Origin of the sequence: Corynebacterium sp. c25Ua_47 (genome assembly GCF_039907205.1) — a bacterium.
GTDB lineage: Bacteria > Actinomycetota > Actinomycetes > Mycobacteriales > Mycobacteriaceae > Corynebacterium > Corynebacterium hiratae.
This window is the reverse complement of sequence record NZ_JASBOH010000002.1, coordinates 1-115,343: the sequence shown is the minus strand read 5'-3', so window position 1 is coordinate 115,343 and position 115,343 is coordinate 1. Positions and strand designations below refer to the sequence as shown.

Sequence of the window (115,343 nt, the reverse complement as noted above, 5' to 3'; positions counted from 1 at the left end):
CTCCGGAGCATCCTGCTCCAGCCACATACCCTGTGCCTTGGCGTATGCCTCGACGCGGTCGATCTGCTCCTGTGGGCGACCGGTGAGCTCGAGGTACTTGATGGTCTCCTCGTCGATCGGGAAGATCGCAGCGGTGGAGCCGAACTCGGGGGACATGTTACCGATGGTGGCGCGGTTGGCCAGCGGCACAGCCTTCACGCCGTTGCCGTAGAACTCAACGAACTTCTGAACCACGCCGTGCTGACGCAGCATCTCGGTGATGGTCAGAACCACGTCGGTAGCGGTCACGCCGGTCGGAATCTCGCCGGTGAGCTTGAAGCCCACAACGCGCGGGATCAGCATGGACACCGGCTGGCCCAGCATCGCTGCCTCTGCCTCGATGCCGCCAACGCCCCAGCCCAGGATGCCCAGGCCGTTCTCCATGGTGGTGTGGGAGTCGGTACCAATGCAGGTATCCGGGTATGCGAGACCGTCGTTGTCGAAGACCACGCGGGAGAGGTACTCAATGTTGACCTGGTGGACAATACCGGTTCCCGGGGGGACAACGCGGAAGTTGGAGAAGTTCTCAGCACCCCAGCGTAGGAACTGGTAGCGCTCCTGGTTGCGCTCGTACTCGATCTCCACGTTCTTCTCGAGGGCTTCAGTAGAGCCGAAGGCTTCGACGATGACGGAGTGGTCAATAACCATCTCGGCCGGGTTGAGCGGGTTCACCTGGTCCGGCTTGCCACCGAGTGCGGTGATAGCCTCACGCATGGTTGCGAGGTCCACCACGCAAGGGACGCCAGTGAAGTCCTGCATGAGAACGCGGGCCGGGGTGAACTGAATCTCAGTATCCGGCTCAGCGGACGGATCCCAATTGGCCAAAGCGTTGATGTGATCCTTGGTTACGTTCTTACCGTCCTCGTAGCGCAGCTGGTTCTCAGCCAGAACCTTGAGGGAGTACGGAAGCTTCTCCAGGCCCTCGACTGCGTTGATGTCAAAGTAGTCATAAGACTTACCGTTGACCTCAAGAGTCTTCTTGGCGCCGAAGGAGTTCAGGCTTTCAGTCATAAGGAGCTCCATTCCTTGCTTTTCGCTTGTGGGTTATCGAACACTTGTCGAGGGTTCGTCGAACTATCCGACTAGCACTGACCTTTCAGGAGGCCAAGCGTGTCGACGATCTTTGAACACGCATGTTCTCTAATACATTGTAGATGTAAGAACCCTCGGTCGACACCACTATAACAGTACGCGCGTTCTGTTTCATCCATTTCGGGGGTAGCGGCGCGTCGCGAAGCTTGCCCGGGTCCGGCGGTTTAGGCTCGACCACGAATCTGGGGAACCGAAGCGCTACAAGATAACGAGGAGTGGCAAATGATCCCGGCGAACGTAAATGTAGACGATATTGCCGCACAGCTGTCAGCCGACGGCGTTGCCTTCTCTAATCCGGAGCTGGCGCTTGACGACGACCTCCAGGCCCACATCTCAGCCTCATTACAACCCGGACACGGTATCGCAGTGGTTGACGTCTTCCCGGAGAAGATTCCGGATCTCCGCGACTTAGCGACAACCCTCCAGCGACAGACAGGGCTAGACACTGTCATCTTGCAGGCGCCCATGAAGGTCTCCGCGGTGAGCAATTCTTATGACCGCGCAACCTTGGAGGCGGCCGAAGATGCGTTGCCAACCGGTCTCGATCAGGTCACGCTGCTCAATGATTTCTATGCCACCGCTGACCATTTTTCGGCACCATGGGGAATCATTCTGGGGCTCCTTTTCTGCCTCGCTTCGGCCGTCGGATGGATAGCCTTCCGCGCGTCTGCTCGGCACAATTTGATCGCCGAAAAATAGGCGGAATAACTACGGCGCGCACTTCGCTACTCGTTGGGGCTTGACGGCAGGGGGAGTGGGGAAGTGACAAAAGTCAACCACTATCCCTTTACTTTCGAAGCGGGGGAGTGGTTGGCGTCGCGCGCCGAACGACAAGGCATCCACTACTGAGAGGCATGCCGGGCCGTGAAATTTCACCAAGGGTCACGTGGTCCCGTTGGAATTTCGTGCCCCAGGCCGCCATGAAGGGCGAATGTAGCGATCCGGAGCAACCACGAGAGCGGTCGGTGAGACAAGCCTCAAGGCGTGACACCGTACATTCACTGCCAGGTAGCCCCGAAAGCAGACCTTACAAGTAGGCGTTACTCGAACGTGATAAACATCACAATCACACCTTGGTAACAAAGTCATTGCAGGTTAGGTGCTCCTGTCATGCCCTGTGCCCGCACGTGGCTGATGTGAAAATTGAGGAAAGTGTGCGAGATGGAGTGTCGGTGACGTATGGTTCACGTATCGACTCACGGGTTGACTATTGCTCCATACGTTCATGGACCAAGCCTTGACTCTCAATTGATTTGTCGCACGGGTATGTGGGGAAGCACGCCACGAGCGAAGGGAACAGTTGGGGTTCACCGCCTGGTGGATGAACGTCGTGTCACTGCTGACGCGAGTAGCGGAACAGTTTGCCCGAGGCAGTCGGTACCAGTGTTCAACTTTTAAAAATCGAAACACCTACCTTCCGAGTGGAAGAGGCTTCACACACTTCATTGTGCGCGTCTTTGTAGCGGGCAAGAAGCGGCCGTATGCTCTTCCGGTTTCCGGTTGGGTGCCAGCCATGGAGGCGGGCACTCGTGCCATGTGGGCGCGAGTTGCTGCTTTCACGAGCGCGGCGTCCAGCGAGGAGGAACCGTGAGAGACGTGGCCCTCAGCCAGAGGTGTGCCCCTTCGTCGTCGGATCGCGGCTAGTCCTAGGCGTACTCGCTATCGAGCGAGGGACGCTCTGCAACTGGAAGATTGGGACGGCGGTCTGATGAGACGTTGGTGTACACACAGCGCCTGCGCAGTACCTTTAGTGTCTCCGTTGTTGGCAGAACACAGTGCCCTTTAGGGGCACGAACGCAGGAATACTCCTGCCTGCGCCAGGACGTACATGCCTCGTTCGACCACTCTTGTTCGCGTATCCATCACCGCTTCATCAGCCTCGAAGGCGTAACTCTAGGAAGCGCACGGCTTTCCTTAGGCACGCATGCAACCTTTCAGCTTCGAAGTGGTTGGGGAGGCGACGCACCCCGCAGTACCTACTCGCTATCGGCGAAGAAGCAACCTCAAGTCCCAGCGGCGTTTTCTGCTGCCGCATCCGGCTTCGCCCAGCCATGAGGAAATACTGTAGGGATGCACAACTACATGGGTAGGTGTCTAGGAGATAACTCTCGTGGCCACCACATCATCCTTCGGCTTCCGGCGCTTCAAAGCAGCCTTCGCTGCTATTGCGACCACTGCAGCCTTATCTACTGCCTCCTCGCTCACTCCTGCAGTGGCGGCGGAACCTGAGCAGCTCAACATCGACTCCCTGCTATCCTCCGATAATCCGTCCATCGCTGACCTCGCCGGCGCCATCGCGCAGATCGAGGAACGTATCGCTCAAGCTGAAGCGGCCATCGGTATCCAACGCGAATCTGTGAACCGGGCGCTCGTCGATCTCAACGACGCTCGGACCAAGGCGGCCCAGGCACGCCAGGGGACCACGACGGCGCGCGAGCAACTCGACGCCGCGCAGGCGGATGTCGCGGATGCGCAAGCAAAGTTGGACGAGGTCTCACGTTCGGCCTACCGCCGCGCCAATACCTCCGACACTGTTGCGCATGCAGCAGGTAAGGATGCCCGCTCGGATATGCTTGAGCGTCAGTCCTATCTACGTTCACAATCCGATAAGCAACAGGCCGTGTTGCGTGACTTGGAAAAACAGCGGACGGAAAAGGCCAATAAGGAATCTCAGCTGCGCAAGACCCAGCAGCTTGCTGAGGAGCGCGCAGACCGGGCCGCTGATGCCGAGACCGCAGCACGCGATCAGCTCACCGCCTCCGAAGCCTCCATCAAGGATTCGGCATCCGAGCGCGATGATCTTCTCTCACAACTCTCCGCTCTCCATAAGGCCCTCAATCAAGCTAAGGAGGTTGACGAAAATGAAGCGTCAACCCTTGAGGCTGGAACAGAAGTCAACGATGAAGCGTTGACATCGGAGGTGCAGGGCGATACGCAGGACGCCACCGAGGCCGCCGACGACGCCGATGAGCCCACGGTAGCCCCGTCCGAGCCCGCCAGCACAACGACTGCCGCCGAGTCCACGACCAACGCGCCGGCTGGCCCTTCGGCCTCTGAAGCCAAGACTCCTACGCTCCAAGCACAGCGCTCGACCCCTGCGGCCTCTGCGGAGGAGATGAAGGAACTTTCAAGCGCTGCAGACGCGGTTGCTTCGGATCCAAACGTGCAGGAGCTGTCTTCTACTCGCGCAACGGGCTCTGAGAAGAAGGAGACAGGGCAGCCCCGAGGCGGCAGCTCTTTTGATCCGGGTGACATCGATCCTGAGACTGTTGCCCTCGGCATCGGCGTAGTTGGAACCGTCGCCTCGATGGTGGCGGCGTCCCAGCCTAACCACAACAACAGCTTGACCCAGGACGAGATCGACGCGCTGGTGCAGGGCTCTTCGAAGCTCTTTGCCCTTCAGGGCGAAGGGGAGAGCACGGGATCCACGGCGGCGGGATCCACCGAGACGTCGACAAGTGATTCGGCATCCACGATCACGTCCACTGAGGACGAGGATTCTCTTGCCTCCGATCTGTCCGGCGTCCTCGAAGAGCTTGATACAACCGACAGTGTGACGAAGAAGGCGTCCGCGACGCTGGGCGACGCCTCCCGCGAAGCGAAGATTGAGACCGTGATTGAGCGTGCCACCTCTCAAGTCGGTGTTCCGTATGCGTGGGGCGGCGGTGACGCAAATGGCCCTACCAAGGGCATCCGTGATGGAGGCGTTGCAGACTCCCACGGTGACTACAACAAGGTTGGTTTCGACTGCTCGGGGCTGGTTCTGTATGCCTTCGCCGGCGTGGGTATTTCCTTACCGCACTACACCGGATACCAGTACCAGAAGGGAACGAAGATTTCCCCGAGCGAAATGGAGCGCGGCGACCTTATCTTCTATGGCCCTAGCGGCAACCATCACGTGGCTATCTATCTTGGTGATGGCACCATGGTTGAAGCCCCACAATCCGGTCAAAACGTGAGTATCACCCCCGTACGCCAAGGCGGCATGGCCCCCTATGCCGTGCGCCTGATCTAGGAGGGTGCGTTGCTAGACTGGGCTGCATGACTGACACACTGCGTACTGCCCAGGGCAACGCCCACAGCACCGATTCGGTGCCCTCCTCATTTGACGCCCTCCTCGTTCTTTCTTTCGGTGGCTCGGAAGGAAACGAGGAGGTCGTTCCGTTTTTGGAGAACGTTACCCGCGGCCGTGGCATCCCTCGTGAGCGCCTCGAAGAGGTGGGGGAGCACTACTTCCATTTCGGCGGCATAAGCCCTCTCAATGCATTGAATCGAGAGATCATCGCTAATATCTCTGCGGAGCTTTCGAGCCGCGGACATAATCTGCCTGTCTATTTTGGCAACCGCAATTGGCATCCCTTTGGAACAGAGGCCGTTGACCAGATGGCAGCGGACGGAGTGCGCAGCGTCGCCGTGTTTGCCACCTCGGCCTGGGGCGGCTACAGCGCCTGCCGGCAATACAACGAAGACATCGTTGCCCTGCGTCAGCACGTTGAGGAGAACAACCTTCCAGACATAACCTTCACCAAGCTGCGCCAGTTCTTCGATCACCCGAAGTTTGTAGAGGAAATGGCTGCCGCTGTCCGGGAGGCCTACGCGCAGGTTCCGGACGACAAGCTGGCTCGCACTCGCATGCTCTTCACTGCGCACTCGGTGCCCACGGCACACGATGCGGTTGGAGGTGCCGAAGGGGATAAACATATTTACTCCCGCCAAGTGGCGGAGGCCTCTCGCCTCGTCGCCGAGGCGGCCGGCGTTAAGGACTATGACCTCGTGTGGCAATCGCGCTCTGGTAACCCGGCCACACCGTGGCTGGAACCAGACATCGTAGACCACACCACACGGATCCACGATGAGGAAGGCGTCGACGGCGTCGTCGTCTGTCCCATCGGATTCATCTCTGATCACATGGAGGTTATCTGGGATCTCGATTCCGAGCTCAAGCAGGCCGCCGATGCGATGGGCGTCAGTGTCTACCGCACCCGCACCGCCGGGCCGTCTGAGCGCTTTGCATCGCTGATCGTGGATCTGATCGAGGAACTAGAGCAGGGCAGTGTGCCCGCGTCCCTCGGCGAGGTCACAGTGCAGGGGTGCACGGTCAACGGCGAGCCCTGCGCCGATGGTTGCTGCGATATTTGGTCGCTGCGCAAGCCTCACTAGCGTGCGAATTCGCTTAACGCGTAGGCCACTCCCGCCATGCGCGCTTGGCGGATGTGGCGCCACAGGCGCAGAAGCTGCGGATCGAGGCTGTGGTCTTGGACTCGATCAGTCACCGTCTCGATAATGGCAGCAACCCGGTCAGCCCGAGCAAAGAGCTTTGCCGCACGCCCCGGCACCGCTGAGGGCAAGCCCGGGGTGTCGTAGAAGTCGCTCAGCGTACCTACGGTCAGCCGCGGGTTGGGGAGAGCATCGCTGCGATACCCCGTTGCTTCGATGAGAGAGGCCGATTCATTCGTTGCAGTGCTCAGCAGCGCATCCGCTTCTCCTGGGCTCAGCCACGCGGGCGAGGGCAACGGGTCCGTTTCCTCAATCACCGTCCACCGCGTCACACCTGCGATGTAGGTGGGGATAAGCACTAAATTCCTATCAGGATCGTTGGTGCGCACAACGATGGCGCCGGCCGGGTTTTCGACCGCAGCTTGAGCGGACTCGGATCCCGCCGGAAGAGCCGGCGCTTCGCCGGGCCCAGAAAGGACCAGCCGCAGCAATGGCTCGCGTTCACCGCGCTCGATGATCGCGGCCGACTCGCGCCTTAGAAGTGACATAACATTAACGAAAGGCTTACCGTCAGCGGCTACTTGCTCGCCGCCAAGCTCAGTGAGAGCGTCGAGGAAGTCATCGGTAGATTCCTGGCCCCACAACCACGCTCCAAGCCACACGGCAACGTTTTGTAGAGGGGACCAGACTTCGGCGCGCATATCCATGGCTGGACAGTGTAGACGATAGGGTAGACCGCTATGAGCTTGAATTCCCGGGACCCCTATGGCGGCGATATTTTTGCCGGACATGCACGCAACAAGAAGACGGAGTACCCCGAGGTACCCGCAGAACCAGGCATGGTGGTCGAGGTTCGCGGTGATGATTTTGTGGGAGCGGTCTTAGGCGTTGACAAGACCGTGTGGGGCCCAGTAGTGCGGCTCGAGGATCGGCACGGAAACGCACGTGTCTTCAAACTCGTCAAAGGTGGATTTTTATTGGAGGGGCAGCCGGTTACGCTGACCCGCTACGTCGAAAAGCAAGCACCCCGCAAGTCCAATTCAGGATCACGCCGCGTGGAAAATGTGGAAGCGAAGGTAGCCGCGCCATCACGCATTTGGGTCGAGGGCATCCACGATGCCGCCATCGTGGAAAAGGTGTGGGGCCACGACCTGCGCGTGGAAGGTGTGGTCGTCGAATACCTCGAAGGTCTGGACAACCTCGAGGAACGTCTCGCCGAATTTCAGCCGGGCCCTGGACGCCGCGTAGGGGTTTTGGCGGATCACCTTGTCGAAGGATCGAAGGAGACGCGGTTGACGCAGACGGTCGGCGAGCACGTGCTCGTTACCGGGCATCCCTTCATTGATATCTGGGCAGCAGTCAAACCTGAGCGCCTCGGGCTGCGAGCCTGGCCGGACGTGCCCTTTGGAGAGGACTGGAAGACTGGCATCTGCCGCCGTGTTGGATGGTCTGACCCTAAGGAAGGCTGGAGCCGCGTCTACAACGCCGTGACGTCATTCCGGGATCTGGATTCCACGCTGATCGGTGCGGTAGAGCGGCTCGTGGACTTCGTCACCACACCGGAGCTGAGCAAAGAGGATTTACTCTAATCCGCATTTGCTCGGTCGATGAGGTTGACCGCCAGCTGGCAGCCGGCGGTCTCTGCCGCCCAGCCCGCAGCTTGCAGGCGTTGGGACATCGCCTGTTTGGATATGCCCAGTTCTTCAGCGGCCTCATTTTGGTTCAGCCCGCCGCGTACCAGCGAGGTGGCCTCGCGGCCCTCCATCGTGCGCTTGTTCAAGACAAAGCCTAAAAGGGCGAAGGCCGCCGCAATATCCTGCGCTTGCTGTGCCCGCCCGCGACGATCCACCTTGGCGTAGACGTGCCCCGCACGAGCGGAGCCTTTGACCGCGGCGGTAGCCACCGCCCGAGTTTCGGCGTCACCGGCCCCTTGGCCGGGGATAACTCCGATGCCGATGGCCCAATCACCGTCCGCGAGCAGCGCCATCACAACATCGCAGACTGCGGAAGAAGAATAGGCCACGGCGCAGATATCCTCGACACCGAGAACCTCGAATTCACCAATGCCTTCCAGGGTGGACAAGGCAGCGGCGGAGCGTTGAACCAAATCAGCTCGGCGTACCGAGCGGCCGCGGTAACGGGCGTGGACTGCTAGCACAGTGCGGGACTCCTTCCAGAGAGAAACAAGGCCCAGTCTACCCCTTGCGCTTGACCGAGCCGCGCGTTCCGGGGGCAAGAGGCAAACGCGTGTCAAGAATGAGCCCCGCGGCCCCGAGCGCGGCCGCTAACAGGAAGGCGACAATGGTGTAGGGGCTCGTGGAGCCGGTGAGCGCATCCCCGAAGAAGACGCCGATGGCGGTCGTGGGGATAGAGCCGATGAGCGTGGCTACGGAGAAGTGCATGACCGAAATGGGAGTCAGCGCGGCGACATAGTTGAGTAAGGAAAAAGGAACTCCCGCCACCATCCGCAGTGACGCTACAGCCAGCCAGCCGCGCCGGTCGAGTCGAGCGTTGATTGCGTACACCGCTGGGTGCGTGAGGTGCGGACGAATCCACTCACCGAGCAAGCTGCGCACAATGAGCAAGGAAACGGTAGCGGAGATGGTCAGCGCCACGAGAGAGATGGCCAACCCCAGCCACGGACCGAAAAGCAGGCCAGCGGCGAGCGTCCATACAGTTCGCGGGATGGGAAACTGCGTAAAGAAAACATAGGCCCCTGTAAAGGCCACAACGAACCAAGGCCCAAGGTGCTCCGACCACGAGCGCAGCACGGCGAGCGAGGGGACGTCGACAAGCACGGCACCTACAATCAACGCCGCGCCGGCAACGATTACTGCTGCCCACCGCTTCCAGCTCCAGCGACGAAAGCTCTGCCATGCCGATCGTCCCAGTGACACGAAGAAGTCACCGACGCTGCGCACCCAACCAGTTTTCATAGGGCTTCAAGCCTAGCGCTACAAGGCTGCTGATCCCTCATTCAGGCTGCATGAAGAATACTCGCGCCCAGCTCTAGCGGGGAGGAAATAAAAGCAGATATCAACGCCGTCTAGGGAGGGGCTGGCAGTTTCGCCCCAACTTGCTGGCAAGCCCCAATCCAGTGCATACGATATGGACTTCGCGGAGGATACTGAAGAGCGGTGCGCATCCGCACTGCTTTCTTTTCGTGTCTGTCCTGACACCGATGATCTTTTTGGAGTGGATCTTGGACTTTCTTCATAACCTCACGTCCTATATGGACGCGGCCACCTTACTCGAAGCGTTCGGGCCGTGGGTGATTGGCGGAATTGCGCTCGTTGTATTCATCGAATCAGGCGTGCTCTTTCCGTTTCTTCCGGGAGACTCCCTTTTGGTGACCGCCGCGATTCTGCGCCACGATCTTCATGTCTCACTGTGGCTGCTTATCACCGTGGGTATCGTGGCTGCTATTGCAGGTGATCAAGTGGGCTATTGGATTGGCCACCGCTTCGGGCGCGGCTTGTTTCAGCAGGATGCACGGCTCCTCAAGTTGGAGTACCTTAACACCGCGGAGAATTTTTTCCGCAAGCACGGCCCTCTTGCTTTGGTGCTGGGACGGTTCGTTCCGATCGTACGTACCTTCATCCCGGTGGCTGCCGGGACGGCCGGGATGCGCTATAAGAAGTTCATTGGCTGGAATGTCAGCGGGGCAGTGGCTTGGGTGCTTTCTATGAACCTCGTCGGCGTCTTTCTGGGCAATATTCCGGGCATCGCCAACTCGATTGAGAAGATCATGCTGCTCATTATTGCGCTGTCAGTAGCTCCCATTGCGATCAAGGCAGTACACAGCTACGTCACGTCGAAGAAGAAAGCCACGGTGGTCGAAGAGCGGGAACCCACTATTACTACAGCGGGATAGGGGCTTTAGGGAGCCGCCAAGTCGGGGCGGCCGCCCGCCGATGGGCTACCCCCCGGGCCGGACATACGAAAGCAGGAACCCCGTGTCTCACATCATCTTTTCCGATGGTGCGAAACACGGGGTTTCGGTTGTGCCCGAGGGGGGACTTGAACCCCCACGTCCGTTAATAGGACACTAGCACCTCAAGCTAGCGCGTCTGCCATTCCGCCACCCGGGCTAGGGTGTTTGTTCAGCCTCTCGGCTGGGCACTCGAATACTGTATCCCGAACCGGTGCCACTTCACAAATCAGCACTACACACCATGTTTTCACGTTACTTTTAAGGGTTGAAAACACACCGGTGGAAGTACGTTGTTCGTTAGCTCTTGCGAGTTCCGGACGGTGCACCCGCAAGCCCTGTATATGGCGTCTGCACCCTAAATCGGCGCGCTGAATATAGCTTTCCGGTACAAAGGGATCTATGACTAGCAACACTTCAGATACCACCGTGAACTACGCCACTGACTCTCGTTTCCCGGGCCCGGACCCTTACGCACCGTTGGGGGAAGTCCCCAGCTTCACCGTGACGTCCTCTGACATCGAGGAAGGCTCAGAGATCGCGGAGCGTTTCCGCGCGCCTGAGAATGTGTCGCCGCAGCTGTCGTGGTCCGACGTACCGGAGGGAACTAAGTCCTTCGCCGTCACCTGCTTTGATCCTGACGCCCCAACGGGCTCAGGTTTCTGGCACTGGGCGGCCTTCAACATTCCTGCCGATGTACGCGAGCTCCCCACTGGAGCCGGCTCTGCTGAGGACCTCGGCCACGAGGGTGTCATCAGCCTGCGAGGCGATAGCGGCCAACGCGTCTACTACGGACCCCAGCCGCCAGCCGGGCATGCTCCGCACCGCTACTTGTTCGCCGTACACGCCGTTGACGTAGAGACGTTGGATATTGATCCGGACGCCACCCCGACGGTCCTCGGTTTCAACCTCTTCTTCCACACGCTTGGCCGTGCGGTTACCTGGGGCTGGTACGAAGCCCACTAAAAGGGCCAATTACACTCATCACAATGAGTAAGAATCCGGAGACCAACCCCACCACCGACGGAGTAGACATCCCCGCCGCCCTGCGCGTGGGCGGCGCCTTCATGCTGCTGGCCGCCGTGCTCGCGCTATTCGGGCTCGTATCCATATTTACCGACGGCTGGGGAGCTACCTTCGAATGGACATGGCGCCGCCTGGCCATTGTGGGTGCGGCGCTTCTCGTCGGCGCATTCAGCACCCAACGCCGCGATCAGCGGGGCAGCCGCGAGCAGATCATCGCCCTGGTCCTGGCGCTCGTCCTCATCATCGCCAGCCGGGCGCTTCCCAACACGGTTCTCACCACGATGGGCCAGTACGTGGTCTTCCTGTACGCCGTCGCAGCAGGGTTGTGTGCGGTCATTATCCGCCGCACCTTGCGCTAGGACCGCCGTGGCGGTCTAGTCCGCCCATTCCAGGCCGGAACCTACAGCCTCCGAGATGTTGCTCAAGCCGTGAGCGTGAATCTGCTGGGCAATGCCACGGTGGATGTCGCGGATCCAATCCGGGCCGCCGTAGATCAGGCCGGTGTAGCCCTGCAGCAGCGAGGCTCCTGCAGTGATACGCTCCCACGCCTGCTCCGGGGTGGAGATACCACCAGCCGAGATCAGAACCAGCTTATCGCCCACGCGGGAGTGGAGGCGCTGCAGGACCTCCAGCGAGCGCGCAGCTACCGGAGGGCCGGACACGCCGCCGGCTCCCATCGCCGCGACCTCCTCAGCCGGGGTTACCAACCCCTCGCGTGAGATGGTGGTATTTGTGGCCACAGTGCCTGCTAGTCCAACCTCTACGGCCATATCAGCTACGGCATCAATATCTTCATCGCTGAGGTCCGGTGCAATCTTCACCAAGACCGGCGAGTACGTCGATTCCACCACGGCCTCCATGATGGGGCGCAGGGATTCCACCGCCTGCAGGTCGCGCAGGCCCGGGGTATTAGGGGAGGAGACGTTGACCACGACATAATCGGCCAGATCCCCTAACACTGATGCGCATTGGCGGTAGTCATCCACCGCATGCTCAGCTTCAGTGACTTTGTTCTTGCCGATGTTGATGCCCACGACATCGTTATAGCGGCGCTTGCGTAGATTTCGGGCAGCTGCCAGCGCGCCCTCGTTGTTAAAGCCCATGCGGTTCAAGATGGCCTTGTCAGCCTTGAGCCGGAAAAGTCGGGGAGCTGGATTGCCCGGCTGCGCCTTTGGGGTGATGGTGCCGAGCTCGGCGTATCCGAAGCCGATGGGGGACCAGACGTCGGCAGCCGCCGCATTCTTATCAAAACCTGCGGCCAGCCCCAGCGGGCGCGGGAAGCGCACGCCAAAGACCTCTTGTGCCAGGACCGGATCAGTGACCGGTACGACCTTGCCCAGCGCACGGTTAAGCGGCGAGGCGACCTGGAGCGCGGCGAGACCGCTATTGATGATGCCATGGATGCGTTCCGGGCTGAGTTTGAACATTCCCTTTAACGCGGCCTGGTAGGCCGCGTGGCGGGCACGGTCGAGAGCTGAGTACTGCATGCGGTGTCCTTAAAAAGAAGTGAAAATGAAAAGGGGCGGGATGGTGAAATTTAGCGGGGTGTCTCGTCGAGTTGCGGATCGCTGATGAACTGGAGGCCGTCACCGCTAGCTGAGGCGGTGACGAGGGTGCCGTCGCCAAGCACGGCAACGTTCTGAGCGTCCGCCACCGTGGCCATGCTGCCGACGGACTCCGGAACACCCGCAGCGACGGTGAAGGCGTGCAACAGGTTGTTGTCAGTGGTGGTCACCCAAGCCAAGGAACGCTCTGCGTCCCAGGCCACGCCCCACGGCGTGCCGTCGGTGTTTCCGTACTGATGCAGGCGGATGACGTCGCTGGCGGTGTAAATGGCCACGCGTTTGCCCACGGTGTCTGAAGCTACGACCACGGCGCCCTCACCGCCCGCGATCTGTCCCACGCCCTGGCCAGAGCGAAGGCGTCCACCCGCGCGATCCTTCTCCCAGTCCAACGACTGAATTGTGGAGTCCTCCCTGAAGATGCGGACGATGCCGTCGGCGCCATCCGGATTAGGCACGGAGATGAGCTGATCCGAGCCTGCTTCCACCGTGATATCGCTGCTCCGTTCACCGTCCACGTAGACCCCGATAGTCGTGGACTCCCGAGAGCCCACAAAAACCTCGCCGCTGGAGGCCTCTGCGGCCACCGTCACCGGCGTCTCCTCATTCACTGCCAACTCCTGGGGGGAATCAGGCTTCTGGGGATCAAAAAGCAGTACCTTATCCCCACAGGCGAGAAGGAAGTGCTGGTCGGAGGCAGTCAGGTCGCCACATTTCGCATCGACGGATACTGTGGTGGCCTTCTCCTCGGTGAAGTCATCGGCAGTACCTACGGCGAGTGACCCCTCGGTGCGAACTGCAAGGACGTCACCGACTGCGGCGAGATCCGACACGGCAGCGAAGGGGACGACGTTGCCCACCGGCTCGGTGGCCGCTGGGGAGGGGGCGGGTTCGGCCTTGCCATAGACCGCGGAATTGGGATCTGCGCCAACACCAACCGTGGGATTGCAGGCGGCAAGAGCGCAGGCACTGGTGAGAAGGGCAGAAGAAAGCAGAACACGACGCATTTTCACGATCCCTCATCCTAGCAGTCAGCGTGGTGGAAACCGGAAGCCATGGACCGCGCTAGTAGGCTGTCGCGGGTGACTACAACAGCGACAACTGAAGCCATGACATGGATGCAGGTCATCATCCTCTCCCTCGTCCAAGGCCTCACCGAATTCCTGCCCGTGAGCTCTTCCGGACACCTGCGCATCGTGTCCACCCTGTTTTGGGGCCAAGACGCAGGCGCCTCCTTCACTGCGGTTATCCAGCTCGGTACTGAACTGGCGGTGATCGTGTACTTCGCAGGAATGATTTGGCAGATCCTGAAAGGCTGGTTCGTGGGCCTGGTGCACAAGGAGCAGCGCGGCCAGGATTATCAAATGGGGTGGATGGTCATCGTTGGCTCTATTCCCATCGGCATCCTGGGCGTGCTGGGCAAGGACCTGATTAGGGATAACCTGCGCAACCTGTGGATTACCGCCTCCATGCTCGTGCTCTTCTCTTTCGTTTTCATCATCGCCGAGAGGGTAGGGAAGAAGGAACGCAGCTTCGAGGAACTGACGATGCGCGATGCCATCGTCATGGGCCTGTGCCAGTGCTTGGCACTTATCCCAGGTGTCTCGCGCTCGGGAGGAACGATTTCGGGCGGCCTCTTTTTGGGCTTGGATCGCGAGGTGGCGACGCGCTTTAGCTTCCTCTTGGCCATTCCTGCGGTCATGGCTTCGGGGCTGTTTTCGCTTGGCGACGCCTTCGGCCCCACCGTGGGGCAGTCTGCCACCGGCGCCCAGCTGCTCGTCGGCACGCTCATCGCATTCGTCGTCGGCTATGCGTCTATTGCGTGGCTGCTGAAGTTCGTGGGCAGCCACTCCTTCGAATGGTTTGCGGCCTACCGCATTCCTGTCGGGCTTCTCGTCATGCTGTTGCTGGGCCTCGGGGTTCTTGCCCCCTAACCGGCCATGCGCCCGCGGCGGTGGGACCACACGTTAGGATGGTGCCCATGCAATCTTGGCCTGTCCCGCACATCGATTCCGTCCCTGGCGCCCCGTCGCCGCTTCACCTCTATGATTCCGCTGATGAAGAGGTAAAGAAGCTCAACATCAAGGGGGAGACCGCCACGATGTATGTCTGTGGCATTACCCCTTATGATTCCACTCACCTGGGCCATGCAGCGACCTATCTGACGTTTGATCTGATTTACCGCCAATTGCTGGATAACGGCTACACCGTGAATTACGCCCAGAACATCACCGACGTGGATGATCCGCTCTTCGAGCGCGCTGAGCGCGACGGTGTGGATTGGCGCGAACTGGGCACCTCGCAGATTAATCTTTTCCGCTCGGACATGGAGCTGCTCTCCGTGTTTCCGCCTCAGCACTTCGTCGGAGCGATGGAGGCCATCGACGAGATTACGGTCATGGTGCAGGCGCTTCTCGACGCCGATGCAGCCTACGTTGTCGACGATCCTGAGTTCCCGGACATCTACGCTTCCATTGAGGCCACGAAGAACTTCGGCTACGAGTCGAATTATTCTCGCGAGCAGATGGAGACCTTCTTTGCCGAGCGCGGCGGTGACCCGGACCGTCCCGGCAAGCGGGATCCTTTGGATGCGCTCATTTGGCGCGCCCACCGCGAGGGCGAGCCCGCCTGGGAATCTCCGTTTGGCCCGGGGCGTCCGGGCTGGCACATCGAGTGTTCCGCCATCGCGACCAACCGGCTCGGGTCCAGCTTTGATATCCAGGGCGGCGGATCGGATCTGAAGTTCCCGCACCACGAATTCTCCGCGGCCCATGCGGAAGCGGCGTTGGGTGTGGAGCGGATGGCCCAGTCCTATGTGCATACCGGCATGATCGGCTTGGACGGCACCAAGATGTCGAAGTCATTGGGCAACCTGGTGTTCGTCCACAAGCTCGTCGAGGCTGGCGTCGACCCTTCGGCCATCCGTCTCGGTGTCTTCGCCGGCCACTATCGAGCCGACCGCGACTGGTCCGATGCGGTCCTGAACACCGCGCAGGAGCGGCTGGAGCGCTGGCGCGCGGCTTCCCGCACGGCAGGCAACGTGGAGGAAGTCAAGGAGGTCGTGCACCACGTACGTCGTGCCTTGGCCGACGACCTCGATACGCCACGTGCCCTTGAGGTTATCGATCAATGGGCAGATAAGGCACTGCAGGATGGTGCTCCGGATGAGGAGGCGTCCGGCTTGCTGCGCACTGCACTTAATTCTCTGCTGGGCGTGCGCCTCTAGACAACTTCAGGCATGATTTAGCTCATGACGATTCGCGCCGAATTCCAGCCCACCGTAGATGAGTTCATGTCTAACCTAGAGTCCTTTGCCACCGGGGATTACCTCAAGGAAGAGGAAAAGGAGTTCTGGGAGGCACCGTTCGATGCAACGGTGCTTCCGGATCTTCGCAGCATCCTCGAGTCCTTCCTCGATGATCTGGATAAGCTGCCCGATGATCCGGAAGGTGGGCTGTTGAGTGCAGCGGTGCGCCCCTCCGTGGAGAAACTCGCCGCCTTCAACCGAAAGAATGCTGACGCAGTGCTGGAGCCGGAGGAAAAGGAGGAGCTCACGGAGCTTATCCACTCTGCCTCGGCGGCCACCGGCGCGGATGACGATGCCTTGGCACAGCTACCGGAACTGGATTTTTAATTGACTGATAGTGAGCAGGCTGCAGGTGCTACCCGTCCCGCAGCGATCTTCTGGGATATGGATGGCACCCTTACTAATTCCGAGCCCCTTTGGGAGCAAGCCACCTTCCACCTCTCCGAAACGCTGGGACGCCGGCTAACGCCGACGGAGCGCTTAGCCACGGTAGGCGCCACGTTCGAGGACACCTTGGCCATCTGCGCCGATAAGGCGGGCGTCGTGCTTCAGCCCGGAGATACCGAAAAGTACCGCCGGCTCATGTTCGACTATGTCAAGTCCCTTTTTGTCGAACACCTCGAGATTTTCCCGGGTATTCCGGAGCTGCTTAGTGAGCTCAAGGCGTTGGGTGTGCCCATGATGGTGACCACGAATACCGAACGTTACGTGGCGGACTCCGCGATTGCGGCTTTAGGCCGACACTACTTCGTGGACACAATTTGCGGTGACGAAATCCCGCGGGGCAAACCCGCTCCGGACATGTATGCCGAAGCTGCCCGCCGGGTAGGCGCCTTACCGCAGGATTGCCTGGTCTTTGAAGATTCTGCAGCCGGCATGCGCGCGGCTGTCGACGCCGGCTGCACCGTTATCGCGTTGCCCGAGGGCGACCACGTTGCAGTACCGGAGGAGGCGACCGTCATCACTGAGTTGCGCGGAACCCAGCACCGCCATCTCGACGGCGCTTCAGCCGCCGACGTCCACGACTGGTACAACCGCCTACGCGCACTCTGGCCGCCGCGGATTCGCTGCGGGGCGGTGGAGCGGTTGACTCCTTCCGTCGGGATTTCGGCTAGGGAGGAAGCATTTTATGCAGCAGTGTGGAAGAATAAGCCATTGTGAAGAATTTTGAGAGCCTGTTTGAGGAATTGTCCCAGAAAATCGCCGAGCGCCCTGAAGGCTCCGGCACCGTGGAAGCTTTTGACAAAGGGATCCACCACCTGGGCAAGAAAATCATCGAAGAGGCTGGCGAAGTGTGGATTGCCGCAGAATATCAGTCCGATGAAGAGCTCGCCGAGGAGATGTCGCAGCTGCTGTACTGGCTCCAAGTCATGGCCCACAAGCGTGGCCTGAAGCTCGAGGACATTTACACCTACCTCTAATCGGCCGCCCAGTACGAGGGCTTCCAGCAGTTTCAACAACCAGCGCAATCACCGTAGAAAGCACCGCACACTCATGATCAAAATCGCCGTCCCTAACAAAGGCTCTCTGTCCGAGGCCGCTCTGGAGATCCTCAAGGAAGCAGGATATAAGGGCCGTGGTCACAATAAATCGTTGAACGTAGTGGATGAGGACAACGGCGTCGAATTCTTTTTCCTGCGTCCGAAAGATATCGCCATTTATGTCGCACAGGGTGTCCTAGATCTCGGGATTACTGGCCGCGACTTGGCTCTCGATTCGCGCGCGAAATTCAACGAAGTCTTGGACCTCGGTTTTGGCGCCTCGACGTTCCGCTACGCAGCACCAGCGGGGGAGCAGTGGGATGTTCCGAAGCTCCAGGGCAAGCGCATCGCCACTTCGTACCCCAACGTTGTGCGCAATCACCTCAGCGCGAATGGAATTGAGGCTGACGTCATTCGCCTCGACGGAGCGGTAGAGATTTCGATTCACCTCGGTGTCGCAGACGTGATCGCAGATGTTGTCTCAACGGGAACTACCCTGCGTCAGCAAGGGCTTAAGCCCTTTGGCGAGCCCATCGTTTCTTCCGAGGCGGTCGTGATCAAGCGCGAGGGCGAAGACGTCACGGCCGAAGAGAACGTTGTGCTCAGCCGCATTCGCGGAATCCTCAACGCCCGCCACTATGTCATGCTCGATTACAACGTGGCGGAAGAGAAGCTCCCGGACGTCGAAGCTGTGACCCCCGGCTTGACTGGTCCCACCATCTCACCACTGGCACGCGAAGGGTGGGTGGCCGTGCGCGTCATGGTGCCCCGCAAGCAGGCTAATCAGGTGATGGACGCGCTGGAAGGGCTCGGCGCCGAGGCAATCTTGGCCTCGGATCTGCGAATTGCCCGCTTTTAGGGGGAGAATCCAAGCATTTTATTCGCGCTCCTAGCTACGATGGGGGCTGACCATCATCGTTCTTCGATTTTTATGCAAGGAGTCAGCCCCGATGGCAAAGACAACTAAGAAGGATGCTCAGCCGGAGGCCAAGGAGACCAAGGACGTGAAGTCCCAGGTCGAGGAAAAAGCCACCAACAAGGCTCCGAAGTCACCGTCCAGCAAAAAGACGCGTACTGAGACTGATCTTCTCGGCTCCATGGAGGTTCCGAGCGATGCGTACTACGGCGTTCATACGCTGCGCGCTATCGAGAACTTCCAAATTTCCTACGTCACCATCAACACCATCCCGGATTTCATCCGCGGTATGGTGCAGGTCAAGAAGGCAACCGCGATGGCTAACCGCCGTCTGCACGTCCTTCCTAAGAAAAAGGCAGAGGCAATCATCTGGGCTTGTGACCAGATCCTCGAAGAGGGCCGCTGCATGGACCAGTTCCCGCTGGATGTCTTCCAGGGTGGCGCTGGCACCTCCCTCAACATGAACACCAACGAGGTTGTAGCCAACCTGGCACTCGAGCACCTCGGTGAGGAAAAGGGTGCCTACGACGTCATCAACCCGAACGATGATGTCAACATGTCCCAGTCCACCAACGATGCGTACCCCACCGGATTCCGCCTGGGCATCTACTACGCCATGGAAGACCTCATCGAGCGCATCGATACCCTGCAGGCAGCATTCCACGCCAAGGGCAACGAGTTCGTTGACATCCTAAAGATGGGCCGCACCCAGCTGCAGGATGCCGTTCCGATGACCCTGGGTGATGAATTCAAGGCCTTCGCGCACAACCTTGCGGAAGAGCAGGCCATCCTGCGTGACGCCCAGAAGCGTCTGCTGGAGATCAACCTCGGCGCAACCGCTATCGGTACCGGCGTGAATACCCCGGCCGGCTACCGCCACCAGGTCACCGCCGCATTGTCCGAGGTCACTGGTCTGGAGATTAAGACCGCCCGCGATCTCATTGAGGCAACCTCTGACTGTGGCGCTTACGTACTGCTGCACTCCACGATCAAGCGCGCTGCAATGAAGCTGGCCAAGATCTGTAACGACCTGCGCCTGCTGTCGTCTGGCCCCCGCGCTGGCCTGGCCGAAATCAACCTGCCGCCGCGTCAGGCTGGTTCCTCCATCATGCCGGGTAAGGTCAACCCGGTTATCCCGGAGGTTGTCAACCAGGTCTGCTTCAAGATCTTCGGTAATGACCACGTCGTCACCATGGCCGCTGAGGCAGGCCAGCTGCAGCTCAACGTCATGGAGCCGGTGATCGGTGAGGCACTGTTCCAGTCCATCCGCATCATGGGCAACGCCGTCGACACCCTGCGTGAGAAGTGCGTCGTGGGCATCACCGCCAACGCTGACGTCTGCCGTGCTTATGTGGAGAACTCCATCGGTATCGTCACCTACCTGAACCCGTTCATCGGCCACCACAACGGTGACCTCATTGCCAAGGAGTCCCTGAAGACCGGCAAGGGAGTCAAGGAACTGGTTCTGGAGAAGGGCCTGCTCGACGAGGAAACCCTCAACAAGGTTCTGTCCGTGGAAAACCTCATGCACCCGGAGTTCCGCGGCCAGCTGTACATCGACGAATAAATCGTCGCCCAGCACTAGCGAGAGCGAATCGCTCATACTGTACAACACACGCCCGCGCTGCCTCAATGATGGCGGCGCGGGCGTGTGCCCGTTTTCAACCACACCAGGTATCACGCCCTCTCTCGAGACCGAGCCGTCGGTGCGCACTTTTGTGGAAACGGACACAATCGGGCCTGAATACTCGCTAAAGCCACACCAATAGGGAAGAATAAAAACTGTCAGTTCTCGCGCCATGGTCGTGTTCTGACCGCCGCGCGAATTACCACCCATACTGCAGTTCAACTGCACATATTGGAGTTACACAATGGTTGTAGTGCACATCCTCATCGTCCTTGCGGCGATCTATCTCGGTGCCCGAATCGGTTCAATCGGCATTGGTATGGCCGGCGGCTTGGGCGTTCTACTTTTAGGCCTCACCGGCGTCCCCGTCACCCGCGAAGATATCCCCTTCGATGTCATCGGCATCATCATGACCGTTATCGCGGCCATCGCTGCCATGCAGCGCGCCGGTGGCATGGACTATCTGGTCTACCTGGCAGAGAAGTTCCTTCGTAAAAACCCGAAGAAGATCACGTTCTACGCCCCGGTCGTCACGTGGCTGATGACCGTTCTGGCAGGCACTGGACACACCGCTTTTTCCACGCTCCCGGTTATCGTCGAGGTAGCCAAGGAAGGCAAGGTCCGCCCCTCACGCCCGTTGTCCATCGCGGTTGTTGCCTCGCAGATGGCCATCTGCGCCTCACCCATCTCTGCGGCCGTCGTCTTGCTGGCCTCCCTGTTGGAGCCCATGGGCGTGGGCTATTTGCAGATCCTCGCCGTGCTCATTCCTGCGACGTTCCTCTCCATTTTCCCTGCCGCCTGGATTGCCAACCGAGCAGGCGCTGAGCTCGAAGATGATCCCGTTTACCAAGAACGCAAGGCCCAAGGCCTGGTAAAGATGCCACAGGGCTCCCACAACTACAGCCCGGTGCAGGGCGCCAAGACCTCCGTGATCATCTTCCTGGTTGCCATCGTCATCGTTATGCTGTGGGCCACCCTGACCTCCTCCCAGGTAGGACTCATCGAAGAGCCGACTCTGCCCCGTAACGAAGCCATCATGACGGTGATGCTTACCGCTGCAACCCTCATCGTCATGATCACCAAGATCTCCGCTGGCGATGTACTCAACACCCCAGTGTTCAAGTCTGGCATGTCTGCCTGTATCTGTGTGCTTGGTGTGGCCTGGTTGGGCACCACGCTGATTAACCACTACATGGAGGACATCCAGGCCATTTCCGGGTCCGTCATCGAATCCGCCCCATGGTTGCTGGCCATCGTGCTCTTCTTTGCTGCGGCGCTGCTGTACTCCCAGGCAGCCACCACCAAGGCTCTCATGCCTGCGGCCCTGGCCCTTGGCGTCAACCCGCTGACCGCTGTCGCTGCCTTCCCCGCGGTATCCGCTCTGTTCATTCTGCCGACGTACCCGACCCTGTTGGCGGCCGTTGAAATGGATGACACTGGCTCGACCCGCATCGGAAAGGCTGTCTTCAACCACCCGTTCATCATTCCTGGCACTGTGAGCATCGCCTTGTCGGTCCTCCTGTGCTACGCCATCGGCGCAGTCGTTCTCTAGCATTATCAAAAAATTATTTGATTTTGCTCAAGACACTTCTTTAGCACGCTAAGCTGGTGGGCATGACTACGCAACCTTCTGATGTTGAGATCGCTCAAGCCCACCAGCTCGAACCCATCACTGATATTGCCGCCCGCGCCGGTATCCCAGCGCCCGCCCTTATCCCTTATGGGCAGAACAAAGCCAAAGTAGATATCACCCAAGTTGGGGATACACCCGCCAACGGCAAACTCGTCCTCGTTACTGGTGTCTCGCCGACTCCAGCAGGTGAGGGCAAATCCACTGTCCTTATCGGTTTGACCGATGCCCTCACCCAGCTGGGGAAGAAGGCTATCGTGGCACTGCGCGAGCCCTCCCAGGGCCCCGTCATGGGCATTAAGGGAGGTGCCGCGGGAGGCGGCTACTCCCAGGTTGTTCCCATGGAGGACATCAACCTCCACTTCACGGGTGACTTCCACGCCATCTCTGCGGCGACCAATACCTTGGCCGCCATCATCGATAACCACATCCACCAAGGCAACGCTCTCAACATCGATCCGCGTCGCATCACCTGGCAGCGCTGTATCGACGTCAACGACCGCGCGCTGCGCAATGTCGTCACCGGTCTTGGCGGCCCGGCCCACGGTGTACCGGGGGAGACCGGTTTCACCATTACCGCGGCATCCGAAATCATGGCCATCCTGGGACTCGCCACTGACTTGGCAGACCTGAAGAAGCGCCTTGGCGACATCACCGTGGGCTACACCTATGACCAGAAGCCGGTCACTGCGCGCGAGTTGGGGGCAGAAGGCGCGCTGACGGCACTGATGCGCGATGCACTCAACCCCAACTTGGTGCAAACTCTCGGCGGAACCCCGGCCTTCGTCCACGGCGGACCATTTGCCAACATCGCTCACGGCTGCAACACGCTCCTCGCTACCCAAACCGCGATGCGCTTCGGCGATATCGTTCTTACGGAGGCAGGGTTCGGCGCGGATCTCGGCGGTGAAAAATTCCTCGACGTCAAGTCCCGCTTCGGTGACCTCGATGTCGCCGGCGCCGTCGTCGTGGCGACAATCCGTTCCCAGAAGTACAACGGTGGCCAGCCACGTGAGGAACTGACTACGGAAAACCTGGAAGCGTTGAAGAAGGGTGTGGTCAACCTGGAGCGCCACGTGGAGAACCTCCGCAAGTTTGGTCTGACCCCAGTGGTGGCCCTCAACCTCTTCGGCAGCGATACCGATGCCGAGCGCGAGTTCATGCGCCAGTGGGCGGCAGACTTTGACGTCGCGCTCGAGGAAGCAGAGGTGTGGGCCAAGGGAGGCGCCGGCGCCACCGCGCTAGCTGAGCGCCTTTTGGACAGCCTCTCCGAAGGCTCCTCTCACCAGCTTTACGATCCCGCCGATGGTATCGAGGCATCCATCGAGACCATCGCCACGGAAATTTACCGCGCAGAACGCGTCGAGTATTCCTCCAAGGCGCTCAAGGATCTCAAGTACATCAAGGACAACGGCTGGGAGAAGTTCCCCGTCGTTATCTCTAAGACCCAGTACTCCTTCTCCGATGATCCCAGCCAGCTCGGCGCTCCGGAAGGCCACGTCCTCCACGTCCGCGAACTTCAGCCGCGCACCGGCGCTGGTTTCATCGTTGCCCTAACCGGTGACGTCATGACCATGCCGGGCCTGCCGAAGAAGCCCGCGGCAAACAACATCGACGTTGCCGCTGACGGATCGATCTCCGGCTTGTTCTAAGCCGCCGTGCGGTCTACGCAGCGCAATCTACGCGGTCTGGTCGGGCCACCCGGGATACTCGGGTGGCGTTCCGCCAAACGCCGGGCAGAGGTCTTGGAACGAGCACCAACCGCACAGCTTTGAAGTCTTCGGCCTAAAGTCTCCGGCCTTGCCATCGCCTTCGATTTTGGCCCAGAGCTCGCCTAGGTCGCGCTCGAAGTATTCCAGTTCCTCCGGTCCCGGCGTGAGGAACATAGAGTCCAGTACCTTGAGGTACATCAGCCGCAACTGCGTGGGGATCGTGCCAAGCAGCCGCCAGTACACCAATGCGTAGAAATTCATCTGGAACTGCGCGTCCTGGGAATAACGGGGGAGCGGCTTCTTTCCGGTCTTATAGTCCACCACGCGCACCTCGCCAGTGGGGGCAACGTCTACGCGGTCAATGAACCCGCGGACAGGAACACCGTTCGGCAAGACGGTATCGACGTACATCTCGCACTCATGGGCGTCGAAACCTTGCGGGTTTTCCATCTGGAAGTAGCCCTTGATGAGCTCACGTGCTTCGACGAAGAAGTCGAGTTCTTCCTGTTCTGGGACTAATTCGCGTAGCTCGGGATCGGATTCAATCATCACTGCCCATTCGGGCTTAATCATCTTCACCGCCACCGGGTACTCCCGCTCCTCGCGGGGTAGCTGGTGCATCTTTTCCAGGACGGCGTGGACCAGCGTACCCTTGACCTGTGCCTTCGTCTTGGGCTCGGGGAGCTTGTCGATGGCCCGGAAGCGATAGAGCAGCGGGCACTGCTTGTAATCGGAGGCGCGGGAAGGGGAGAGGGCTAGTCGTTTCGGCATAATGTTTCTCAGCCTAGCGCATAGGCACACACAGTCCTTCCGGCATCACCCGGCAGTCCGTGGCAAGCTGGAAGCATGAGCACTACGCAAGATTTTCTCGATTTCATCGCCGCCAGCCCGTCCTCCTACCACGCGGCTGAGGAGGTAGCGCGCAGACTCGTTGAGGCGGGTTTTAGCCGCCAGGATGAGTCCGCCGAGTGGTCAGCCGAACCGGGCGGCCACGTCATGGTCCGGGGTGGTGCGGTCATGGCATGGTTTGTCCCCGAGGGCGCGAGCCCGGACTCCGGCTTCCGGATTATCGGTTCCCATACTGATTCGCCCGGTCTTGCTCTCAAGCCCACCCCAGATTTCGACTCCGCCGGTTGGCAGCAGGTGGCCGTGGAAGTCTATGGCGGTGTGCTTCTCCACAGCTGGTTCGACCGTGAGCTCACCGTCGGCGGCCAAGTAATTCTGAACGATGGCACACGCCACTTGGTCAATACCGGGCCTTTGCTGCGCTTGCCTTCGCTGGCCATCCACCTCTACCGCAAGGATGAGTTCAAGCCGGATCGCCAGCGCCACATGCAGCCGGTGCTCTCCGTGGGCACTCCGGAAACGTCGGTGATGGGGGTCGTCGGCAAGCAGCTAGGCGTCGCCCCGGAAGATATCGCTTCCTTCAACCTCATTACCGCCGATGCCCAGCACGGTGAGGTCTTTGGCGCCGGCGAAAAGCTCATCGCTGCTGGACGCATGGACAATCTCTCTTCCGTTCACGCCTCCCTGCGTGCCCTCCTCGCCGCCGCCCGCAATGCCGACTCAATTGAGCACAAGGACATCCTCGTCATGGCGGCCTTCGACCACGAAGAGGTCGGTTCTTCCTCGCGCTATGGCGCGGGCGGCCCGATTCTGGGGGATATCCTTACCCGTACGGCACGGGCGCTCGGGGCCGATGAGGAGCAGCGCTTCCAGATGTTCGCGCGCTCCAGCTGTGTGTCTGCGGATGCCGCTCACTCCGTGCACCCCAACTACGCGGAGAAGCACGATCCCACGCACCACCCGATCATCGGCCAAGGCCCAGTCACCAAGATCAACGGCAACCAGCGCTACGCTTCCGACGCCAACACTGTGGCCCTGTGGGAATCTGCCTGCCGCCGCGCTGAGGTGCCCTACCAGCGCTTCGTAGGCAATAACGACGTGCCCTGTGGCTCCACCATCGGCCCGATTTCCGCCACCCGCTTGGGCATTCCCACCGTCGACGTGGGAGTGCCGATGCTCTCGATGCACTCGGCCCGCGAGCTGGTGGGCGAGCGCGACCAACTATGGCTTGGTAACGCCCTTGAGGCATACTTGGTGGGTTAATCCTTGCCACCCCGAACTATGTGAAAGGTTCCCACGCCATGGCTTATTCTGGCCCCTTCCGCTACGGCGACCGCGTGCAGCTCACCGATGCCAAGCGGCGTCACTACACCATCGTCCTCGAGGAGGGAGGCCAGTTCCATTCGCACAAGGGCATCATCAACCACGATGATGTCGTCGGCATGGATGAAGGCTCCGTCATCGATTCGACTCTGGGTAGCTCCTTCCTCCTGTTCCGCCACCTCATGGTGGACCATGTCCTGTCGATGCCACGGGGTGCCGCGGTGATCTATCCCAAAGACTCCGCGCAGATTCTGGTCGAAGGCGATATTTTCATGGGCGCACGAGTGCTCGAGGCTGGCGCCGGTTCCGGTGCTCTCTCGATGACGTTGTTGCGCGCCGTGGGGCCGGAGGGCCACGTTTTCTCCTATGAGGTCCGCGATGATCATTTGGAATACGCCGTGGACAACGTCACCGAATACTTCGGTAAGCAGCCCGAATGGTGGAGTCCGCGTCTGGGGGACTTGGCCGATGTCACCGTCGAGGAGCTGGGCGGCCCGGTGGATCGCGTTATCTTAGACATGCTCGAGCCCTGGGAGCACCTAGAGAAGGTGCGCGATATCCTCATTCCAGGCGGCGTTTTCATGACCTATGTCGCCACCGTGCCGCAGCTGATGAAGGTGATGGAGGGCATCCGCGAGCTCAAGTGCTTTACGGAGCCGCGTGCCTGGGAGTCCCTGGTGCGCGAATGGAAGGTGGACGGCTTGGCCACCCGCCCTGAGCATCGCATGAACGCGCACACGGCGTTTCTGATCTGGACGCGCCGGCTTGCCGACGGTGTCACTCCACCCCGCCCGCAGCGCCGCGCCCGAAAATAAGCCCCGAGATTAAACGTGGCGCACTGCGCGCTAGGGTGGACTCTATGAACGATGCCACTCATTCCCAGGAACTTGGCCAGCAGCGTCGCCAGATAGAGCAGCTCGCTGAACGCAATGCCAAGCTTGCTGCCCTGTTGAAGGATGCGCGCACGAAGCTTCAGCAGATGCTCGCGGAGGTTGACGCCCTTGCGGAGCCTGCCTCCACATACGGTGTCTTTCTGGGCTATTCCGGGCGCGCGCATGATTCACGCCGTGACGCCGAGGTTTATACCAATGGCCGAGCCATGCGGGTCAAGATTTCGCCAAACCTGGAGCCCGGCTCCCTGAAAGTAGGGCAGCAGGTGCGCTTGGGCGAGGGCTTCGTCGTCGTGGAGGCCTGCGCCCCGGTAAATACGGGCGCGCTGGCGACGCTCCAAGAACGTCTCGGCACCGACCGCGCCGTGGTCATCAATTCCTCTGGTGAAGAGCAGGTTGTTCTCCTTGCTGCAGCGTTGCGGGATACCGTGCGCGCCGGCGATACCCTCTTGGTTGAGCCCAAATCTGGTGTAGCCACCGAACGCGTGCACAAGACTGAGGTAGCACAGCTCACGCTGGAGGAAGTTCCTGACGTCTCCTACGAGGACATCGGCGGTTTGGATGAGCAGATTTCGCTTATCCGTGACTCCGTCGAGCTGCCTTTCCTGCACCCGGAGCTCTACCGCCAGTACGATCTCCAGCCGCCCAAGGGCGTGCTGCTCTACGGCCCGCCGGGCTGCGGAAAGACGCTCATCGCCAAGGCGGTGGCGCATTCGCTGTCCGCATCACTGGGAGCTAGTGCCCCCAGCTACTTCCTCAATGTGAAGGGCCCAGAACTGCTCAATAAATTCGTAGGCGAGACTGAGCGCCGCATCCGCCTCATCTTCGAACGCGCCCGCGAGCTTGCTTCCGAACCCACCGAGGATGGCAGCCAGCGCCCGGTCATCATCTTTTTCGATGAGATGGAATCCATCTTCCGCACGCGTGGCTCCGGCGTGTCCTCCGATATGGAAACCACCGTCGTCCCGCAGCTGCTGACGGAGCTGGACGGTGTGGAGAAGCTCAGCAACGTCATCGTCATCGGCGCCACCAACCGCGAGGAACTCATCGACCCCGCCATCATGCGCCCGGGGCGCCTCGATATCAAGATTCGCGTCAACCGCCCGACCAAGCAGGGCGCGCGGGAAATCTTTGCGCGCCACTTTCCGGAATCAGTCCCGCACGAGGGCGACCTTTCCCAGCTCATCGATACCGCGGTCGACGATCTCTACGCCGAGCGGCCGTTCGTCAAACTCCACTTCGCTAACGCGGATCCGCGTGTGCTGCACTACCGGGACTTCGTGTCCGGCGCAATGATCGCCAGCATCGTCTCCCGTGCCAAGAAGCTGGCGATCAAGGAAGCGTTGGACGCAGCCACTGCCACCGATGGGGCGAAGTCCGCCGGCATAACCGCAGCGCACCTCCACGAGGCTATAGCCGCGGAACAGGCTGAATCGGAATACGTCCCCACCTCCGCCAACCCGGAAGAGTGGGCAAAGATCGTCGCTGGTACCTCCGCTGGCGCATATGTCACCCAGGTCGAATTGATGGGAGTGTAGCCATGAGCCGTGTTCTAGGAACCGAAACTGAATATGGAATCTCCACGCCGTCCAACCCGGCGCTGTCACCGATCGTGACCTCCACCCATGCAGTTGTGGCTTATGCCGCCCTGCATACCGGTGCGCGCTCCCGCTGGGATTTTCGGGAAGAGCACCCGCTGCGCGATAGCCGCGGCTTCGATCTCAAGCGCTACCACACCGTGCCGGTGGTGGACCCGAACGCGCTGGGTGTGGCCAACGTGGTGACCGCCAATGGCGCGCGTTTCTACGTCGACCACGCCCACCCCGAATACTCCTCACCGGAGTGCACGAATGCCTGGGATGCGATGCTTTACGACGCCGCCGGTGACCTCATCCTGCGCCGTGCAGGGGAGGCCGTAGCATCGCTGACCGCGCAGGGCACGTCCGTGTTGGCCACACACGATCCCTGCCCGCCGCTGAAGTTTTACAAGAACAATGTGGACGGCAAGGGTGCTTCCTATGGCAGCCACGAGAATTACCAGTACTCTCGGGACACCGACTTCGATGATATTGCCCAGGGGCTGATTCCTTTCTTCGTTGCCCGCCAAGTGGTCACCGGTGCCGGCCGCATGGGTGTGGGCGTCGATGGAGAGGAGCCAGGTTTCCAAATTTCGCAGCGCGCGGACTACATCGAGCAGGAAATCTCCCTAGAAACCACCCTTAACCGCGGTATCATCAACACCCGCGACGAGCCGCACGCGGTCGCCGAAGACTTCGGCCGCCTGCACGTCATCATCGGTGACGCCACGATGTCCCACACCTCGACGCTGCTCAAGCTAGGCATGACCTCGCTAGTACTCGATGCCATCGAGAGCGGCGTGGATTTTAGTGATCTGCGCCTAGCAGAGCCGGTGGCGGAGGTGCAGCGGGTGAGCCGCGACCTCACCTTGACACACCAGCTGGCGCTTCGCGACGGCCGCCGCCTCACCGCCCTCGACATCCTCGCCGTCTACCGCGAAAGGGTTACCGCCACCTCCGCAGCGGATGAAAAGGTACTCACCGCCTGGGACGAGGTTGTCGCGCTTCTGGCCGACAACCCGCTCAAGGCCGCCCACCTGCTGGATTGGGTAGCAAAATACCGCTTGATTAAGGGCTACCTGGACCGCGGCGTGGCGGCCGATGATCCGAAACTGGCACTCATCGATCTGCAGTACACCGACATCGATCCGGCAAAGTCCCTCTACCATGCGCTCGTACGCAAGGGGCAGATGCGTACCTTGGTCAGCGAGGAAGAGATTGCTGCTGCAGCGGAAACGCCGCCCGCGGATACCCGCGCCTACCTGCGCGGCCACGCCACCCGAAAGTTCGGGGAGGATGTCTTGGCGGCGTCCTGGCAATCGCTGACCTTCCGCATCGGTGAGGCCGAGGGCGCCAACTCTGGTACTGCCTGCGTGGCACTCGACGACACAAAAAGACTCGGGCAGGACGAGGTGGGCGCTCTGCTGGAATCTGCGGACAGCGCCGCCGACTTCGTTAATAGTTTGCGCCAGCTCGGGGTGCGAATCGAGTACCCTACACTGTATTAGCGCAGCATTTTCCACTCGCGAAAGGAGCTCTTAAGAATGAGCGGACAGCAGTCTCAGATCAACGCCGGTGGCGGCAACGGTCAAGGAGGCGACACTCCGGAGTTCGACGCCGGACAAGTCAGCATCAACAGCGCGGGTACCGATGACCTCCTCGATGAGATTGACGGCCTTTTGGAGTCCAATGCCGAGGAGTTCGTGCGATCCTACGTCCAAAAGGGCGGCGAATAAAGGTGGAGCAGCCCTCCGATAGCGCCCCCGTTTATGCACGGCGGATTATGGGCATCGAAACCGAGTACGGCATTACAGCGAGCGCAAGCGATGGACAGCGGGTGATGTCCCCGGATGAGATCGCCCGCGTGCTTTTCCGGCCCATCGTGTCGAAGTACTCCTCCTCCAATATCTTCAGCCCCAACGCCTCCCGCCTCTACCTCGACGTGGGTTCCCACCCGGAGATCGCTACCGCGGAGTGCGATAGCTTAAGCCAGCTCATTGCCTATGAGCGCGCCGGCGATGCCATGGTCAACCGCATGGCCGTGCAGGCGGAGGAAACACTGGCGGCGGAGGGGGAGAAGCGCGCTGTCTACTTGTTCAAGAACAATGTGGACTCCGCGGGCAATTCCTACGGCTGCCACGAGAACTACCTCATCGGCCGCCACGTGGTGCTCAAGGACCTCGGCAAAGCTCTGCTGCCATTCATGATCACCCGCCAGCTCATCTGTGGAGCAGGAATGATTAGGCCTGCCAGGGGAGAGGAACCCGCGCGTTTCGTGCTCTCCCAACGTGCCGACCAAGTGTGGGAAGGTGTGTCCTCCGCGACGACTCGCTCGCGCCCCATCATCAATACTCGCGACGAACCGCACGGTGATTCCAAGCGTTTCCGCCGAATGCACGTTATCGTTGGCGACTCCAACATGGCCGAACCCACGATGGCCCTCAAAGTTGGCTCCACGCTGCTCATGCTGGAGATGCTGGAAGCCGGTTTTGAGGTGCCGGCATTCTCGGTACTCGAGCCAATTAAACACATTAGGGCCATCGCGCTCGACCCCACCGGCCGCACCGAGCTTCCGCTTGAGGGAGGCGGCAGCACCACCGCGCTCGCCGTACAGCAGGAGCTCTGTACCGCTGCCGAGCGCTGGCTGGATCACCGCGAGGACGCAGGCACTCCGACGGTTGAGTTAGCCCGTGTCGTGGACTTGTGGAAGCGGACCCTCCAGGCCATCGATACTCAGGATTTCTCCGGCGTTGACCGCGAGATCGACTGGGTCATCAAGCGCAGCCTGCTGAACCGCTACCGCGAGCGCCTGGGCGGGGATTGGTCGCACCCCAAGCTGGCACAGATTGACCTGACCTTCCATGACATCCGTCCAGGTCGCGGCCTCTACAGCGTATTGGAGCAGCGCGGCATGGTGAAACGCTGGATCGACGATGCTGCAATCAACGCCGCAGTCGACACCGCCCCGCAGACCACCCGTGCCAAGCTGCGCGGGGAGTTTCTCGCTGTTGCCCGCGAGCTCGATGCCGCGGTAACGGTGGATTGGACGCGGATGAAGGTCAACCGGCCTGAACCGATGACCGAGGAGTTCTCCGACCCCTTTGTGTCCGAGGACCCGCGCCTAGATGGGTTGTTAGACTACATGCGTTCGCACCCAGGCTCATAGAGCCGTAGAGCTGATCAAGGAACCTGCCACTATGCCTTCAGCAGATCGCACTGCAGCCCGGACGCCGGTCAGAGACCGCGCTATCGAAAGGCTCACCAACCTCACCTTTGCCCTGCATGGGGCAGCGCACCAAGGCGGGGTTCCGGACCGCAGCGCGGCGTGGATCCGCAGCCACGTCGAGGGCTACCAGTCACGCAGCGATGAAGCCTTTCACAAGCAGCTTGCCCGCGACATCGTGACCCTGCAGCGCGCCGGTGTGCCAGTAGTACACAGCAGCGGCGCGGAAGGTTCGCTGTACCGGCTCGATCCCGAAAACTACCAGCTACCTCCTGTCGATTTCACGCCGGAGGAGGCCATGGTTCTCGGCGTAGCCGGCGGCATCGGCACTCCGGGAGGCTTAAGCGATTTCAGTCTCTCCGCGTGGACCAAGATCGCAGCCTCAGGCGCCTCCCGCGACTTGAGCGGAGCGCCGGTGTACACCGCAGTCAACGACATGACCAGGTTGAGCCCAGAGCTCGTCACCGGGGTGATTACCGCCGTGCGCGCGGGGCTGCGCATTTCCTTTGATTACTACGCCACGCCCTCTGCCGAGGCAGTTCGCCGCCATATGGATCCCTGGGGGCTGGTCAACCACCGGGGTCGTGTTTATCTCGTCGGTTGGGATGTGGACCGCGAGGCGCCCCGAACTTTTCGCGCTACCCGCGTGGACAACGTCAGGCGCTCGCGTGCCACAGCAACGCATCTCGAGCCCACTGCACCACTGCAGGATCTCGTTGTAGAGGCGCTGGAGCGAGGCGAAACGGTAAATGCTGTCCTCGAGGTTCCCGAGGGTCAGGCCGCCGAGCTTGTCGACGCCGGACGCAGGCGCGAAGATGGGCTCCTAGAGCTCACCAACGTACACCGCGATTGGTTGGTGCGTACCGCTGCTGGCTATGCACCAGATGTCGTGGTGATTGAACCAGCAGAGGTTCGTGCCGACATCATCACACTCTTAAGTGTCGGTGATGCCCCATCATCAGCGTCTGGCGAGGAGGCCCGCCATGGTTGATCAACCCCGCAAGCTGCAGTCCCTTGTTCGCTCCCTCAACCTCATCCCGTACCTGCGTAACCACCCGGGGCTGACTCCGATGGAGGCTGCCGAGGATTTAGGGATGACCCCTGCTGAGCTTAAGGATGCTATCGACCGTCTCTTCTGCTCCGGTGTGGGCCGCAATACCGAGGACCTTATCGACTTAAGCTTTAGCTACCGCGATGGCATCGAGATCTACAACGACCAGGGCCTGACCCAGGCATTGCGACTGACCCCAACTGAGGCCGGCGCGTTGCTGCTAACGCTCGAGTCTCTTGAGGCAATGCCGGGGCTTGTCGACGTCTCCGCGGTCCACTCTGCCGCCGCGAAGCTGCGCGAGATCATGGATGAAAAGACAGCCGCCATCTATGATTCCCTGGCCACGACCGATCCCGAGGAGTCCGAGGTGCAAGCGGCGTTGGCGGGGGCCGTCGACAAGCGCCGGCAAGTGCGTTTTACCTACTGGAGTATGTCCTCCAACCGCACCAGCGAGCGCACCGTGCACCCGGCCCGCATCTTTATCGTGGACGGCGAACCCTATTTGGTGGCCTGGGACGAGTCGGTGGGGGAGCACCGAACGTTCCGCCTCGACCGCATGAGTGATGTTGAGGTGCTTGACGCAACCGCCACCCCACATGTGCGCGAACTGGATTTCAACCCAGATTCACCCTTTGGTCTAGATCACACTCTTGTTGCGGAGCTGGAGATTCACCAAGAATTCACCTGGCTAGCGGAACACTACGACATCACCCTTGGCGAGACCCTAGAAAATGGCCTCATAGCTGCAACGATGCCGGTCGGCTCGGAGGCGTGGTTTAGCCGTTTCGCGCTCGGCCAAGCTGATCGCATGCGGGTTGTGGGGCCGCAGAAGCTCGTTGACGCCATTTCGGAGCATAGAAAACGAGCACTGGAGCGTTATACTCAACTGCCAGACTAAGAGCTCTCCCGCGTGCACGTCGCTCAGCGTCGCGCTGTGTGAACAAGCACGCTTCATCGACCAAGAAAGAAGGGGCACCCTCAATGACCGTGGGACCTTTGGAAATCGGCCTTGTTGTTCTCGTGATCGTGCTGCTATTCGGCGCTAAGAAGCTGCCGGAGCTGGCTCGCTCCATGGGCCGGTCTATGCGCATCTTCAAGTCCGAAGTCAAGGAGATGAAAGAGGAGAACAACACCTCTGAGCAGCAGGGCCAGATCGCGGGCTCCAAGCAGTCCGACGAGGACTTTTGGAACAGCCCGGAGATGCAGCCGCGCACTTCCAAGCCGGCTGACGGAAACCAGAAATAATAATCTTTCCCGGCAGGCAGACCACACTCCGCGTCCCTCGGCGTGCTGAGGCCTCGCCTGCCGTCGTGGGCTTTTCTGTGGAGGTCTTGCTTTGAGTACCGCGAGTACACCGTCGAATCCTGCTTCTAACGCGCCGAAGCAAAAATGGAGCTCAAAGCTACGCCGCAAGCCCAAGAACCCAACGGGGGAGATGACCTTAGTTCAGCACCTCCAGGAGCTGCGCCGACGCATCGTCATTTCCCTTCTCGCCCTCGTTGTGGGTGCCATCATCGGATTCATCTGGTACCAACACGCCCCGTTTGGCATGTCACCGCTAGGTGAGATTTTGCGCGGTCCCTATTGCTCACTCCCTGAAGAGAGCCGTGTTTCCTTCTCCGCGGACGGCGAATGCCGTCTGCTCGCAACCAGCCCCTTCGAAATGCTGATGCTCCGACTCAAGGTTGGCGCGTTAGCCGGCACCGTATTGTCCTCACCGGTCTGGCTCTACCAGATATGGGCCTTCATCGTGCCCGGCCTGCACAAGAACGAACGCCGCTTTACCTTCTTGTTCGTCTCGACTGCGGTCCTGCTCTTCGTGCTCGGCGCGGTTCTCGCCTACGTCATCCTTTCCGTGGGTCTGGAGTTCCTCATGGGCATGGGCTCGGAGTACCAGACCGCAGCACTGACAGGTGAACGTTACTTCTACTTCCTGCTGGCGTTGCTCCTCATCTTTGGCGTCAGCTTTGAGATCCCACTACTCGTGGTTTGCCTCAACCTGATCGGTGTCTTGGAATATGACCACGTCAAAGATAAGCGCCGCATCATCATTGTCGTCATCATGATCTTCGCCGCGGTTGTTACACCGGGCCAAGAACCCTTCTCAATGTTGGTTTTGGCCGGTGCTCTCGTGATTCTTGTGGAGATAGCTTTCCAGTTCTGCCGCATCAACGACAAGCGCCAAAAGCGCCAACGTCCAGACTGGATGGACTTGGACGATGAAACTGCCTCGTCGCTGGATGAAGGTCCGGGTGCCATTGGCGCACCAACTCCGGTGTCTGCATCCACGAGCGTTTCTGCGTCTTCACGGCCGGTATCTTCCAGGCCGGTGGCCTCGGCTTCGTCTGCTGACGCTCGGGTACCGCAGCCTCAGCAGACGAATACTCAGCCCCCGCAGAGCGGCTTTTTCGACGACGTTCTGTAAGCTGGTCAGCCTTCTTAGGGGACTTGTTCAAACTATCCCGCTTGGCGCCGGGGACCGGCGCGCTAGCAGGCCGCCCTTGACAGGTACCCTGGAGACTTATGACACTGACGCATCTGGACGAGTTCACCCAAGCGCTTCCGTACTCACTGGATGAATTCCAGATCCAAGGATGCCAAGCCGTCGAAGCTGGCCACGGTGTTCTGGTCTGTGCGCCCACCGGCGCGGGTAAAACCGTGGTGGGTGAGTTCGCCGTGTCCCTGGCGCTGCGCCAAGGGACCCGCTGTTTCTACACCACACCCATCAAGGCCCTGAGTAACCAGAAGTACCACGACCTAGTTGACGCGCATGGTGAGGATGCCGTTGGACTATTGACCGGTGATGTCTCCATTAACTCCTCCGCGGACATCCTCGTGATGACCACTGAGGTCCTGCGCAACATGATTTACGCGGGCTCAGGTGCATTGGATCGCTTGACCCATGTGGTCATGGATGAGATCCACTTCTTGGCGGATGCCTCGCGCGGCGCAGTGTGGGAAGAGGTCATCCTCAACCTGGAGGAGCACGTCTCCATCATTGGTTTGTCGGCAACGGTATCCAACTCCGAGGAGTTCGGCCGGTGGCTGACCACCGTGCGTGGTGACACCAAGGTCATCGTTACCGACAAGCGCCCAGTACCGCTGGACCAGTGGATGATGGTCGGCCGCAAAATCTATCCGCTCTTTGAACCCGACTCAGGCGGCCAGGTAAACACTGAGCTCGCACGGCGTATCCAACGTCTGGAGGCCGGCGATACCGATAATGGCCGCGCAGACTATGCCCAGAACCGTGCGAGCTTCCGCGCCCGCGCCCGTCACAAAGGCGGCGGGCGCGGCGACCGGCACAGTGATCGGCGCAGCGGCGCGCCTCGTGCGCAAGACCGCTACCGTCCGCTTGGCCGCCCGGAGGTGCTCAAAGAGCTGCAGGCCATGAAGATGCTGCCGGCGATTACCTTCATCTTCTCCCGCGCAGGCTGCGATGGTGCGTTGTATCAATGCCTGCGTTCCCGCATGGTGTTGACCTCCCAGGAGGAGGCTACTGAAATCAAGGCCATCGTCGATAAGGGCGTGGAAGGCATTCCGGAAGAAGACCTCAAGGTCCTTGATTTCAAACGCTGGCGCGAGGCGCTCTCGCGGGGCTTTGCTGCCCACCACGCAGGTATGCTGCCGGCCTTTAGGCACATCGTGGAGGAACTGTTCGTCAAGGGCCTCGTGCGGGCAGTCTTCGCCACCGAAACGTTGGCCCTAGGAATCAACATGCCGGCGCGCACCGTGGTGCTGGAGAAGCTGGTGAAATTTAACGGCGAGGCACACGTGGACCTGACACCGGGCCAGTACACACAGCTCACCGGCCGCGCCGGTAGGCGAGGCATCGATACCTTGGGCAATGCCGTCGTGCAGTGGGCACCCGCTATGGATCCCACCGCGGTGGCGGGGCTTGCGTCAACTCGTACCTATCCGCTCATTTCCACTTTTGAGCCCGGCTACAACATGGCTATCAACCTGCTGGGCATGCTTGGCTTTGATGACTCGCTCCGATTGCTGGAGAAGTCTTTCGCCCAGTTCCAGGCGGATGGATCCGTTGTGGAGGAAACCCGAGAGATTGAGCGCGCTGAGCACCGCGTCCGCGAGCTACGGGAACAATTGGATCAAGCCGTGGATAACTTGGCTCCGCCGACAATTGATGGTGAAGATCCGGCGGAGATCCTCATGGACTATATGCGGCTGCGCCGAGCGCTGACCGAGGAGGAGAAGTCAGCGCGGGCATCCAAGAAGGAGGAGAGAAACAAGGAAGTTGCCGCAGTACTGGCTCGCTTGCAGGTGGGCGAGGTCATCGCCATCGCAACCAAGAAGCGGCCAACGTTGGCTGTCGTTATTACTCCGGCCAACCAGACTGCTGATCCACGCCCCTGGGTAACCACTGAAACGGGATGGTCTGGACGCATCGATTCCGCCGGTATCGATAATCCGCCGATCGTCGTTGGGCACATGAAGCTCCCGCGCGCAGCGCAGAAGAACCCGCGCCGCCATACCCGATTTGTCCAGGAGTCCTTCAAGCGCGACTACTACAAGCGTCCGAAGAAGATGCGCACTGAGCCGCGTAATCGCCCCAACAAGAAGATCGCGCAGTTGCGCGATGCCCTCCGCGAACATCCGGTGCACCATTGGCCCGCAACCGACCGCGAACAGCTGGCCGGGGTGGCGCAGAAGCTGGCACGCCGTGAACGCGAGCTAGCCAGGCTTGAGGATAAGGTCGAGCGCGCCACGGATACTCTTGGCCGCACCTTCGAGCGCATCGTGGATCTTCTGGCGGAGATGGACTACGTGGAGTTTGATGGTTACGGCGAAAACCGCGAGCCGGTCATCACGGATGAGGGCGAACGTCTGGCCAAAATCCACTCCGAATCGGACCTACTGGTGGCGCAATGCCTCAAGCGCGGTATCTGGAACGACCTCGACCCGGCGGAGCTGGCCGGTGTGGCCTCCCTCTGTGTCTTTGAAAACCGCAAGACCACTCGCGGAGAACCCGGTGCGGCTACCGACGCAATGGCTAACGCCATGGACGCTACATGGCGCATTTATAGCGAGCTCGTCGCCGATGAGAAACGCCATAACCTGCCGCAAACGAGGGAGCCGGAGCCTTCTTTCGCGCTAGCTATCCACCAGTGGACGGCGGGCGCGCCGCTGGCCTATTGCATGGCTGCTGCCAACGATTCCGGCGCGGAGCTGACTCCCGGTGACTTTGTCCGCTGGTGCCGCCAGGTCATCGACCTGCTCCAGCAGGTGGCGAAGACGGGCTACGAGGACGAAATTCGTCGCAATGCCCGGCGCGCCATCGACGCGATCCAGCGCGGCGTCGTCGCCATCGGCGCCTAGGCTTAGCGCCTAGTCTTCGGAGCCACCGCGAAGCAGCGCCGTGGCTGCCGCCGCGAGTGCTTGGCGGTGGGGCGAAACGAGCGCCACGGTGGCGAGCTTGAGGTTGCGCCCCAGCGGGTTAAGGATGAGAGCTTGTGTACCGATAACAGCGTCATCGACTAAAGCTGGACCGCCCGAGTCACCTTTGACTGCCGGAATCGTGTTGAAGACTAAACCGGCGGGGGAGACGGTGGTGCGGAAGTCAATGGACCAGGTGCGGAAGAAGGGAAGGAGAAAAAGCCCACTGCGCTGTTGGGCACGGCGAGCTTTTCCGCCATATCCCCAGGTGGTGACTGGGGCGCGGAATGGCGGGGTGCTTTCTGCCAGCCCAGGAAGGTCCCGGGGCGGGGCCGGCCGGTCGAGCAAGCACAGCGCCATGTCGGTCCCATCAATCGTGCGCACGGCGGCCACGCGCCGGTTGAACCCGCCACTCACCCTGTAGTGATCCCCCTTATCAAGGCCGTCGCGGAAGAAGTGCGCGCAGGTCAGAACCAACCGGGTTGCCTGTTGGGAGCGGGGTCTTAAGGACGCATCGATGAGCACTCCCGAGCAATAGCTTGAGCGAGTCCGGAGCTTGACGGCAGCGGGATAGGAATTCACGCCTCCCAGCTTAACTGGACAAAGGCGGGCGGTAGGCTAACTGTCATGACTGATTATGCGTCCCGACTGAGCCGTTCCCGCGCTATCGCCGCTGCTAAAGGCATCGACATCCTGTTAGTGGGTACAGGTGCCGAATTCGCGTACCTCACCGGTTCGTGGGTCTCCTCCCACGAGCGCCTGACCTGCTTGGTTATCCGTCCCGATGCCGAACCGGTAATCGTCGCCCCCAGCACCGACATTGAGTCGCTTCAGGGCGTTGCGACCCAGCTGGTGGGATGGAGCGATGGGCAGGATCCCTATGCGCTGGCCTTGGAAGGTGCGCACCCTACCACCGTTGCCTTGGGATCCTCACTCACCGCCGATCACGTGCTGCGCTTTCAGTCCGCAATTGGCAACCTCGAAGCTAGTACTGCGAAGGAACAGCACCCCGCAAAGTATGTTCTGGCCACCGAGGCCCTCGCCGAGCTTTTTACCCGCAAGGATCCAGATGAGGTGGCAGAGCTACGCGCTGCAGCGGCGGCTATCGACGCTGTCCACGCCGAGGTGCCGCGCCTCCTGCAGCCGGGGCGCACCGAGGCCGACGTAGCCGCAGATGTGCGGGAGCTCATTCTGCGCGAGCACCGCGAGGTGGATTTCATCATCGTGGGCTCCGGTCCGAATGGAGCCAATCCACACTATGACTTTGGGGACCGAGTACTCGCCGCCGGCGATCCCGTGGTGGTGGATATTGGCGGTACGCTGCCCTCGGGCTATCACTCCGACTGCACCCGCACCTACGTCGTTGGCGCCGATCCTGCTGCCGCGCCGGCAGAGTTTCGCGAGGCTTACGCGGTCCTAGAGAAGGCCCAGGCTGCCGGCCGAGCTGCTGCGCGCCCGGGTGCGACCGCCCAGGAGATCGACCGAGCCACGCGCAGCGTGATCGAAGACGCCGGTTGGGGTGAGTTCTTCACGCACCGCACCGGACACGGCATTGGCCTGTCGACGCACGAGGAGCCCTTCATCATGGAAGGAAACGAGCTGGAGCTTGCCGAGTCCATGGCCTTCTCGATCGAGCCGGGTATCTACGTGCCGGGCAAGTGGGGCATGCGTCTTGAAGACATCGTGGTGACCACCGAGTCTGGCTATGAGTCCCTGAACCAGGCACCGAGGGGGTTGCGCTAATGGGAGAAACTGGCGCGCTACTGATCCTTGGCGGACGCAGCGATATCGGTGGACAGCTTGCACGTCGGCTGTGTGAGGGTCGCCCAGTGGTTCTCGCCGCGCGGGGCGAACACGGTATGGACAGGCTGCACTCCGAACTCCTCAGCAGCGGGGCGTCGTCCGTTCACACGCTGTCCTTCGACGCTGCGGAAGTTTCCTCCCACCGCGCGGTCATCGAACAAGCCGCAGCACTCGCAGGGGCAGAGATCACCACGGCCGTCGTCGCCTTCGGAATTCTGGGCGATCAGGAGCGCGCGGAGCACGACGAAGCCCACGCCTTCGACATAGCGCTGGTGGACTATGCAGCGCAGGTATCCATGCTCACCGTGCTTGCCGACGTCATGACGAGAGGGCACATCGTGGCCTTTTCCTCCATCGCTGGGTGGCGGGCCCGCCGGGCCAACTATGTCTATGGCTCGACCAAGGCGGGCCTGGATGCCTTCTGCCAAGGCTTAGCGGATCGATTGCAGGGCAGCGGCCTAGCGCTGATCACCGCGCGCCCCGGCTTCGTCATTGGGTCGATGACTAAAGGCATGGCACCCGCGCCCTTGTCCGTTACCCCTGACGTTGTGGCCCAAGCGGTGGCCAAGGCCATTGAGTCCTCCGCAGGTTCGCGGCCGGCTTCCCGCACGATATGGATTCCACGGCCTCTTCAGCTCTTAGCGTGGGTGATGAAGCTGGTACCGCGTCCCATCTGGCGGCACATGCCGCGCTAGCGGTGCCCGAGGGCAGGAGAATTCGCATCGAAGATGAATCCACGCGGTGCAAGGACGCGCAACACAACGTCAGCATCTCCCTCGGCTAGATCGTGGATGACCAATCCGCGCCAGGGGGTTACCGAGATGGAAGCGCCCAGCTGGGCGATAAGCCCAGCGTATTCTCCGGGCAGCACGCCATGCTGCAGGCCCGCGCCCAGATCGACGCGGCCGGGCTTCGTGTGCTCAGTCAGCCAGCCGATGGGCAGCGCAGGCGAAGTGGGAGCTGACCCTGCCGCATCCGAGACACGTTCCAGGTCCTGCAGGTGATCTGCAGAGACCTTTTCCGCAAAGTCCACGAGTTGGGAAATGGCATCCGCAAGCCCCAGCAGCGGCCCGGTGGGGTCACCGTCGCGGATCAGGCGTGCGGCGACGGTATCTTCATCGTGTTCCGCCTCATCACCAGAGAGCTGAAGGCCAGCCGCCACCCCGTGTGAGAGGAGATCACCAGCACCGCTGTCCACACCAAAAAGCGCGGCACGGGCTATCGCAGGGGCATCCTGATCGACGTCGGCTAGCGCTTCCGCGATCCGCTGCGCTACCTGACGGGCGCGCAGCGAGAGGGGAGAAGCCAGCACGTGAGCGGCGGTGGTGGGCAGGGGGACGTCGCCAAGCACCTGCGCATTGGCGACGCCTCGCAGGCTGATGACGCTGTGCTGCTCTAGGTACACATTGCCATCGCCATGTTCTCTGGCGGACTGGCCCAGGGCGAGCCACTGCTCGGGGGTGACAACGCCGCCGGCGGGATGGAAGCGCAAGGTATCGGATTCGGGATGCTTCGACTCAGGGAGGGACATGGTGGGACAGTCTAGTCGCTCCGGGAGGGTCTCCTGCGAAGCGCCAAGCCCAGCAAGTATGGTGGGCGACATGCCGTTTGTTCTCTTCATCGCGTACATCCTCCTAGAAACTATGGCCTTTTGGGCCGTTGCCGAGTGGATTGGTGTGCTGTGGGCGCTGCTTGCCTTGGCGCTGACCATGCTCTTCGGTATGACCATCGCCAGCTGGGAAGTCCGCCGCATGATGGTCAGCCGCATCCGTCAGACCGAAGACGGTGTGTACGTCATGGAGGATCCCACCCCGGGCAAGACGGCAGGCAACGTTGGCCTGACCATGGTGGGCGGAATCCTGCTGTCACTGCCCGGATTTGTCTCCACGGTCTTTGGAGCGCTGCTTATCTTTGCGCCCACGCGGTCCATCATCCGCACGCTACTTGCGGCATCAATGTTCCGGAAGATCGAAAACATGGGCGTGCGCGTGTACGAAGCCTCACCCATGGCCCAGCACCGCGATTCCTATGGTTCCTTCGGCACCTTTGGCGCAGGCGCCGCCGGTGATGGAATGGGGGGCATGGATCAAACTGGCCAGTCGCATGAGGTCTTGGATGAAGATGAAATCCGCACGTGGACCCAACACGTCAAGCCAGAAGACTTTGAGGACGGAAAGAAGTAGTGCTGGTACTTGTGGCCCGGCTCGCTCTCGCTGCTGCGTCGGGCGCGGTGACCTACCTTGCCGTTGAGCCACGCGGCTGGTGGGCCGCCGGCATAATCGGCATGGCGATGCTCGTGGCAGCGCTCTCACCGTGGAGAAAACCCCTCGGTCTGGGGTGGGCGGCCCTCGTCGCTTGTGTACATAGCGCGGTGTTGTACTTGTTCACGCTGCCATGGATTGGTGAGTTAGTGGGCAACATGCCCTATATTGCGCTCGCTTTATTCCTGTCTCTGTACAGCATCCTCCTTGGTATCGGCGGGGCGGCGCTGCTGCGCTTAAACTACGGTTTCGCTCTCTTCCCGTTCTTCTACGTGGCGGTAGAAATGCTGCGCTCCTCAGTGCCCTTTGGCGGTTTTGCGTGGGTGCGCCTCGCCTGGGGGCAAATAGAGGGCCCACTCGCCAGTCTTGCCGCGTGGGGCGGGCCGGCACTCATTACCTGCGCGGTGGTCTGCGTAGGCGCAGGATTGGTGGGGCTTGCCCGCTCACCGCGCCTGGCATGTGCGTTTTTGGCGGTGCCACTGCTAGCTGGCTTGCTAGCGGCACAGAGCGTGGACCGCCCGGGCCGCACAACAGGCACGGTGACGGTCGCCGCGGTGCAAGGAAACGTGCCAAGGCTGGGCCTTGACTTTGCCGCCCAACGCCGCGCGGTGCTGGATAACCACGTCCGCGTGACCGAGCAGGCCGCGCAGGATGGGTCCAGACCGGATATCGTCATTTGGCCGGAGAACTCCTCCGATATCAATCCTTTTGCCAATGAGGACGCTCGGGAGCTTATCGACGGCGCCGCCCGCGACATCGATGCCCCAATCCTCGTCGGAACGCTGACCCAGGATGAGGTTGGCGCACGGAACACCATGCAGGTGTTTAATCCGGATGGCTCGGCAGGGGAGTACCACCACAAGAAATACCTGCAGCCTTTTGGTGAGACGATGCCGATGCGTGATTTCTTTAGGAAGATCACCGATCTGGTGGATCTGGCGGGCGACATGAAGCCCGGTGACGGTCCGGGCGTGGTCACCATGGCTGGGACCGCGGTGGGCGTTGCCACGTGTTATGAGGTCAGCTTTGACCAGGCGTTCCGAACCGCCATCAACAACGGGGCGCAGATCCTCACGACACCGACGAACAATGCCACCTTTAGTGACTCCGACATGACCTACCAGCAGTTGGCCATGAGCCGCTTGCGCGCGATCGAAGCGGATCGGGCCGTCGTTGTGGCGGCTACGTCCGGGGTCTCGGCGATCGTCTACCCGGATGGCTCAGTGAGCCAGGCCAGCGGTATCTTTGAACCGGCATATCTTGAAGAAGAGCTTCCGCTGCGAGAACGGCGCACATTTGCGGTGCGTTATGGTTCGCTCCTGCAATGGCTCATGGCTATTATTGGAACGGTCTGTGCGCTGTATGCGATCTATTCCACCCGCTTGTCCGGACGACGCAGCGCGCCTGAGAAAGAAATCTAAAGGAGCAAGGAACTAGTGAGCTCGACCCGCGAATCTACCCTGGTCATCATCCCTACTTACAACGAGATTGAGAACCTACCGCTCATTACCGGGCGTGTGCGCAAGGCAACGCCGGAGGTTCACATCCTGATTGTGGACGATAACTCCCCGGACGGCACCGGTGACGCGGCGGATAAGCTGGCCGCTGATGACTCCCACCTGCACGTTCTCCACCGTGAGGGCAAGGGCGGACTTCTCGGCGCGTATATCGCCGGTTTCAAGTGGGGCCTAGAGAAGGACTACCAGGTGCTGTGCGAGATGGATGCAGACGGCTCCCACGCGCCGGAGCAGCTGCACCTGCTGCTCGAGGAAATTGACAAGGGTGCCGACTTGGTTATCGGCTCCCGCTACGTTCCGGGCGGTGAGACCGTCAATTGGCCTGCCAACCGCGAGCTGCTCTCCCGCCTGGGTAATAAGTACATCTCGGTCGCCCTGGGCGCCGGCATCAACGACATGACCGCCGGTTACCGTGCCTTCCGTCGCGAGCTACTCGAGCATCTTGACTTCGAGGAGCTCTCTAACGCCGGTTACATTTTCCAGGTTGACGTTGCCTTCCGCGCCATCAAGGACGGCTTCGATGTCCGCGAGGTACCGATCACCTTTACCGAGCGCGAGCTGGGTGAGTCGAAGCTCGACGGCTCCTTTGTCAAGGATTCTCTGCTGGAGGTCACCAAGTGGGGCGTTGCGCACCGCTCCGAGCAGGTGAGCGACTTTACCTCTGAGGTATCCAAGATCACCTCACGCACGGTAAAGGACATGGAGCTTGGCCCCAAGTTCAGCAACGCTAAGACTGCTGTTTCCGACTTTGTCTCCGAGGTATCCAACTTGGTGAAGGGCACACTCAACCGCTAAAACTGCTTTCCTCACCACGAGCCCGAAGGCCTGTCATGGCTTTCGGGCTTTTGTGGTAATAACCACCATCGGTGCTAATGTCGTAAGTGGCACTTTATCCGGTGCACAGTGACTTGTTTCACTTCATTCTCACACTACGGATCGTTCGGCACGTACCTGCCGATGGAGGAGAGTTTGCTATGGCAACCGTAACGTTCAAAGATGCATCCCTAACCTATCCGGGAGCTACAGAACCCACCGTCAAGAAGTTCAACCTGGAAATCGCTGACGGCGAGTTCCTCGTCTTGGTCGGCCCATCCGGCTGTGGTAAATCCACCACGCTGCGCATGCTGGCCGGCTTGGAAAACGTCACGGACGGTGCCATCTTCATCGGCGACAAGGACGTCACCCACGTCGCACCGCGTGACCGAGACATCGCTATGGTCTTCCAGAACTATGCTCTCTACCCGCACATGACCGTGCGCGAGAACATGGGTTTTGCGCTAAAGATCGCAGGCAAATCCCAGGACGAGATCAACAAGCGCGTCGATGAAGCCGCCGCTACCTTGGGCCTGACCGAATTCTTGGAGCGCAAGCCGAAGGCCCTGTCCGGTGGTCAGCGCCAGCGCGTAGCCATGGGCCGCGCCATCGTTCGTAATCCCCAGGTCTTCCTCATGGATGAGCCACTGTCCAACCTCGACGCCAAACTGCGTGTGCAGACGCGTACCCAGATCGCGGCTTTGCAGCGCAAGCTCGGGGTCACCACCGTCTACGTCACCCACGACCAAACCGAGGCACTGACCATGGGTGACCGCATCGCGGTACTCAAGGACGGCTACCTGCAGCAGGTCGGCGCACCCCGCGAGCTCTACGACCGCCCAGCCAACGTCTTCGTCGCCGGCTTCATCGGTTCCCCGGCCATGAACCTCGGTACCTTTACGGTCAAGGATGGTGACGCTACCTCGGGGCACGCCCGCATCAAGCTGTCCCCGGAAACCATCGCGGCCATGACCCCGGAAGACAATGATCGCATCACCATCGGTTTCCGCCCGGAGGCCCTAGAGATCATCCCGGAGGGCGAATCCACCGACCACTCCATTCCCATCAAGCTCGACTTCGTAGAGGAACTTGGCTCTGATTCCTTCCTCTACGGCAAGCTGGTGGGCGAAGGTGACCTCGGCTCCTCGAGCGAGGATGTCCCCGAATCCGGTCAGATCGTCGTTCGTTCCGCACCGAACACCGCACCCGCCCCGGGCAGCGTTTTCTATGCACGCATCGTCGAAGGCGGCCAGCACAACTTCTCAGCCTCGACTGGAAAGCGCCTGCCGTAGCCCGTGCCCGGCTACTGCGAGCCAAGCAGCACGGATAGGCATAGAGCCAGGATTAATTCAGCTACGAAGGTGGAGTGACTCGACGTGAAAGAGTCTATGAGTATCACCTCCTCGACGTACGCGTCGGCACTTCTGACGCTGCCGTGGGATACGCCCCTGGAACAGTGGCCCGCTGAACTCATCGCGGCCCTTCCTAGGGGTATTTCCCGGCACATCGTGCGTTTCGTGGGGATTAACCGCGGCATCGTCGCGGTCAAGGAAATCGGCGCGCGTACCGCCCACCACGAATACAAAATGCTGCGCGAACTGCAGCGTCTTGGCGCACCCAGTGTGCGCCCTGTTGCCGTGATTACCGGCCGACACCCAGCCAAAGAGAGCTACGGGGAGCTCACCGCGGCGCTGGTCACTGAGCACCTGGAGTTTTCCCTACCGTACCGCGAGATCTTCTCGCGACACCTCACGGTAGTCGAGGCGGAAAAGCTAATCCGGGCCCTGTCAGTGCTACTCGTGCGCATGCATCTGCTGAACTTCTATTGGGGCGATGTATCGCTGTCGAACACCCTCTTCCGGCGGGACGCCGAGACCTATTCGGCCTATCTTGTCGACGCCGAAACGGGGGAGTTCCAGCCCAATCTCTCCGAATCACGCAGGCTTTACGACGTCGACATCGCCCGCGTCAACATCATCGGTGAACTCATGGACCTGCAAGCAGGAGAATGCTTGGATTCCTCCATCGATGTCATCGCCCTAGGCAGCCTGGTTGAGAGCTCTTACCTCGAGCTGTGGACGGAACTAACCGCCGAAGAATCCGTGGACGCCAGCGAGTATTGGCGCGTCTCCGAGCGGATTGACCGCCTCAATCAGCTGGGTTTCGATGTAGGCGAGCTCAAGGTCACGAAGGACGATTCGAAACACGTGGTGCGGATTCGCCCAGTGGTGGTCGATCCCGGCCACTACCGCGCGCAGTTATTGAGTTTGACGGGATTAAGCGTCGAGGAACACCAAGCCCAGCGCCTCTTGGGTTCCATCCAGGCCTACCAAGCCGTCGAATGTGGGCCTCACGTGGGGCTTACCCAGGCCGCGCACCTGTGGATGACGCAAGAGTACGAGCCGACCATCGCCGCTGTCCCCGTAGAGATGTTGCAGAAGCTCGAACCCGCGCAGATTTTTCACGAAATCGTGGACCACCGTTGGTTCCTTGCCCAAGAGAGGGGAGAGGACGTGTCCCTTCCGGAGGCGACGGCATCCTACCTTGAGTCCGTGCTGCCCGCCCGCCGAGACGAGGCGCGGCTTCTCCACGCACAGCCCACAAACGGAGACTTGTCATAACCGCTTGCGTGCCCCAGTGGCCTCCAAAACCACAGATCGAAAACGCGGCTCTCAGCTGATTATTATATTGATTTGTATGTTTTAAGCCCGATTGCCCCTTAAATGGGGAAAGATTTCGTGCCCGAATATGGATATAGTCACAATCGGGCGTTCTAGGTCCGTTTTCTTTTGATTATGTGGAATACCTCACTAAGGTAGGAGACAGGCTAACCAGTTCATAGTTGGATTGCGATCCGCTATGAAGCACTTGGTGGCGCTGGGAAGAATCTTTCGTCGCGGAAGGCATCCCAGACACAACCGAATACGAGCCGGGTATCCATCTCGGCTCATCATCCCGCTTTTCATCAAGAAAGATGAGGACCTCATGAAGCGTCTTACTCGCATTGCATCCATCAGCATGGCTTCCATGCTCGCCGCCGCTAGTCTCGTCGCGTGCTCCGGCTCTACCGACGAGGAAGGCGATGTTTACTTCCTGAACTTCAAGCCCGAACAGGACGCCGCATACCAGGAGATCGCAAAGGCCTACACTGAAGAGACCGGCGTCAAGGTCAAGGTCGTCACTGCCGCCTCCGGCTCCTATGAGCAGACCCTCAAGGCAGAAATTGGCAAGGACGAAGCCCCGACCCTCTTCCAGGTCAACGGCCCCGCTGGCTTCATCACCTGGCAGGATTACATGGCAGATATGTCGGATACTGAGGTAGCCAAGCAGCTCACCGACGATATTCCGCCGCTGACCACCGAAGATGGCGAGGTACGTGGCGTTCCGTTCGCCGTCGAGGGCTTCGGCATCATCTACAACGACGAAATCTTCGACAAGTACATCGCCACCTCCGGCGCGAAGATCAAGTCCACCGACGAAATCAAGAGCTACCAGAAGCTCAAGGAAGTCGCCGAGGACATGCAGGCCAAGAAGGATGAGCTTGGCATCGAAGGCGCCTTCGCCTCCACCTCACTGACTTCTGGCGAGGACTGGCGTTGGCAGACTCACCTGGCTAATGCTCCTATCTGGCAGGAGTACCAGGACAAGAATGTCGAGGACACCAACGAAATCGACTTCTCCTACAACAAGGAATTCAAGAACCTCTTCGACCTCTACCTGGATAATTCCACCGTGGCGAAGACCCTGGCCCCCTCCAAGACCGTATCTGACTCCATGGCTGAGTTTGCGCAGGGCAAGGCCGCCATGGTCCAGAACGGTAACTGGGCATGGTCCCAGATCGCTGAGACCTCCGGAAACGTGGTCAAGGAAGACAAGATCAAGTTCCTGCCGATGTACATGGGCCTGCCGGACGAAGAAAACTACGGCATCAACGTCGGTACCGAGAACTACTTGGGTGTGAACTCTGAGGCCTCCGAGGTCGACCAGAAGGCCACCAAGGACTTCGTGGACTGGTTGTTTACCTCCGAGGCTGGCAAGGAGCACGTGGTTAAGGACCTCGGCTTCATCGCACCGTTCGAAAGCTACACCGCCGAGGACACCCCGAATGATCCCCTCGCTGAGCAGGTCGCGGAAGCTATCGCTAACAAGGATCTGACCACCTACCCGTGGAACTTCCAGTACTTCCCGTCCCAGCAGTTCAAGGATGACTTCGGCCAGGCCCTGTCGCAGTACGCCTCCGGCACCCTGAAGTGGGAGGACGTCGTCAAGCAGTTCAAGGACAACTGGGCTGCTGAGAAGGAATCCAACTGGGGCTAGGCCTTAAGTCCCCACCCCCTCGCCACACGCCTTCCCGCTAGGAAGCGTGTGGCACCACTTGAAATTAAGGTTTCACCACCATGCAAGCAACGCTGAAGAAGTACTTCCCAGTCTTTGTCTTGCCCACCCTTCTGGCATTCATGATTGCCTTCTTGGTGCCGTTCATCGTGGGATTCTTCCTCTCTTTTACGAAGTTCACCACCATCACCAACGCCAAGTGGGTTGGCATCGACAACTACGTCAAAGCTTTCTCCCAACGCGAAGGTTTCATCTCGGCCTTCGGTTTCACCGTCCTCGTGGTCATCGTTTCTGTGATCACCGTCAACGTCTTCGCCTTCCTCTTGGCGTGGATGCTGACCCGCAAACTTCGCGGAACCAATTTTTTCCGCACGGTCTTCTTTATGCCGAACCTCATCGGCGGCATCGTGCTGGGCTATACCTGGCAGACCATGATCAACGCCGTGCTCTCGCACTATGCCACGACAATCAGTGCGGACTGGAAATTCGGTTACGCCGGCCTCATTATGCTGCTCAACTGGCAGCTCATCGGCTACATGATGATTATTTACATCGCCGGCCTCCAGAACGTCCCGCCCGAGCTCATCGAGGCAGCCGAGCTCGACGGCGTCAACAAGTGGGAGATGCTTCGCCATGTCACCATCCCGATGGTCATGCCGTCCATCACTATCTGCCTCTTCCTGACTTTGTCGAACTCGTTCAAGCTCTTCGACCAGAACCTTGCGCTCACCAACGGCGCGCCCGGCGGACAAACTGAGATGGTCGCGCTCAACATCGTTAACACGCTGTTCAACCGTATGAACGTCGAGGGCGTGGGTCAGGCCAAGGCCGTCATCTTCGTCGTCGTCGTGGTCGTCATCGCGTACTTCCAGCTGCGCGCGACCCGCTCCAAGGAAATCGAGGCATAAGTCATGACTACCAGCACTTCAGCGCAGGCCGTCCCGGCCTCGAAGAAGAAGGATCACCAGCTTCCCTCGGACAATAAGACCCGGATGTCTGGCGGCGCCAAGTTCGTGGTCTACGCCATCTTGGTGTTCTTCACCATCGTCTTCCTTGGGCCGATCCTCTTCATCTTCATTAACTCCTTTAAGTCCAAGTTCGCTATCTCCTCCGATCCTTTCTCTCTTCCCATCGGTGAAACCTGGGTCGGCTTCGAGAACTTCATGGTGGGCTTGACCAAGCAGGGCTTCTTGGAAGCCACCCTGTGGTCTTTCGTCATCACGATTCTGTCCGTCATCGTCATCGTGTTCTTCTCCGCGATGACCGCCTACTACATCACGCGCGTCAAGACGTGGTGGACAAACCTTCTGTACTACCTCTTCGTGGTGTCCATGATTATCCCGTTCCAGATGGTCATGTTCCCGACGGTCAAGATTGCAGACATGCTCCACCTCAACAACCCGATCGGCATCGTGGTGCTCTACCTCGGATTCGGTTCTGGTCTGTCGGTGTTTATGTTTGCGGGCTTCGTCAAGTCGATCCCCTTGGATGTCGAGGAAGCCGCGATGATCGACGGCTGCGGTCCGCTACAAAACTACTTCCGCGTCGTCTGGCCCATGCTCAAGCCGACGGCCATTACCGTGGCCATTCTCAACGCCATGTGGGTGTGGAACGACTACCTGCTGCCGTACTTGGTCATTGGTCTGTCGACTCGGTACAAGACCATCCCGGTGGTCATCCAGTCCTTCGTCGGCTCCAACGGTAACCGCGACATGGGTGCCATGATGGCCATGTTGGTCCTTGCCATCATCCCCATCGTCATCTTCTACTTCTCCACGCAGAAGCACATCATCGAAGGTGTGGCTGCCGGTGCCGTGAAGGGCTAATCAAGTGCGATAGGTTAAAGAACCATGAATCGCTTGCTCGGCCCCGAATCGAAGTTCTACGCCGCCCTGAGCCTTTTCGCTGACCTTGTCATCGTCAACGTTCTCCTCGTTATCACGTGCTTTCCCGTGGTGACTGGGGGAATGTCTCTGCGCACCGCCCACGCGGTGACCGGACAGATGGTCCGCGAAGAAGGTTCACGCCGCGGCGCGGCCTTCGTTCGGGGCCTTTTGACCCGCCCCGGAACAAATACCGCCTGGTGGCTTATCTGCCTGGCACTGGGCGCCTTAGCTGCCTATGAATTCGCCATCATCGCGAAGGCCGGTTTCGGGACAATGGGCGTCGTTCTGCGTGCCGCGCTGGTTTCTGGGCTCCTCGTGCTGGGCTGCATCAGCGTGTGGTTTTTCCACCTCGATGCCCCGGGGCTGAGCTTTAGCCAGCGGTGCACGGCCGCCATCACGAAGGCGGTAGCGCACCTACCGCGTACTCTAGTGGCGGTATGCCCGGCGGCACTTTTGGTGCTGTTCCCGTTCTTTTTCCCGGCGCAGTGGGGAGGCTACGCTTTCTTCCTCGCGGTTTTGGGTCCTGCCTTGGCGGTTTATCTCGCCGAGCTGGTTCTCCAGTGGCCGGAACTTAATTCAGCGCCGCACGACGGTGCCAAGGCATAGCGCGACGTTCGGATTAAGGGCCCAAAACGACAAATAGGGTAGTGGTTTCCACTTGCGTGGAGCTACTACCCTTAGACCGTTCAACAGGCCCGCGACAGGCTTTTTAGCCTTCGTTTTCTTCCTGTTCCTTCTGCTCCTTCAGCAGACGGGCTGCCGCGCGACGACGCGAACGCAGGTTTTCGATGCGCTCAGTCAGTAGTTCATCCAGCTCCTCAATCGAGCGGCGCTCACGCAGCATATCCCAGTGGGTCCGCGGCGGCTTCACCGGCTTGGACTCGACGCCCTCACCCTCAACAAGGGTGCCGAGCTTACCGTTCTTGCACATCCACTCCTCGGGGATTTCCGCGTCATCGGCGAAGGGCACCTCGTAGATGTCGCCGTCCTCGGTGCGGTATTTCACCATCTGGCGCGGGGCCAAGTCGTGGTCGCGGTCGGTTTCGTAGCTCACTGCGCCCATGCGGCTGCCACGGAGTACGCGATCTGCCATGCAACATCATCCTTTTCAAGCGTTGAGGGAAGGGATCAGGGTCGACCTATATCACCCAAAGTTCTATCATTATAACGAATGGCCCACGGCCTTTGTTCCCACCCTCGGGTTAATGGGCTAAGGTGAGTGAGGTGATTGGTACACAGGATCCGCAGCCCGGCAAGCCCTCAAGGCACCGGACGGCAACCTGCCAGTGGTGCGGCAAAGAGATCGCACAAGGCGGGCGGGGAAGGCCACGCAAGTTCTGTTCGCCCTCGTGCAAGCAACGAGCATACGAGCAGCGCCACAACGTGGCCGGGACATCCATTCCTGCGGACGCTGTCATCCTAACTCCAGACAAGGCGGACCGTCTCCGCGACGGTCTCTTTGAGCTCCGGTGCTGTGCCGAGGACGTGGCCACAGCGGCGTCGGAAAGCGCCAGTGCTGAGGAGATGGAACAGCTGTGTGCCGAACTGGTCGCACTGGCTCGTAAGCTTGAGGAATTGAGATAGTACATGAAATCCGTATTAGGTAACCGCAAACTGGTTGTCAGTATCTTCGTGGTCCTGATTCTGGCCTCGTCAGCGCTGGCCCTTGGACCGCTAGCATTTTCGGTGATCATGGGCCGCGGTGTGAAGACCGAACCGATCAACGCGGATAAGGTCCATGCCGCAACAACGGACGTTGATGGCGAATGGCACGTGGTGCAAGGTTCGGCCTACAACTACACCTCAGCTGGGTTTACCATCGACGAGATCCTGCCGGCGGATAAGCGCACGACGTCTGGCTCCACCAAGCATGTCACGGGCCAGGCAACCATCAAGGACGAGGTCGTTGAGGAAGCCAGCATCACCGTGGACATGGCGAGCCTGACCACGGACAAGAAGGTGCGCGATCAGAACATGAAGTCGAAGCTCTTTGAGGTAACGAAGTACCCAGAGTCGACCTTCACGTTGACCGAGCCGGCAGATGTCTCCGCTGTGCCTGACGACGGCTCATTGGTCACCGTGCCGCTGACTGGTGACTTGACCATCCACGGCGAGACCAAGAACGTGACACAGGACTTCCAGGTAGTCCGCGATGGCGACACCATTATTTTGGGCGGCGATATTCCGATTAACCGCCTTGAATTCGGCGTCGAAGCCCCGGAGATGATCGCCGCGAAGATCTCTGAGGTCGGCGACGTTAACGTTCGTGTTACCCTCGAGAAGTAACGCATCCGGCCAGTCATGAATTATCAGCATCTTATTCCTGTCCTGTGGGTGCGTCTCGTCGTACTCGCAGGGTTCGGCATTTTCATCTGGTTTCAGGGGACGAAGCTCATGGCAGCGTTTTCTGTAGTGCTTGTAGCTCTCACCGTGGTGCAGCTGGTGATGGCTTACCGTCGGCGCTAAAACCAGTTCTCCGATGGACTCCCTAAATACAGTGCCATTACGTAACAGTGACTATATTGTGCCTTAAAAGGGGTTGCCCCAAAGGCGGCTGGGGAGATGCGGATCAGCCCAGATCTAAAGGTGCCATCACAAATATCCCACCCGCACGCATAGCGACCCTCAGACAGCGCATGGCACACAGGAAAGCGCCCGGAAGGCAGCAAACCAAGAAGTCGCCAAATAAGCTGAAGGCTCGAACTTTCGGAACGGCGATGCGGACGGGACAGGCAACTCGGAGCAAAGCATCAAGGGCCTGTCGAGTACGCGCAACACACGCATGACTCCGCCGGCGCCCATGGCTCAGCACGGGTCGCACCGTCAAGGCCTGAGCGTAGATCCATGCGAGCCCAGAGATGGGAGATGCTAAGTCACATCTTCCCGCAGCATAGGTTATTGTCCGATAATGTACATTATGTCAGATTGTATTTGCGCACCCTCCCCGCCCAATAGTCACGGCCACAGCACCACAACATGTCAACCTCTTCCCAGTTCTCGCAAATTTATCATGTGGTGAGAGTTGGATTTCAATCTATGGGACGGTAATGTTTCCCACATAATCAATCACTCTATTGAAATTATCAAGGAGGGCGCTTCCCACATGACCGCCGTCAGCACCACGCCGCCAAAGACAGCGGCCCCAGCACAGCAGCTCACAAAACGTGACCGCGTGCGTGTGGCCGTGGCATCGACCATTGGTACGACCATCGAGTTCTATGACTTCTATATTTATGCCACGGCAGCCGTAGCCGTCTTTCCTTTCCTCTTCTTCCCGAAGACCGAGGACCCCACCGTTGCCCTGCTCCAGTCCTTTGCCACCTTCGGCCTGGCCTTCATTGCCCGGCCACTGGGCTCAGTGCTCTTTGGACACTTTGGCGATCGCATCGGCCGCAAGGCCACCCTCGTGGGTGCACTCCTGACGATGGGCATTGCTACCTTCATCATCGGCGTCCTCCCCACGTACCAGACCGCGGGCATCATCGCGCCTGCCCTGTTGGCCCTGATGCGCTTCTGCCAGGGTTTGGGCTTGGGCGGCGAATGGTCCGGTGCAGCTTTGCTGGCTTCCGAGACCGCCGAGGAAGGCAAGCGCGCTTCCGCCGCCATGTGGCCGCAGTTCGGCGCACCTTTCGGGTTCTTGCTCGCCAATGGCTTCTTCCTGACTCTGGTTGCGACCATGGATTACTCCCGCGGCGACACGACCGGCACCTTCATGGAATGGGGCTGGCGCTTGCCCTTCCTCGCCTCCGCTGTCATGGTCCTCATTGGCCTCTACGTCCGCCTGCGCCTGGAGGAAACACCTGTCTTCCAGCAGGCAGTAGACGAAGGCAAGAAGGTCAAGACCCCCATGGTGGAGGCTTTCCGCACTGCCTGGAAGCCGATGATCATCGGTACCTTCGTCATGGTCTCCTGCTACACGCTGTTCTACCTAGTCACCACCTGGATTCTCTCCTACGGTATCGGCGATAAATCCCAGGGGCTGGGTTTGGGAATCCCCTACCTGGAGTTCCTGGAGATCCAGCTGATCTCCATCTTCATGTTCATCATCGGCATTCCTGTTTCTTCCATGCTGTCGGATAGGTATGGCCGCAAGCCGATCTTGGTCGTGACTTCACTCATCATGATTGCCTTCGGTTTCAGCTTCCCCTTCTTCCTCGGCATCGAACACGCTGACCGCAACTCGGTCCTCGGCTTCTTGCTCGTCGGCATGTTCATCATGGGCCTCATCTTCGGCCCCATGTCGGCTGTCTTGCCGGAGCTCTTCCCCACTAACGTCCGCTACACCGGTTCCGGCATCGCGTACAACGTCTCTTCTATCCTGGGTGCCGCCGTGGCCCCGTTCATCGCTACGTGGCTGGTCAGCGCCTTTAACGTGAGCTACGTGGGCTATTACCTCATCATCGTCTGCTTCATCTCCCTCATCGCTATCCTCATGATGCAGGAGCTGAAGGACCAGGATCTTTCCCAGGTTTAGGTCTTCAGACACAAGCATCTCCCCGTCTCCTTCCGGTGTTGCTCACCGAAGGGCGGGGAGATTTTTTGTCGCACCGTACCCCGCCGCCTTCAAAAGTGCAGACCTGGAAGTACAGACTCGCTGGTCGTCGCAAAGCACTGCCTGGGCGCTTGACGACGACCACCTGCATGAATGCACTTCCAGGTCTGCACAAACAGAAAAGGTGGCCGGCAAACATGTGCCAACCACCTATGCGGAGCTAGTTGCCCGGATGGGCAACCTTCTACACAGAAACCGCAGTTTTACTGGATTCCGCCTCGTCCTCGATGGGCTTGCGGCGCACGATGGCGGAGAAGACTGCGCCAGTGACGTTGGCCCACACTGCAGCAACCACACCCGGCAGCGCCGCCTCTGGGCTAAAGAACTGCAAGGCCAATGCCGAAGCAAGCCCCGAGTTCTGGGTCGCCACCTCAATTGCCGTGGTGCGCGCCGCTGCCTCGCGCTGGCGGGCTAGCTTGGCCATGTAGTAGCCAAAGAGGAATCCGATGAGGTTCTGGATAGCCACGCCGATAAACACGACGAGACCAACGGTGACCAGCTTATCCTGCGATTTCGACACCACCGCTGTGACCACGCCTCCGATGCCGGCGATGGCCACCCACGGCAAAGCCGGCAGCACCTTGTCTACCGCCTTGCTAGCAATCACGCGCAGCAGCAGACCCAGGCCTACCGGGATGAGGACGGTCTGGACCAGCGACCACATCATGCCGGCACCATCGACCTCCGCGGTCTGCCCTGCCAACCACAGCATGAGCAACGGCGTCATGATCGGCGAGACCAGCGTGGATACCGAGGTCATCGCCACCGACAGCGCCACATCACCCTTGGCCAGGTAGGCCATCACGTTGGAGGCCGTACCGCCGGGCACAGACCCGAGAAGGATGAGGCCGACGGCGGCGGCGTCGGAAAGCCCTAGCAGTTTAGCCACGAGCACGGCGCTCGTCGGCATGATGGCAAATTGACAGATAACGCCCAAGAAGATGGGCAATGGGCGCTTCGCCACCAGGGCCAGGTCCGGAATCGTCAGGGTAAGCCCCATGGAAAACATGATGACCATGAGCAATTGCGAGGTGTACTGCCCCACCGGCTCAAAGGTGCTGGGGCTCACAAAGGCGGCAATGGCGCAGGCAACAATAACGATGGGAAAGATGTAGACGGCGAGTTTCTCGCCAGTCTCCCCTTCTGTGCGCGGGTTCGTCATAGTGTTTCCTTTCCAGAATATGTCTCACTATATGAATTGAGTATCCCATATGATGAACCTCACGTACCCGGTTTGGTCGAGATTTACTGTCAAGCGATAGATTAGAAATATGTCCAAGCTACTAAGCCCCGATTCCTCTCGTTTCTCACGCCCGGCCGGCGCTACCAGCCAGGCCGACGCCGTTTCCGAGCGCTACCGCCACGGCTCCCCCGCCGAGCTGGTTGCGGACATGGAAGCCATCGTCGGCGCAGAAAACGTGCACGGCCGACTCAGCGACCTCGTGCGCTTCTCCTCCGATGCCGGTCCCTACCGATCCATCCCGAACATCGTGGTTTCCCCGCGCAACGCAGCGGACCTCGCTGCGCTCATGAAGTACTGCGATTCTCACGGTCGCCACATGACCTTCCGCGCAGCAGGAACGTCCCTGAACGGCCAGGCCATGGGCGATGACATCCTCGTCGATGTCAAGACCCACTTCGGCGGCATGGAAGTGCGCGAGGAAGGCCGCAAGCTGTGGTCGCGCCCCGGCGTCATCTTGGGCGATGCCCAGGCAGTACTCTCCCGCCATGGCTTCATGCTGGGGCCGGACCCGGGTTCCACGTCCGTGTGCACCATCGGTGGCGTGCTGGCCGATAACTCCGGCGGCATGCGCTGCTCCTTGGAACGCGATAGCTACCACAGCATCGAAGAGCTGATCTTCGTCTTGCCTTCCGGCACCATCGTGGATACGTCCCGTGGAGACGAGGCCTTCCGCAAGCAGGAGCCGAAGCTCCACGCCGATCTGCTGGCCTTCCGCGATAAGCTGCGCGCCAACACCGAGATGGTGAAGTTCCTGCGCACTAAGTTCTCTATTCGCAACACCAATGGCCTGCGCATCGACGCCTTCCTCGATGAAGACGAGCCCGTGCACATTCTCAAGCGCCTCCTCATCGGCTCCGAGGGCATCTTCGGTGCTATCACGGAATCCGTTATCCGCACGGTGAAGCTTCCGCGCGTAAAGGCCACGACCTGGGTCGAGCTGCCCAACCTCCGCGATGCCGCAAACTACGTGCACCCCATCATGGAAACCGGCGCGGAAGCCTGCGAGCTCCTAGTCGCCCCGGTCATGCGCCGTTCCGCCGAGCACTATGCGCACGCGCCGGAATCGTGGCGCAACCTCGATGATGACGCCGCAGCACTCCTCGTCGAGGTCGGCGGCAGCGACGAGGCAGACTTGGACAAGGCCATGGATCGCCTACGCACCGTGCTTGCCGACGCCCCACTACTCCGCCCCCTCGAATTCCTCACCACCGCGGAAGGCATGCGCGGCGCGTGGGAGCTGCGCAACGGCCTGTACGGCCTGCTGGGCGCAGACCGCCCGAACGGCACGGCGTACATCACCGAGGATGTCTGCTTCCCGCCTTCCCAGGTCGGTGAGGCCGCAGCGGACCTGTTGGACTTGCAGGCCAAGTATGGCTACCCGGAATCGGTCATGGGCCACGCTGCTTTTGGCAACCTGCACTTCTTCTTCACGCCGCGCTTTGATGTCGAGAAGGAGCGCGAGTCCTATGCCGCGTTCTTGGATGATTTGGCCGAGCTGGTCATTGACAAGTACCAGGGCTCGATGAAGGCCGAGCACGGCACCGGCGTGAACATGGCCCCCTTCCTGGAGCACGAGTGGGGCACGGAGGCCTTCGAGCTGTTCTGGGAGGTCAAGAACATGATTGATCCCAAGGGCATCCTGGCACCGAACGTGAAGCTCACCCGGGACCAGACCATCCACCTGCGCAACTTCAAGTCCTTCCCCAAGGTCGAGGAAGAGATCAACCCGTGTGTGGAATGCGGCTTCTGTGAGCCTGTCTGCCCCTCCCGCCACGCCACGGTGACCCCGCGCCAGCGCATCGTGCTGCGCCGCGAGATGGCCCGGCAGGAAGAAGGCTCGGAGGTCTTGGCGCAGCTGCAGAAGGAGTATCAGTACGACGCCGTCGACATGTGCGCCGCCGACGGCACCTGCTCTATCCCCTGCCCGATTAGCATCGACACCGGCGCAGTGATGAAGCAGCTGCGCGCCCAGCAGGCCACCCCGGCCCGCGAGAAGGTGGCACTGACGACGGCACAGCGTTGGGAGTTGGTGGAAAAGCTTGCCCGCGCTGGCATCATCTCCGCCAACAAGATTCCCCACAAGCCCCTCGAGCTGGGCGCCAACATGGCACGTAACGTGGTAGCACCCGACTTGCTGCCCACCGTCCCGGGGCCGCTTCCGCAGGCCGCATCGCGTCTGCCGGAAACCCCGCGCGAGGGCGCTGGCGCGCTCTACTTCCCTGCCTGCATCAACCGCATCTTCGGCCGCCCAGCCGGTGCGGCTAAGGATTCGGTCGACCTCCCGCGCGCCATCGTGGAACTCGGACGCCGGGCTGGCCAGCCGGTGTGGATCCCCGAGGATGTCGCCGGCGATTGCTGTGGCACACCGTGGTCCTCCAAGGGCTACAAGGAAGGGTTTGAGTACCAAGCTCAAAAGATTGTGCGCGACCTCTGGCACTGGTCGGAGCATGGCCAGCTGCCCATCGTGGTTGATGCTGCCAGCTGCACCCACGGGTTGCTCGATTCGGTTCCTGAGGTGCTCTCCCCTGCCGACCGCAAGCTTTGGGAGGATCTGCGCATCCTCGATGTCGTGGAATGGCTCCGTGATGAAATCGCCCCGCACCTGCCCATCGTGAAAAACATGGGCTCCATCGCAGTCCACCCAACTTGCTCGACTGACCACATGGGCATGAGCCAGGCCCTGGTTGACCTGGCGAACCTCTGCGGCACAGCGAAGGTGCCGGAGGGCGCGATGTGCTGTGGCTCCGCCGGTGACCGCGTCATGCTGCACCCGGAGCTCGTCGAGTCCGCCACGCGCGAGGAGCGTGCTTCACTCGACGCGGAGCACTTCGACGCCTTCGTCTCCGATAACCGCACCTGCGAGATGGGCCTGGAGATGATCTCCGGGCGGACCTATGAATCAATCGCAGTGCTGTTGGAGCGAGCCTCCCGTCCGGTCGTCACTCCATAAGCAACGCGCCGGTGGCAATACTCCTCGTCGGGAGCTCTGCCACCGGCGCAACAGATGTGGTGGAGCCGGGTTAGAGATAGTCGTAATTGATTTCGGTGTCCGGGGCGAAGAACACGCACCCGCCCTTCATCGGACGAAGGTAGATCGTGTCGCCTTGGTGCACGTCAATGCCGCGCGGCACCTTCACCGTGATGCGGTCACCGCGGACCACGGTCCCGTCATTGGCCGACTCTTCGCGGCCACCATAAACGTACAGCTCGGAGCCTAAGTGCTCCACAATATCGACCCTAACCGGTATCCCATACTCTTCACCTGGTTGGTTGACGCCGATGATTTCCCAGTTCTCTGGGCGCACACCAACGAGGACGTGATCCGCTCCCACCTTCGCGGACTGTTCCTGTGGCATGTAGTAGTCCAGCGCCTGGTCTTTGCCGCTGACGACGCGACCGTCAACGAAGGGGACGTTGTCGATGAGAGTCATAGCCGGCGAACCGATGAACGTCGCGACGAAGGAATTACCGGGGTTCTCATACAGTGTTTTAGGTGGGGCGACCTGCTGAATAATGCCCTGTTTGAGGACACACACGCGATCCCCCATGGTCATTGCCTCAGTTTGGTCGTGGGTGACATAGACCGTGGTGGTGTTAAGCTCGCGCTGCAGTTGAAGGATCTGCGCACGCGTGGATACGCGGAGCTTCGCATCCAGGTTGGAGAGGGGCTCATCCATGAGAAAGACCTTGGGCTGGCGCACGATAGCGCGCCCCATGGCCACACGCTGGCGCTGGCCACCCGACATTGCGGAGGGCTTGCGATCGATAAGGTCCTCCAGCTCCAGCATTTTCGCAGCGAAGCTCACGCGCTCTTCGATGGTTGCCTTATCCACCTTGGCATTTTGCAATGCAAACGCCATATTCTGACGTGCTGTCATGTTGGGGTACAGCGCATAGGACTGGAACACCATGGCTACATCGCGGTCCCGCGAGCGGGTCTCGGTAACGTCGGCCCCGTCGATGAAGATCTGGCCTTCGTCGATTGGCTCAAGGCCAGCAAGCATGCGTAATGTCGTGGACTTGCCGCAACCAGACGGTCCGACGAGTACGAGAAACTCGCCGTCCTTGATATCGAGGTTAATGCGGCTGACCGCCGGTGGCTTCTTCGGGTCATAAATCCTGGAAGCCTGACGGAATTCAACAGTAGCCATGGTGTCCTTTCAAACGATCCGAAGTGTTACTTGAGCTTCGGGGTGATGTCGCGGTCGATAACGCTCTGCGTCTCCTTCTGCAGGTCGCCGAATGCGGACTCCACATCCTCATTGCCCACAGTGATGCGGTCGAGAACACCACCGATGCGCTGTCCGCCGCCCGGCACGAAGACACGAGCGTAATCCTGCGGCTTGGTGTTCTCGTTGAGCTGCTCGATTGCCGTCTGGGCGTTCGGGTTCTCCTCCAAGAACTTCTTCTCCTCCGGATCATCCAGGGCGTCCTTGCGCACCGGCATGTAGCCCGTCTTCTGGGAGAACTTGATCGTGTTCTCGGTGTTCGTCAGGAAGTCAATGAACTTGACCGCGTTAGCCTTGCGCTCGTCAGAAATTCCAGCCGGCACGGCCAGACCAGCACCACCGGTGGCTGCCGAAGGACCAGGGCCTGGCAGGTAGGTCGTGATGAATGGAATCGTCGCCGTCTCCTTCAGCCCGCCCAGGGAACCGGTGGACTCCAGCAGCCCAGAGGCCTTGCCAGAGCCGAAGGCTACGGTCGGGTCAGTGGAGATTTCGATGTGACCGGCCTTGACCTGGTCCTGCAAGAACTTGCCAGCCTCGATGGACTCCTTCGACGTAAAGTTCGGTTCCCACTCATCAGAGTAAGAGCCACCGAAGGCCCAAATCATGCCTTGGAAGTACCAGTCGAGGTAGTTGGATCCATCCGGAACGGTGACGGCCGGCTTGTCGAGCTTGTCCTTGATCTTGGTGGCCCACTCGTCGAATTCTTCCCAGTCCTTCGGGCCACGGTCGGTAGGAAGTCCAGCTGCCTTGAGGTCATCGGTGTTCCAGTACATCAGGTTCGTGGATCGGGAGTACGGAACGCCGTAGTGCTTGTCCTTGTAGTTGTAGTCTTCGCGCAGGGTGTCGACGTAGCTCTCATAGTCAATGTCGTTCATCTCCCACAGCTCATCGAGCGGCGTCGTGGCCTCATTCAGCGCGAAGTTGAACCACGTGACGTCAGAAGCAACGAGGACGTCGGGAAGGTCGCCACCTGCGAGGGCAGCGTTAAAGCGCTGTGCAACTTCCTCGTAGTTGGAACCTGCGGTAACCAGTTCGACCTTCAGATCTGGGTTCTCCTTCTCGAACTCATCAATGAGCTCTTGCTCTATATCACGGGAAGAACCCGGGTGGTTGGACCAGAAGGTGATGGTGTTGGCGTCTCCGCCGTCCTTTGAGTCGTTCCCTGCGGTGGTCGAACCACCTGCACAGGCGGTCAAGGACATAGTTGTGAGAAGTGCCGCGCAAGCGGCAACAATGCGAGTAGAAATCTTACGAGACATGGGGAGGTTCTCCTTGAGAAGTGAAGAGTTCAGGGGACTTGTTCGAGTTGGGCGTCGGGATAGCAGGCAGGCTAGCCCTTGACTGCTCCAGCAGTCAGGCCCTTAATCATCGGCTTCTGGAGTATGAGGAAGATGATGATCATGGGCAGGGTTGTCAGCACTGTGCCGGCCATCACCGGCGCCCAGTTGGTCACGCCTTCCGCATCCTGCAAGCGGGTCAGGCCCACCGGAAGGGTGGCTGCAGCCGGTGTATCCGTAATCAGGAAGGGCCACAGGTATTGGTTCCACTCATTGACCACTGTGATCAGGACGAACGCGGACAGCGTTGGCCACGACATGGGCAGGACCACTCGAAACAAGGTGGTGAAGAATCCTGCCCCGTCCATGCGCGCGGCCTCGAGAATCTCCGGCGGCAATGATTGGAAGTGATTGCGCATGAGGAAGGCACCGAACGCCACGCCCGCCAACGGGATGATGACTCCAGCGTAGGTGTCTCTCCAACCCCATGACGCAACCAGCGAGTAATTGGAAATAATGGTGATCTGGTTGGGCACCATCAACGAGGCGATGATGAGCAAGAACAGCAGATTCCGGCCGGGGAAGCGAATGAATGCGAAGGCATAGGCAGTCAGCACTCCGAGGACTACCTCCACCACCGTGAGAATCAGCGTGATGATGATGGAGTTTCTCAGGTAGCTCGAAAAGCCAGAAGTCTGCCAGACATAGGAATAGTTTTCTGCCTTGAAAGGATTAGGCCAGAAGGAAATCGGGTCCGAGTACACATCCTGGAAAGACTTAAAGCTGGTGATGAAGATGAAGTACAGCGGCACCATAATCATCAGCACTGTCAGTACCAAGGCAATGTAGCCGACGACCTTCGTTGCTGGATGAGCATGATCAACCGGCTCACCTTTACGCTTGCGCTGGGCCTCGGAGATGACTGGTGCTGCGAGGGACTGCGAACCAGGAACCGGTGGCAGCTCTCCTTTCGCTTGCGGGAGCCCTACCTTGATGGAAGCCGGAATCGCGCGTTTTTCGGACATTTACTTATCCATCCTTTCCTGCAACTTGATCTGCAGCACCGTAATGACAAGCACGACGAGGAACATGATGGTGGCCACGGCAGCGCCATAGCCGGCACGGTTGTTGATGAACGTCTCTTGGTACACCTGGAAAACCATCGTGGAGGTTCCGTAACCAAACGGTCCACCGCCGGTCATCGCGTTGATGATGTCGAAGACTTGGAAGGAATTGAGCAGCACAGTGATTAACAGGAAAAACGTGGTACCGCGAAGCTGTGGCAGGACCACGCGGAAGAAATGTCGCACGGCCGGGGTGCCGTCAATCTCAGAGGCCTCATCGAGGTCGCGGCGGCGCCCCTGCAAGGCAGCAAGATAGATGACGAAAACGTAGCCCACGTTCTTCCACACATAGGTCACCGTAATCATGAACAGTGCCCAGTTCTGCTGCTGGTAGAAGTTCGGCACATCGACCCCGATAAGACCCAAGAAGTATTGAATGAGCCCGTAGTTAGGATCGAAGACGAACTGAAAGGCAACGCCAATCGCCGCGCCAGCGATGACATAGGGCGCGAAAACCATTGAGCGCACAGCCGCACGGCCAAACAGTTTCTGATCCAGAAGCAATGCCAGCGCTAGCCCCAGAACCATCGAACCGACCACCGCGAAGAAGGTGAAGACGACAGTGTTGAACACCACGCGTCCAGTATCTGGCGCCTGGAACCAGTCGATGTAGTTCTGCAGGCCGACGAAAGTCATCGTCGGCGATGAAATATTCCAGTTAAAGAAAGAGATGCGGATGTTATCGACCAGTGGTCGATAGGTGAAAAGAATGAGAAGGAGAAGGTTCGGGCCAATCAGCAATGCCGCTAGGCCGATCTGGCGCCAGTCAAGCTTTCGCTTGCGTGGGTGGCGCGCGTACTCCTCGGAGACGATCGGCTTCTCGTTAACAGGAGGGATCGCAGCCGCTCGCCCGCTCGCGGGGATGGTTTTTGCCATGCAGAAGAAACTAGACCAAGGCAGTAAACAGAAGGTTTACTCAACGTTTTGATTGAATAAACAAAAAGAAAATTCCAGGGGCCTAGCCCCCAAAAGCACTCCCTGCGCGTGGGGAACGTCACACAAAGCACGGGAGAAAGAACTCCATAGAAACTCCCGGGCAAGAAAGCGCCACCATCTTTCCAGCTAGACCTTTTCGGTCATGAACACAACGGCCACGGGCGTAGCTTGGCGTTAACTCGCTGAGCGCACAACGTCGAGTGCTAGCTCTGGCAAGTCCGTTGCCATGAGCTCTATCCCATTGTTCCGGCACCACTCCATGTCCTTCGGTAAATTCACCGTCCAGACGTAGGACTGACTGTCGACGTCTGCAAAGAAGTCAGCGTCCAACCGGGCTTGGCGAATGGAAGGCCCGAAGCCCGAAGCACCCTCGAGGGAATCTGGTAGTCCCGCATCCGGTTCCAAGAGAAGAAAGGAGCGCAGGGATGGCACTAGGTTTCGGAATCGCGCAATTGCTTCAGGGTTAAAGGAAATCAGACTGAACCGTGGATCGGCATCGAGATGTCGGTTGCGTAGGACTTCGGCCACCGATTCTTCGAGTCGCGCCCCGAAAGGAGACGGGTGCTTCGTCTCGATGAGCAGCTGCTTTCCGGGGTATGACTCGATGAGGTCCACCAGTTCGTCGAGAAGCAGAATGCGTTGGGGATCCTCGTCGGTACCAAAGTTGAGTGTGCGCAGCTCCTCCAGTGTCATGTCACCGACATCACCGGTGCCATCCGACGTCCTATCCACAGTCTGGTCGTGGATAACCACTACCTCCCCGTCCTTGGTCAGGTTGACGTCGCACTCCACACCGGCCACCTCAAGCTTGAGAGCCTCCTCGAAGGCACGGTACGTGTTCTCCGGGAACCACCCGTTATATCCTCGGTGCGCGATAATTCCTGTGCGGTCTGCCATGTTCTTTCCCTCCGGGCCGCAAAGTGGTTGTGCTTCTGGCGCCGCCCAGTGTAGACCGCTAGCGGCGGCCTCCGCGGTTGCGGTGCGTCGCCATCACGTGCACGGCATCCAGCATTCCTAAGGTGAACAGCGCCTCGCGGAGAGCGAACTGGAAGGTCCAGAGGCGGCGGAAAACCTGGTCGAAGCCCGCTGCCGCCGCTTCGCGGTGCCGCCCATCGAAGAAACTGCGCTGGTAGCGAAGCGTTTCCAGGTAGTGGCTTCCGGTGTGGGCCTGAGCGATGATGCGCAGGTTGGAACGCCTATCGAAAAGTCGGTGGGTCTCCTCGATCGTCGGATAGTCTAATCCGGGCCAAATATAGGCGCGCAGAACCTGAATCGCAGACCGAGCGGCCGGGGTCATCGCGTCGGTGGCGAACAACGAGGCCACAGCCACACGCCCACCGCTGACCAGCGAGCGATCCAGCATCTGTACGTAGCGCCGGCGCTCGGGGGGCGATAGCGTCTCTAGCTTCTCCACGCTGACAATCGCGTCATAGCGCCCGCGCCACTTCTTCGGATTGGGCAACGCCGTTTCGATGCCCTGCACATGGACAGAGTCGGCGGCGCCTTCGAGAAGCAGTTGTTCGTCGAACAGCGCCTGCTGCTCTGTGTCGCCCGTAAGGACGTCAACGGTGGCGCGCCGGGCAACGGCTTGTACTGCTACCTGCAGCCCAGTCGCCGGGTACACCAGAAGGTGTGTGCCGGCGCCGGTGCGGGTGGCATCGAGAAGCCACTGTGCAGCGCGGCGCTGTGCATCACCCAAGTCCTCGCGGTCCGTGTGCGTAGGCTCGGTCACGCTCGTCACATCGACGAAGTGCTCCTTGGGTTCCTTGCTCCCCATCCGCGCGCTATAGCTGCGGACCGCCTCGCGCACCGTGGTGGGAACGCCGCTAGCGAAAATTCCGCCCGAATGGCTCAAGGAGTCACCCGCGTACAGCTTCACCACATCGAGGGGTAGCTCGCCGGGACTCGAAGTCTCGACCGCCAGCTCCTTCGCTTTCGGCCGATACCCCACCCCCAACAGCCGCAGGAGAACCTTGACCAAGCGATCGGAATCGGGCGTCGTCCACTCCCCTGCCATATAAGACTCAGCCAGGCCCAGCCAGCCCGAGTCGGCGATGCGGGAAAAGAGAGCGTCGTGAAGCACAGCCAGATCCGGCTCCTCGCCTTCCAGCTCCACCCCTGCTTTGGCGCAGGCCTGCGCAAACTCCGCTTCAGTCCGGCCGCCCGTAAAGCGCAGCAAACGCGGTGAGGGCACGGTTGCTACGCCGGGCCACGTTGCAGCGTCAATCGATGCCAAGTGGGAATACACGCTCTAGCCAGCCTTCCTCATCGCACACACGTATTTACTTAGAGTAAAACCAGCGGGCCACGAAGAGGTGGAGGCGCGGCCCAAAAAGCCAGTTAATAACCCATAAAGTATGCATGTACCGCTAGAAAGGTTTAGACTGACTCGGGTAAAATAATCAAGCTTTCTTCAGGAAGGTATTCAATCACCATGGCGCAAACTCCCCACCGCCCTAGTAACGGCCGCCACCACGTCGTTGTTATCGGTGCCGGCTTCGGCGGCATCAACGCCGTTAAGAAGCTCAAGAACGCGGATGTTGAGATCACCCTCATCGACAAGAAGAACCACCACCTCTTCCAGCCGATGCTCTACCAGGTAGCCACCGGCGTCATTTCCGCCGGCGAAATCGCCCCGTCCACGCGTCAGCTCCTGCGCCATCAGGACAACGTCAACTTCGTCAACGGCGAAGTCACTGACATCAATATCAAGGAACAGACCGTCTCCGCAGAACTTGACGGCGCTGTTCGCACCTACGGCTACGACTCCCTCATCGTCGCCGCCGGCGCTGGCCAGTCCTACTTCGGCAACGACCACTTTGCCGAGCACGCGCCGGGCATGAAGACGCTTGACGACGCCCTCGAGATCCGCTCCCGCATCATCTCCGCCTTCGAGAAGGCTGAGTTGGAAGAGGATCCTGCCAAGCGTGAAAAGCTGCTGACCTTCGTCATCGTCGGCGCCGGCCCGACTGGCGTTGAGCTCACCGGCCAGATCGCGGAGCTGGCCCAGCGCACCTTCGCTGGCACCTACTCCAACTTTGGTTCCTCCTCCGCCAAGATTTACCTCCTGGATGGTGCGCCGCAGGTGCTTCCTCCGTTTGGCAAGCGCCTCGGCCGCAAGGCTCAGCGCACCCTGGAGAAGCTGGGCGTTGACGTGCGCCTCAACGCCATGGTTACCGACGTCACCGCTGACGCCGTCACCTACAAGAACATGAAGAACGAGGAAGAGGTCACCATCGAGGCTGCGACCAAGATCTGGTCTGCAGGTGTCGCCGCTTCCCCGCTGGGCAAGCTTATTGCCGACCAGGCAGGCGTGGAGGCAGACCGGGCCGGCCGCGTCTCCGTAAACGAGGACCTCACGGTTGGTGAGTACAAGAACGTCTACATCGTCGGCGACATGATTTCCCTCAACCGCCTTCCGGGTGTGGCCCAGGTGGCCATCCAGGGCGGCAACCACGTGGGCAAGCTCATCGAGGCCAAGATTGATGAGGAGTCCACCGCTAACGAGGCCGAGCCGTTTGAGTACTTCGACAAGGGCTCCATGGCCGTCATTTCCCGCTTCAACGCAGTGGTCAAGCTGGGCAAGACCGAGTTCGCTGGCTTCCCGGCCTGGATCTCCTGGCTCGGACTGCACATCTTCTACATCGTTGGCTTCCGCAGCCGCACCCTCGTTGCGCTGCACTGGCTGCTCAACGCCTTCTCGCGCGACCGCGGTAACCTGGAGATCACCCAGCAGCAGCGCGTTGCTCGCAACGTGATTGACCGCGACCTCCACTAGGTCTTACGCGTCTTATAAGGAGAGAGGAAATTTCCTCTCTCCTTTTTCTTTAGCCATGTACGGTAGACGAAAGAATAGCCAAGCTTAAGGAGAAACCGTGAGCCAACCTGCGCTGCCCCGTGTCCTCAGCATCGCCGGCACCGATCCGACGGGCGGCGCTGGTATTCACGCCGACCTCAAGTCCTTTGAGGCCGCTGGGGCCTATGGAATGGCCGTAGTGACCGCCCTGGTTGCGCAGAATACGCAGGGCGTGCGGGCTATCCACACCCCACCGGTGGATTTTCTGCGTGAGCAGCTGGCAAGCGTCAAGGACGACGTGACTATCGACGCCGTCAAGATCGGCATGCTGGGATCCGTCGCTATCACCGAAACGGTGAGCGACTTCCTCGCTTCCCTCCCCGCGGGTGTGCCGGTGGTCTGCGATCCGGTCATGGTCGCCTCCAGCGGTGACCGCCTGCTCGAGCCGGAAGCGGAGCGCGCCGTACGGGAGCTGGCGCGCCGCGCGACCGTGGTCACACCCAACCTGCCGGAACTCGCTGTCCTCGCGGGCGTAGCAGAACCGCGCACCTTTGATGATGCTCTCTCTGTCGCAACCACGTGGGCACACGAGAACGACACCTGGGTCGTAGTCAAGGGCGGTCACCTCGATGGTGCCGAGGCCGATAACGCGACCGTAAGTCCTTCCGGCGATATCACGCGCGTGCCCTGCCCGCGGATTGATACGAAGAACACGCACGGCACGGGCTGCTCGCTGTCCTCAGCCCTAGCGGCGCGTTTGGGCGCGGGCGAATCCCTCGACGAAGCACTGGTTTGGGCCACCGAGTGGCTCCACGAGGCGATTGAGCATGCCGATGCGCTTCACGTCGGACACGGACACGGGCCCGTTGACCACGGCCACCGGCTCCGGCGCCTGGCTGCGGAGAAACAAAGTTAGCCCAGCAGATCGGCACCTGGACGAGTAAGCACGGCCACCATGAAGGTGGAGTTCTCCTTAAAGACCTTCATGTCCCACGAGGAGAAAATGAAATCGACTCGGTAGCCCACCGCGCGGGCCAGTTCGAGGAACTCCTCAAAGCCCCAGCCGCGGCCCTCGCCGAAACCGACGACGAAGCGGCCGCCGGGGCGAAGCGCGTTAAACACGTTGCGCAGGGCCGCCTCGCGCCCTTCGTTGGCGATAAAAGTCATGACGTTGCCCGCAGCCACGGCGATGTCGAAGTTATCCTCAGGGATTTCCTCCTCGGAAAGATCACCTACCTCCCAGCGAGCCTCCGGGTAATCGTTCACCGCGTGTTCGATCAAAATCGGGTCGACGTCCACGCCCACTACGGTATGCCCGCGCTTGGCCAACTCGCCGCCGAGCCGTCCGGAACCGCAGCCGGCGTCGAGGACGCGGGAGTGGCGTTCACTCATGGCGTCGATAAGCCGGGCTTCCCCGTCGATATCCTTACCCTGGGCCCGCAGCGTCTTCCATTTCCGTGCAAAGTTGTGGGAATGGGCGGGGTTCGCAGCAGTTACTTCTTTCCAGGTAGGCATGACAACGAGTATAGGCCTTTAGAGGTGTAAGATTTAGCCGCTCTGATAAAACGCCTATACGAAGCGAAGGAGGCTGAGACACGATGCCATCTGTACCGTCACCATTCAAGCCACGCAAGAAAAACACTTCGGACAATAATACGCCGAGTTTTTCCGTGCCTGTCGAGCGTGCCATTGAGCACTGCCGAGTGTTCATCGACGGCGAGGCGCTGCCCGGTGAGTTTACCCCGCACAGCGCGCTGCAAACCGTGGAAGAATACGGCCGCGGCTTCGTGTGGGTAGGCCTGCACGAGCCGCTCGAATCGCAGATGACGAAGGTAGCGGCTGAATTCCGCATCCATGAGCTCATCGTCGAGGACGTCGTCCAGGCGCACCAGCGTCCCAAGCTGGAGCGCTACGACGACCAGCTCTTCGTGGTGGCACGGTCGGTGAACTACCGCGACCACGACGAGGTCGCCGATAAGCGCCAAATTATCTCCACTGGTGAAATCCAGATGATCATTGGTGCCACGTTCATTATCACGGTGCGCCACTCCGCCAAGCTGCCCAATCTCGCCTATGTGATCCAGGATGAGCAAGACCTCGTCGAGCAGGGCCCCATTTCGCTGGCGTGGAAGATCCTGGACATGATGGTGGACCGCTATTCGGAGATTTGCCGCCTCATCGCCATCGAGGTCGACGAATTAGAAGAAGAAATCTTCACTCCGAATTCGCTGCCCAACATCGACCGTATCTACATGTTCAAGCGCGAAATCTTGGAGATGAAGCACGCGATCGTGCCGCTTTCCCCAGCGTTGCGGGCGATGGTAGCGGACCACAAGGATCTCATTCCGAAGACGATTCGCTCCTATATCCGCGACGTCAACGACCACCAGCTGGTGGTCCAGGACCACGTGTCGGGGTTCGATGAGCGCTTGACCTCGCTTATCGACGCCTCCGTGGCCAAGATCAGCATGCAGCAGAACTCCGACATGCGCACGATCTCCGCGGTGGTTGGCATGTGGGCAGCGCCAACACTTGTAGCAGGTATCTATGGAATGAACTTCGACATCATGCCGGAGCTGCATTTCGCATGGGGCTATTACGGGGCAATTGGCCTCATGATCTTGGTGGTGGCCGGAATGTGGTGGTGGTTCCGGCGCAACAACTGGTTGTAGGGATTATTGCACCACCATGGTGCGCAACGTGGAAGCAGCGAGGAGTACATCGCCCTGGCTGATTTTCACTTCCCACAGCTGCGTGCGGCGGCCCTTGTACAGCGGCGTAGCGACAGCCGTGACGGTGCCTTCGGCAACGGGCTTGAGGAAATCTGTGTTGTTGTTCACGCCCACAACCGGCTTGCCCGCAAGGATCAGGCTGCCCACAGATGCGGTGGACTCCGTAATCGTGCAGAAAAGCCCTCCATTCGCCACGCCCCAGGGCTGGTGGTGATCCGGAACAACGTCAACCTCGGAGCGAATCTCATCAGCGGAAATGCGCGTGAAACGCAAACCGATGAGCCCGGCTAGGCCCTGCAGGTGAGAATTGATGAGCTGCAGTTCCTCGGCGTTAAGCGGCCGTGTTTGGGATACTGCGACGAGCTTTTCGAAGATTTCAGAGTGTTTCATGCCACACCAGGTTAGTGGATTTCGGTGACGTAGGATGGTTGACATGACTCAAACTGCTGAAAAGACAGATCTCGCTCAGATTGGTGTTGTGGGCCTGGCCGTCATGGGCTCCAACCTCGCGCGCAACTTTGCCCGCAACGGAAATACCGTCGCGGTCTACAACCGCAGCCCGGAGAAGACGCGCGCGCTCATCAGCGAGCATGGCGATGAAGGAGCCTTCATCCCTTCCGAGACCGTTGAGGACTTCGCGGCCTCCCTGGAGCGCCCGCGTAAGGCAATCATCATGGTGCAGGCGGGCGCGGCTACCGACGCCGTCATTAACCAGCTCACCGAGGCCATGGATGAGGGCGACATCATCATCGACGGTGGCAATGCCTTGTTCACGGACACCATTCGCCGCGAGAAGGAGGTGGCCGCTAAGGGGCGTCACTTCGTCGGCGCAGGCATTTCCGGTGGTGAGGAAGGCGCGCTCAATGGCCCGTCCATCATGCCTGGTGGCCCAGCTGAGTCTTGGGAGACCTTGGGACCAATCCTCGAGTCCATCGCCGCTAATGTCGACGGTACTCCGTGCGTGACCCACATCGGACCCGATGGCGCTGGCCACTTCGTCAAGATGGTGCATAACGGCATCGAATACGCCGACATGCAGGTTATCGGTGAGGCTTACCAGCTGCTGCGCTACGGGGTGGGCATGGAACCGGCTGAAATCGCCGAAGTCTTCCGCGAATGGAACGCCGGCGATCTGGACTCCTACCTCATTGAGATCACCGCCGAAGTACTAGCACAGAAAGATCCGGAGACAGGTGCCCCGCTTGTCGACGTCATTGTGGACGCCGCCGGCCAGAAGGGCACCGGCCGCTGGACCGCCATTAGCGGCCTCGAGCTTGGCGTCCCCATCACCGGAATTGCCGAATCCGTGTTCGCGCGTGCGCTCTCTTCTGCCACTGCTCAACGTGCAGCTGCCCAGGAAGGCCAGCTGCCTTCCGGAACCATTGCCGAGCTCAATGTGGACAAGGCTGAGTTCGTCGAAGACGTTCGCCGTGCGCTCTATGCCGCGAAGCTCATTGCCTACTCCCAGGGCTTCGATGAGATCAAGGCTGGCTCCGAGGAGTTCGGCTGGAACGTCGACCCGCGCGACTTGGCCACCATCTGGCGTGGCGGCTGCATCATTCGCGCGAAGTTCCTCGACCGTATCCGTGAGGCTTATGACAATAACGCCGACCTGCCGGCCCTCATTCTGGACCCGTATTTCAAGGGTGAGCTGGAAAACCTGATTGACCCGTGGCGTCGCGTCGTTGTGGCTGCCACCCAGCTGGGGCTGCCGGTACCCGTGTTTGCTTCTTCTTTGTCCTACTACGACAGCCTGCGCGCCGAGCGCCTCCCTGCGGCCTTGATTCAGGGCCAGCGCGATTTCTTCGGCGCCCACACCTTCAAGCGCGTGGACCGCGAGGGCACCTTCCACATCGAATGGTCGGGTGACCGCTCACTCACCGAGATGTAGTTGCCAAGCCCCTCACCTGAGGGGCTTTTCTCGTACCAGCCCCATTACCCCTGTAACCAGGAGTTTTGTTCCTCCGGTTGCGGGGTCGGGAGTGCTGGTTTAATCTTCGTGCCCATGGGGGATATCGAAACCTACCTCCGCCTCCGCAACTCGGGGATTGCGCTGGTGGAAAACATACCCAGCTCACCCGATAAGCTCCGCGCGCTCGGCGCCGACCCAGCCGACGCCACCGAACTCGCCGGCCTGCACCAGGTCTACTTCGGCCCCACCCGCTTTACCGGCAAACAGAAAAAGGCACGCGCTGCCGCCATTCAACAACGCCACAGCCTGAGCACCCTCACACTGATTGAAACCTACGTTTCAAAAGTAAAGAAAACCCTCGACGCCTGGAACCTGAGAGTCAGACTCGCCGCCACACCAGCACACCGCATCCCCACCGTTGCCACCGCACGGCTTAAAGAACTCAAACGTAAAAGAACCGCCAAACCAGGCGTGCGCATCACCTACCGGGAACAAGGGCCTAACACCCTCTCGATTACTGATGACGCCACCACGATTGCCAACATGCGCGCAGTCCTAGAATCCACCAACACCGACCTTCTACAAGCCGCCAACGACGTCTTCTTCAACCAAGAAACAGCCGGCACTAAGCCTTCCGTGCGCACCCAAGTCATCGTCACACTGAATGAGTTGGACCAGATCATTAACGGTGACGGGGACGAGATCGAGCTCAACCTCACCAACGGTGGGCGCATGACAGGGGCGGAATTCCTCACCCACAAGTTTGCCGAAATAGGGTATGCCACCATCGTGCACCCTATCGAAGGGCCTATTAACACCTGGCGGCTCGAACGTGGGGCAAACTTCAACCAACGCCTTACCCTGCACGCTGAGTTTCAGACGTGTTCTAGGCCTGGGTGTAATAAGCCGGCTGATTACTGCCAAATCCATCACCTCATTCCCTGGCAGGCGGGTGGCTACACCAACATCCAGAATTTGACTTTCTTGTGTGCCTACCACAACGGTATTAACGATGATGACCCTTTAAAACCCACCGGGCGCGGCTACATGTACCGCCTCAACACCGGCGTGGCGTTCATCCCACCCTGGGGAGCACCGATAACCGCGATGCCGGAATACCAAGAAGCAGTCGCCAGACTCAACGCGGAGAGAGCCTCAGGCCAAGCCACCACAACAACTCCGACCACACCACCAGAGGAACCACCCGACAGCAGCTAACACCCCGCCACCAAACACAGAAAAGAAAAAGCGCCGGTAACCTACGACAACACCAAGCACCCGCCAATCGAAAGATGGTTGACGGGCATATCGGCGATCCCGCACAACGACGGCCGCCCATTGCGCGTCATCCTACGCTCTAGCGATTCTTAACGGCTTCAGTTATGAGCGCGAATCCAAACGACGCCGCGCTGCCCCCATTGGGCACAACGGCGATTCTCGGTGAGCGTGGGACGGGGACGTCGTCAAGCATAGGCGTATAAATAGGCGTCGACCGGCGGTGGCCCCGGAGTCTCGTCGAGGATCCCCGCGTTTACCAGATAGCTGGCAAGGTCGCCGTAGTTGGTCACCACCTCGTCCGAGTCGTAACCACCCATCACGTACTCAATGACCGCGTTACGACCCTCGAGCACTTCCACCATAACGAATTCCTCATCCTGTCCGAAAATTGCGATCTGGGAACCGCGAGCGGATGTGTAATCCACAATGGATTCCTGCAGCCCCACGCGCTCCGCGTCCTGAATGGCTTCCTGATTCTCGGTGTACTGAGCGACAAACTCACCGTCGGCCCCATAGAGGCAGGAAATCGTCGGGACCCACTGCGCGTCGTAGCCCTGATCTGCTGACTCACCGAAATAGGACGTATCTTCGTAACACTCGGACGTCAGCTCAGCCAGAGGTGTAGGAACAGACGCTGGCACCTCGGACTCTCGGATAGCGTCAACATCATCGACGTCAATCGTGCGCTCCCAATAGCCAGCATCAGAGGCAGCGACCTCTCCTGGCCCATCATCCAATCCAGCGGCAAAGTCCTTAAAAGCAGAAAACGCCGCCACAAGAGCGAGCCCTGTAACCAGAATAAGACCGAGGATTATTGCTAGAACAATCCACAACACTTTCTTCGAACCGGGCTTCTTCTGTGGCGGTTGCGGCATCCCTTGGCCTTGCCCATTAAAACCGGGAGGCGCTTGGTTGTGCCCAGGTTGGACGTGGTGCGGGTTCTGGCCAAACCCGCGGGGAGGAGACTGAGATTGAGAGTTGTCGAATGGATTCGTCATGTCGCTCAATTTAACAGAGAACCACGTCACACAAACCCTAAAAATGCAGGATGCGAGGCCTAATTCCCACCGGTAACTGTGATGCTTTTCGGTCTGGCAGGCCGGAGCACTAGACTTTTCACCCGATGACTACTTTCGCCGAACTCGGCCTCCCCCGCGATGTTGTTCGTATCCTAGACAAACAGGGCATCACGACCCCCTTCCCTATCCAGGAAGCCGCTATTCCCGACGCCCTCGCTGGCAAGGACGTCCTCGGCCGTGGCCCCACAGGCTCGGGAAAAACGTTTACGTTTGGTCTCCCTATGCTGGCCCGATTGGCGGAGTCCGGGGTGTCGCGCCCGGCCCACCCGCGCGGGCTGGTCCTAGCACCGACGCGTGAGCTGGCAACCCAGATCCAGCAGCGCTTAGACGAACCCGCGGCGGCATTGGGACTGCGGGTACTGGCAGTCGTCGGGGGTGTCAACATCAACAACCACATTCGCTCGCTTGCCCGCCCGGTTGACCTGCTCGTTGCCACACCGGGACGCGCCCAGGACCTCATCGACCAGGGCAAGCTCTTCTTCGACCACGTCACTATCACCGCCCTCGACGAGGCGGACCAGATGGCGGACATGGGTTTCCTCCCCCAGGTACGCAAGCTGCTCAAACTCACGCCGGTCGATGGTCAACGTTTGCTCTTCTCCGCCACCCTCGACGGCGAAGTCAACAAGCTGGTCAACCAGTTCATGCACGATCCCGTCACCCACTCCACCGCCCCCGTCGAGGCAGCAGTCGACACGATGGAACACCACCTTATTTTCATCGGCACCCGCGAGGCCCGCAATGACGTCGTTCTTCGCCTCGGCGCACGCAAGGGCAAGACCATCATGTTTATGCGAACCAAGCATGGCGTCGACAGGCAGGCCAAAAAGCTGCGCCGCGTCGGAATCAACGCGCTGCCCTTGCACGGCGATAAGGGCCAGGGCTCACGTACCAAGGCCATCGAGGGCTTCGCAGACGGCAGCGTTCCGGTACTCGTCGCCACCGATATCGCTGCCCGCGGTATCGACATCGCCGACGTCTCCCTTGTCGTCCACGTCGATCCGCCAGCTGAACACAAGGCCTATCTGCACCGCTCCGGCCGTACTGCACGCGGAGGCGACTCCGGCACCGTAGTCACGCTCGTCACCGACGAGCAACGCGATGAGGTATCAAAGCTCATCGCGAAGGCGGGCGTTGCACACACCGACCTCGACATCAGTGACCGCGCCAACCCAGCCAGCAGCCCCGAGCTCGCCCAGATGACGGGAGCTCGCAAGCCCAAGGGCGAACCGCTCGGCCCACCACACCAGCAACCATCAAAGAAGAAGCCACAGAGTCAGTCCGAAAGACAGTCTGCGCGTCGACGATCGGGTAGCCGTAACCAGCGCCGCCGACGGGGCAACGCAGGTCAGCGATGATTCTCCAGCCTGAAACCTGGCAAGCCCGGATGACCATGCACGAGGAGGCGGCCAACGAGTATCTCACACGCTACCGCCACCCGGGCTCGTATCACCCTGTCTACGACTTCCTTTTCGAGTACTACCCCGTCCGCCCGTCACACCTGCGCCGTTGGCACCCAGGCGTCGGTGTGACTCTGGCCGGCGAGGCCCCGCATGTTGAGTGGAACTACTACCACCGCACTGATGAGGGCGTCACGGTGGACACTGAGGCCTTCCTCGCACGCCGCGGTAGCACCGTTCGTTACATCCTGAATCTGCTAGAAAAGACCACGCATAACCCCACCCAATTCGATTGCTTTGGCCTGCACGAATGGGCCATGGTCTACCACACCGATTCTCCTCGCCATGACTTGCCGCTGCGGTTAGGGGCGGAAGGGACGAATGAGGTCGTCGATAGGCACCGCATCAAGTGCACGCATTACGATGCCTTCCGCTTCTTCACTGAGCCCGCGCGCCCGCTCAACCTCACGGTGCTGACTCGCGAGGGGCAACCGGAGAACGACCAGGCTGGCTGCGTCCATGCGACTATGGATTTGTATAAATGGGCGTGGAAATTGGGGCCATTGGTGCCGGGTGAGTTGTTCCTCGACACCTTCCGGCTAGCCGTGGCAGCACGCACACTTGATATGGAAGCTTCACCCTACGATTGCCGAGAGTGGGGCTTTGGGGTCGTCCCCATCGAAACGGCGGAAGGAAAGTCCGAGTACGTGCGTCGCCAACGCGCGCTTGCCGACGCCGCCGAGCCCCTGCGCGCGCGGCTTGTCTCCCAAATTCGCGCCGCACTGCCCGCTACAATGAGGAACCATTGATGTGACCCGACGGGGCGCGCTGTGCCGCCCCGCGAAACCAGCGCGGAAGGAAAGAGATGGCCCGGCACTCGGATGGAAAGAATAACTACGCATTTGCACCGTGGGTCATCATCGTGGCCGTTTTAGCGGTGCTGGCGCTGGTTATCGGAGGATTCTTCCTCTTCCGCGGAAACGATTCCGATTCCGGTGAAACGGTGGCGGCAGAATCAACTACAGCTAAGACGGAGGAGACCTCTACTGCACAGGCGACAACGTCGGCCGCGCCTGCGTCGTCGGAAACGGCGAAGGACACCGAATCGACGTCGGCCGCCCCCAGCTCGGAGGAAAAGGCCGCAGAGGCAAAGGTTGCGCCGAATACGTTGTTCCTCCTCGATACGTCCGAGAACCTCACGCCCTATTTCGATGCGGTAAGCCAGGGTGTGGCTGAGGCGGCGTCGGCGGCCGGCGCGGAGGGAAGCCAGGTGGGCCTCTGGAACTACTCCTCCCCTCTTTCCGCCTCGGCAACCGTGGGTTACCGCCAAAACGTGTCGTATGGGGATACCGATAACGTTGCCTATGCCGTAGGTATGTTTGGCACGGGTGGCGTTCCGCAAACCCGCAGTGCTGTGGTAGCCGCACTGGATAACGCAACCGACCAGGTGGCTGAAAGCGGCAAGGACACACGCGTTGTGCTCGTAACCACCGGCACGCAGCAAGATATGGATGATGCTGCCTTCGCCGAGGCCGTAAAGAATGCCCGCGGCGAAGGAGTGAGCTTGAGCGTGGTGCACGTGGGTAACGGCGAGAAGGATGCTGAACTCGAAAAGCTGGCTGATTCCTACAGCACGGTCGCAGATCCATCCGATGCCCAAGACAATGCAACGGCCATCTCGGCCGCAGTCGGCGCACGCTAGACGCGGGCTCTCGTGCAAAGCGAGTCCGCGGGGTGCACTCCCAGAGCGCAGAAAGCCGCCGCATCTTTCCCCAGGACACTGACGTGAGCAGCAGTGCAGGAAAGACGCGGCGGCGAGTGGCTCGAGTTTAAGAGCTCTTACGCTTGCGGCGAGCAGCGAGCTCGTCGAGGCCAATAACGACGTCAGTTTCTTCTTCCTCCACGACGCGCTCGGCCGGGAAGGACGTGATGGTACCGGAGAGCTCCTTAAGGATGCCAGGTACGGCGATACCGAATACGCCTTGGCCTCCGGCGAGGAGGTCGATGACTTCATCGTTGGACCGGCACTCATAGACCGTGGTGCCGTCGGAGACAAGCGTGAGCTCCGCCAAGTCATTAACGCCGCGATCCCGCAGGGATTCCACGGCGAGGCGGATGTTCTGCAGAGAAATACCGGTGTCCAGAAGGCGCTTGACAATCTTGAGCACCAATACGTCCTTAAAAGAGTACAGACGCTGGGAGCCAGAACCACGCGCGGTGCGGATAGAGGGCTTGACCAGGTCGGTGCGTGCCCAGTAATCCAGCTGACGGTAGGTAATGCCGGCTACCTGACACGCGATGGGAACGCGGTAGCCCAACTCCTCGTCCGGTCCGACGTCGAAGAGGGATTCCTGGACGTAGCCGTTCGTTGCGGCGTCATCGAGCGGCAGGGCGCGGGACTCGGTGCGGTTGTTTTTACTGCTCACGTAATTACTCCAGTGATGTTTGAGGGGAGTTCTATTTTTCTATTAAAGGCCACGTCAGCGACCACGTCAAGGGTCGCCCTTCGTGAACCTCTAGTAGAACTTTAGACTTCTTTGGTCACTTTGTCATCATTAGTCACACGCGTGTCATTAAAAAAATCGCTGATGACAAGAAAAGCGGCACCCAGAAACGGTGCCGCTGTGTTTAGTCTGTTGTGCTGGCAAGTATGCCGAGCCGACCGCTACCCTTCTACGTACGAAGCTCAGCTGGATGCGCGGGCCTTAGTCTTCATCTTCCGGCGAGTCGCCCCCAAGCAAATCTTCTTCGGAAATGCCGGAATCACGCATCAGCTGCTCAAAGTCATCGTCTTCCTGGGCTTTCTGCCGGGCCGCCATCTCTTGAAAATCGCGCGACCTCTTCTCCGGGAAGGTCTCTGGGGACTTAGCCTCGCGCTCGAGACCGTAGTACTCCTTAAGGTCTTCATCGCTAATGTAAACAGCGACCTCCTCGAGCACCTCCTTCTCAAACCGGATGGGCACCCCGTAGTGATCTGCTAGGACGAGGGCGTCACAGATGCGGGCGTCGTGCTCCTCACCTGTTCCGTCGACCACGTCGACCATGAAAGCGCCCTTGTGGTACTCGGAGACACAAATATGCTCGATCCCATCAAGCTGGTCGGCGAAGGCAATCAGGAGTTCATAGGTACTAGGCCGCGCGTTGTAATGGCGCTCCAGCACCTGGAGAACGCGGGCTCCATCAATGGGCGAGACCCACACAGGTACGTGCCGGTCTGCTTCTTCCCAGTAAAAGAGGGCGCACAGGCTATTCTCGGGGCCGACGGGGTGGATTCCTAAAAATTTCAATACTTCTGCAGTCATGGCACCCACTTTTCCACACTTTCCTCACGCGTGGCGATTAACAGAGCAGCCCTCTAATCCGCTAAGGGCGGAACTCGTCCCGCAGCTCAGTCTTGACCAGCGTTCCATGAAGGGACAGAACAAGCGCCGCCATCTGCTGCGAGAGCTCTTCGGCCTGCTGCGGGGCCGTATCAGACTTCGAATGCGCCACCGGTGAAGCCACCTGTGAAATCATGTCTGCCTGCCGGCGGGCGGCATTGCGCAGCGACTTCAATTGCCGTGCCTCAAAGCCGAAGGACTCTAAGGCGACAGCCGCCGACACAATAGACACGTCATCCGTGTCAAAGAATCCCGCCGGATCCGGCTTAATGAGCCCCACCGAGACCAGCTCCGCAATGTTTTCTTGCGTGGTCCCGGCTTGGTCGGCCACGTCGGCGTCGGTAAGCCTGGTCACCACTGGTGCTCGCAGCTGCTCGGCACTGATCAGTGCCTCAGCCTGGGAGGAGACAATGGCGGTGACTTGCCCCGAATCCATCGCCTCCAGCTGCTCACGTATGACCTTGAGCGGCGTGTAGTGGTCGCGCTGCGCGGTCAGAATGTAGCGCAGACGGTCAAGATCCTTCTGGTAGTAGCGACGGTAGCCCTTCGCGGTGCGTTCCGGAGTAATCAGACCCTCAGATTCCAAAAAGCGAATCTTCGACACCGTCACGTCCGGGAACTGCTTCTGCACGTGCTTCAGCGTTACGCCAATAGACATGGGCTTTTGCTTGGTCTTCTTGGCCGCCGAAGATGCTGTTGCTGCAGCTGCGGTGGACTTCTGAGCGCTCACGATGGGACTACTACTGCTTTCTACGCGGATTCACTTTGACAAAGGGCAGGCACAGTGAGGAAGCAAGACCGGCTGCTCCCCTCGTACCCCCGCTTCGTCCTTGCTGACAGGTACTGCCCTATTTAGGGGCGATGAAGACGAGGCGGAACTTACCAATCTGGATTTCGTCGCCTACTTCCAGTACCTGCGCATTGCGCGGCTCGCGATTGACGTAGGTGCCATTGAGCGATCCGACGTCCACGACCTCGAACTGGCCATCCTTGGCGCGGAATTCTGCGTGGCGGCGGGAGACGGTGACGTCATCGAGGAAGATGTCCGCTTCCGGGTGGCGGCCGGCGGTGGTGGTCGGCTGATCAAGCAAGAAGCGCGCGCCAGCATTCGGGCCACGCTTCACGACGAGCAGGGCCTGGCCTTCAGCCAGGTTCTCAGCACCAGCAACGGAGGCGTCGGAACTCGCCGCGGTGCCGTTTTCCATCTCCTTAAGAAGATCAGCGCGGAAGACAGAAGTAGTCTCTGCCTGCGGTTCCGGCGTTCCGGTATTCTCGCTCATTTTTACCTCCGAAGGGTCGGATCGATGTTGACTCATTCCATATTAGCGACTCCGCTGCGCGCGCGAGTCGCCTCTCCACAAATACATTAACGGAAAATGTTTCCTATGCCTTTGAGCACGGAATTTCCCCCGCCAGACAATGGATTATCGGAAACCATATAAGTCCAGGTAGCACTCGGGCGGGACAGTCCATGATCCTCTAGGTGCGCACCATCGGCATCAATAAGCACGGTCTTAAAAGTATCGACGGCATCATCAACCGCGCGCTGCGCCAAATCCTTGAATTCGCGTACGGCGATGCGGTGGTATTCATCGATGGGGGTCTCGCGAGCAATGGCACGCAAGTGAATGGATTCACGCACGTCATCCATCAGCTCCAAGTGGTCGGCCCACGCTAAGTCGAGGTGGTAGAGCATGATCTCGCGCGCAGCGCGCTCACGGGCATCCACGGGGACGTCGCTTAGCTCGGCGGCGCGATCGGGTGCTCGCTCAGCGAGCTCCTGCCAGGCCTGGTCTGTATCGAGCAACTTGGCACGGCGCTCATCGATAATGATGCGCTGATCCGCCAGCAGCTGGTTGTACTTCCACGTCTGCGCGTGAATCTCCAGCAACTGGCCTTCCGTCACCCGCTGACAGTGTGCGATGAAGTCTCGGACACGCTTGGATTCAATGAGGCCATCAGCATCTGGACGCGCCGACAGGGACTCATCTTCCCCACCCTGCTGAACTACGTCGTCCTCCAAGGAGACGAAGAAGAGTGACATGCCCGGATCTCCCTGCCGGCCCGCACGGCCGCGCAGCTGGTTGTCCAACCGCGAGGAACGGTGCCGCGAGGTGCCAAGTACTGCCAAACCGCCCTTCTCGACGACCGCGTCGCGGTCAGCTTCGTCCGCGCCGCCCAGCTTGATATCGGTGCCGCGGCCCGCCATCTGCGTTGAAACGGTCACGCGCCCCACGTCGCCTGCCTCCGCGACGATGCGTGCTTCGTCCTCGTCGTTCTTAGCGTTGAGGACGTTGACAGTAATGCCGCGCTCACGCAAAGCTGCAGCGAGGTCCTCGGACTCCGCGACATCGTGGGTACCAACGAGGACCGGCTGACCCGTGCTGTTGATCGCAACGATCTCGTTGACGATGGCGCGCGATTTTTCATCCACAGACGCGTAGATGCGGTCAGCTTCGTCGAAGCGCTGCAGTTCCTTGTTGCGGTCGATGACCGAGACGTGCAGGTCATAAAACTGTCGCAACTGGTCGGTGGCCTCCACCGCGGTGCCCGTCATGCCACAGACCAAGGGGTAGCGACGCATGAGCTCCTGCAGCGTAATGGTGTCGAGGATGCGCCCACCTTCTGATACCTCCAGGCCTTCTTTGGCCTCCACCGCTGCTTGGAGTCCATCCGGCCAGCGTTGTAGCTCGGCCACGCGGCCGCGGGAGGCGTCGATAAGCTGCAGCTTTCCGTCCGTGATGATGTAGTGAATGTCACGGATGAGCAGCGCCTTCGCGTGTAGCGCCAAGTTGACCTTCACCAGTACGGAGCCGATATTCTCCTCCGAATACAGCGAGTCAATGCCCAACTCCCGCTCGACTCGCGCCGCACCATCATCGGTGAGCGCCACCGTGCGGCCGTCCTCCGCGATGACATAGTCCTGCTCCTCGCGCAAGCGGGAGACCACGTTGGTGATGTGGCCCGTGGACTCCTCGCCGGGCCGATTTCCGGCGAGGACGAGGGGGACGAGGGCTTCGTCGACAAGCACCGAGTCGGCCTCATCCACCAACGCCACGTCCGCGCGCGCCTGCACCGTCTGCTCCCGGGAGGTGATCTGGTTATCTCGCAGCACATCGAAACCGAGCTCATTAACCGGCGCATAAATGATGTCGGAAAGGTAAGCCCCGCGTCGCTCTTCCGGCCCCATTTTCTCCGTCACGGAAGCCACCGTGAGTCCAAAGAACTCCACGAGTGGGCGCATCCATTCGGCGTCACGCGCCGCTAGATAATTATTAACCGTCACCAAGTGGACGCGCTTGCCGGTGAGCGCGAAACCAGTCGCGGCCATTGCGCCCACCAGGGTCTTTCCCTCACCGGTGGCCATCTGGATGACGTCACCTTCCAGCAAACGAAGCACGGCCTGGGACTGGACAGTAAACGGGCGCATGCCAAGCTTGCGTTCGCTCGCCACGGCCAATGCCGCGAGGAAACGAGACTTATCTGCAATTCCCCCGTCTTTCACGCAAGCGCGCGCAGTGGCGGCAACGTCAGCATCCGACAGGTTCGCGATATCCTCCACCGCGGAATCTGCGGCCGTCACAACGGCTTTCGACTTCTTGTTGTTGCGTTCGGACTGCGCGCCCATTGCCTTCCAGAACCAATCGAATGCGCCCATGAGCACTCCTCCATCCTTGTGCGTCATACAGGTCTTCTATCGACTCTAGTCAACCCCGGTTCGCAAGCGTGCGTTCGCCCTTATATCCTTACGGACATGCAATCCGTGAACGTGTCGCTCCCCTCCAGCACCGGTACCGCGATGGCCGGAACCATCGACTTCCCTGACTCCCCTCCGCAAGCCTTCGCCATCTTCGCGCACTGCTTTGCCGGTTCGCGCCATACCCCCGGCGCCGCTCGTGTGAGCAAGCAGCTGACTAACTTTGGCATCGCTACCCTACGCTTTGATTTTCCTGGCCTAGGCCAATCCGAAGGAAATTTCGCGGACACCTGCTTTAGCCAGAATGTTGCCGATATCCAGGCTGCTGCCGACTGGCTAGCACACAACTATTCCGCACCACAGCTACTCATGGGCCATTCACTGGGCGGGGCTGCCGCTCTGGCCGCGGCCAACAACATTCGCTCCCTCAAGGCCGTGGCCACCATCGGCGCCCCCTTCGATCCTGCACACTCCGTGCTGCACTACGCCGACAAGATCGGCGAGGTCGACGCCAACGGTGAAGTCGAGGTCACCCTTGGCGGCCGGGCGCTGACCATTTCGCGCCTCTTCCTCGAAGACCTCGCTGAGACCAACCCGGAGGACTATCTTCCGCGCCTGCGCAAGCCCCTCATGGTGCTGCACTCCCCCATTGATCAAACGGTGGGCATTGATAACGCGCAAAATATTTTCCGGACCACGCGCTATCCCAAGTCCCTCGTCGCCTTGGATAAGGCCGATCACCTGGTGACTAAGCAGGGCGCGGCAGCCCGTGCCGCCGACCTCATCGGGGCTTGGGCGGAGCAGTTTATTGTTCCGGAGAACATTCCCACCCCAGTTGCTGAGGACTCCGCGCTTGCAATTCCGGCAGTTGGAACCAGGATGGGCGTCGTCGTGCGCCACAATGACCGATCGGTGAGCGCTGACCGCACGAAAAAGAACGGCGGCAAAGGCCAAGGTTTCACCGCGGAAGGCCTTCTTATGTCCGCAGTGGCTACGGCAAGCACTCAGGCCATCAAAGAAGCAGGCAAGGCGCAGAAAATCGACGCGAAGGTGCTCGAAGCGGTATCTGTCAGGGTTAACCAAGAATCCGAATCTCGTTTCACACGTACGGTGACGCTTCCTGGCTTTCTGAGCGCCGATCAACAACGCGCGCTTGCCGACGCCGCCGCTTCCACCACCATCGATTCCCTCCTCGCTGTGGACATCGCCACCACCGTGGCAACCACTGCAGAATAAGCCGCCCATGGTTGTTCTTAACCCACTTGACCCTGCCGCCCGCTGTCCCTGCGGTACCGGCCTAAGCTTCGGCGAGTGCTGCTCGCGCTACCATGCCGGCACACCCGCCCCCTCAGCGGAGACCCTGATGCGCTCGCGTTTCAGCGCTTTCGTCGCCGGCGACGAGGATTATTTGCTGCGTACCTGGGACCCCGAAACCCGCCCCGAGCGCCTCGATCTAGCGGATACTGGGATCCGCTTCTACCGCCTCGACATTATCGACACCGTCGCCGGCGGCCCCTTGGACCAGACCGGCATCGTTGAATTCGAAGCCTTTTACAAGGGGGCCGCGAAGGGCTCGCAGCGAGAGCGCTCCTCTTTCCACCGCCAAAACGGGCAGTGGGTCTATTCCGCCGGAGAGTTTTAGCTGCCGCTAAAACAAAGGTTGAACTGGGATTTGTCGAAGCGAATACCGCTGGTGTAATCTGTAGCAGTTGCACCTAATGGTGCGGCAGCGGACTATGGCGCAGTTTGGTAGCGCACTACACTGGGGGTGTAGGGGTCGCAGGTTCAAATCCTGTTAGTCCGACAAAATTTAGGCTGGTCAGATTTCTTCTGACCAGCCTTTTCTTCTGGGGGTTAAGGCTTAAGCCTTGGGTTACTACGCCCACGGTAAATAGAGGTCGAATAATTCAATTTTTTAGCGCTTATTTACCGTGAACGACATGTATCGCCAAGCAAGGCCACTCCATGTTTCTCACCCTCATGGGGTAGATAGTGTTTCAAACTCTGGCCAAAGCTCGGGTTAGGGCACTATTACAATCCATGGAATTGTTATTGATCTACCTCGCAGTGGTGTTTGGCTGCGGCCTCGTTGCGTGGGCGGTGCGATTGCCGCCTCTCATCGGGTTTCTCGTCGCTGGCTTCGCGCTCAATGCCGGGGGTATCGAGCACGTTGAAGCGTTAGATCTTTTCGCCGACATCGGTGTTACGCTGATGCTTTTTGCAATCGGGTTGCGCCTCGATCTGAGGGCCTTGACCGACAAGGCTGTCTGGCTTACCGCCACCGCGCACGTGCTCGTGATGACCCTCCTCGGCATGGGTTTTATCACGGCTCTCGGCGCACTCGGCGCATTCGGTCCGACCAGTTTTTCGATAGCGGTCAACGTCGCCCTCGTGCTGAGTTTTTCCAGCACCATCGTGGTCGTCAAAATCTTGCAAGACCGCGGCGATGAACAAGCCCTCTACGGCAATATCTGCATCGGCGTCCTCATCATGCAGGACATCATCGCTGTCGTCTTCATGAGCATCCTGCGGGGAGAGCCACCAAGCTTAGCGGCCGTGTTGCTTGTCCTCATCGTCCCGCTGCTAGCGCTGACTACTCGCCGCTGGTACAAGCTCGGGCACGGTGAGCTGGGCGCGCTCTTTGGCATCGTCATGGCGCTGCTGCCTGGTTATGCTCTCTTCGAGTGGGTCGGCCTCTCCGGAAGCCTCGGCGCGCTCATCATGGGCGTGGTGCTCTCCCGCTCCCCTGGCGCAGAACAGCTCAGCCATTCACTGTTTACCCTCAAAGAACTGCTGCTGGTTGGCTTTTTCGTCAACATCGGTTTCCTGGGCCTACCAACGTGGCACAACATCGTCGACGCCGGGTTGCTCCTGCTGCTTTTGCCCATCCAGGGCCTCGCTTACTGGGCAATCCTGTGGATGTTGGGACTGCGCAACCGCACTTCTGTCCTTGCTTCCCTGTTGCTGGCGAACTACTCTGAGTTCGCCCTTATCATTGCCGCTGTGGGAGTACAGGACGGCTGGCTCAACCAACGCTGGCTGCTGTCACTCGTGCTCGCTGTTTCGTTGAGCTTTGTCATCTCGGCAATCCTCAACCCACAAAACGTCTCGCGAGCTACACACCTAGCCAAGCGACTGCCGGCCCGCCCACCGCACAAGATTCACCCGGAGGATCGCCCCATCGAGCTTGGCGACGCCCATGCGCTCGTCCTCGGCGTAGGACGGCTCGGCCTTTCCTGTTACAAGGAGCTCGTCGACGTCTACGGCGCCAAGGTTTTGGGAGTGGAACACGATCCAGCACGAGTTCGCCATCTCCAAGAGAGTGGCTACAACGTCGTGGAGGGCGATGCAACAGATATCGACTTCTGGGAGCGCGTCAAGGACAGCCACCAGATCGATATGATTATGCTCGCCATGCCGGCCCAGCACGCGAACGTAGACGCCGTCAAGGAAATCTACGCTTCCCGCATCAATACCGAAGAATGCACCATCAGCTCGGTGGCCATGTACCGTGAAGACGTCGAGGACCTGCAGGAGCTCGGGCTCAGTGTCGTTGTGCACTTGCAGGACGGTGCCGGCGAATCCCTAGCGGAGCGAACTTTTACGGAGAATCAGCTACGGCACTTGCGCAACGAGGGCGAGCTTTAGAAAACGTCCTCCGCGGCATCCAGCCCGCTCCCTGCTGAGACCGGCTCCTGTGTCCGGACTCAGCGTCCAATGGGAGCTTAGCTGTTAGCACGCCACGGGATCCCCTCCTTGGGCAGGTAGCCCAAGAGGTAGAGGTAATCCATCGCGCCCAGAATAGAAACGACGAGACCGCCACCGAGGATAGCTGCGAGGAATGTGTAGCCAGCCATGGAGGAGGAATCGACGTCCTTTCCGTCTTGACCGTCTTTGCCATCCTTCCCGTCAGCGCCGTCGCGGCCATTTAGACCGTTAAGACCGTCGCGCCCGTCCTGGCCATCGACGCCATCGCGGCCGGGTGCGCCCGGTGCACCGTTGGCACCGTCGCGACCATCCTTGCCGTCGATACCATCCTTACCGTCTTTTCCATCGCGGCCTGGTTCACCGTCCTTACCGTCTTTGCCGTCCTGAGCCTCAGCACCGTCGGTGGTAGAAGTCGAGGGTTCGGTCGTCGTAGGCGTCTCAGACTCCGATTCCTCGGGCTCGGTGGTCTCAGAAGGGCTCGGCGTTACTGAGCTAGACGGCTCAGAAGACTCGGGGGATTCTGAAGGCTCAGTGGTATTAGACGTCGAAGGAGAAGCGGGCTCGTCGTTGCTTACTTTCTTGCCGTTCAGCATATCCGCACACTTCTGACCAGCTGGTGCATTGATTTCTGCGAGCGCGGAGGCAGAAGCCGAAATATCTGAGAGAGTAGACTCAATTTCCTTTCGCTGGGTCTTGCTCAACTTCAAATCCTTGGCTGCGCTGGCGCCTGGGAAGAGACCTGCGATGGTGACAGCGGCATTGAAGATCTTCAGAACGGTGGCCACACCATTGCCAAAAGCACCATCAGCAAATTTGATGAGACCAGAAACGGTCTTCTTAGCGGCATCTGGATTCTTTAGATCCACCTCTGCATCAGCGTTATCAATCTTGGCGATGGCCATACCTTGCGCGCGTGCGAGATCCCAGGTGACGTCCTTGTCTGCCTCCCCATCACGAACAAGTTTGGCAATTCCCTCCCAAGAGCTTGCGCCAATCTTCTTGATGAAGTCAGAAGGCACAAGTTCACCGACGACTGGGATTACTTCCCACACGGTCTGGAGCAGCTTGTTTCCACCGTCGTAGAAAGCCCGTGCAAGGTCCAGCTTGCGCTCGAGAATCTCGCCTTCTTTGCCTGGGACATCGGTGATCTCACACACCAATTTGCCGTTCTTCTCCACGACCTTGATAGTGGCGTCAGCCGTCGATGCCTCGGCGGTTTTCAGCTCATCAAGTGTCGTTGGCTTGCCGTTTTCCGCGCCGTAGAAGCCAAAGTCGTTGCCCCGGGATTCACGGTCCAACTCCTCAATGATGTTGTCGCCAGCGTTGTTTGAATCAATCAGGTTGCCGTCTTCGTCGAAGGCGGTGCCATTGACGTCGACAGTGTCAGCGCCGGACTGTTCGTGGACAAAAGACGTATCGCTCGGCTCCTCAACGGCGAAGGTCTGCGGGGCGACAATAACGAAAGAAAAGGTTGCTACGGCCACTGCGGTGGCAACGATGCGAGAGTGTAGGGAACGCATGCGAAGTCTTTCTTGCAAGTTGATGAGCACACACTTAACACAGTGAGCTAAGTGCTTAAGGTTCGGACGTGGTCACCATACAACCGTCGAAATATATTTTCTACATTTGAGTAACTATTCGTTACCCCCGTTTGGAAACCCCCAGTTCAGCATCAGTGCAGTTCACAGCGTCAACATCATTGACAATACGATTATCTTACCCCCATCACCAACGGGCAACGTGCGGATAGACGCCGAGTTTAGCCGCCGACACACCGGCCCTCCCCAAGTGCCAATAGAACGAACTACCCGCTTTCACATTAAGAAAGCGGGTAGAGAAACGGCGACGATGACGCGCCAAGAGGCAATTCTCAGTTACGTTGCTGCATTAGTCAGTCGTGCCACTAAGACTGCGCATGATGCCACCAAATTCAATGTCCATATAGTGGGTGAGAATCTCGAAAATATAGTCAGAATCAAACCCACGCAAGGGACCCTTGGCACTCAGCATGGCTAGACCATGAGCGCCCGCCCACACGGAAATTACCAAGGTGAAAAGAACCCACGGAGTGCGCGGCCCGTCAACTTCATCGATTGCCTCACGCATGAGAGACATAATGAAGCCAAAAGCCCGTCCAAATTCGCTAAAGTCACGTTGGAGCTCAACCGCTTTGTTCGCGTTCGGCAAAAAGTCGTCCTCGAAGGACATGGGAACAATCGGCCCGGACGCGATCTTGATGAGAGCTTCAAAGCCCTTCGGATCAGCCAGCGCATGCGAGACGTAGCCGTACCCGGTGGCCTTAATCTTGGACATTACTTTAGCGTCTTCCGGAAGCGCAGCTACCTGCCGGAAAATGAACTCATAGTTGACCTTGTCCAAATACCGCTCAAGGAAGCTGGCCAGCTCTTGATCGCTTTCAATCAGATGCTCAGCTTCCTGCACACTAAGGCCCGCCCGCTTCGCAGCACCACCGATATGAAGACCGGTAACGCCGTGGTCAAGCGCCTCCTCAATAGCACCACGCAGCAACGCCGTACGCTGTTCATCCTCGGTTCCCCGTGGGTAATCCTTGGCCTTTGCTACCAACGCTTCCGGCTGCTCTCCCACCAAGCCATAAGGAATAGTGCGCTCGACGCGCTCTCCCCTAAAGAATGGGTAGAGGCCGACGCTCAGGGTGTCCATAACAGCGCCGAATGTCTGTTTTTTCGCTGCCGGCGACAGGTAACGCAGGATTCCTTCAGCTGCCAGTTGCGTCACGCCGTGTAGGTGGGAAAAAATCGACAGCGCCGACAACAAAGTCCCATCAACATCGGGATCCACTCCGCCAGATTCCTTGATAGCCTCCTCGGTCAACTCAAAAAGAATCTGCATGATAGGACATTTTTCGACATCCCCATCAGGATTAACAAAGTCCTCTGCGGTAACGCCTACCCGAGGAGTAGCGTGAACCGCAGAAAATGCCGCAAAGGCAGAAGGATCCTCCACTGCGAAGGAGAAATACGCCAGCGCCGTGGCGCGAAGCTTATCCACGGCCGTCGCATTCTCAGGCAAACGCTGGAGATGCAGATCAACGAGTGAGGTAAGCGCCTCGTTCAGGGTGCGCTTGGTTTCCTTTACAAGCTCAGCTTCAGAGGCAAAGAGCTCTTGGGCTTCCGCTAGCGGAACATCCACTTGATCGGCCACCTCCCGGAGGCGCACCTCATCAATGCCCGCTTTGGCAATAACACGGCCGGCCTGCTCAATAAGGAGCTGGCGCGAGGGTTGGTTACCTTGTTCCACACCTACTGAAGTAATCACAGAATTCAGCTTACCTAGGAAACAATCACTTTTAGGCCCATAAACAAAGGATAGGAATATGCACAGGTTTTCTTAAGCTTTCGCCCGCACTGTAAGACAATCCACCCCGTCACCCCAAATTCAAAGTATACGTTGCTGTAAAACTTATACAGTCCCGCCCGCTATGCGGACGGGACCCCTGAGCGTTCAGGCTACGTGTCGCACAATGCCGGAACCTTGATGTGGCTCGGAACCAAGCGCGACAATCGCTTTACTTCTGCTCATCCCCCTGAGGAGCCTCAGCGCCCTGGTTGCCAATGCGCTCATCGAGCTGGTCGCGAGCGGAGTCAATCTTATCCGCCTTATCCTCGCCCAGCTTGCCCTTAGCAAGATCTGCACCCTTATCCAGTGCGCTATCCGAAATCTGCTCGCCCTTATCGGAGTTCAGAGCATCCTTTGCCTTGTCAAAAATACCCATTACTTTGTTCCTTCCTTAAGTAAATGCTGTCCTAACAGTGGTGACCCTCACGGCCCGAGTGTGCCGGATACTGCGCAATGCCAGCGACAGTGGGAGGCGTTAGCCGACTCCCCGAGCGACAAGCACGCGCACCATGGTCGGCACATTCAAGCTGAGCGCCATCACGTCACCCCACCGTACCGACTCGCCGTGCTCTTCGCCACAAACGTTATAAATCGTTATACATCTAGAGCACGAGTTAAAGGAAGACTTTCACACACTGAGAGTTCTCAGAATCGCTCTTAAAGTCTACCCCCTCCGGTTACCCCTTTTCGTTCAACAACTTGGTGCGTGCCGCCACTCTCTCATTTGTGAACCCTTGTACTCTGGGACACAATTCACATGTGCTCATTCTTGCCGCGTCGCGCGGCACGTACTGCACAACGTCATTGACCGCTCACTTACCTTTAAAGATCGAAGTCGAAACCTCGGCGCACCACAATGCCTTCCTTTCATTCTCATTCCGCACACCAATCCGCTGCCCGGCACTCTGAAGAGCTGTCTTCCTCTGAGCTACACATTCCTTCAGTCCCACAAGGCGGATCAGTTTTTGGCCTTGTGTGGCCGGGTAAGGAACAGGCTGCGGCGCAGGCCACGAAGAAGGCCACTCGAACAAGAACACTGATGAGCGGTCCTCATTCGGCCCCCAACAGCGTGACGGTGGCAGATAATCTCGACGCCTTAAAGGATTTCATTGCACAGGGGATGAGAGCGGACATCATCTACATTGATCCGCCCTATAACACCGGCAAGGATTTTGTCTACCGCGATAATTTCCGTCAACGCCGAGAGATGCGCTCAGAGCACTTTGGACAGTGGCATGCCGAGTGGCTTTCTATGATGTTGCCACGCTTGATCCTGGCTCGTGAGGTGCTCGCCGATACCGGCTTCATCATCGTGTCCATCGGTGAGTCAGAAAGCGCTCACCTGCGCCTACTACTCAACGAGGTTTTCGGTGAGGACTGCTTCGCCGGGCAATTCATTTGGAAGAAGGGCGGGACCGGGAAGAATGATTCCAAATATGCGGTTCTCGAGCACGAGTACATCCTTTGCTATGCCAAGTCACCTTCAAATGCCGGATTCAACCTGGACTTGGAAGCGCACACTTCAACCCGCTATAACCACAGCGATGAGAAAGGGAATTATTCACTCGTGCGGTTGGATTCTAAGACCTTGGGATACTTACCAAGCCTCGACTTTCCCATCGTTGGCCCCAATGGCCACGAATATTGGCCGCACCAGCCGGAGGGCAAGTCGGGCGTCGCGCGGTGGCGTTGGGGTAAAGACAAGGTCGCTGAGCATTATGAGGAGCTGGTCTTTCGACGCGGCTTTGTCTACACCAAGAACTACGAAAAGAAGGGTGCGCGTCCCCGTTCCATTCTCGATGGAGAGCGTTTTGGGGTAACCCGAACAGGCCGTCGTGACGCCGAAGAAGCACTTGGTGTCACGGGAGTCTTCGACTTCCCCAAACCTGTGCGCCTCATCAAGCATCTACTGTCCATCACCGGCGGCACGGACGCGGTAGTCCTTGATTTCTTTGCAGGCTCAGGAACCACTGCCCAAGCCGTCGTTGAGCTCAACCGCGAGGATAACGGTCAACGCTCATTCCACTTGGTCCAAATACCCCACCCCACCGAGCCGTCTAGTGCCGCGCGCCACGCGGGTTTTGAAACGGTCGCGGATATCTGTCTAGCGCGGGTTCGCTCCCTCGATACTCCTTGTGCGCATTTCACCTTGAGGTGATAGCCCGGCTCTAGGCCACATTATGCTCTTCTGTGCCTTCGGGCCTGCCAGGGATTCCGAAGAAATCTAGCACCGCATCGGTGGCGAAGCCTTCGCCCACCTCAATTTTCGTGGAGTTGTTACCACCCGGCCACACGTGAGATCCCCCCTCAATGCGGATGTGCTGAAGCGGAGCCTGGCACCCAGTCCACGTCTCTCTGGTCGCACCGTTTGTGAGGCGCACCGACTCGACGTCGCCGCGGCACTTGTTGCGTTTCTGATGCTGCCCGAGCACCTCTGCAACGGAAGAATAAGCCGTGCCATGACGCACACCGCCTTCATAGTTGACCACGGGATCCTTAGTTCCGTGAATGTCCAAACGGCCTACCGGACGATCAGAGCAATCCGTATGGATTCCTTCGTAGTATGCAGCTGACACGGTAGCTACTGAACGAAAAGTCCCTGGCATCCGGCACGCCAAGAAGGCCGCAAACCCTCCGCCATTAGACAATCCAGCCGCGAAAATGGCATTGTCGTCCACCTCATAAGTGGCCCGCAGGCTATCCACGATTGTGCGCACAAAGTCGAGGTCTTCTTCCGCGCTCGTCACTGCGTAAGGTGCTGGGGCCCACGCCGCCTTCTCCCCAGCAGGGTAAGCCACGATGGCATCAGCAGCATCAAACTGGCTGTACTTCTCCATATTCTCAGGCGAATCCGTATACCCGTGGAAAGAAAGCAGCACCGGCCACGCGCGCTCCGGGGTGTAATTCTCAGGCACGTGAAGTAGGAAGCTGCGCCCAGAGGCTAGCTTCATCTTCTTTGTGTGCCCCGGCTCAGGGCCGACGAGCATGGGCGCTACCGGGATACCGAGATCATTTGTCCATGCTGCTTCAGGTGTCGGGGATGTCGGGGCTTCCTGGGATGTTCCACACGACGCCAACGCTAGCGCGCAGACAGCGCTGGCCGCTAGACCGACGAGCGTATGCACTGGGCGCGGCCATGCTGTAGACGTTTTACCCATTGTTCCCCCTCAACACTCTCACTTCTGCGCGCCAATAAATCCTCGTCCACCTTAAAACATCGCACCGACATCTACGAACCCGCAGCGCCACGGTAAATTTGAGAGCATCATGTGCTCTTCGCCTTCCGAACCATCTGTTTCCTCCAGCGCCTCTCCCGCTCACCCTCTGCCCGAGCACTACCCCAGCTACCGTCGGGCTTCGGGGAAGGAGGCGCCCAGCTTCGGCACTGCCCAACGACGCAGGCATTCCGCGCAAGCTTTTAGCGAAGGCGCGGAGACCTACCATGACGTGCGCCCTGGTTACCCACGCGAAGTGTCGCAGCTCATCGCTTCTGCGCACACAGTTCTCGATGTTGGTGCAGGAACCGGCAAGCTCACTGAATCCCTGACCAATTCCGTCGTCTATGCCAGCGATCCATCCCCCGACATGACGCGTGTCCTGCGCCGGCTCGGAGTGCCGTGCTGGCGCGCCACCGCCGAGAACACAGCGCTCGCCAGCTCCTCCCTTGATGCCCTCACCTGCGCGCAAACCTGGCATTGGGTCGACGTCGGCCAGGCATGTGCAGAATTCGACCGAATCCTTCGGCCGGGTGGCAAGGTCCTTTTGGTATGGAACACCCTTGACGTCAATGCAGACCCGTGGATCCTGCGTCTTTCCCGCATCATGCACTCCGGTGATGTCCACCGTCCCGGCTTTTACCCATCCTTTACCGCGCCGTGGACACTGCGTGAGGAGCTGCGCCTTACGTGGGAACACGAGCTCGCCCCTGAGGACCTGCATGAGCTAATGCATACTCGCTCGTATTGGCTTCGCAATGGGGAAAGAATCCACGAGCGCATGACCTACAACCTCAACTGGTACCTCTATGAGCACATGGGTTTTAAGCCCGGCCAGGTCCTGCGTATTCCGTACCGAACTGATGCTTTCGTGCTGGCGCGCTCAAGTGAGTAGCCACCTCCGTCAACCATGACAACTGTCATCCCGGATTCGTGACACCCTGTCTACGCTGCGAAAACCTTCCCGCCATAGCGTGAAGGTATGAGCACGACACGTACCACCCCACCAGCAATCGACGTCACCGGTGTAAGCAAGACCTTCAACGCCTCCTCCCGCAATCCTGTGCGCGCGCTTCACGACGTCTCTTTTAGCATTCAGCAAGGTGAAATCGTCGGCCTCTTAGGCACCAATGGCGCCGGCAAGACCACGCTGCTTGACCTCATCCTGGGACTGACCACCCCAACCTCAGGGTCTATTAGTGTGCTTGGCGCCTCTCCACCTCATGCCTCTAAAAGTGGGCGTATCGGTGCCGTCATGCAAACTGGCGGCTTATTACCGGAGATAACCGTGAAGGAAACCCTTGAGCTTCTCGGTGCCGCGTTTCCCGTCCACCGCCCCTATAAGGAGATCATCGAGCGCGCCAACTTGGGCTCTATCCTCTCGCGTCGGGTGGGCAAGTGCTCTGGCGGCGAGCAACAACGTCTGCGCTTCGGGCTGGCCTTGTTGGGAGATCCGGAAGTGCTGCTTCTCGACGAACCAACCGCAGGCATGGACGCCGGCGCCCGCCGTCATTTTTGGGAGGCCATGCACGAGGAGGCAAGCGCTGGGCGAACGATTCTTCTCACCACTCACTATCTCGAAGAGGCCGATACGTTTGCCCAACGCATCATCATGCTCAACAGGGGCGAGATTCAAGCTGATGGATCTACCGAGGAGATCCGCAATGCAAACGCCACCCGTACCATCCGTGCCAGCTTCCCCAACGGCATCCCGGACAACCTCGAGACCGAGTCTTTCCCAGGAGTGCTGTATCAAGAGCACACAGACACCGGTCTGTCCATCACGACCCGAGACTCTGATGCACTTGCTCGCTACTTACTCACCGAAACCACGGCCCGGGACATCACAATTTCTGGCCATAGCCTCGAAGACTCCTTTATGGAGCTCTCTAACGCTTCCCCCGACACGACTACCCCATAAGGAGACCCCACGATGAGCATCAACAATGCCGTAACTCCCACGCTCGGGACAACCCTCAACTACGCGGCCCACGACCTTAAACGTCTGCGCCGAGACCTGCCCACGCTCTTTTTCAGCATCGGCCTGCCAATCATTTTCTATATCCTCTTTGGCGCGATGCAAGAGTACGGCGACATCGAATTCAACGGTGGGAATGTCGCCGCACTGGTCATGATCGGCATGGCGCTCTATGCAGGAGCCACTGGCGCTGTGGGTGCAGCCGGATCTATGGTCGCAGAGAATCGCGCGGGTTGGGGCCGCCAACTAGCGTTGACTCCCCTTCGGTCTTCCCAGCTAGCCGTTGCCAACTTTCTCAACATCTCGGTTCGTGCCATCCTGCCCATTGCCGCTGTCTTCATTACCGGTGGGCTGACAAAGGCGTCCATGCAGCCGGACCAGTGGACGCTAGCTTTTCTCATAACTGTTGTCTGCGCCATTCCCTTCGGCTTCTACGGCATGGCCTGCGCTATGCTCATTCCCTCGGAAAACACCGTCTCCGTAGCGACCTCGACCATCGTCATACTTGCGTTTGCCGGGAACGTATTCATGCCGCTGAAGGAATCGCTGTTGGAGGTAGGTCGCTTCACCCCAATGTATGGCGCGCAAGCGCTTGCCCGTTGGCCTCTTTCTGAAGGCTCCCAGATGATCAATGGCGAACGCCTCTTCATTGAGGACCCGATCTGGTACGCATACGTTAATATCGCTGTATGGACGGTGGTGTTCGTCGGGCTATGCCTGCTTTTGCACAAGCGCGACAAGGAGCGAGCATGATGCGGAACTTCAGACCGCGTGACGCTGCTTTCGCCGCTGTCTGGCTCATCTTTCTCCTACCGGTGCTGCTGCAGATCCTCCTCCAGCCCAGCTATTCCACCGCCCAGCGAACCTGGGCGGTTATTATCACCGCGGTGTTTTGTGCTGCTTACCTTGTCTCTTTCGGTACGGTGCACGACTATCCACGTGGGTGGTCCCATAACCATCGAGTAGCTATCCGGTGGGTTATTCTCGCGCTGATCGCGCTTGCCGCCGTCCCTTCTCACGGCGCCTGGATTGTGGTCTTCGTGCCCTACCTCGGGGCCTTGGTAGCCTTCACTTTGCCTCTCAAAATCGCAGCCGTGATCATCACGGTCACTGGAATCCTAGCTAGTATCCCTGTCTGGTTGTTCGATCGCCCGCGCTTCGTTGACCTCGCAATCATTCTCTTCGGGTGGCCCCTCCTTATTTTGGCGCTCGGTGCCCTCTCCCAGCGCGAAGACACCGAAACAGCGTTGCGCCACGACCTGGATCTGGCCCAGCAACGAGAAGACATTGCCTCAGATATTCACGATCTCCTCGGCCATACCCTCACGGCTATCAACCTCAAGGCCGAAGTGGCCCGCCGGCTCATCGACCGCGACCCTACCAAGGCCGCTGCCGAGCTCGAGGAGATTAGTTCGCTGTCTCGGTTATCCCTTGCCGAGGTCCGCTCCACTGTTACTCGCATGAAGAACCCCACCTTTGCTGGCGAAATTCAAGCCGCGCGGCGCATTCTGGAAACCGCCGGAATCCAAGCTCACCTTCCAGAGACTCTCACCCAGCCACGGGCTCATGAAGATCTGTTCTCGTGGGCACTGCGCGAGCTCACCACCAACGTTGTACGTCATTCGGGTGCCACGCAGTGCTGGGTGATTCTCACTGAGGATTCCCTCCAGGTCACGGACAACGGCAACGGCTTCACGGAGGATGCCACGCAGGCGCTTGCCGACGGCCTCACGGGTCTCGCCGGCCTTCGCCACCGTGCAGAAGCTGTCGGTGGCGAGGTCATTACTCAGCGTGCCGAAGGTGTGACCACGGTCCTCCTCGCCTTGGACGGCCACCGGACCTGATTCAACAGGTGCGATAGTTATGAGCGAACACATCCGCGTACTCATCGCCGAAGACCAATCCCTGGTCCGGGGCGCTCTCACCGCTTTGCTGAGTACCGAACCCGACATCGACGTCGTTGCCGAGTGTTCCACCGGAGCCGAGGTCGCCGCACTCGTTGCTGAGCATCAGGTAGACGTCGCTCTACTCGACATTGAGATGCCCGGAATGAACGGTATCGATGCCGCAAAGTCTATCGCCAATACTCACTGCCGCAGCCTCATCGTCACCACGTTTGGCCGTCCCGGTTACGTCAAACGCGCCCTCAACGCGGGCGTCGATGGCTTCCTCGTCAAAGACACTCCCCCGGAGGAACTCGCCGATGCCATCCGCCGCGTCCACTCGGGTCTGCGTGTCATCGATCCGCAGCTTGCTCAGGACATACTCTTTACTCCCGACAACCCGCTGAGCGAACGGGAAGTCGAGGTGTGCCGCCTACTGGTTCGCGGCCTCGGCTCCGCCGATATCGCAGCACACCTCCATCTCAGTGGCGGTACGGTGCGCAACCACGTGTCCGCCATTATGACGAAGACACAGGCAAGTAACCGATTTGAGGCCGCGCGGCGCGCCGAGGCAAACGGCTGGATCTAGACGCTTGCGTGCTCTCAGCCCACACTAGCTATCGGCGTTGACGGCGCTCGCGCACGCGCACCGCGATGCGCACGGGCGAGCCATGGAAACCGAAACGCTCGCGGAACTTGCGCTCCAAATAGCGGCGATAGCCCGCATCCAAAAAGCCGGTGGTAAACAGCACGATAGTCGGCGGCTGTGTCGAGGCCTGGGTAGCGAACAGCACGCGCGGGAGGCGGTTGTTGTTCATCGGCGGCGGGTTCGCAGCAATCGCCTCACGCATCCAGTTGTTGAGCTGACCAGTAGACACGCGCTGGTCCCAGCTCTCGAGAGCCTCAATCATGGCAGGCTCTAGCTTCTGCAGGGCGCGGCCAGTCTCCGCAGAGATATTCACGCGGGTCACCCACGGCAGGTGACGCAGGTTCTCATCGATTTCGCGCTCCAAGTAGTAGCGGCGATCCTCGTCCACAAGGTCCCACTTATTGAAGGCGATGACCAGGGCCTTACCGGCTTCCAGAATCATGTTGAGGACGCGCTGGTCTTGCTCGGAGACTTCCTGGGAGGCGTCGATAAGCATGATGCATACCTCGGCAGCATCAATCACGCCGCGCGTGCGCAGCGAAGCGTAGTACTCATGGCCCTGCGCGTTCTTAACCTTCTTGCGCAGGCCCGCGGTATCAATGAACTTCCACAGGCGCTGATCTAGCTGCACCAAGGAGTCAACTGGGTCGACCGTCGTGCCGGCGGCATTGTCCACGACGGAGCGCTCCTCCGCCGTCAGCTTATTCAGAAGCGAGGACTTGCCCACATTCGGCTTGCCCACCAGCGCCACGCGGCGAGGCCCGGAGGTAATCGAAGAATGGCGCGGCTCTTCCGGGAACAAACGCAGAATTTCATCCAAGACGTCGGCGCCGCCTCGGCCATGCTGGGCGGATACCGGCCACGGATCGCCCAAGCCCAGCGCGTAGAACTCGGCCATGTCTGCGTACATCGTCTCCGAGTCAAACTTGTTGGAGACGAGGATGACGGGCACCTCAGAGCGCTGCAGCTTTCGGGCCATGACCGCATCGGTTTCGGTGATGCCCACCTTGGTGTCCACGACAAACACGATAACGTCGGCAGTCTCCATGGCCTGTTCTGCCTGGCGCGCGATAGCGGCGTGGATGCCCTTGACGTTCGGATCCCAGCCACCGGTGTCCTGAACGAAGAAGCGCTGGCCGTTCCAGTCCGCCACGTAGGAGACGCGATCACGCGTTACGCCCGGGTGATCCTCCACCACCGCTTCGCGGCGCCCGAGGAAGCGGTTCACCAGGGAAGACTTACCCACGTTCGGGCGGCCGACAACGGCCACTGTGCAGAGGTTTTCCTCCGTGTGCTCCTCGCCCACGCCAAAGGCGTGAGATAGCGCCTCCCACTCTTCTTCGCTGAGCGGGTTCTCACCTTCGGCGATATCTTCTTCCTCGCCGAAATCGGCTTCGCCGAACTCGGAGTCGTCGAATTCCGACTCATCGAATTCATAGCCGAAGTCCTCAGAATCGAAATCCTTCTGCGCCCACCCGCCGTGCGGATCGCGCACGACCTCTTCCTCGAGTTTGCCTACCGGGTAATGAAATTCCGTCTCGAATTCTTCCGGCTGCTGTTCGGGGTTCACGTTTGGGTTCTGCGGTCCATTAGTCATGTGAGGCCTCCTTTGCGGCCGATTCTTCGACGACGGCGATGAGGGCATCGAGGACCTCGTCTGGGGTCATCTCAGAGGTATCCACGAGTACGGCGTCCTCGGCTGGGCGCAGCGGCGAGGTGGCACGGGAGGAGTCCGCAGCGTCGCGCCGCTCGACGTCGGCAAGCACGGTGTCAAAATCCGAATCGATGCCCGCCGCACGGTTCTGATCGTGGCGGCGCTGCGCGCGGACCTCGGCGCTGGCCGTCATGAAGGCCTTAGCGGGAGCGTCAGCGAGCACCACGGTGCCGATATCGCGACCCTCCACAATGGCACGGTGTGCCTTCGCGGCAAGGTTCCGCTGCAGCTCCACGAGGTTCTGGCGTACCTCCGGGATGGCAGATACTGCCGACACGTTGCGGGTTACCTCGTCCTCGCGGATCACGCGGGAGACGTCCTCGCCGGCAAAGATGACCTGAGTGGAATCCGGATCATCGGAGACCTCCAGAGGCAGGTTTGCGGTTGCGGCGATGACAGCGTCGGTATCCGCTGGGTCCACGCCCGCGCGCAGCACGGCAAGGGTAGCCACGCGGTACATGGCGCCGGTATCGACATACTTCGCGTCGAGGCGCTTGGCCAACGCGCGGCAGGTCGTGGACTTCCCGGTGCCCGACGGGCCATCCACGGCCAGAACGAGTCCCTGGTTTGGCATGTTTGAAATCATTACATCCCCACCGCCTTGTACAGGCTGGTCAATTCGTTGGAGTTCAATGCGCGCAAGGAGCCGGGCTTCATATCGCCCAGCTGCACGGTGTGGAGCTTGGTGCGCACAAGACGCTGGACCGGAAAGCCGGCCTCCTTCAGCATGCGGCGCACGATGTGCTTGCGGCCTTCGTGCAGCTCAAGACGCACCAGCGAATAGCCCTGGTTTTTGTCCACGATCTGCGCATAGTCCGCCTTCGCCGGGCCGTCTTCTAGTTCAACGCCCTCGCGCAGCTGGCGAACCAGCCTCTTATCGGCCTCACCCAAAACGGTGGCCAGGTAGGTCTTGGTGACCTCGTACTTAGGATGCATGAGGCGGTTGGCCAACTCACCGTCGTTGGTGAGCAAAAGAAGGCCCTCGGTATCCGCATCGAGGCGCCCGACGTGAAACAGGCGCTGGCCCGCCACGACCCGATCCGCTACGACATCGCCCACGCACGGACGACCCATGTCATCCGACATAGTGGACTGCATGCCGCGGGGCTTGTTGAGTACGAAGTACTGAGTTTCTTCGTTGACGTTGATGCGTGTGCCATCGACGCGGATCACGTCCGTGTTGGGGTTAACTCGGGTGCCTTGGGTGATGATGACCTGACCGTTGACCTCAACACGGCCCTCATCGATGAGGATCTCCGCATGGCGGCGGGAGGCAACGCCGGCCTTGGCCAGCACCTTCTGGAGGCGTTCGCCTTGGTTCTGGGAATTCTTCTTAGCTTTACCGTCTACCAGCCAGTCCGCGCCCAAGTCGCGGGCGACGGAATCGGCGGTGGCCTTCTTCTTTACATGCTGATGGCGAGCCGGCTTAGCGTTCGAGACAATCATGTCGCTGTCTCGCTTTTTCTTGTCCGGTGTGCCATCGCGGCGAGCGGGTGGAGTCACGGATGTGTCCTCTCAATAGTTCTTCAATTTGCGGCGCGCGGATCCGCGCCGTTGTCCGGCCGCAATCCTACCGCACGGTGGGCCTTTATGAGTAGTCCTCATCGATCTGCTCGATGTCTGGCAGCAACGGTGCGAGGTCTGGAAGACGCTCGAGGGAGTCAATTCCCAGAAGCTCCAGGAAAAGCTCAGTGGTTTCATACTGGTGTGCGTTGCCGACTGTGGGCTCGGGGCTTTCGATCTCTCGGATGAGCCCGCGCAGGAGCAGCGTGCGGACAACGCCATCGACGTTGACGCCGCGAACACCAGCGACTTGGGCGCGGGTGACCGGCTGGCGGTAGGCAATGACCGCGAGGGTTTCCAGTGCGGCGCGCGAAAGCTTGGTTTGGGTCCCATCAAGCACGAACTGCTCGACGGCGTCCGCATTTTCTTTGCGGGTATAAAAACGCCATCCTTCCGGTGTCTCGCGCAGGTCGATGCCAGAGCCACGCTCGGTGAGCTCACGCTCCACTGCCCGCAAAGTATCTCTGACAACAGAAACCTCCGCATCTACCACGCGGGCCAACTCTTCCGCGCTGGCGGGTGAATCGATAACCAGAAGGATCGATTCGAGGCGTGAGCGCAATTGCGGGATCAGCGGAAGAGCCGCCGGTGCGCGCGGCACTGGGGCCTCACTGTGTGCTGCGGGTGACGTGTCCTCCATGAGTCGGTAGCGTACCTTAATCCCAGTTCGCCGCCGCAACAACGGCCGGATCCACGTCGAGCCCTGTCCACGACAATTCCAACGGGCCTAAGGATTCGGGTTGGGACGCATCCACAGCCTTGGCTTTGTACAGCTCCAGCAACGCCAAGAAGCGGCCCACGACTTCCATGGAAATGGTGCAGTCCCGCGTTAACGCATCAAAGCTCATCCACTGCCCTGTGCCTAACAGCTTGAGAGTGGTGAGGATTTTTCCAGCCTGTTCCGGCACAGAGACCGCGACCTGGTGGATGTGACCGGTCGCGACTTCCTCGGGAGGCTTGGGGCGGAATACCCCGGCGGCGAGCTCCGCGAACGTGGCTGGGGTGTGTCCAAGTTTGACAGGTGGAAGAAGCTCGCTGAAGCGCTCCTCCATCGCCACCGCACGTGGATAGCGGCGCTGGGCGCCGCGCTGCCACTGCGCAAACTGGTCAGCGACCTGCTTATAAGCCTTATACTGCAGCAACCGCGCGAAAAGCAGATCTCGGGTCTCCAGCAGCTCGAGGTCCTCAAGGTCATCGACCTCGCCGCGCGGCAATAAACGCGCCGCCTTCAGATCCAACAGCGTAGCGGCGATGAGCAGAAATTCCGTCGTCTCGTCCAGGTCCGCGGTCTCCCCCAACGCTCGGGTATAGGCCACGAACTCATCGGTAACCTCAGACAGCGCCACCTCGGTGACATCTAGCTTTTTCGCTTGAATGAGCTGGAGCAGCAGATCGAACGGACCCTCAAAATTGCCCAGCGCGATGCGAAAGCCGGTGATCTCCGGTTGGGTCATAATAGGCGGCTAGCCGTTGGCCCGCTCAATGACCTCTTTAGCTAGGTCGCGGTATTGCTTGGCAGCCTGCGAGCTCGGTGCCCAGGTGGTAATCGGCTCACCGGCTACCGAGGTCTCTGGGAAACGCACGGTCCGCGTAATCACCGTGTCGAAGACCTTGTCCCCGAAGTACTCAACTACCCGGTCCATGACTTCGCGGGCGTGGCGGGTGCGACGGTCAAACATAGTGACCAGAATGCCCATGATCTCTAGGTCGAAATTGATGCGGTCAGCAACCTTCTCCACGGTGTCGGTCAACAGCGCGAGGCCGCGCAGGGAGAAGAACTCGCATTCCATCGGGATAATGACGCCTTGCGAGCAGGCCAGCGCATTGACCGTGAGCAGGCCTAGGGAAGGCTGGCAGTCAATGATGATGAAGTCATAGTCCTTGCGTACCGGGCGCAGCGCTCGGGCCAAGGTGTGCTCGCGGCCCACCTCGTTGACCATCTGAATCTCTGCGGCGGAAAGATCAATGTTGGCCGGAACCAGGTCGAGCCCTGCCACGCCGGTGTGCACGATGGCAGAATGCACCGAGACCTCACTATCGAGCATGACGTCATAGATGGTGTCCTGAATCTGGTCATGAGTCAGACCCAATCCGGCAGACAGAGCGCCCTGCGGGTCCAAGTCAACGAGGAGGACTTTACGCCCCAACTCCGCCAAGCATGCTCCCATGTTGATCGTGGATGTGGTTTTCCCCACTCCACCTTTCTGGTTGCACATGGAGATAATCGTGGCGGGGCCATGCTTTTCCAATGGCTCTGGTTCCGGAAGCTCCCGCAGTGGCCGGCCGGTCAACCCGACCTGTGTTTCGGAGGCCTCAAACAGTCCCTCGTCGCTCACAGTCACACCTGCTTCCTTGACCTGTACGGCTCTAGTTAGGCCATCTTCGCGTTAGCCCTGCGGCACTCACCGGCGCCGCACTCTTACATCCTTGTGATTATAGGGTACCCCCTTGAGCACCCGCATCGCGATTATAGCCAGCAAAAGCCGCCACATAAAGCCTGGAAGCTAGACTGCGAGAGCTTTTACTTCCGGTTCGAACGGAACCGACGGAGTGCGAACCCAGCGACCAATGCGATGATGCCGAGTGCCGCAATCCCCGCTATCACCGCGCCGGCGCCAAGGCCCGTATCAGTGCCTGATTCTTCGCTAGCTGTCGTGGCGCTGTCGCTGTCAAGCTGCTGCTCTGGAGGCACGTCGGTGGTGTTCTCTCGGGTTGGGTCTGTGAGTGTCACCACCAGCTCTGCCGACTGGGTGTCCTCGTTGATGAACTGCATGATGAAGGGGTTGTCGGGTTCCATGCCCTCTGGGTAGGTCAGGGACATGGTGCGCGAGCCCTTATCAATGTCGCGTCTCACGCCCTCGATAAACTCCCCTTCCGCGTTGAGATAACGCAGCGTGACGCCTTCATCCTCAAGATGCTTGAAGCGGTTATAAAGGTCCAGTGCTTGTTTCAAACCTAGCTTGGCGTGAATGGTCTGGCCTTCGATGGTGGATTCTAGGTTGACATAGGACGTGTGGGAATCATCCACGCCTTCCCAGCCACGGCCCGTACGGTGCGGTTGCGCGTGGCCGGTGCTGGAACTATCCGCACCGGTCGCCGATCCTCCATCGCTTGTATCGTCTGTGACGTCGCCGTTTCCACCCAGTTCTTCGTTACCTTGCTGGTTCTCTGCGTCCCCCGGCCCCGGCTGGCCACCACCAAGGCGCCCCGGATCGACACTTTCGGCAGCGTCGTTGAGTTCCTCGGCGGTGACGTCGGCGTCGGCAACGAGCACGATGGTCATGGTCACGCCCTGGTAGGTCACTGGAACGGTAATCTGTCCACCTGCTGGCGGGGCCGTCACCGTAGCAGTGCCACCTGAGGCGCTCACATTCCACCCATCGGCAGCCACGGAGACGTCGACAGGCACCGGCAGGGAAACCGTCGTGGTTTGTCCAGCCGGCACGGGGATGGTGGCATCCTGAGCATGGGCAACTGCCGCGCCGAGCCCGGGGATCCCGCCCTTCGCGCTCACCGGGTTGGCCGCAACACCGGCAAGTGGAAATACGGTGAGCGCGAGAGCAATCGCAGCCCCGCGAAAGGTCCGGGAAGCGCGAGCAGATGAAGTCATAGAAATCCTTTTCGTTGATTTAAATCGAACTGATTCTAGGCGCCTTTAGGCGCGTGGATGAGCAGTGCGCCACACCTCGCGAAGCGAATCCGCAGTCACGTGCGTGTAAATCTGCGTCGTCGTCACGGAAGAATGACCCAGCAGTTCCTGAACTGTACGCACATCCGCACCACCCTCCAGCAGGTGGGTAGCAAAGGAGTGACGCAGGGTGTGCGGAGAGATGTTGGCGCTCAAGTGCGCGCGCTGTGCAGCGGACTTGATGGCGGCCCATGCGCTTTGCCGTGACAGGGCCTTGCCCCGGGTGTTGAGGAATAGCGCGTGGGAGGCTCCAGTTGCTAAGACCGGCCGTGCCCGCACGAGATAATGCTCGACCGCTCTTACCGCATGCGAACCCAACGGAACGAGGCGTTGCTTATCGCCCTTGCCGCTCAGCAGCAGAATATCGCGCACGGACGTCGGCCCCTCAGCCGTTACGTCATCCACGCTCAAGGAGATCACTTCGGAGATGCGCGCGCCCGTGCCGTAGAGAACCTCCAGCAAAGCGCGATCGCGGATGTCTATGGGGGTTGCGGATTCATCAGTGGGAATGGCGTTGAGCAAAGTCTCGACATCCTCCACGCTGAGGGTCTCCGGTAGCGCTTGGGCCCGCTTGGGCGGCGAAACCTCCGCTGCGACGTCTTCTTCAATCATCCCCTCCGCGAGCGCAAATTTATGCAGCCCACGCGCGACGATCAGCGCTCGACTGGCCGAGGACTGGGCTAGGGATTCACGCAGGTACATGAGGTAGTTCTCCACGTGCGCGCGAGAAACCTGGCGCAAATCCGTGATCCCAGATTCCGCTAGCCACGACACGTAGCGATTGATGTCACGCCGGTAATTACTCACCGTGTTCTTCGAGGCACCTTTTTCCACCATGAGGTGCATCAGCCACGCTTGCCCAGCGGCAGCAGCAGGAGTCGTGCTGCTCACAGCTTCTTCAAATCCGGTCCGGTACGCCGGCTAGCCAGCGACTGCGGCCGCAACCCGAAAGGTGAATCAACCGGCCGCGGTGTGCGTCCTTCACGCACACAGGCATAGGCGGCGAGAATTCCGGCCACTGCAATAGAGTTCACAATCTCGCCGGCGAGGATACGGTCGACGGCCTCCGCTAGCGGCACCCACGAAAACCCCATGTCGGCCTCTTCATCACCTGTGGCCTCGAGCTTGGCGACGTCCCGCAGCCCACGCGCCACGAACACCCGTACGGCTTCTTCACAAAAGCCCGGGGAGGTCACCAGATCGGTCAACACACCCCAGTCCTCGGCGGCCAGTCCGGCCTCCTCTTGGAGTTCGCGTTGTGCGGCACTGAGCTCATCTTCACCTTTGACGTCGAGCAAACCAGCTGGCAGCTCCCACAGGCGTTTGCTCACACTGTGGCGGTACTGCTCCACCATGGCGACGCGGTTGTCCTCGTCCAAAGCCACAACGGCCACGGCACCGAGGTGCTCGACGATCTCCCGCTGCGCCACGACATCTCCCGGCATCACAACGTCATCACGGCGGACGGCGATAATGGGGGCGTCGACAAGCAGCTCGCTTCCCACCGTACGAAACTCGTGTGGCATTTAGAGATCCTTCGGCAGCGCCGGCGCTGCGCCCTCGGCATTCGCTGCAGAACCGTAGACGCCGCGGCCGCCATCAAGCTGCTCCTTGACGGCCAAAACGCTGGCCATCTGGGAGACCGGGTGGTCGATGGAGTCCACGGTGCTAATCCCAGTCTTGGCCGCCCGCAGCTTTTCCAACACTCCGCCATCCCCTGCAGACTGCACACGCCCGGCATACACCATGGCGGCGTCCGCGGACTCGAAACCTTCCAGGAACTTGACGGTGGTGTCGATAGTGTACTTCTTGCCAGCGCTGTCTTCGTCTTCTCCCGGTGTCAGGCCGCCGCCGACGATTACGACCGCCTGAGCGGGCAGGATCGTGCCATCCTTGTAGTCGATGTAGCCGGCATCGCGCAAGGCACGCAGCAAGGTCGCCCGATCGTCGACGGTGGCAAGCGGTTGGGTGGTCTTAGCATCCATCATCAGCCCGGCAGCAAGCGCTTGGCCGGCATGAGTACCGGCATCGATCTTCTTCTTATCGAGCTTCGCTCCTGCCGGCAGCGTGGTGGTGACGAGGGACAACAACTTGTCTGCGGATTCCTGGGCCAAGAATTTTTCCGTCAGTTTAATGCTTCCAGCGTCGGTAGAATCCGCGGAGCCGAGGAGATCCTTCACAGCCGTGACATCGGCATCATTGGCGTCGGGCATGCTGAGTACCATGACCGGACGCTGGACTAGAGTGCCGTCGACGACGTAACGGCCGAGGTCCCCCATCACGGAATCAGCGGAATCCAGCTGGGCCTTCGCAATGTTGTGGTCAAGCACCAGCTTGCTGTATTTTTCTCGGACCTCATCGTTGGACTCCCCACCGCGCCCCGGGGTGGAGTCCATGTTCGGTGCAATGACCAACGAGCCCAACGCAATACCAATGGCTGCACCGAAGCCAAGGCCAGTGACAATCAGGGATTTAGGCGAACCCATTATTTAAACCACCCCTGCACGCTCAACGCGAAGTTGTTCCACGTATCGATCAGGTTCTGCAGGAATGATTCATCGCCACCCAGGCCGACGATGAGGATGACCACAGCCAGCGCCACGAAAATGCCCAGCAGGGCCCACAGCCACCCCATTGCGCCAGAATTCGGCGCGGTGTAGAGGTTGATGACGGCGTCCGCGTCCACGAGGCGCGTACCGGCCTTCATATGGCACAACAAGGCTGCGGGCGTGGCAGTCGGCTCGTTGGCAAAGATGTCATCGAGATCGAGGGCGCCCCCAACCTGCACAATCATCTGCGCTTCGTGGTAGTCCGCGAGCAGGAGTGCAAGATCCGTTGCTGAGTCTGTCGCAGCCGGGAATGTCATCGCGCCAATTCCCAGATCCTGAATGCGCTCGAGGCCTTCCGCAGTGCCGTCCGGCTCAGCTGGGAGGATAACTTGGGCACCACTGCGCAGGGTTTCAGAGCTCACTTCCGAAGGGTTTCCCACGATGAAGTTAGGCTGATAGCCCAGCTCCACCAACGTATCTGCGGCAGAGTCGACACCGATGATGATGGGTTCATACTCGCGGATGAAGTTGCGCAGCAGCGTGAGCTTTTTGCGGTGCTCCTCAGAGGGCGACACCACGAGGACCTTGCGTCCCGCCATGACGGAACCAGCATCCGGAACGCCAAGGCCATCGATGAGGAGCGGGCCTTCGGAGTGGATGAACTCGATGGAATTGCCAAAGTAGGCTTCCATATGGTCGATAAGTTCGCGTTGCGCGGAGGAGAAGTTCTTCTCCGCGCGGTCCCGGGTAACCACCGTTCCAGAAGACAGCTGGGTATCCCCCACATACACCGTCCCGTCCTCAGTAAGACGCGCCTTCTTCCCGTCCTTGAAGTTGCTGACGAAATCTTGGCCCACGCCCTCGATGAGGGTGACGTCGGCGTCGAGAAGCATGTGCGGGCCATAATTCGGAATGGAGCCGGTAGAAAACTCCGCCACGTTAATCACAGCAGCTGGTTTCATATCCACGAGGGTCTGGGCCTCTTGGCGGGAGATGTTGGCGGCGTTAATGACTGCGAAGTCACCGGCGCTGAACTTCTTCATGCCCTTGCCACCCGGGGTGCAATCACGCAGCGCGCCGTGTTCTCCAGGCAGATCGGTGTTACGGGAAAACAGACTCATGCCTGACAGTTTCCCCTGTTAGGCGCTCAATGTGTGGAAGGCGCGCGGAAACTCTCCACTTCTGCTTGAGCCCGGTCGAAGAGCTCCTGGGCATGCGCGCGGCCAGTCGCGGTGTCATCAAGACCAGCGAGCATGCGGGCGAGTTCCTCGACGCGTTCCTCGGCGCTCAAATCCGCCACGCCTGAGGTGAATTTCTCCTTGGACACGTGCAGGTGCGAATCCGCATAGGCAGCCACTTGGGGCAGGTGGGTCACGCAAATGACCTGGTTGGTGATGGACAGGCGCGCTAGCCGACGCCCAATCTCCACCGCCGCGCGACCACCCACGCCGGCGTCCACTTCGTCGAAGACCAAGGTGGTGCCGTCGCCGCTGGCGAGTACCACTTCCATCGCCAGCATGACGCGGGAGAGCTCACCGCCGGAGGCGGCCGAGGCCAAGGGCTTTCCGTTGAGTTGGAATTCCACTTCATCCGCGCCCGTCTTGGAGTACTTCGCCTTGTGCACGGCGACCGTCAGTGTGGAATGAGGCATGGCCAAGCCGTGAATCTCCTCGGTGACCTGCGACCCCAGCTTCTTCGCTGCCTTGGTGCGGGCGGCGGTGAGCTTCTCGGCCTTAGCCACCATTGTCTTTTCGGCCGCCATTACCTCCTTCTTCAATGCTTCGAGGGCCTCGGTGGAGGTGTCCAACGTCGCGAGTTTCGCTTCTGCCGCGTCGCGCCAGGCCAACACCCCATCGATGTCTGCGGCATACTTACGTGTCAGGCGCTTGAGCTCCTGTTGGCGCTGCAGGGATTCCTCGAGGAGGTTGGGATCTGCGGGGAGATTTCCCAGATACGTGGTGAGCTCAGCGGCAATATCGGTCAATTGCGCGGTGACCTCGCTCAATCGCTCCCCGAGCCGCGCGAGTTCGACGTCGCTGGCCCCAGCCAGCGCGGTTTCAGCGGTGCCGACGAGATTGACTGCGGTGTCCTCATCACCGAAACCTTCCCCACCATCGAGAGCGCTCAGCGCGGTGGCGGCTCCCTCGCGCAGGGCATCAACATCCTGCAGGCGCTTAATGAGAGTCACGAGCTCCGCGTCCTCGCCCGGTTCCGGATCAAGGTCCGAGATCTCCGTTATCGCGAACTGGAGCCGGTCGACTTCCTGTGCCAGCTCACGCCGTGATTCTGTCCGGCGCTGGTAGTCCTTGGCCAACGCGCGCCAGTGGCTAAATGCCTTGGTATATGCTTCGCGGACCGATTCAACTGCAGGGTCGAAGCGGTCAATGGCCGCCAGCTGTTGATCGGTAGACAGCAGCCGCAGCTGATCGTTTTGTCCGTGGACGGTAATGAGATGGGAAGCGAACTCCCCCAGCGTCGCCGCCGGCACCGCTCGCCCACCCAGGTAGGCCCGCGAGCGTCCCGCAGCCGACACCGTGCGGGAGGCGATGTATTCGCCGTTCTCATCGGGCTCTCCCCCGGCTTCCTCGACTAGTTCCGCCACGGCCTTCGAGTCAGAAGAAAAGTGCCCTTCGACGGCAGCTTTGGAGGCTCCTTCGCGCACGCGCGAGGCATCAGCGCGCCCTCCCGCGAGCAGGCGCAAGCCGGTTACCACCATGGTCTTGCCAGCACCGGTTTCACCAGTGAGCACGGTGAGCCCCTGCGAAAGCTCCGCGGTGGAGCTTTCAATTACACCGAGATCAGAAATGCTGATATCAACGAGCACGGAGAGTTATCTTCCTTCCTGGTTACGCGCTAGAGCAGGTTAATGCCGCGGTCCGCGCCAGCCTTCCACGGGAAGGCGCAGCTTGGACACAAGCCGGTCAGTGAAAGGCTGGTGGTCAAGGCGAACCCACCGCACCGGCCGTTCACCGCGCACGATTTCCACGCGTGAGCCTGGGGGCATGGAGATTTCCCGAAAACCATCGAGGATCACCACGGCGGGAGTCGTTGCCGATGCCGATTCCACCGCTACCTGTGAATCCGGAGACACCACGAGCGGCTTGGTAAACAATGCGTGCGCGTTATTCGGCACCACCAGGATGGCATCGAGCGAAGGCCACAGCACAGGGCCGCCGGCGGAGAAGGCATAAGCCGTGGAGCCCGTAGGGGTAGAAATAAGTACACCGTCGCACCCAAAAGCGGATACTGGGCGGCCATCCACTTCGAGGATGGCATCAAGCACTCCGGACCTGTTGAGGTTTTCAATCGACGCCTCATTCAGCGCCCAGCTGCGCTCACGCAACGCGCCTTCCGAATCGAAGACGCTCACGTCGATGGTCAGGCGGTCTTCGACGTCATAGGACTGCTCGATGACGCGCACGAGCGCACGGTCTAGGGACTCCGCTTCCCATTCTGCGAGGAAGCCCACGTGCCCCAAGTTGATGCCCAACACCGGAACGTCCACGGCGCGGGCCATATCCGCAGCGCGCAAGAACGTGCCATCGCCTCCGAGCACCAACACCAGTTCGCAGCCCTCTGCTGCCGCTGGTGTATGCCGGACGTGCTGCAGCCCGGGAAGCACAGTATCCGCAGCACAGACGCGCACCTTAATGCCTGCCTCCTGCAGCAGCTCCGCGGCCCGGTGGGTGGCGGCAAGGTTTTCCTCGCGACTGGCGTGCGGGACAAGAAGAATTTCACGGCGCATGGTGCCATCCGCGGCGCTGGTAGTGCTCACTGAGGTCCTTCCTTAATTGCCGTATCAATCAGTACGTCCAGCCTATCCTCCGGGGTGGACATCCCGTCCTTGACCAGCCAGAGGAAATACTCGACGTTACCGCTCGGTCCCGGTAGCGGGGAGGCAGCCACACCTTTTACGCTTAGGCCGAGCTCCTGAGCGAAGACCGCCACGTCCTTGGTTACTTCCGCGCGAAGCTCGGGTGACCGCACCACGCCGCCGGCGCCAATACGGTCCTTACCTACTTCAAACTGTGGCTTGACCATGGGCAGTAACCACGCGCCATCGACCATGCACTCCACGATGGCCGGAAGCACCAATTTCAAGGAGATAAAAGATAAGTCACCCACCATGGCATCGCACGGCCCACCGGTCTGCTCTAGGGTCAGATTACGAATATTCGTGCGGTCTAACACGGTAACGCGCTCATCGTTTTGCAGGCGCCACAACAGCTGCCCGTAGCCCACGTCAACCGATAACACCTCCGCGGCACCGCGGCGTAAACAGACATCGGTAAACCCACCGGTCGACGCTCCTGCGTCCAACACGCGCTTGCCCTTCAGATCCACGTCAAAGGCTTCAAGTGCGCCCAAGAGCTTGTGTGCGCCTCGCGACGCCCAGTCATCCCCCTCACTGGCCTCCACCTTGATGGATACCTCTGGTTCCACCACCGTGGCGGGTTTGGTGGCCTTGAAACCACCAACCGTCACGCGGCCGGCCTTGATCATCTCAACAGCGTGCTCACGTGAGCGCGCGATCTTTCGGCGTACCAACTCCGCGTCAAGACGGCGACGTTGCGGTGGCATAGACAGGTCCTCTTTCCCCTACATTCCTTGGTGTAAAGCGCTAGTTGTCTTGAAGCGCATCCCGCAGCACGGTGTGAGCACGGTCCAGCTGGACCAGCTCCTGCTCAAGAGTTTCCACTGGCTCGTTAAGAATCGCGGCGATGGACTCATCCAGTTTTTCTGGGGCAAGCACCGCCCGCGGGTCATGGGGCTTTACCGCCATGTGGATACTACCCTTTCAGCGGCCTCGCTCCGCGGCTGAATATAGCGAGGAGGCTCAGCGCCCGCCCAGGCTACTTCCAAAACCGTGCGCAGCGCCTCGACCGAAGTCGACTTCTCATCGCCTCCTTGGAGGACGATGTCATAACCGTCATACCGAGCCCGGAATCCGCCCTGGGCTCCTGGCCGTGCCTGTGCTTCCGAGAGGGAGAGCTCGTGGAAGCCCGCGCCGATGAAATTGGGACGTGCCTCCGGAATGGCCTCAATAAGCGCCAGCTCACGAGACACACCGGTCAACACGTGGAACGTATCCATCGCTGCGTTATTACCACCGACGATATCGGTGTCCAGACGGTCGCCGACAGCAAGGGGTTTGGTCGACCCCACCAGCTTGGCCGCCTGCGTAAACATAGCGGGCTCCGGTTTGCCTGCAGAAATAGGTTCAACGCCCGTGGTCGAAACAACAGCCGCGACGAGCGAGCCATTGCCCACGGCCATTCCTCGCTCCGTCGGCAGCGACGTATCGAGGTTGGAGGCGTAGTATTTCGCACCTTGATTGATAGCAAATGCCCCCTCGGAAAGCTGTTCCCAACCGACCGACTTATCCATGCCTTGCAACACTGCCGCAGGCTTATCATCGGCGCTGTCGACTACTTCGAACCCTGCCTCACGGGCCAGAGTGCGGAATGAGTCAGCGCCGATGACAAGAACCTTGGTTCCTGCCGGGAAGTCCTCACGGGCAATTTTGACTGCGGCTTGCGCGGAGGTAACAACTCGGTTGGCATCCGTTTTCAGTCCAATTTCTCCGAGCATGCCAGCCACGGTCTGGGGGCTGCGGGAAGCATTGTTCGTCACATACACCGCGGGAACACCACAGGAGTTAATAACGTCAACGACGCACTGGAGGGCCTGTCCTCCCTCCCACACGGTTCCGTCAAGATCTAGCAGCAGCGAATCGTGGGTCTTGAGAATACTCATTATTTACATTCGGCCAGGCGCTCCGCGGCGTCGGTCCAGTCTCCTTCATCGATGTCAACCGCATGCTGGAACCATTCCTGTGCCTCCTCCTTACGGCCGGCCTCCAGCAGAGCATTGGCGTAAGCATAAGAAAGGCGGCAGGCAGACACGCCTGTGGCGTCCTTGTTCGGCTGCGCGCGCTGAATCGTGACCACAGCAGAATCTGCTTGACCCATGTCTAAGCGTGCACCTGCAGCCACGATTGCCAACTCGATGGCATCCTCCGGTGCCAGCTCCTTGGCCTCTTCGCTGCGCCACAGCTCCACGGCCTTCTCTGGGCGACCAAGGCCGCGTTCACAATCCGCCATCACGGCAAGCAATCCAGGGCCACCGGAAATGCGGCGCGCAGCGCGCAACTCCGCTAGAGCTTCCCTCCACTCCCCAGCACGGTAGGCGGCGATTCCATTCATTTCACGCGCAACCGATACGCGTCCAGCGCGATCCTTTGCCGCGCGCGCGTGGCGAAGTGACAGCTGCGGGTCATCATCAAGCCACGTTGCCGCCATAATGAGATGCTTGGCCACTGCTTCGGAATTTTCCTTCGATAGCGAGGAGAGGTCCTGCAGCACAGAAGGATCGAGGTCAGTGATATCGATATCAGATGGCAGATCCGGGTCCGTCATGCGGCGATTGATCCGCTCCTCACGGTAGCCCGAACGCTGCGGATGCGAGGCCTTGTGCTTATCACGATCGTGGCCCTGCCGATCGTTGCGGCGATCCCCACGACGAGGTTTAGCACCAGCGCGACCGCCACGGCGATCATCGCGGCGATCGCCGCGACGCTCTTCTCGACGCCCCGATGCGCCGCCACGCTTCTCAAACTTCCGGCCACCAGAGCGGTTGTTTCCCCGGTTGCTTTCCGAGGAACCTTCGCGGCCACGCTCGTGGTCGCGGGAGTTAGATTCAGACATTAAATCCATGCACTTTCTGCGGTAGACGCGTCCGTATGTACCGAACCAGTGTACAGGTCAGCGGCCCGAAACCGGCAATGCACCGACTGGTGAGTGAAATGACCCACAACCATGGCTAATAGTCAAAATTCACGGGCCCTCAGGCAAGGAATCAAGCCGATCCAATGGCCAACCATGCCGAACGCGATCCAAGCCCGCAGCCACCTGTGAAGCGGACAGCCCATGTTCCACGCTTCCGTCGTCCAACGGCCGACCACGAACGACGGCCCAGAATGTCCACCCATTATTGCGGATTGCATCAAGGCGGATACCCTGGCGGTCACGCACCATGACAGCGCCTTCCCTAATCATTCGGTCCAACCTCAGCCCTTCCACGGACACCTCGAGCATCCGGGACTCGCCGTTTGGCGCCACGACCAACGCCTTCGTAGCATAAAAATTCCCCTTCTTCCCACGCCTAGCATTCTCCTCATCGTGAAATAGACTGCCAAGGAGAACCGGATAAAAATCGATCCAGCCATTCTTCCAGGCCCTATTAATGCGAAGAGCAAACAGCGCATGCTTAGCGATGAGAAACAAAAAATAAAGGAGCAACGCGCCAAGAAGAAACGCCAAGAGAACCGGAACCTTGAAGCTGTTAAGAAGCAAGCCCACAAAGAAGATGAGTCCCGCTGCCAAGACCATCGCTCCGAAAAACACAAGCCCACCACGGATATCGCGCACTTGCGGAACAGGCTCTACTGATTCAAAGACCGGACAAAGGTTGTAGGGAGAGGGGTTCTCGTTCTTTCTCCCGTAGGAAACAGCCTTCAGATTCTTCAGGAAGACCGGGTTATAAGAATGAGTAAAAGGAGCCGACGTTTGCGGGAACCTCATCGCGTTCTCCTTCGCTATCCCGCCAAAAGTTGATACCGACTTCATTCTAGTTGTAAGGCACGAAAAGGGAACGACATCCCGCTATCAATACAGTGCTGGTGGCCGACGATTTACGGGAGCGCTAAAGACTTAAAACGTCAGGCATGTAGTCCCTTAAATGACGAAGTTAGGCGTCTGAACCACTGATGGGGGTTGGTGTCTTGGTCTATAAGTGCAGACGTGGATGTGCAGCACGCAGGTTAGTGTTTTCGGGTTTGTACTTTTAGGCTGTGTGCGTAAACGAAGAAGCCCGTCACCGTTGAGTGGTTGCTCAACGGTGACGGGCTTTGTGTATTGAGTTA

107 protein-coding genes and 2 tRNA genes (1 of these 109 running past the window's edge) are annotated in these 115,343 nt (G+C 59.8%); 61 read left to right on the top strand and 48 right to left on the bottom strand.

The window, feature by feature from the left end; all coding sequences use genetic code 11:
- On the bottom strand, positions 1-1,050 hold the 5' portion of the coding sequence (acnA, locus tag QKE52_RS02770; RefSeq protein ID WP_210401765.1) for an aconitate hydratase AcnA. Its footprint begins 1,767 nt before the window's first position; only the first 1,050 of its 2,817 coding nucleotides appear in the window; its start codon is at positions 1,048-1,050; its stop codon lies beyond the left edge, outside the window.
- 303 nt (positions 1,051-1,353) lie between these two features.
- Here acnA and QKE52_RS02765 point away from each other — a divergent pair, with 303 nt between their 5' ends.
- From QKE52_RS02765 to QKE52_RS02755, 3 genes are all read left to right on the top strand, one after another.
- Positions 1,354-1,830 (top strand): DUF6676 family protein, encoded by a 477-nt coding sequence (locus tag QKE52_RS02765; RefSeq protein ID WP_347948072.1) that lies wholly within the window; start codon positions 1,354-1,356, stop codon positions 1,828-1,830.
- 1,411 nt (positions 1,831-3,241) lie between these two features.
- Positions 3,242-5,146 carry an NlpC/P60 family protein gene (locus QKE52_RS02760; protein WP_070702618.1) on the top strand — a complete coding sequence of 635 codons (1,905 nt, stop codon included), beginning with the start codon at positions 3,242-3,244 and terminating at the stop codon, positions 5,144-5,146.
- Positions 5,147-5,172: 26 nt separating this feature from the next.
- On the top strand, positions 5,173-6,291 hold the full coding sequence (locus QKE52_RS02755; protein WP_347948071.1) for a ferrochelatase: 1,119 nt from the start codon (positions 5,173-5,175) through the stop codon (positions 6,289-6,291).
- Here the strand turns inward: QKE52_RS02755 and QKE52_RS02750 are convergent.
- Positions 6,288-7,055 carry a hypothetical protein gene (locus QKE52_RS02750; protein WP_049157678.1) on the bottom strand — a complete coding sequence of 256 codons (768 nt, stop codon included), beginning with the start codon at positions 7,053-7,055 and terminating at the stop codon, positions 6,288-6,290. The genes QKE52_RS02755 and QKE52_RS02750 overlap by 4 nt on opposite strands.
- Before the next feature lie 33 nt (positions 7,056-7,088).
- On the opposite strand from QKE52_RS02750, the gene QKE52_RS02745 reads away from it, so the two are divergent.
- Positions 7,089-7,937, top strand: coding sequence for a DUF3097 domain-containing protein (locus QKE52_RS02745; protein WP_070547421.1), 849 nt, complete (start codon positions 7,089-7,091; stop codon positions 7,935-7,937).
- Here QKE52_RS02745 and QKE52_RS02740 read toward each other — a convergent pair.
- Both QKE52_RS02740 and QKE52_RS02735 read right to left on the bottom strand, forming a co-directional pair.
- On the bottom strand, positions 7,934-8,506 hold the full coding sequence (locus tag QKE52_RS02740; protein ID WP_046649134.1) for a hypothetical protein: 573 nt from the start codon (positions 8,504-8,506) through the stop codon (positions 7,934-7,936). The genes QKE52_RS02745 and QKE52_RS02740 overlap by 4 nt on opposite strands.
- A 37-nt stretch (positions 8,507-8,543) precedes the next feature.
- Positions 8,544-9,284, bottom strand: a complete 741-nt coding sequence (locus tag QKE52_RS02735) for a TVP38/TMEM64 family protein (RefSeq protein WP_046649135.1) — start codon at positions 9,282-9,284, stop codon at positions 8,544-8,546.
- A 296-nt stretch (positions 9,285-9,580) separates the two neighbouring features.
- On the opposite strand from QKE52_RS02735, the gene QKE52_RS02730 reads away from it, so the two are divergent.
- On the top strand, positions 9,581-10,222 hold the full coding sequence (locus tag QKE52_RS02730; protein WP_046649180.1) for a DedA family protein: 642 nt from the start codon (positions 9,581-9,583) through the stop codon (positions 10,220-10,222).
- Positions 10,223-10,353: 131 nt separating this feature from the next.
- Here the strand turns inward: QKE52_RS02730 and QKE52_RS02725 are convergent.
- Positions 10,354-10,439: transfer RNA gene (locus QKE52_RS02725), tRNA-Leu, on the bottom strand.
- Between the two features lie 242 nt (positions 10,440-10,681).
- Here QKE52_RS02725 and QKE52_RS02720 point away from each other — a divergent pair.
- On the top strand, positions 10,682-11,245 hold the full coding sequence (locus tag QKE52_RS02720) for a YbhB/YbcL family Raf kinase inhibitor-like protein (RefSeq protein ID WP_144013188.1): 564 nt from the start codon (positions 10,682-10,684) through the stop codon (positions 11,243-11,245).
- 23 nt (positions 11,246-11,268) lie between these two features.
- A complete protein-coding gene (locus tag QKE52_RS02715; protein ID WP_046649137.1) occupies positions 11,269-11,664 on the top strand; it encodes a hypothetical protein in 396 nt (131 codons plus the stop codon).
- Between the two features lie 15 nt (positions 11,665-11,679).
- Here QKE52_RS02715 and QKE52_RS02710 read toward each other — a convergent pair whose 3' ends face one another.
- Both QKE52_RS02710 and QKE52_RS02705 read right to left on the bottom strand, forming a co-directional pair.
- Positions 11,680-12,792 carry a quinone-dependent dihydroorotate dehydrogenase gene (locus tag QKE52_RS02710; protein ID WP_347948068.1) on the bottom strand — a complete coding sequence of 371 codons (1,113 nt, stop codon included), beginning with the start codon at positions 12,790-12,792 and terminating at the stop codon, positions 11,680-11,682.
- A 50-nt stretch (positions 12,793-12,842) separates the two neighbouring features.
- Positions 12,843-13,874: a hypothetical protein gene (locus QKE52_RS02705; protein WP_347948066.1), complete on the bottom strand. Its 1,032-nt coding sequence runs from the start codon at positions 13,872-13,874 to the stop codon at positions 12,843-12,845.
- Between the two features lie 102 nt (positions 13,875-13,976).
- On the opposite strand from QKE52_RS02705, the gene QKE52_RS02700 reads away from it, so the two are divergent.
- The 9 genes from QKE52_RS02700 to QKE52_RS02660 all read left to right on the top strand — a co-directional run bounded on the left by QKE52_RS02700 (position 13,977) and on the right by QKE52_RS02660 (position 23,480).
- Positions 13,977-14,801 carry an undecaprenyl-diphosphate phosphatase gene (locus tag QKE52_RS02700; RefSeq protein WP_254868084.1) on the top strand — a complete coding sequence of 275 codons (825 nt, stop codon included), beginning with the start codon at positions 13,977-13,979 and terminating at the stop codon, positions 14,799-14,801.
- A 47-nt stretch (positions 14,802-14,848) separates the two neighbouring features.
- Positions 14,849-16,093 carry a cysteine--1-D-myo-inosityl 2-amino-2-deoxy-alpha-D-glucopyranoside ligase gene (mshC, locus tag QKE52_RS02695; RefSeq protein WP_347948064.1) on the top strand — a complete coding sequence of 415 codons (1,245 nt, stop codon included), beginning with the start codon at positions 14,849-14,851 and terminating at the stop codon, positions 16,091-16,093.
- Positions 16,094-16,117: 24 nt separating this feature from the next.
- Entirely contained in the window at positions 16,118-16,501 is a 384-nt protein-coding gene (locus QKE52_RS02690) for a hypothetical protein (protein WP_046649142.1), read from the top strand.
- A complete protein-coding gene (locus QKE52_RS02685) occupies positions 16,502-17,335 on the top strand; it encodes an HAD family phosphatase (protein WP_347948062.1) in 834 nt (277 codons plus the stop codon).
- Positions 17,332-17,595 (top strand): phosphoribosyl-ATP diphosphatase, encoded by a 264-nt coding sequence (locus QKE52_RS02680; protein WP_046649144.1) that lies wholly within the window; start codon positions 17,332-17,334, stop codon positions 17,593-17,595. The genes QKE52_RS02685 and QKE52_RS02680 overlap by 4 nt, the downstream gene beginning before the upstream one ends.
- Before the next feature lie 73 nt (positions 17,596-17,668).
- Positions 17,669-18,514 (top strand): ATP phosphoribosyltransferase, encoded by an 846-nt coding sequence (gene hisG, locus QKE52_RS02675; protein ID WP_347948060.1) that lies wholly within the window; start codon positions 17,669-17,671, stop codon positions 18,512-18,514.
- 91 nt (positions 18,515-18,605) lie between these two features.
- A complete protein-coding gene (aspA, locus tag QKE52_RS02670; RefSeq protein WP_347948058.1) occupies positions 18,606-20,138 on the top strand; it encodes an aspartate ammonia-lyase in 1,533 nt (510 codons plus the stop codon).
- Positions 20,139-20,442: 304 nt separating this feature from the next.
- A complete protein-coding gene (locus QKE52_RS02665; protein ID WP_070511850.1) occupies positions 20,443-21,750 on the top strand; it encodes an anaerobic C4-dicarboxylate transporter in 1,308 nt (435 codons plus the stop codon).
- 62 nt (positions 21,751-21,812) lie between these two features.
- On the top strand, positions 21,813-23,480 hold the full coding sequence (locus QKE52_RS02660; protein ID WP_049157693.1) for a formate--tetrahydrofolate ligase: 1,668 nt from the start codon (positions 21,813-21,815) through the stop codon (positions 23,478-23,480).
- A gap of 27 nt (positions 23,481-23,507) precedes the next feature.
- Here QKE52_RS02660 and QKE52_RS02655 read toward each other — a convergent pair whose 3' ends face one another.
- Positions 23,508-24,311, bottom strand: coding sequence for a RecB family exonuclease (locus QKE52_RS02655; RefSeq protein WP_070511856.1), 804 nt, complete (start codon positions 24,309-24,311; stop codon positions 23,508-23,510).
- Between the two features lie 75 nt (positions 24,312-24,386).
- On the opposite strand from QKE52_RS02655, the gene QKE52_RS02650 reads away from it, so the two are divergent.
- The 11 genes from QKE52_RS02650 (at position 24,387) to QKE52_RS02600 (ending at position 37,787) form a co-directional block, all read left to right on the top strand.
- Complete coding sequence (locus QKE52_RS02650; protein WP_102233935.1) at positions 24,387-25,649, top strand: M18 family aminopeptidase; 1,263 nt, start codon at positions 24,387-24,389, stop codon at positions 25,647-25,649.
- Between the two features lie 38 nt (positions 25,650-25,687).
- Positions 25,688-26,524 carry a tRNA (adenine-N1)-methyltransferase gene (locus QKE52_RS02645; RefSeq protein WP_102233936.1) on the top strand — a complete coding sequence of 279 codons (837 nt, stop codon included), beginning with the start codon at positions 25,688-25,690 and terminating at the stop codon, positions 26,522-26,524.
- 44 nt (positions 26,525-26,568) lie between these two features.
- Entirely contained in the window at positions 26,569-28,137 is a 1,569-nt protein-coding gene (gene arc, locus QKE52_RS02640) for a proteasome ATPase (protein WP_347948055.1), read from the top strand.
- Between the two features lie 2 nt (positions 28,138-28,139).
- Entirely contained in the window at positions 28,140-29,684 is a 1,545-nt protein-coding gene (gene dop / locus QKE52_RS02635; RefSeq protein WP_347948053.1) for a depupylase/deamidase Dop, read from the top strand.
- Positions 29,685-29,720: 36 nt separating this feature from the next.
- Positions 29,721-29,912: a ubiquitin-like protein Pup gene (locus QKE52_RS02630; protein ID WP_010186632.1), complete on the top strand. Its 192-nt coding sequence runs from the start codon at positions 29,721-29,723 to the stop codon at positions 29,910-29,912.
- A 47-nt stretch (positions 29,913-29,959) separates the two neighbouring features.
- On the top strand, positions 29,960-31,342 hold the full coding sequence (gene pafA / locus QKE52_RS02625) for a Pup--protein ligase (RefSeq protein ID WP_347948051.1): 1,383 nt from the start codon (positions 29,960-29,962) through the stop codon (positions 31,340-31,342).
- Positions 31,343-31,373: 31 nt separating this feature from the next.
- The gene (locus tag QKE52_RS02620) at positions 31,374-32,390 is read left to right on the top strand and encodes a WYL domain-containing protein (RefSeq protein WP_347948049.1); all 1,017 of its coding nucleotides are present in this window, start codon (positions 31,374-31,376) and stop codon (positions 32,388-32,390) included.
- Positions 32,383-33,348, top strand: coding sequence for a WYL domain-containing protein (locus QKE52_RS02615; RefSeq protein ID WP_347948047.1), 966 nt, complete (start codon positions 32,383-32,385; stop codon positions 33,346-33,348). The genes QKE52_RS02620 and QKE52_RS02615 overlap by 8 nt, the downstream gene beginning before the upstream one ends.
- Before the next feature lie 83 nt (positions 33,349-33,431).
- On the top strand, positions 33,432-33,695 hold the full coding sequence (tatA, locus tag QKE52_RS02610; RefSeq protein WP_347948045.1) for a Sec-independent protein translocase subunit TatA: 264 nt from the start codon (positions 33,432-33,434) through the stop codon (positions 33,693-33,695).
- A gap of 190 nt (positions 33,696-33,885) precedes the next feature.
- Positions 33,886-34,875 carry a twin-arginine translocase subunit TatC gene (tatC, locus tag QKE52_RS02605; RefSeq protein WP_347948044.1) on the top strand — a complete coding sequence of 330 codons (990 nt, stop codon included), beginning with the start codon at positions 33,886-33,888 and terminating at the stop codon, positions 34,873-34,875.
- 98 nt (positions 34,876-34,973) lie between these two features.
- Positions 34,974-37,787 carry an RNA helicase gene (locus QKE52_RS02600; protein WP_347948043.1) on the top strand — a complete coding sequence of 938 codons (2,814 nt, stop codon included), beginning with the start codon at positions 34,974-34,976 and terminating at the stop codon, positions 37,785-37,787.
- A 9-nt stretch (positions 37,788-37,796) separates the two neighbouring features.
- On the opposite strand, the gene QKE52_RS02595 is transcribed toward QKE52_RS02600, so the two are convergent.
- The gene (locus QKE52_RS02595; RefSeq protein WP_347948042.1) at positions 37,797-38,426 is read right to left on the bottom strand and encodes a trypsin-like peptidase domain-containing protein; all 630 of its coding nucleotides are present in this window, start codon (positions 38,424-38,426) and stop codon (positions 37,797-37,799) included.
- Between the two features lie 45 nt (positions 38,427-38,471).
- Here QKE52_RS02595 and QKE52_RS02590 point away from each other — a divergent pair, with 45 nt between their 5' ends.
- Positions 38,472-39,587 (top strand): Xaa-Pro peptidase family protein, encoded by a 1,116-nt coding sequence (locus QKE52_RS02590; RefSeq protein WP_175975097.1) that lies wholly within the window; start codon positions 38,472-38,474, stop codon positions 39,585-39,587.
- Positions 39,587-40,342 (top strand): SDR family oxidoreductase, encoded by a 756-nt coding sequence (locus QKE52_RS02585; protein ID WP_347948041.1) that lies wholly within the window; start codon positions 39,587-39,589, stop codon positions 40,340-40,342. Before QKE52_RS02590 ends, QKE52_RS02585 begins: the two co-directional genes overlap by 1 nt.
- On the opposite strand, the gene QKE52_RS02580 is transcribed toward QKE52_RS02585, so the two are convergent.
- Positions 40,339-41,178 (bottom strand): cobalamin biosynthesis protein, encoded by an 840-nt coding sequence (locus tag QKE52_RS02580; RefSeq protein WP_175975093.1) that lies wholly within the window; start codon positions 41,176-41,178, stop codon positions 40,339-40,341. The genes QKE52_RS02585 and QKE52_RS02580 overlap by 4 nt on opposite strands.
- Positions 41,179-41,248: 70 nt before the next feature.
- On the opposite strand from QKE52_RS02580, the gene QKE52_RS02575 reads away from it, so the two are divergent.
- From QKE52_RS02575 to musI, 9 genes are all read left to right on the top strand, one after another.
- Positions 41,249-41,830 carry an FxsA family protein gene (locus QKE52_RS02575; protein ID WP_195914074.1) on the top strand — a complete coding sequence of 194 codons (582 nt, stop codon included), beginning with the start codon at positions 41,249-41,251 and terminating at the stop codon, positions 41,828-41,830.
- Complete coding sequence (gene lnt / locus QKE52_RS02570; protein WP_347948040.1) at positions 41,830-43,329, top strand: apolipoprotein N-acyltransferase; 1,500 nt, start codon at positions 41,830-41,832, stop codon at positions 43,327-43,329. Before QKE52_RS02575 ends, lnt begins: the two co-directional genes overlap by 1 nt.
- 15 nt (positions 43,330-43,344) lie before the next feature.
- Positions 43,345-44,220: a polyprenol monophosphomannose synthase gene (locus QKE52_RS02565; protein WP_071407082.1), complete on the top strand. Its 876-nt coding sequence runs from the start codon at positions 43,345-43,347 to the stop codon at positions 44,218-44,220.
- A gap of 179 nt (positions 44,221-44,399) precedes the next feature.
- Entirely contained in the window at positions 44,400-45,530 is a 1,131-nt protein-coding gene (gene ugpC / locus QKE52_RS02560; RefSeq protein ID WP_049157728.1) for a sn-glycerol-3-phosphate ABC transporter ATP-binding protein UgpC, read from the top strand.
- A gap of 84 nt (positions 45,531-45,614) precedes the next feature.
- Positions 45,615-46,859, top strand: a complete 1,245-nt coding sequence (locus tag QKE52_RS02555; RefSeq protein ID WP_049157730.1) for a DUF4032 domain-containing protein — start codon at positions 45,615-45,617, stop codon at positions 46,857-46,859.
- 364 nt (positions 46,860-47,223) lie between these two features.
- Entirely contained in the window at positions 47,224-48,555 is a 1,332-nt protein-coding gene (locus tag QKE52_RS02550; RefSeq protein ID WP_049154664.1) for an ABC transporter substrate-binding protein, read from the top strand.
- An 80-nt stretch (positions 48,556-48,635) separates the two neighbouring features.
- Positions 48,636-49,481 carry a sugar ABC transporter permease gene (locus QKE52_RS02545; RefSeq protein ID WP_144013207.1) on the top strand — a complete coding sequence of 282 codons (846 nt, stop codon included), beginning with the start codon at positions 48,636-48,638 and terminating at the stop codon, positions 49,479-49,481.
- 3 nt (positions 49,482-49,484) lie between these two features.
- Entirely contained in the window at positions 49,485-50,399 is a 915-nt protein-coding gene (locus QKE52_RS02540; protein WP_049154663.1) for a carbohydrate ABC transporter permease, read from the top strand.
- 24 nt (positions 50,400-50,423) lie between these two features.
- Entirely contained in the window at positions 50,424-51,065 is a 642-nt protein-coding gene (gene musI, locus QKE52_RS02535) for an ABC transport system MusEFGK2I component MusI (RefSeq protein WP_347948039.1), read from the top strand.
- Positions 51,066-51,168: 103 nt separating this feature from the next.
- Here the strand turns inward: musI and QKE52_RS02530 are convergent, their stop codons facing one another.
- The gene (locus QKE52_RS02530; protein WP_158381051.1) at positions 51,169-51,552 is read right to left on the bottom strand and encodes an RNA polymerase-binding protein RbpA; all 384 of its coding nucleotides are present in this window, start codon (positions 51,550-51,552) and stop codon (positions 51,169-51,171) included.
- Between the two features lie 131 nt (positions 51,553-51,683).
- On the opposite strand from QKE52_RS02530, the gene QKE52_RS02525 reads away from it, so the two are divergent.
- The 4 genes from QKE52_RS02525 to QKE52_RS02510 all read left to right on the top strand — a co-directional run bounded on the left by QKE52_RS02525 (position 51,684) and on the right by QKE52_RS02510 (position 54,933).
- Positions 51,684-52,043 carry a hypothetical protein gene (locus QKE52_RS02525; protein WP_347948037.1) on the top strand — a complete coding sequence of 120 codons (360 nt, stop codon included), beginning with the start codon at positions 51,684-51,686 and terminating at the stop codon, positions 52,041-52,043.
- Between the two features lie 3 nt (positions 52,044-52,046).
- Complete coding sequence (locus QKE52_RS02520; RefSeq protein ID WP_070821083.1) at positions 52,047-52,745, top strand: YceI family protein; 699 nt, start codon at positions 52,047-52,049, stop codon at positions 52,743-52,745.
- A 15-nt stretch (positions 52,746-52,760) separates the two neighbouring features.
- On the top strand, positions 52,761-52,925 hold the full coding sequence (locus tag QKE52_RS02515; protein WP_168167324.1) for a hypothetical protein: 165 nt from the start codon (positions 52,761-52,763) through the stop codon (positions 52,923-52,925).
- Between the two features lie 637 nt (positions 52,926-53,562).
- Positions 53,563-54,933: an MFS transporter gene (locus tag QKE52_RS02510; protein ID WP_070512732.1), complete on the top strand. Its 1,371-nt coding sequence runs from the start codon at positions 53,563-53,565 to the stop codon at positions 54,931-54,933.
- A 262-nt stretch (positions 54,934-55,195) separates the two neighbouring features.
- On the opposite strand, the gene QKE52_RS02505 is transcribed toward QKE52_RS02510, so the two are convergent.
- Positions 55,196-56,173 carry a bile acid:sodium symporter family protein gene (locus tag QKE52_RS02505; protein ID WP_347948035.1) on the bottom strand — a complete coding sequence of 326 codons (978 nt, stop codon included), beginning with the start codon at positions 56,171-56,173 and terminating at the stop codon, positions 55,196-55,198.
- A gap of 109 nt (positions 56,174-56,282) precedes the next feature.
- Here QKE52_RS02505 and QKE52_RS02500 point away from each other — a divergent pair, with 109 nt between their 5' ends.
- On the top strand, positions 56,283-59,204 hold the full coding sequence (locus tag QKE52_RS02500) for an FAD-binding and (Fe-S)-binding domain-containing protein (protein ID WP_347948033.1): 2,922 nt from the start codon (positions 56,283-56,285) through the stop codon (positions 59,202-59,204).
- 70 nt (positions 59,205-59,274) lie between these two features.
- Here QKE52_RS02500 and QKE52_RS02495 read toward each other — a convergent pair whose 3' ends face one another.
- The 6 genes from QKE52_RS02495 to QKE52_RS02470 all read right to left on the bottom strand — a co-directional run bounded on the left by QKE52_RS02495 (position 59,275) and on the right by QKE52_RS02470 (position 66,068).
- Positions 59,275-60,405: an ABC transporter ATP-binding protein gene (locus tag QKE52_RS02495; protein ID WP_347948032.1), complete on the bottom strand. Its 1,131-nt coding sequence runs from the start codon at positions 60,403-60,405 to the stop codon at positions 59,275-59,277.
- 26 nt (positions 60,406-60,431) lie between these two features.
- Positions 60,432-61,742, bottom strand: coding sequence for an ABC transporter substrate-binding protein (locus tag QKE52_RS02490; RefSeq protein WP_046649373.1), 1,311 nt, complete (start codon positions 61,740-61,742; stop codon positions 60,432-60,434).
- Between the two features lie 71 nt (positions 61,743-61,813).
- Positions 61,814-62,785, bottom strand: coding sequence for a carbohydrate ABC transporter permease (locus QKE52_RS02485; RefSeq protein ID WP_347948030.1), 972 nt, complete (start codon positions 62,783-62,785; stop codon positions 61,814-61,816).
- Entirely contained in the window at positions 62,786-63,760 is a 975-nt protein-coding gene (locus QKE52_RS02480) for a sugar ABC transporter permease (RefSeq protein ID WP_347948029.1), read from the bottom strand.
- Positions 63,761-63,994: 234 nt separating this feature from the next.
- The gene (locus tag QKE52_RS02475) at positions 63,995-64,717 is read right to left on the bottom strand and encodes a glycerophosphodiester phosphodiesterase family protein (protein WP_347948027.1); all 723 of its coding nucleotides are present in this window, start codon (positions 64,715-64,717) and stop codon (positions 63,995-63,997) included.
- A 58-nt stretch (positions 64,718-64,775) separates the two neighbouring features.
- Positions 64,776-66,068, bottom strand: a complete 1,293-nt coding sequence (locus QKE52_RS02470; RefSeq protein ID WP_347948026.1) for a class I SAM-dependent methyltransferase — start codon at positions 66,066-66,068, stop codon at positions 64,776-64,778.
- A gap of 186 nt (positions 66,069-66,254) precedes the next feature.
- Between QKE52_RS02470 and QKE52_RS02465 the strand changes: the two genes are divergently transcribed.
- Together QKE52_RS02465 and thiD are read left to right on the top strand one after the other, a co-directional pair.
- On the top strand, positions 66,255-67,598 hold the full coding sequence (locus tag QKE52_RS02465; RefSeq protein ID WP_046649378.1) for an NAD(P)/FAD-dependent oxidoreductase: 1,344 nt from the start codon (positions 66,255-66,257) through the stop codon (positions 67,596-67,598).
- 97 nt (positions 67,599-67,695) lie between these two features.
- Positions 67,696-68,532, top strand: coding sequence for a bifunctional hydroxymethylpyrimidine kinase/phosphomethylpyrimidine kinase (gene thiD, locus QKE52_RS02460; protein ID WP_070681344.1), 837 nt, complete (start codon positions 67,696-67,698; stop codon positions 68,530-68,532).
- Here the strand turns inward: thiD and QKE52_RS02455 are convergent.
- On the bottom strand, positions 68,529-69,131 hold the full coding sequence (locus QKE52_RS02455; protein WP_070821088.1) for a class I SAM-dependent methyltransferase: 603 nt from the start codon (positions 69,129-69,131) through the stop codon (positions 68,529-68,531). The genes thiD and QKE52_RS02455 overlap by 4 nt on opposite strands.
- 83 nt (positions 69,132-69,214) lie before the next feature.
- Between QKE52_RS02455 and corA the strand changes: the two genes are divergently transcribed.
- On the top strand, positions 69,215-70,288 hold the full coding sequence (corA, locus tag QKE52_RS02450; protein WP_070512755.1) for a magnesium/cobalt transporter CorA: 1,074 nt from the start codon (positions 69,215-69,217) through the stop codon (positions 70,286-70,288).
- A 3-nt stretch (positions 70,289-70,291) separates the two neighbouring features.
- On the opposite strand, the gene QKE52_RS02445 is transcribed toward corA, so the two are convergent.
- Positions 70,292-70,738 carry a PaaI family thioesterase gene (locus tag QKE52_RS02445; RefSeq protein ID WP_347948024.1) on the bottom strand — a complete coding sequence of 149 codons (447 nt, stop codon included), beginning with the start codon at positions 70,736-70,738 and terminating at the stop codon, positions 70,292-70,294.
- Between the two features lie 43 nt (positions 70,739-70,781).
- On the opposite strand from QKE52_RS02445, the gene gndA reads away from it, so the two are divergent.
- Together gndA and QKE52_RS02435 are read left to right on the top strand one after the other, a co-directional pair.
- Positions 70,782-72,239: an NADP-dependent phosphogluconate dehydrogenase gene (gene gndA / locus QKE52_RS02440; RefSeq protein WP_347948023.1), complete on the top strand. Its 1,458-nt coding sequence runs from the start codon at positions 70,782-70,784 to the stop codon at positions 72,237-72,239.
- Between the two features lie 114 nt (positions 72,240-72,353).
- Positions 72,354-73,478: an HNH endonuclease signature motif containing protein gene (locus QKE52_RS02435; protein ID WP_347948021.1), complete on the top strand. Its 1,125-nt coding sequence runs from the start codon at positions 72,354-72,356 to the stop codon at positions 73,476-73,478.
- Positions 73,479-73,723: 245 nt separating this feature from the next.
- Here the strand turns inward: QKE52_RS02435 and QKE52_RS02430 are convergent, their stop codons facing one another.
- Positions 73,724-74,536 carry a hypothetical protein gene (locus QKE52_RS02430; protein ID WP_347948020.1) on the bottom strand — a complete coding sequence of 271 codons (813 nt, stop codon included), beginning with the start codon at positions 74,534-74,536 and terminating at the stop codon, positions 73,724-73,726.
- A 125-nt stretch (positions 74,537-74,661) separates the two neighbouring features.
- Between QKE52_RS02430 and QKE52_RS02425 the strand changes: the two genes are divergently transcribed.
- Genes QKE52_RS02425 through QKE52_RS02415 form a run of 3 tightly spaced genes read left to right on the top strand, consistent with a single transcriptional unit; the run spans position 74,662 to position 77,719 of the window.
- A complete protein-coding gene (locus QKE52_RS02425) occupies positions 74,662-75,975 on the top strand; it encodes a DEAD/DEAH box helicase (RefSeq protein ID WP_347948018.1) in 1,314 nt (437 codons plus the stop codon).
- Positions 75,972-76,826, top strand: a complete 855-nt coding sequence (locus tag QKE52_RS02420; RefSeq protein ID WP_347948016.1) for a 3-methyladenine DNA glycosylase — start codon at positions 75,972-75,974, stop codon at positions 76,824-76,826. Before QKE52_RS02425 ends, QKE52_RS02420 begins: the two co-directional genes overlap by 4 nt.
- Positions 76,827-76,882: 56 nt before the next feature.
- The gene (locus tag QKE52_RS02415) at positions 76,883-77,719 is read left to right on the top strand and encodes a vWA domain-containing protein (protein WP_070702562.1); all 837 of its coding nucleotides are present in this window, start codon (positions 76,883-76,885) and stop codon (positions 77,717-77,719) included.
- Between the two features lie 127 nt (positions 77,720-77,846).
- Here the strand turns inward: QKE52_RS02415 and QKE52_RS02410 are convergent, their stop codons facing one another.
- The 5 genes from QKE52_RS02410 to secA2 form a co-directional block, all read right to left on the bottom strand.
- On the bottom strand, positions 77,847-78,407 hold the full coding sequence (locus tag QKE52_RS02410) for a MerR family transcriptional regulator (protein WP_180963924.1): 561 nt from the start codon (positions 78,405-78,407) through the stop codon (positions 77,847-77,849).
- Between the two features lie 315 nt (positions 78,408-78,722).
- Positions 78,723-79,319 (bottom strand): bifunctional nuclease domain-containing protein, encoded by a 597-nt coding sequence (locus tag QKE52_RS02405; protein ID WP_046649391.1) that lies wholly within the window; start codon positions 79,317-79,319, stop codon positions 78,723-78,725.
- 61 nt (positions 79,320-79,380) lie between these two features.
- Positions 79,381-80,127, bottom strand: a complete 747-nt coding sequence (locus QKE52_RS02400; RefSeq protein ID WP_046649387.1) for a MerR family transcriptional regulator — start codon at positions 80,125-80,127, stop codon at positions 79,381-79,383.
- Positions 80,128-80,245: 118 nt separating this feature from the next.
- Positions 80,246-80,677: an oxoglutarate dehydrogenase inhibitor Odhl gene (gene odhI / locus QKE52_RS02395; protein WP_347948014.1), complete on the bottom strand. Its 432-nt coding sequence runs from the start codon at positions 80,675-80,677 to the stop codon at positions 80,246-80,248.
- 86 nt (positions 80,678-80,763) lie between these two features.
- Positions 80,764-83,055, bottom strand: a complete 2,292-nt coding sequence (gene secA2, locus QKE52_RS02390; protein WP_175973243.1) for an accessory Sec system translocase SecA2 — start codon at positions 83,053-83,055, stop codon at positions 80,764-80,766.
- A gap of 96 nt (positions 83,056-83,151) precedes the next feature.
- Between secA2 and QKE52_RS02385 the strand changes: the two genes are divergently transcribed.
- The 4 genes from QKE52_RS02385 to QKE52_RS02370 all read left to right on the top strand — a co-directional run bounded on the left by QKE52_RS02385 (position 83,152) and on the right by QKE52_RS02370 (position 86,742).
- Positions 83,152-84,330: an alpha/beta fold hydrolase gene (locus tag QKE52_RS02385; protein ID WP_049154981.1), complete on the top strand. Its 1,179-nt coding sequence runs from the start codon at positions 83,152-83,154 to the stop codon at positions 84,328-84,330.
- A gap of 7 nt (positions 84,331-84,337) precedes the next feature.
- Positions 84,338-84,736, top strand: coding sequence for a YchJ family metal-binding protein (locus QKE52_RS02380; RefSeq protein WP_070681404.1), 399 nt, complete (start codon positions 84,338-84,340; stop codon positions 84,734-84,736).
- Positions 84,737-84,824: 88 nt separating this feature from the next.
- A tRNA-Pro gene (locus QKE52_RS02375) sits at positions 84,825-84,898 on the top strand.
- A gap of 236 nt (positions 84,899-85,134) precedes the next feature.
- The gene (locus QKE52_RS02370; protein ID WP_158395532.1) at positions 85,135-86,742 is read left to right on the top strand and encodes a cation:proton antiporter family protein; all 1,608 of its coding nucleotides are present in this window, start codon (positions 85,135-85,137) and stop codon (positions 86,740-86,742) included.
- A 77-nt stretch (positions 86,743-86,819) separates the two neighbouring features.
- Here QKE52_RS02370 and QKE52_RS02365 read toward each other — a convergent pair whose 3' ends face one another.
- The 3 genes from QKE52_RS02365 to QKE52_RS02355 all read right to left on the bottom strand — a co-directional run bounded on the left by QKE52_RS02365 (position 86,820) and on the right by QKE52_RS02355 (position 90,556).
- A complete protein-coding gene (locus QKE52_RS02365; protein WP_347948013.1) occupies positions 86,820-88,322 on the bottom strand; it encodes a hypothetical protein in 1,503 nt (500 codons plus the stop codon).
- A gap of 367 nt (positions 88,323-88,689) precedes the next feature.
- Complete coding sequence (locus QKE52_RS02360; RefSeq protein ID WP_347948011.1) at positions 88,690-89,985, bottom strand: WHG domain-containing protein; 1,296 nt, start codon at positions 89,983-89,985, stop codon at positions 88,690-88,692.
- A gap of 364 nt (positions 89,986-90,349) precedes the next feature.
- Complete coding sequence (locus QKE52_RS02355; protein ID WP_070510775.1) at positions 90,350-90,556, bottom strand: antitoxin; 207 nt, start codon at positions 90,554-90,556, stop codon at positions 90,350-90,352.
- A gap of 663 nt (positions 90,557-91,219) precedes the next feature.
- Here QKE52_RS02355 and QKE52_RS02350 point away from each other — a divergent pair.
- Positions 91,220-92,338 (top strand): site-specific DNA-methyltransferase, encoded by a 1,119-nt coding sequence (locus QKE52_RS02350; protein WP_232751623.1) that lies wholly within the window; start codon positions 91,220-91,222, stop codon positions 92,336-92,338.
- 10 nt (positions 92,339-92,348) lie between these two features.
- Here QKE52_RS02350 and QKE52_RS02345 read toward each other — a convergent pair whose 3' ends face one another.
- On the bottom strand, positions 92,349-93,338 hold the full coding sequence (locus QKE52_RS02345; RefSeq protein WP_082254485.1) for an alpha/beta hydrolase-fold protein: 990 nt from the start codon (positions 93,336-93,338) through the stop codon (positions 92,349-92,351).
- Positions 93,339-93,447: 109 nt separating this feature from the next.
- Here QKE52_RS02345 and QKE52_RS02340 point away from each other — a divergent pair, with 109 nt between their 5' ends.
- From QKE52_RS02340 to QKE52_RS02320, 5 genes are all read left to right on the top strand, one after another.
- Positions 93,448-94,290 carry a class I SAM-dependent methyltransferase gene (locus QKE52_RS02340; RefSeq protein ID WP_347948009.1) on the top strand — a complete coding sequence of 281 codons (843 nt, stop codon included), beginning with the start codon at positions 93,448-93,450 and terminating at the stop codon, positions 94,288-94,290.
- Between the two features lie 87 nt (positions 94,291-94,377).
- Entirely contained in the window at positions 94,378-95,316 is a 939-nt protein-coding gene (locus tag QKE52_RS02335) for an ABC transporter ATP-binding protein (protein ID WP_347948008.1), read from the top strand.
- A 12-nt stretch (positions 95,317-95,328) separates the two neighbouring features.
- A complete protein-coding gene (locus QKE52_RS02330) occupies positions 95,329-96,126 on the top strand; it encodes an ABC transporter permease (RefSeq protein WP_070516231.1) in 798 nt (265 codons plus the stop codon).
- Positions 96,126-97,217, top strand: a complete 1,092-nt coding sequence (locus QKE52_RS02325; protein WP_347948007.1) for a histidine kinase — start codon at positions 96,126-96,128, stop codon at positions 97,215-97,217. Before QKE52_RS02330 ends, QKE52_RS02325 begins: the two co-directional genes overlap by 1 nt.
- A 19-nt stretch (positions 97,218-97,236) precedes the next feature.
- Entirely contained in the window at positions 97,237-97,845 is a 609-nt protein-coding gene (locus QKE52_RS02320) for a response regulator transcription factor (RefSeq protein ID WP_049154967.1), read from the top strand.
- 28 nt (positions 97,846-97,873) lie between these two features.
- Here QKE52_RS02320 and der read toward each other — a convergent pair whose 3' ends face one another.
- The 18 genes from der to QKE52_RS02230 form a co-directional block, all read right to left on the bottom strand.
- Positions 97,874-99,502, bottom strand: a complete 1,629-nt coding sequence (der, locus tag QKE52_RS02315) for a ribosome biogenesis GTPase Der (protein WP_347948006.1) — start codon at positions 99,500-99,502, stop codon at positions 97,874-97,876.
- Complete coding sequence (cmk, locus tag QKE52_RS02310) at positions 99,495-100,205, bottom strand: (d)CMP kinase (protein WP_049154964.1); 711 nt, start codon at positions 100,203-100,205, stop codon at positions 99,495-99,497. The genes der and cmk overlap by 8 nt, the downstream gene beginning before the upstream one ends.
- Positions 100,205-101,122: a pseudouridine synthase gene (locus QKE52_RS02305; protein ID WP_347948005.1), complete on the bottom strand. Its 918-nt coding sequence runs from the start codon at positions 101,120-101,122 to the stop codon at positions 100,205-100,207. The genes cmk and QKE52_RS02305 overlap by 1 nt, the downstream gene beginning before the upstream one ends.
- Before the next feature lie 85 nt (positions 101,123-101,207).
- Positions 101,208-101,822: an SMC-Scp complex subunit ScpB gene (gene scpB, locus QKE52_RS02300; RefSeq protein ID WP_347948004.1), complete on the bottom strand. Its 615-nt coding sequence runs from the start codon at positions 101,820-101,822 to the stop codon at positions 101,208-101,210.
- A 16-nt stretch (positions 101,823-101,838) separates the two neighbouring features.
- Positions 101,839-102,636, bottom strand: a complete 798-nt coding sequence (locus QKE52_RS02295) for a segregation/condensation protein A (RefSeq protein WP_347948003.1) — start codon at positions 102,634-102,636, stop codon at positions 101,839-101,841.
- Positions 102,637-102,645: 9 nt separating this feature from the next.
- On the bottom strand, positions 102,646-103,518 hold the full coding sequence (locus QKE52_RS02290; RefSeq protein ID WP_046649257.1) for a ParA family protein: 873 nt from the start codon (positions 103,516-103,518) through the stop codon (positions 102,646-102,648).
- A gap of 185 nt (positions 103,519-103,703) precedes the next feature.
- On the bottom strand, positions 103,704-104,792 hold the full coding sequence (locus QKE52_RS02285; protein ID WP_347948002.1) for a hypothetical protein: 1,089 nt from the start codon (positions 104,790-104,792) through the stop codon (positions 103,704-103,706).
- Positions 104,793-104,837: 45 nt separating this feature from the next.
- Positions 104,838-105,716: a site-specific tyrosine recombinase XerD gene (gene xerD / locus QKE52_RS02280; protein WP_049154993.1), complete on the bottom strand. Its 879-nt coding sequence runs from the start codon at positions 105,714-105,716 to the stop codon at positions 104,838-104,840.
- Between the two features lie 41 nt (positions 105,717-105,757).
- Positions 105,758-106,396 (bottom strand): NUDIX hydrolase, encoded by a 639-nt coding sequence (locus tag QKE52_RS02275; protein ID WP_347948001.1) that lies wholly within the window; start codon positions 106,394-106,396, stop codon positions 105,758-105,760.
- Positions 106,397-107,356, bottom strand: coding sequence for a copper transporter (locus QKE52_RS02270; protein ID WP_347948000.1), 960 nt, complete (start codon positions 107,354-107,356; stop codon positions 106,397-106,399).
- Positions 107,356-108,540, bottom strand: coding sequence for a putative cytokinetic ring protein SteA (gene steA, locus QKE52_RS02265; protein ID WP_347947999.1), 1,185 nt, complete (start codon positions 108,538-108,540; stop codon positions 107,356-107,358). The genes QKE52_RS02270 and steA overlap by 1 nt, the downstream gene beginning before the upstream one ends.
- 26 nt (positions 108,541-108,566) lie before the next feature.
- A complete protein-coding gene (gene recN / locus QKE52_RS02260; protein WP_328287677.1) occupies positions 108,567-110,243 on the bottom strand; it encodes a DNA repair protein RecN in 1,677 nt (558 codons plus the stop codon).
- A 39-nt stretch (positions 110,244-110,282) separates the two neighbouring features.
- Complete coding sequence (locus QKE52_RS02255) at positions 110,283-111,164, bottom strand: NAD kinase (RefSeq protein WP_046649256.1); 882 nt, start codon at positions 111,162-111,164, stop codon at positions 110,283-110,285.
- 26 nt (positions 111,165-111,190) lie between these two features.
- Positions 111,191-112,000, bottom strand: coding sequence for a TlyA family RNA methyltransferase (locus QKE52_RS02250; protein WP_347947998.1), 810 nt, complete (start codon positions 111,998-112,000; stop codon positions 111,191-111,193).
- Positions 112,001-112,040: 40 nt separating this feature from the next.
- Positions 112,041-112,202, bottom strand: a complete 162-nt coding sequence (locus QKE52_RS02245) for a hypothetical protein (protein ID WP_168166985.1) — start codon at positions 112,200-112,202, stop codon at positions 112,041-112,043.
- Positions 112,193-113,176 (bottom strand): HAD-IIA family hydrolase, encoded by a 984-nt coding sequence (locus tag QKE52_RS02240; protein ID WP_070681374.1) that lies wholly within the window; start codon positions 113,174-113,176, stop codon positions 112,193-112,195. The genes QKE52_RS02245 and QKE52_RS02240 overlap by 10 nt, the downstream gene beginning before the upstream one ends.
- Entirely contained in the window at positions 113,176-114,126 is a 951-nt protein-coding gene (locus tag QKE52_RS02235; RefSeq protein ID WP_347947996.1) for a tetratricopeptide repeat protein, read from the bottom strand. The genes QKE52_RS02240 and QKE52_RS02235 overlap by 1 nt, the downstream gene beginning before the upstream one ends.
- A 129-nt stretch (positions 114,127-114,255) precedes the next feature.
- Positions 114,256-115,002, bottom strand: a complete 747-nt coding sequence (locus tag QKE52_RS02230) for a hypothetical protein (RefSeq protein ID WP_347947994.1) — start codon at positions 115,000-115,002, stop codon at positions 114,256-114,258.
- Positions 115,003-115,343 lie beyond the last annotated feature (341 nt).

Coding starts and splice junctions, on each gene's coding strand:
- QKE52_RS02275 (WP_347948001.1), bottom strand. CDS start 106,396: ATGCCACACGAGTTTCGTACGGTGGGAAGCGAGCTGCTTGTCGACGCC.
- scpB (WP_347948004.1), bottom strand. CDS start 101,822: ATGGAGGACACGTCACCCGCAGCACACAGTGAGGCCCCAGTGCCGCGC.
- QKE52_RS02455 (WP_070821088.1), bottom strand. CDS start 69,131: ATGCCTACCTGGAAAGAAGTAACTGCTGCGAACCCCGCCCATTCCCAC.
- gndA (WP_347948023.1), top strand. CDS start 70,782: ATGACTCAAACTGCTGAAAAGACAGATCTCGCTCAGATTGGTGTTGTG.
- QKE52_RS02365 (WP_347948013.1), bottom strand. CDS start 88,322: ATGCGTTCCCTACACTCTCGCATCGTTGCCACCGCAGTGGCCGTAGCA.
- QKE52_RS02475 (WP_347948027.1), bottom strand. CDS start 64,717: ATGGCAGACCGCACAGGAATTATCGCGCACCGAGGATATAACGGGTGG.
- QKE52_RS02735 (WP_046649135.1), bottom strand. CDS start 9,284: ATGAAAACTGGTTGGGTGCGCAGCGTCGGTGACTTCTTCGTGTCACTG.
- QKE52_RS02590 (WP_175975097.1), top strand. CDS start 38,472: ATGACTGATTATGCGTCCCGACTGAGCCGTTCCCGCGCTATCGCCGCT.
- cmk (WP_049154964.1), bottom strand. CDS start 100,205: ATGATTTCAAACATGCCAAACCAGGGACTCGTTCTGGCCGTGGATGGC.
- QKE52_RS02505 (WP_347948035.1), bottom strand. CDS start 56,173: ATGACGAACCCGCGCACAGAAGGGGAGACTGGCGAGAAACTCGCCGTC.
- der (WP_347948006.1), bottom strand. CDS start 99,502: ATGACTAATGGACCGCAGAACCCAAACGTGAACCCCGAACAGCAGCCG.
- QKE52_RS02745 (WP_070547421.1), top strand. CDS start 7,089: ATGAGCTTGAATTCCCGGGACCCCTATGGCGGCGATATTTTTGCCGGA.
- QKE52_RS02385 (WP_049154981.1), top strand. CDS start 83,152: ATGCAATCCGTGAACGTGTCGCTCCCCTCCAGCACCGGTACCGCGATG.
- QKE52_RS02655 (WP_070511856.1), bottom strand. CDS start 24,311: ATGCCGAAACGACTAGCCCTCTCCCCTTCCCGCGCCTCCGATTACAAG.
- QKE52_RS02295 (WP_347948003.1), bottom strand. CDS start 102,636: ATGACCCAACCGGAGATCACCGGCTTTCGCATCGCGCTGGGCAATTTT.
- tatA (WP_347948045.1), top strand. CDS start 33,432: ATGACCGTGGGACCTTTGGAAATCGGCCTTGTTGTTCTCGTGATCGTG.
- QKE52_RS02435 (WP_347948021.1), top strand. CDS start 72,354: ATGGGGGATATCGAAACCTACCTCCGCCTCCGCAACTCGGGGATTGCG.
- QKE52_RS02765 (WP_347948072.1), top strand. CDS start 1,354: ATGATCCCGGCGAACGTAAATGTAGACGATATTGCCGCACAGCTGTCA.
- QKE52_RS02415 (WP_070702562.1), top strand. CDS start 76,883: ATGGCCCGGCACTCGGATGGAAAGAATAACTACGCATTTGCACCGTGG.
- QKE52_RS02445 (WP_347948024.1), bottom strand. CDS start 70,738: ATGAAACACTCTGAAATCTTCGAAAAGCTCGTCGCAGTATCCCAAACA.
- pafA (WP_347948051.1), top strand. CDS start 29,960: ATGGGCATCGAAACCGAGTACGGCATTACAGCGAGCGCAAGCGATGGA.
- QKE52_RS02650 (WP_102233935.1), top strand. CDS start 24,387: ATGAGCACTACGCAAGATTTTCTCGATTTCATCGCCGCCAGCCCGTCC.
- QKE52_RS02270 (WP_347948000.1), bottom strand. CDS start 107,356: ATGGGTTCGCCTAAATCCCTGATTGTCACTGGCCTTGGCTTCGGTGCA.
- QKE52_RS02580 (WP_175975093.1), bottom strand. CDS start 41,178: ATGTCCCTCCCTGAGTCGAAGCATCCCGAATCCGATACCTTGCGCTTC.
- QKE52_RS02370 (WP_158395532.1), top strand. CDS start 85,135: ATGGAATTGTTATTGATCTACCTCGCAGTGGTGTTTGGCTGCGGCCTC.
- QKE52_RS02230 (WP_347947994.1), bottom strand. CDS start 115,002: ATGAGGTTCCCGCAAACGTCGGCTCCTTTTACTCATTCTTATAACCCG.
- QKE52_RS02620 (WP_347948049.1), top strand. CDS start 31,374: ATGCCTTCAGCAGATCGCACTGCAGCCCGGACGCCGGTCAGAGACCGC.
- QKE52_RS02630 (WP_010186632.1), top strand. CDS start 29,721: ATGAGCGGACAGCAGTCTCAGATCAACGCCGGTGGCGGCAACGGTCAA.
- QKE52_RS02645 (WP_102233936.1), top strand. CDS start 25,688: ATGGCTTATTCTGGCCCCTTCCGCTACGGCGACCGCGTGCAGCTCACC.
- steA (WP_347947999.1), bottom strand. CDS start 108,540: ATGAGTCTGTTTTCCCGTAACACCGATCTGCCTGGAGAACACGGCGCG.
- QKE52_RS02485 (WP_347948030.1), bottom strand. CDS start 62,785: ATGTCCGAAAAACGCGCGATTCCGGCTTCCATCAAGGTAGGGCTCCCG.
- QKE52_RS02500 (WP_347948033.1), top strand. CDS start 56,283: ATGTCCAAGCTACTAAGCCCCGATTCCTCTCGTTTCTCACGCCCGGCC.
- musI (WP_347948039.1), top strand. CDS start 50,424: ATGAATCGCTTGCTCGGCCCCGAATCGAAGTTCTACGCCGCCCTGAGC.
- hisG (WP_347948060.1), top strand. CDS start 17,669: ATGATCAAAATCGCCGTCCCTAACAAAGGCTCTCTGTCCGAGGCCGCT.
- QKE52_RS02235 (WP_347947996.1), bottom strand. CDS start 114,126: ATGTCTGAATCTAACTCCCGCGACCACGAGCGTGGCCGCGAAGGTTCC.
- QKE52_RS02420 (WP_347948016.1), top strand. CDS start 75,972: ATGATTCTCCAGCCTGAAACCTGGCAAGCCCGGATGACCATGCACGAG.
- QKE52_RS02660 (WP_049157693.1), top strand. CDS start 21,813: ATGACTACGCAACCTTCTGATGTTGAGATCGCTCAAGCCCACCAGCTC.
- tatC (WP_347948044.1), top strand. CDS start 33,886: ATGACCTTAGTTCAGCACCTCCAGGAGCTGCGCCGACGCATCGTCATT.
- QKE52_RS02345 (WP_082254485.1), bottom strand. CDS start 93,338: ATGGGTAAAACGTCTACAGCATGGCCGCGCCCAGTGCATACGCTCGTC.
- QKE52_RS02245 (WP_168166985.1), bottom strand. CDS start 112,202: ATGGCGGTAAAGCCCCATGACCCGCGGGCGGTGCTTGCCCCAGAAAAA.
- arc (WP_347948055.1), top strand. CDS start 26,569: ATGAACGATGCCACTCATTCCCAGGAACTTGGCCAGCAGCGTCGCCAG.
- QKE52_RS02585 (WP_347948041.1), top strand. CDS start 39,587: ATGGGAGAAACTGGCGCGCTACTGATCCTTGGCGGACGCAGCGATATC.
- QKE52_RS02750 (WP_049157678.1), bottom strand. CDS start 7,055: ATGGATATGCGCGCCGAAGTCTGGTCCCCTCTACAAAACGTTGCCGTG.
- QKE52_RS02615 (WP_347948047.1), top strand. CDS start 32,383: ATGGTTGATCAACCCCGCAAGCTGCAGTCCCTTGTTCGCTCCCTCAAC.
- QKE52_RS02515 (WP_168167324.1), top strand. CDS start 52,761: ATGAATTATCAGCATCTTATTCCTGTCCTGTGGGTGCGTCTCGTCGTA.
- aspA (WP_347948058.1), top strand. CDS start 18,606: ATGGCAAAGACAACTAAGAAGGATGCTCAGCCGGAGGCCAAGGAGACC.
- QKE52_RS02430 (WP_347948020.1), bottom strand. CDS start 74,536: ATGACGAATCCATTCGACAACTCTCAATCTCAGTCTCCTCCCCGCGGG.
- QKE52_RS02550 (WP_049154664.1), top strand. CDS start 47,224: ATGAAGCGTCTTACTCGCATTGCATCCATCAGCATGGCTTCCATGCTC.
- secA2 (WP_175973243.1), bottom strand. CDS start 83,055: ATGGGCGCATTCGATTGGTTCTGGAAGGCAATGGGCGCGCAGTCCGAA.
- QKE52_RS02600 (WP_347948043.1), top strand. CDS start 34,974: ATGACACTGACGCATCTGGACGAGTTCACCCAAGCGCTTCCGTACTCA.
- QKE52_RS02320 (WP_049154967.1), top strand. CDS start 97,237: ATGAGCGAACACATCCGCGTACTCATCGCCGAAGACCAATCCCTGGTC.
- corA (WP_070512755.1), top strand. CDS start 69,215: ATGCCATCTGTACCGTCACCATTCAAGCCACGCAAGAAAAACACTTCG.
- QKE52_RS02520 (WP_070821083.1), top strand. CDS start 52,047: ATGAAATCCGTATTAGGTAACCGCAAACTGGTTGTCAGTATCTTCGTG.
- mshC (WP_347948064.1), top strand. CDS start 14,849: ATGCAATCTTGGCCTGTCCCGCACATCGATTCCGTCCCTGGCGCCCCG.
- QKE52_RS02575 (WP_195914074.1), top strand. CDS start 41,249: ATGCCGTTTGTTCTCTTCATCGCGTACATCCTCCTAGAAACTATGGCC.
- QKE52_RS02705 (WP_347948066.1), bottom strand. CDS start 13,874: ATGCGTCGTGTTCTGCTTTCTTCTGCCCTTCTCACCAGTGCCTGCGCT.
- QKE52_RS02240 (WP_070681374.1), bottom strand. CDS start 113,176: ATGAGTATTCTCAAGACCCACGATTCGCTGCTGCTAGATCTTGACGGA.
- QKE52_RS02540 (WP_049154663.1), top strand. CDS start 49,485: ATGACTACCAGCACTTCAGCGCAGGCCGTCCCGGCCTCGAAGAAGAAG.
- QKE52_RS02355 (WP_070510775.1), bottom strand. CDS start 90,556: ATGGGTATTTTTGACAAGGCAAAGGATGCTCTGAACTCCGATAAGGGC.
- xerD (WP_049154993.1), bottom strand. CDS start 105,716: ATGCACCTCATGGTGGAAAAAGGTGCCTCGAAGAACACGGTGAGTAAT.
- QKE52_RS02465 (WP_046649378.1), top strand. CDS start 66,255: ATGGCGCAAACTCCCCACCGCCCTAGTAACGGCCGCCACCACGTCGTT.
- QKE52_RS02700 (WP_254868084.1), top strand. CDS start 13,977: ATGACATGGATGCAGGTCATCATCCTCTCCCTCGTCCAAGGCCTCACC.
- QKE52_RS02710 (WP_347948068.1), bottom strand. CDS start 12,792: ATGCAGTACTCAGCTCTCGACCGTGCCCGCCACGCGGCCTACCAGGCC.
- QKE52_RS02405 (WP_046649391.1), bottom strand. CDS start 79,319: ATGACTGCAGAAGTATTGAAATTTTTAGGAATCCACCCCGTCGGCCCC.
- QKE52_RS02380 (WP_070681404.1), top strand. CDS start 84,338: ATGGTTGTTCTTAACCCACTTGACCCTGCCGCCCGCTGTCCCTGCGGT.
- ugpC (WP_049157728.1), top strand. CDS start 44,400: ATGGCAACCGTAACGTTCAAAGATGCATCCCTAACCTATCCGGGAGCT.
- QKE52_RS02285 (WP_347948002.1), bottom strand. CDS start 104,792: ATGACTTCATCTGCTCGCGCTTCCCGGACCTTTCGCGGGGCTGCGATT.
- QKE52_RS02425 (WP_347948018.1), top strand. CDS start 74,662: ATGACTACTTTCGCCGAACTCGGCCTCCCCCGCGATGTTGTTCGTATC.
- QKE52_RS02690 (WP_046649142.1), top strand. CDS start 16,118: ATGACGATTCGCGCCGAATTCCAGCCCACCGTAGATGAGTTCATGTCT.
- QKE52_RS02530 (WP_158381051.1), bottom strand. CDS start 51,552: ATGGCAGATCGCGTACTCCGTGGCAGCCGCATGGGCGCAGTGAGCTAC.
- QKE52_RS02755 (WP_347948071.1), top strand. CDS start 5,173: ATGACTGACACACTGCGTACTGCCCAGGGCAACGCCCACAGCACCGAT.
- QKE52_RS02340 (WP_347948009.1), top strand. CDS start 93,448: ATGTGCTCTTCGCCTTCCGAACCATCTGTTTCCTCCAGCGCCTCTCCC.
- QKE52_RS02335 (WP_347948008.1), top strand. CDS start 94,378: ATGAGCACGACACGTACCACCCCACCAGCAATCGACGTCACCGGTGTA.
- QKE52_RS02665 (WP_070511850.1), top strand. CDS start 20,443: ATGGTTGTAGTGCACATCCTCATCGTCCTTGCGGCGATCTATCTCGGT.
- QKE52_RS02510 (WP_070512732.1), top strand. CDS start 53,563: ATGACCGCCGTCAGCACCACGCCGCCAAAGACAGCGGCCCCAGCACAG.
- QKE52_RS02350 (WP_232751623.1), top strand. CDS start 91,220: ATGAGCGGTCCTCATTCGGCCCCCAACAGCGTGACGGTGGCAGATAAT.
- QKE52_RS02720 (WP_144013188.1), top strand. CDS start 10,682: ATGACTAGCAACACTTCAGATACCACCGTGAACTACGCCACTGACTCT.
- QKE52_RS02730 (WP_046649180.1), top strand. CDS start 9,581: ATGGACGCGGCCACCTTACTCGAAGCGTTCGGGCCGTGGGTGATTGGC.
- odhI (WP_347948014.1), bottom strand. CDS start 80,677: ATGAGCGAGAATACCGGAACGCCGGAACCGCAGGCAGAGACTACTTCT.
- QKE52_RS02480 (WP_347948029.1), bottom strand. CDS start 63,760: ATGGCAAAAACCATCCCCGCGAGCGGGCGAGCGGCTGCGATCCCTCCT.
- QKE52_RS02330 (WP_070516231.1), top strand. CDS start 95,329: ATGAGCATCAACAATGCCGTAACTCCCACGCTCGGGACAACCCTCAAC.
- dop (WP_347948053.1), top strand. CDS start 28,140: ATGAGCCGTGTTCTAGGAACCGAAACTGAATATGGAATCTCCACGCCG.
- QKE52_RS02325 (WP_347948007.1), top strand. CDS start 96,126: ATGCGGAACTTCAGACCGCGTGACGCTGCTTTCGCCGCTGTCTGGCTC.
- QKE52_RS02255 (WP_046649256.1), bottom strand. CDS start 111,164: ATGCGCCGTGAAATTCTTCTTGTCCCGCACGCCAGTCGCGAGGAAAAC.
- QKE52_RS02490 (WP_046649373.1), bottom strand. CDS start 61,742: ATGTCTCGTAAGATTTCTACTCGCATTGTTGCCGCTTGCGCGGCACTT.
- QKE52_RS02715 (WP_046649137.1), top strand. CDS start 11,269: ATGAGTAAGAATCCGGAGACCAACCCCACCACCGACGGAGTAGACATC.
- QKE52_RS02495 (WP_347948032.1), bottom strand. CDS start 60,405: ATGGCTACTGTTGAATTCCGTCAGGCTTCCAGGATTTATGACCCGAAG.
- QKE52_RS02545 (WP_144013207.1), top strand. CDS start 48,636: ATGCAAGCAACGCTGAAGAAGTACTTCCCAGTCTTTGTCTTGCCCACC.
- QKE52_RS02250 (WP_347947998.1), bottom strand. CDS start 112,000: ATGCCACCGCAACGTCGCCGTCTTGACGCGGAGTTGGTACGCCGAAAG.